Annotated in this window: 108 protein-coding genes and 7 pseudogenes (1 of these 115 cut by a window edge); 47 read left to right on the top strand and 68 right to left on the bottom strand. The window is 65.2% G+C overall.

Annotated elements, in window-relative coordinates; genetic code table 11:
* The 12 genes from E2K76_RS09495 to E2K76_RS09440 all read left to right on the top strand — a co-directional run.
* Positions 1-970 carry the 3' portion of an NAD(P)-binding domain-containing protein gene (locus E2K76_RS09495; RefSeq protein WP_220432200.1) on the top strand. Its footprint begins 434 nt before the window's first position, so 970 of the gene's 1,404 nt are visible here — the last part of the coding sequence; the start codon falls outside the window, past its left edge; its stop codon occupies positions 968-970.
* On the top strand, positions 963-1,577 hold the full coding sequence (locus E2K76_RS09490; RefSeq protein WP_136684059.1) for a 2-hydroxychromene-2-carboxylate isomerase: 615 nt from the start codon (positions 963-965) through the stop codon (positions 1,575-1,577). Before E2K76_RS09495 ends, E2K76_RS09490 begins: the two co-directional genes overlap by 8 nt.
* The gene (locus tag E2K76_RS09485; protein ID WP_136684058.1) at positions 1,574-2,575 is read left to right on the top strand and encodes a dipeptidase; all 1,002 of its coding nucleotides are present in this window, start codon (positions 1,574-1,576) and stop codon (positions 2,573-2,575) included. The genes E2K76_RS09490 and E2K76_RS09485 overlap by 4 nt, the downstream gene beginning before the upstream one ends.
* Before the next feature lie 10 nt (positions 2,576-2,585).
* Positions 2,586-3,611: an ABC transporter substrate-binding protein gene (locus E2K76_RS09480; RefSeq protein ID WP_136684057.1), complete on the top strand. Its 1,026-nt coding sequence runs from the start codon at positions 2,586-2,588 to the stop codon at positions 3,609-3,611.
* A gap of 9 nt (positions 3,612-3,620) precedes the next feature.
* The gene (locus E2K76_RS09475) at positions 3,621-4,676 is read left to right on the top strand and encodes an ABC transporter ATP-binding protein (RefSeq protein WP_136684056.1); all 1,056 of its coding nucleotides are present in this window, start codon (positions 3,621-3,623) and stop codon (positions 4,674-4,676) included.
* Positions 4,673-5,506 (top strand): ABC transporter permease, encoded by an 834-nt coding sequence (locus tag E2K76_RS09470; RefSeq protein ID WP_136684055.1) that lies wholly within the window; start codon positions 4,673-4,675, stop codon positions 5,504-5,506. The genes E2K76_RS09475 and E2K76_RS09470 overlap by 4 nt, the downstream gene beginning before the upstream one ends.
* A 1-nt stretch (position 5,507) precedes the next feature.
* A complete protein-coding gene (locus E2K76_RS09465) occupies positions 5,508-6,281 on the top strand; it encodes an ABC transporter permease (protein WP_136684054.1) in 774 nt (257 codons plus the stop codon).
* A complete protein-coding gene (locus tag E2K76_RS09460; protein ID WP_136684053.1) occupies positions 6,278-7,714 on the top strand; it encodes a carboxylesterase/lipase family protein in 1,437 nt (478 codons plus the stop codon). The genes E2K76_RS09465 and E2K76_RS09460 overlap by 4 nt, the downstream gene beginning before the upstream one ends.
* A complete protein-coding gene (locus E2K76_RS09455; RefSeq protein ID WP_136684052.1) occupies positions 7,714-8,610 on the top strand; it encodes a LysR family transcriptional regulator in 897 nt (298 codons plus the stop codon). Before E2K76_RS09460 ends, E2K76_RS09455 begins: the two co-directional genes overlap by 1 nt.
* Before the next feature lie 162 nt (positions 8,611-8,772).
* Positions 8,773-9,480, top strand: coding sequence for a FadR/GntR family transcriptional regulator (locus tag E2K76_RS09450; RefSeq protein ID WP_136684051.1), 708 nt, complete (start codon positions 8,773-8,775; stop codon positions 9,478-9,480).
* 133 nt (positions 9,481-9,613) lie between these two features.
* A complete protein-coding gene (locus E2K76_RS09445) occupies positions 9,614-11,044 on the top strand; it encodes an amino acid permease (protein ID WP_136684050.1) in 1,431 nt (476 codons plus the stop codon).
* Positions 11,041-11,925, top strand: coding sequence for an asparaginase domain-containing protein (locus tag E2K76_RS09440; protein WP_136684049.1), 885 nt, complete (start codon positions 11,041-11,043; stop codon positions 11,923-11,925). The genes E2K76_RS09445 and E2K76_RS09440 overlap by 4 nt, the downstream gene beginning before the upstream one ends.
* Here E2K76_RS09440 and E2K76_RS09435 read toward each other — a convergent pair.
* Genes E2K76_RS09435 through E2K76_RS09410 form a run of 6 tightly spaced genes read right to left on the bottom strand, consistent with a single transcriptional unit; the run spans position 11,922 to position 17,450 of the window.
* Positions 11,922-12,971, bottom strand: coding sequence for an ABC transporter ATP-binding protein (locus tag E2K76_RS09435; RefSeq protein WP_136684048.1), 1,050 nt, complete (start codon positions 12,969-12,971; stop codon positions 11,922-11,924). The two genes, E2K76_RS09440 and E2K76_RS09435, sit on opposite strands and share 4 nt — an antisense overlap.
* Before the next feature lie 9 nt (positions 12,972-12,980).
* Positions 12,981-14,012, bottom strand: a complete 1,032-nt coding sequence (locus E2K76_RS09430) for an NAD(P)-dependent alcohol dehydrogenase (RefSeq protein ID WP_136684047.1) — start codon at positions 14,010-14,012, stop codon at positions 12,981-12,983.
* A 4-nt stretch (positions 14,013-14,016) separates the two neighbouring features.
* Positions 14,017-14,247 carry a DUF2160 family membrane protein gene (locus tag E2K76_RS09425; protein ID WP_136684046.1) on the bottom strand — a complete coding sequence of 77 codons (231 nt, stop codon included), beginning with the start codon at positions 14,245-14,247 and terminating at the stop codon, positions 14,017-14,019.
* A gap of 4 nt (positions 14,248-14,251) precedes the next feature.
* Positions 14,252-15,082, bottom strand: a complete 831-nt coding sequence (locus tag E2K76_RS09420) for a carbohydrate ABC transporter permease (RefSeq protein WP_136684045.1) — start codon at positions 15,080-15,082, stop codon at positions 14,252-14,254.
* A gap of 3 nt (positions 15,083-15,085) precedes the next feature.
* Positions 15,086-15,961: a carbohydrate ABC transporter permease gene (locus tag E2K76_RS09415; protein WP_136684044.1), complete on the bottom strand. Its 876-nt coding sequence runs from the start codon at positions 15,959-15,961 to the stop codon at positions 15,086-15,088.
* Positions 15,962-16,013: 52 nt separating this feature from the next.
* Positions 16,014-17,450, bottom strand: a complete 1,437-nt coding sequence (locus E2K76_RS09410) for an extracellular solute-binding protein (protein ID WP_136684043.1) — start codon at positions 17,448-17,450, stop codon at positions 16,014-16,016.
* A gap of 201 nt (positions 17,451-17,651) precedes the next feature.
* Between E2K76_RS09410 and E2K76_RS09405 the strand changes: the two genes are divergently transcribed.
* The 7 genes from E2K76_RS09405 to E2K76_RS09375 all read left to right on the top strand — a co-directional run bounded on the left by E2K76_RS09405 (position 17,652) and on the right by E2K76_RS09375 (position 23,988).
* The gene (locus E2K76_RS09405; protein WP_136684042.1) at positions 17,652-18,602 is read left to right on the top strand and encodes a sugar-binding transcriptional regulator; all 951 of its coding nucleotides are present in this window, start codon (positions 17,652-17,654) and stop codon (positions 18,600-18,602) included.
* A gap of 84 nt (positions 18,603-18,686) precedes the next feature.
* Positions 18,687-19,571: a sugar phosphate isomerase/epimerase family protein gene (locus E2K76_RS09400; RefSeq protein WP_136684041.1), complete on the top strand. Its 885-nt coding sequence runs from the start codon at positions 18,687-18,689 to the stop codon at positions 19,569-19,571.
* Between the two features lies 1 nt (position 19,572).
* Positions 19,573-20,523 carry a tagatose kinase gene (locus E2K76_RS09395; protein ID WP_220432199.1) on the top strand — a complete coding sequence of 317 codons (951 nt, stop codon included), beginning with the start codon at positions 19,573-19,575 and terminating at the stop codon, positions 20,521-20,523.
* On the top strand, positions 20,520-21,758 hold the full coding sequence (locus tag E2K76_RS09390) for a class II D-tagatose-bisphosphate aldolase, non-catalytic subunit (RefSeq protein ID WP_136684039.1): 1,239 nt from the start codon (positions 20,520-20,522) through the stop codon (positions 21,756-21,758). The genes E2K76_RS09395 and E2K76_RS09390 overlap by 4 nt, the downstream gene beginning before the upstream one ends.
* Before the next feature lie 12 nt (positions 21,759-21,770).
* Positions 21,771-22,535 (top strand): SDR family NAD(P)-dependent oxidoreductase, encoded by a 765-nt coding sequence (locus tag E2K76_RS09385; protein WP_136684038.1) that lies wholly within the window; start codon positions 21,771-21,773, stop codon positions 22,533-22,535.
* A gap of 9 nt (positions 22,536-22,544) precedes the next feature.
* The gene (locus E2K76_RS09380; protein ID WP_136684037.1) at positions 22,545-23,264 is read left to right on the top strand and encodes an SDR family oxidoreductase; all 720 of its coding nucleotides are present in this window, start codon (positions 22,545-22,547) and stop codon (positions 23,262-23,264) included.
* Positions 23,257-23,988, top strand: coding sequence for a GolD/DthD family dehydrogenase (locus E2K76_RS09375; RefSeq protein WP_136684036.1), 732 nt, complete (start codon positions 23,257-23,259; stop codon positions 23,986-23,988). Before E2K76_RS09380 ends, E2K76_RS09375 begins: the two co-directional genes overlap by 8 nt.
* Here E2K76_RS09375 and E2K76_RS09370 read toward each other — a convergent pair.
* Genes E2K76_RS09370 through E2K76_RS09325 form a run of 10 tightly spaced genes read right to left on the bottom strand, consistent with a single transcriptional unit; the run spans position 23,975 to position 32,907 of the window.
* Positions 23,975-24,970, bottom strand: a complete 996-nt coding sequence (locus tag E2K76_RS09370) for an ABC transporter ATP-binding protein (protein WP_136684035.1) — start codon at positions 24,968-24,970, stop codon at positions 23,975-23,977. The genes E2K76_RS09375 and E2K76_RS09370 overlap by 14 nt on opposite strands.
* Complete coding sequence (locus tag E2K76_RS09365) at positions 24,963-25,832, bottom strand: ROK family protein (RefSeq protein ID WP_136684034.1); 870 nt, start codon at positions 25,830-25,832, stop codon at positions 24,963-24,965. The genes E2K76_RS09370 and E2K76_RS09365 overlap by 8 nt, the downstream gene beginning before the upstream one ends.
* The gene (locus tag E2K76_RS09360; protein WP_136684033.1) at positions 25,829-26,515 is read right to left on the bottom strand and encodes a ribulose-phosphate 3-epimerase; all 687 of its coding nucleotides are present in this window, start codon (positions 26,513-26,515) and stop codon (positions 25,829-25,831) included. The genes E2K76_RS09365 and E2K76_RS09360 overlap by 4 nt, the downstream gene beginning before the upstream one ends.
* A complete protein-coding gene (locus E2K76_RS09355) occupies positions 26,508-27,275 on the bottom strand; it encodes an alpha/beta fold hydrolase (RefSeq protein WP_136684032.1) in 768 nt (255 codons plus the stop codon). The genes E2K76_RS09360 and E2K76_RS09355 overlap by 8 nt, the downstream gene beginning before the upstream one ends.
* Positions 27,272-28,081, bottom strand: coding sequence for a sugar phosphate isomerase/epimerase family protein (locus E2K76_RS09350; protein ID WP_136684031.1), 810 nt, complete (start codon positions 28,079-28,081; stop codon positions 27,272-27,274). Before E2K76_RS09350 ends, E2K76_RS09355 begins: the two co-directional genes overlap by 4 nt.
* On the bottom strand, positions 28,082-29,134 hold the full coding sequence (locus E2K76_RS09345) for a Gfo/Idh/MocA family protein (RefSeq protein ID WP_136684030.1): 1,053 nt from the start codon (positions 29,132-29,134) through the stop codon (positions 28,082-28,084).
* Positions 29,128-29,928, bottom strand: a complete 801-nt coding sequence (locus E2K76_RS09340) for a sugar phosphate isomerase/epimerase family protein (RefSeq protein WP_136684029.1) — start codon at positions 29,926-29,928, stop codon at positions 29,128-29,130. Before E2K76_RS09340 ends, E2K76_RS09345 begins: the two co-directional genes overlap by 7 nt.
* Entirely contained in the window at positions 29,925-30,740 is an 816-nt protein-coding gene (locus E2K76_RS09335) for a carbohydrate ABC transporter permease (RefSeq protein ID WP_136684028.1), read from the bottom strand. The genes E2K76_RS09340 and E2K76_RS09335 overlap by 4 nt, the downstream gene beginning before the upstream one ends.
* Entirely contained in the window at positions 30,737-31,618 is an 882-nt protein-coding gene (locus E2K76_RS09330; RefSeq protein ID WP_136684027.1) for a carbohydrate ABC transporter permease, read from the bottom strand. Before E2K76_RS09330 ends, E2K76_RS09335 begins: the two co-directional genes overlap by 4 nt.
* Complete coding sequence (locus E2K76_RS09325; protein ID WP_136684026.1) at positions 31,618-32,907, bottom strand: ABC transporter substrate-binding protein; 1,290 nt, start codon at positions 32,905-32,907, stop codon at positions 31,618-31,620. Before E2K76_RS09325 ends, E2K76_RS09330 begins: the two co-directional genes overlap by 1 nt.
* A gap of 116 nt (positions 32,908-33,023) precedes the next feature.
* Here E2K76_RS09325 and E2K76_RS09320 point away from each other — a divergent pair, with 116 nt between their 5' ends.
* Together E2K76_RS09320 and E2K76_RS09315 are read left to right on the top strand one after the other, a co-directional pair.
* Positions 33,024-34,139 carry a Gfo/Idh/MocA family protein gene (locus tag E2K76_RS09320; protein WP_136684025.1) on the top strand — a complete coding sequence of 372 codons (1,116 nt, stop codon included), beginning with the start codon at positions 33,024-33,026 and terminating at the stop codon, positions 34,137-34,139.
* A complete protein-coding gene (locus tag E2K76_RS09315; protein ID WP_220432198.1) occupies positions 34,136-34,987 on the top strand; it encodes an alpha/beta hydrolase in 852 nt (283 codons plus the stop codon). Before E2K76_RS09320 ends, E2K76_RS09315 begins: the two co-directional genes overlap by 4 nt.
* Here E2K76_RS09315 and E2K76_RS09310 read toward each other — a convergent pair.
* On the bottom strand, positions 34,984-36,006 hold the full coding sequence (locus tag E2K76_RS09310) for a LacI family DNA-binding transcriptional regulator (RefSeq protein ID WP_136684024.1): 1,023 nt from the start codon (positions 36,004-36,006) through the stop codon (positions 34,984-34,986). The two genes, E2K76_RS09315 and E2K76_RS09310, sit on opposite strands and share 4 nt — an antisense overlap.
* A gap of 79 nt (positions 36,007-36,085) precedes the next feature.
* On the opposite strand from E2K76_RS09310, the gene E2K76_RS09305 reads away from it, so the two are divergent.
* Positions 36,086-36,598, top strand: coding sequence for a DUF1003 domain-containing protein (locus tag E2K76_RS09305; protein WP_136684023.1), 513 nt, complete (start codon positions 36,086-36,088; stop codon positions 36,596-36,598).
* Here the strand turns inward: E2K76_RS09305 and E2K76_RS09300 are convergent.
* From E2K76_RS09300 to bhcA, 5 genes are all read right to left on the bottom strand, one after another.
* Entirely contained in the window at positions 36,583-37,197 is a 615-nt protein-coding gene (locus E2K76_RS09300; RefSeq protein WP_136684022.1) for a DapH/DapD/GlmU-related protein, read from the bottom strand. The genes E2K76_RS09305 and E2K76_RS09300 overlap by 16 nt on opposite strands.
* Positions 37,198-37,258: 61 nt before the next feature.
* A complete protein-coding gene (locus tag E2K76_RS09295) occupies positions 37,259-38,188 on the bottom strand; it encodes an ornithine cyclodeaminase family protein (protein ID WP_136684021.1) in 930 nt (309 codons plus the stop codon).
* Positions 38,188-39,351, bottom strand: a complete 1,164-nt coding sequence (gene bhcC, locus E2K76_RS09290; RefSeq protein ID WP_136684020.1) for a 3-hydroxy-D-aspartate aldolase BhcC — start codon at positions 39,349-39,351, stop codon at positions 38,188-38,190. Before bhcC ends, E2K76_RS09295 begins: the two co-directional genes overlap by 1 nt.
* The gene (gene bhcB / locus E2K76_RS09285; RefSeq protein ID WP_136684019.1) at positions 39,348-40,298 is read right to left on the bottom strand and encodes a beta-hydroxyaspartate dehydratase BhcB; all 951 of its coding nucleotides are present in this window, start codon (positions 40,296-40,298) and stop codon (positions 39,348-39,350) included. The genes bhcC and bhcB overlap by 4 nt, the downstream gene beginning before the upstream one ends.
* A complete protein-coding gene (bhcA, locus tag E2K76_RS09280; RefSeq protein WP_136684018.1) occupies positions 40,295-41,473 on the bottom strand; it encodes an L-aspartate--glyoxylate aminotransferase BhcA in 1,179 nt (392 codons plus the stop codon). The genes bhcB and bhcA overlap by 4 nt, the downstream gene beginning before the upstream one ends.
* A 146-nt stretch (positions 41,474-41,619) precedes the next feature.
* On the opposite strand from bhcA, the gene bhcR reads away from it, so the two are divergent.
* A complete protein-coding gene (gene bhcR, locus E2K76_RS09275) occupies positions 41,620-42,438 on the top strand; it encodes an HTH-type transcriptional regulator BhcR (protein WP_136684017.1) in 819 nt (272 codons plus the stop codon).
* 37 nt (positions 42,439-42,475) lie between these two features.
* Positions 42,476-42,679, top strand: a complete 204-nt coding sequence (locus tag E2K76_RS09270; protein WP_136684016.1) for a hypothetical protein — start codon at positions 42,476-42,478, stop codon at positions 42,677-42,679.
* Between the two features lie 4 nt (positions 42,680-42,683).
* On the opposite strand, the gene E2K76_RS09265 is transcribed toward E2K76_RS09270, so the two are convergent.
* Positions 42,684-43,568, bottom strand: coding sequence for an XdhC family protein (locus tag E2K76_RS09265; protein ID WP_136684015.1), 885 nt, complete (start codon positions 43,566-43,568; stop codon positions 42,684-42,686).
* A gap of 9 nt (positions 43,569-43,577) precedes the next feature.
* Positions 43,578-44,312, bottom strand: coding sequence for a prephenate dehydrogenase/arogenate dehydrogenase family protein (locus tag E2K76_RS09260; protein WP_136684014.1), 735 nt, complete (start codon positions 44,310-44,312; stop codon positions 43,578-43,580).
* Positions 44,313-44,533: 221 nt separating this feature from the next.
* Here E2K76_RS09260 and E2K76_RS09255 point away from each other — a divergent pair, with 221 nt between their 5' ends.
* The gene (locus tag E2K76_RS09255) at positions 44,534-45,013 is read left to right on the top strand and encodes a hypothetical protein (RefSeq protein ID WP_136684013.1); all 480 of its coding nucleotides are present in this window, start codon (positions 44,534-44,536) and stop codon (positions 45,011-45,013) included.
* Here the strand turns inward: E2K76_RS09255 and E2K76_RS09250 are convergent.
* The gene (locus E2K76_RS09250; protein WP_136684012.1) at positions 45,002-46,285 is read right to left on the bottom strand and encodes a uracil-xanthine permease family protein; all 1,284 of its coding nucleotides are present in this window, start codon (positions 46,283-46,285) and stop codon (positions 45,002-45,004) included. The genes E2K76_RS09255 and E2K76_RS09250 overlap by 12 nt on opposite strands.
* Before the next feature lie 224 nt (positions 46,286-46,509).
* On the opposite strand from E2K76_RS09250, the gene E2K76_RS09245 reads away from it, so the two are divergent.
* Positions 46,510-47,826: an MFS transporter gene (locus E2K76_RS09245; RefSeq protein WP_136684011.1), complete on the top strand. Its 1,317-nt coding sequence runs from the start codon at positions 46,510-46,512 to the stop codon at positions 47,824-47,826.
* Here the strand turns inward: E2K76_RS09245 and E2K76_RS09240 are convergent, their stop codons facing one another.
* Both E2K76_RS09240 and E2K76_RS09235 read right to left on the bottom strand, forming a co-directional pair.
* On the bottom strand, positions 47,827-48,180 hold the full coding sequence (locus E2K76_RS09240; RefSeq protein WP_136684010.1) for a DUF1428 domain-containing protein: 354 nt from the start codon (positions 48,178-48,180) through the stop codon (positions 47,827-47,829).
* Positions 48,181-48,192: 12 nt separating this feature from the next.
* Positions 48,193-48,870 carry a glutathione S-transferase family protein gene (locus E2K76_RS09235; protein WP_136684009.1) on the bottom strand — a complete coding sequence of 226 codons (678 nt, stop codon included), beginning with the start codon at positions 48,868-48,870 and terminating at the stop codon, positions 48,193-48,195.
* 66 nt (positions 48,871-48,936) lie between these two features.
* Here E2K76_RS09235 and E2K76_RS09230 point away from each other — a divergent pair, with 66 nt between their 5' ends.
* Positions 48,937-49,458: a MarR family winged helix-turn-helix transcriptional regulator gene (locus E2K76_RS09230; RefSeq protein ID WP_136684008.1), complete on the top strand. Its 522-nt coding sequence runs from the start codon at positions 48,937-48,939 to the stop codon at positions 49,456-49,458.
* Here E2K76_RS09230 and E2K76_RS09225 read toward each other — a convergent pair.
* A complete protein-coding gene (locus E2K76_RS09225; protein WP_136684007.1) occupies positions 49,386-51,113 on the bottom strand; it encodes a calcium-binding protein in 1,728 nt (575 codons plus the stop codon). The two genes, E2K76_RS09230 and E2K76_RS09225, sit on opposite strands and share 73 nt — an antisense overlap.
* A gap of 157 nt (positions 51,114-51,270) precedes the next feature.
* Here E2K76_RS09225 and chrA point away from each other — a divergent pair, with 157 nt between their 5' ends.
* The gene (gene chrA, locus E2K76_RS09220) at positions 51,271-52,560 is read left to right on the top strand and encodes a chromate efflux transporter (RefSeq protein ID WP_136684006.1); all 1,290 of its coding nucleotides are present in this window, start codon (positions 51,271-51,273) and stop codon (positions 52,558-52,560) included.
* Here the strand turns inward: chrA and E2K76_RS09215 are convergent.
* Together E2K76_RS09215 and putA are read right to left on the bottom strand one after the other, a co-directional pair.
* A complete protein-coding gene (locus tag E2K76_RS09215; protein WP_136684005.1) occupies positions 52,510-53,430 on the bottom strand; it encodes a DMT family transporter in 921 nt (306 codons plus the stop codon). The two genes, chrA and E2K76_RS09215, sit on opposite strands and share 51 nt — an antisense overlap.
* Positions 53,431-53,499: 69 nt before the next feature.
* Positions 53,500-56,859 carry a bifunctional proline dehydrogenase/L-glutamate gamma-semialdehyde dehydrogenase PutA gene (gene putA / locus E2K76_RS09210; protein WP_136684004.1) on the bottom strand — a complete coding sequence of 1,120 codons (3,360 nt, stop codon included), beginning with the start codon at positions 56,857-56,859 and terminating at the stop codon, positions 53,500-53,502.
* A 112-nt stretch (positions 56,860-56,971) separates the two neighbouring features.
* Between putA and E2K76_RS09205 the strand changes: the two genes are divergently transcribed.
* Positions 56,972-57,433, top strand: a complete 462-nt coding sequence (locus E2K76_RS09205; protein WP_136684003.1) for an Lrp/AsnC family transcriptional regulator — start codon at positions 56,972-56,974, stop codon at positions 57,431-57,433.
* 146 nt (positions 57,434-57,579) lie between these two features.
* On the opposite strand, the gene E2K76_RS09200 is transcribed toward E2K76_RS09205, so the two are convergent.
* From E2K76_RS09200 to E2K76_RS09165, 8 genes are all read right to left on the bottom strand, one after another.
* The gene (locus tag E2K76_RS09200) at positions 57,580-59,013 is read right to left on the bottom strand and encodes an NAD-dependent succinate-semialdehyde dehydrogenase (protein ID WP_136684002.1); all 1,434 of its coding nucleotides are present in this window, start codon (positions 59,011-59,013) and stop codon (positions 57,580-57,582) included.
* Positions 59,010-60,041 (bottom strand): tartrate dehydrogenase, encoded by a 1,032-nt coding sequence (locus E2K76_RS09195; protein WP_136684001.1) that lies wholly within the window; start codon positions 60,039-60,041, stop codon positions 59,010-59,012. The genes E2K76_RS09200 and E2K76_RS09195 overlap by 4 nt, the downstream gene beginning before the upstream one ends.
* 10 nt (positions 60,042-60,051) lie before the next feature.
* Positions 60,052-61,512: an aldehyde dehydrogenase family protein gene (locus tag E2K76_RS09190; protein WP_136684000.1), complete on the bottom strand. Its 1,461-nt coding sequence runs from the start codon at positions 61,510-61,512 to the stop codon at positions 60,052-60,054.
* Positions 61,485-62,921 (bottom strand): FAD/NAD(P)-dependent oxidoreductase, encoded by a 1,437-nt coding sequence (locus E2K76_RS09185; RefSeq protein WP_246032930.1) that lies wholly within the window; start codon positions 62,919-62,921, stop codon positions 61,485-61,487. Before E2K76_RS09185 ends, E2K76_RS09190 begins: the two co-directional genes overlap by 28 nt.
* Complete coding sequence (locus tag E2K76_RS09180; RefSeq protein ID WP_136683998.1) at positions 62,918-63,208, bottom strand: (2Fe-2S)-binding protein; 291 nt, start codon at positions 63,206-63,208, stop codon at positions 62,918-62,920. Before E2K76_RS09180 ends, E2K76_RS09185 begins: the two co-directional genes overlap by 4 nt.
* Positions 63,205-65,169, bottom strand: coding sequence for a hydantoinase B/oxoprolinase family protein (locus E2K76_RS09175; protein WP_136683997.1), 1,965 nt, complete (start codon positions 65,167-65,169; stop codon positions 63,205-63,207). The genes E2K76_RS09180 and E2K76_RS09175 overlap by 4 nt, the downstream gene beginning before the upstream one ends.
* Before the next feature lie 4 nt (positions 65,170-65,173).
* Positions 65,174-67,192 carry a hydantoinase/oxoprolinase family protein gene (locus E2K76_RS09170; protein ID WP_136683996.1) on the bottom strand — a complete coding sequence of 673 codons (2,019 nt, stop codon included), beginning with the start codon at positions 67,190-67,192 and terminating at the stop codon, positions 65,174-65,176.
* Positions 67,193-67,278: 86 nt separating this feature from the next.
* Positions 67,279-68,145, bottom strand: coding sequence for a LysR family transcriptional regulator (locus E2K76_RS09165; protein ID WP_136683995.1), 867 nt, complete (start codon positions 68,143-68,145; stop codon positions 67,279-67,281).
* A 97-nt stretch (positions 68,146-68,242) separates the two neighbouring features.
* Between E2K76_RS09165 and E2K76_RS09160 the strand changes: the two genes are divergently transcribed.
* Positions 68,243-69,325: an NAD(P)/FAD-dependent oxidoreductase gene (locus tag E2K76_RS09160; RefSeq protein WP_136683994.1), complete on the top strand. Its 1,083-nt coding sequence runs from the start codon at positions 68,243-68,245 to the stop codon at positions 69,323-69,325.
* A 2-nt stretch (positions 69,326-69,327) separates the two neighbouring features.
* Here E2K76_RS09160 and E2K76_RS09155 read toward each other — a convergent pair whose 3' ends face one another.
* Positions 69,328-70,647, bottom strand: coding sequence for an NAD(P)/FAD-dependent oxidoreductase (locus E2K76_RS09155; RefSeq protein WP_136683993.1), 1,320 nt, complete (start codon positions 70,645-70,647; stop codon positions 69,328-69,330).
* A gap of 158 nt (positions 70,648-70,805) precedes the next feature.
* On the opposite strand from E2K76_RS09155, the gene E2K76_RS09150 reads away from it, so the two are divergent.
* Positions 70,806-71,300: an Lrp/AsnC family transcriptional regulator gene (locus E2K76_RS09150; protein WP_220432196.1), complete on the top strand. Its 495-nt coding sequence runs from the start codon at positions 70,806-70,808 to the stop codon at positions 71,298-71,300.
* Between the two features lie 2 nt (positions 71,301-71,302).
* Here the strand turns inward: E2K76_RS09150 and E2K76_RS09145 are convergent, their stop codons facing one another.
* On the bottom strand, positions 71,303-71,863 hold the full coding sequence (locus E2K76_RS09145; RefSeq protein WP_136683992.1) for a cupin domain-containing protein: 561 nt from the start codon (positions 71,861-71,863) through the stop codon (positions 71,303-71,305).
* Between the two features lie 135 nt (positions 71,864-71,998).
* Between E2K76_RS09145 and E2K76_RS09140 the strand changes: the two genes are divergently transcribed.
* Positions 71,999-73,321, top strand: a complete 1,323-nt coding sequence (locus tag E2K76_RS09140) for an aspartate aminotransferase family protein (protein WP_136683991.1) — start codon at positions 71,999-72,001, stop codon at positions 73,319-73,321.
* A gap of 11 nt (positions 73,322-73,332) precedes the next feature.
* Positions 73,333-74,841, top strand: a complete 1,509-nt coding sequence (locus E2K76_RS09135; protein WP_136683990.1) for a CoA-acylating methylmalonate-semialdehyde dehydrogenase — start codon at positions 73,333-73,335, stop codon at positions 74,839-74,841.
* A gap of 46 nt (positions 74,842-74,887) precedes the next feature.
* Here the strand turns inward: E2K76_RS09135 and E2K76_RS21110 are convergent, their stop codons facing one another.
* From E2K76_RS21110 to E2K76_RS09120, 3 genes are read right to left on the bottom strand one after another with little or no spacing between them, the layout of a single operon-like run.
* Entirely contained in the window at positions 74,888-75,241 is a 354-nt protein-coding gene (locus E2K76_RS21110; protein WP_136683989.1) for a 2-hydroxycarboxylate transporter family protein, read from the bottom strand.
* Between the two features lie 29 nt (positions 75,242-75,270).
* Positions 75,271-75,540 carry a hypothetical protein gene (locus E2K76_RS09125; protein WP_220432195.1) on the bottom strand — a complete coding sequence of 90 codons (270 nt, stop codon included), beginning with the start codon at positions 75,538-75,540 and terminating at the stop codon, positions 75,271-75,273.
* Positions 75,537-75,746 (bottom strand): transcriptional regulator, encoded by a 210-nt coding sequence (locus tag E2K76_RS09120; protein ID WP_136683988.1) that lies wholly within the window; start codon positions 75,744-75,746, stop codon positions 75,537-75,539. The genes E2K76_RS09125 and E2K76_RS09120 overlap by 4 nt, the downstream gene beginning before the upstream one ends.
* Before the next feature lie 130 nt (positions 75,747-75,876).
* On the opposite strand from E2K76_RS09120, the gene E2K76_RS09115 reads away from it, so the two are divergent.
* Complete coding sequence (locus tag E2K76_RS09115) at positions 75,877-76,791, top strand: DMT family transporter (RefSeq protein ID WP_281280723.1); 915 nt, start codon at positions 75,877-75,879, stop codon at positions 76,789-76,791.
* On the opposite strand, the gene E2K76_RS09110 is transcribed toward E2K76_RS09115, so the two are convergent.
* Genes E2K76_RS09110 through pqqA form a run of 7 tightly spaced genes read right to left on the bottom strand, consistent with a single transcriptional unit; the run spans position 76,761 to position 81,284 of the window.
* Positions 76,761-77,141: a c-type cytochrome gene (locus E2K76_RS09110; protein WP_136683987.1), complete on the bottom strand. Its 381-nt coding sequence runs from the start codon at positions 77,139-77,141 to the stop codon at positions 76,761-76,763. The genes E2K76_RS09115 and E2K76_RS09110 overlap by 31 nt on opposite strands.
* A 43-nt stretch (positions 77,142-77,184) precedes the next feature.
* On the bottom strand, positions 77,185-78,192 hold the full coding sequence (locus E2K76_RS09105) for a zinc-dependent alcohol dehydrogenase family protein (protein WP_136683986.1): 1,008 nt from the start codon (positions 78,190-78,192) through the stop codon (positions 77,185-77,187).
* A gap of 4 nt (positions 78,193-78,196) precedes the next feature.
* The gene (pqqE, locus tag E2K76_RS09100) at positions 78,197-79,282 is read right to left on the bottom strand and encodes a pyrroloquinoline quinone biosynthesis protein PqqE (protein ID WP_136683985.1); all 1,086 of its coding nucleotides are present in this window, start codon (positions 79,280-79,282) and stop codon (positions 78,197-78,199) included.
* Positions 79,279-79,557, bottom strand: coding sequence for a pyrroloquinoline quinone biosynthesis peptide chaperone PqqD (pqqD, locus tag E2K76_RS09095; RefSeq protein WP_246032929.1), 279 nt, complete (start codon positions 79,555-79,557; stop codon positions 79,279-79,281). Before pqqD ends, pqqE begins: the two co-directional genes overlap by 4 nt.
* Positions 79,554-80,288 (bottom strand): pyrroloquinoline-quinone synthase PqqC, encoded by a 735-nt coding sequence (gene pqqC / locus E2K76_RS09090; protein ID WP_136683983.1) that lies wholly within the window; start codon positions 80,286-80,288, stop codon positions 79,554-79,556. Before pqqC ends, pqqD begins: the two co-directional genes overlap by 4 nt.
* Positions 80,285-81,172 carry a pyrroloquinoline quinone biosynthesis protein PqqB gene (gene pqqB, locus E2K76_RS09085; protein WP_136683982.1) on the bottom strand — a complete coding sequence of 296 codons (888 nt, stop codon included), beginning with the start codon at positions 81,170-81,172 and terminating at the stop codon, positions 80,285-80,287. The genes pqqC and pqqB overlap by 4 nt, the downstream gene beginning before the upstream one ends.
* A gap of 10 nt (positions 81,173-81,182) precedes the next feature.
* Positions 81,183-81,284, bottom strand: a complete 102-nt coding sequence (gene pqqA / locus E2K76_RS09080) for a pyrroloquinoline quinone precursor peptide PqqA (protein WP_136683981.1) — start codon at positions 81,282-81,284, stop codon at positions 81,183-81,185.
* A gap of 377 nt (positions 81,285-81,661) precedes the next feature.
* On the opposite strand from pqqA, the gene E2K76_RS09075 reads away from it, so the two are divergent.
* Together E2K76_RS09075 and E2K76_RS09070 are read left to right on the top strand one after the other, a co-directional pair.
* Positions 81,662-82,711, top strand: coding sequence for an NAD(P)-dependent alcohol dehydrogenase (locus E2K76_RS09075; protein WP_136683980.1), 1,050 nt, complete (start codon positions 81,662-81,664; stop codon positions 82,709-82,711).
* Positions 82,708-83,106, top strand: a complete 399-nt coding sequence (locus E2K76_RS09070; RefSeq protein ID WP_136683979.1) for a (R)-mandelonitrile lyase — start codon at positions 82,708-82,710, stop codon at positions 83,104-83,106. The genes E2K76_RS09075 and E2K76_RS09070 overlap by 4 nt, the downstream gene beginning before the upstream one ends.
* A 201-nt stretch (positions 83,107-83,307) precedes the next feature.
* Here E2K76_RS09070 and E2K76_RS09065 read toward each other — a convergent pair whose 3' ends face one another.
* Positions 83,308-85,083 (bottom strand): monovalent cation:proton antiporter-2 (CPA2) family protein, encoded by a 1,776-nt coding sequence (locus E2K76_RS09065; protein ID WP_136683978.1) that lies wholly within the window; start codon positions 85,081-85,083, stop codon positions 83,308-83,310.
* 170 nt (positions 85,084-85,253) lie between these two features.
* Here E2K76_RS09065 and E2K76_RS09060 point away from each other — a divergent pair.
* The 4 genes and pseudogenes from E2K76_RS09060 to alaE all read left to right on the top strand — a co-directional run.
* Positions 85,254-85,451: pseudogene (locus tag E2K76_RS09060) on the top strand (IS3 family transposase); the annotation flags it as partial.
* 194 nt (positions 85,452-85,645) lie between these two features.
* Positions 85,646-86,679 (top strand): annotated as a pseudogene (locus E2K76_RS21200) (IS110 family transposase).
* A gap of 16 nt (positions 86,680-86,695) precedes the next feature.
* Positions 86,696-86,881: pseudogene (locus E2K76_RS20790) on the top strand (IS3-like element IS1133 family transposase); the annotation flags it as partial.
* A 210-nt stretch (positions 86,882-87,091) separates the two neighbouring features.
* The gene (gene alaE, locus E2K76_RS09050; RefSeq protein ID WP_136683977.1) at positions 87,092-87,553 is read left to right on the top strand and encodes an L-alanine exporter AlaE; all 462 of its coding nucleotides are present in this window, start codon (positions 87,092-87,094) and stop codon (positions 87,551-87,553) included.
* 75 nt (positions 87,554-87,628) lie between these two features.
* On the opposite strand, the gene rlmF is transcribed toward alaE, so the two are convergent.
* Both rlmF and E2K76_RS09040 read right to left on the bottom strand, forming a co-directional pair.
* Positions 87,629-88,534 carry a 23S rRNA (adenine(1618)-N(6))-methyltransferase RlmF gene (gene rlmF, locus E2K76_RS09045; RefSeq protein ID WP_136683976.1) on the bottom strand — a complete coding sequence of 302 codons (906 nt, stop codon included), beginning with the start codon at positions 88,532-88,534 and terminating at the stop codon, positions 87,629-87,631.
* Between the two features lie 241 nt (positions 88,535-88,775).
* On the bottom strand, positions 88,776-89,963 hold the full coding sequence (locus tag E2K76_RS09040) for an MFS transporter (protein ID WP_281280722.1): 1,188 nt from the start codon (positions 89,961-89,963) through the stop codon (positions 88,776-88,778).
* Positions 89,964-89,968: 5 nt separating this feature from the next.
* Between E2K76_RS09040 and E2K76_RS09035 the strand changes: the two genes are divergently transcribed.
* Complete coding sequence (locus E2K76_RS09035; RefSeq protein ID WP_246032925.1) at positions 89,969-90,472, top strand: Lrp/AsnC family transcriptional regulator; 504 nt, start codon at positions 89,969-89,971, stop codon at positions 90,470-90,472.
* Between the two features lie 130 nt (positions 90,473-90,602).
* Here the strand turns inward: E2K76_RS09035 and E2K76_RS09030 are convergent, their stop codons facing one another.
* The 5 genes and pseudogenes from E2K76_RS09030 to E2K76_RS09010 form a co-directional block, all read right to left on the bottom strand.
* Positions 90,603-92,111: a tripartite tricarboxylate transporter permease gene (locus E2K76_RS09030; RefSeq protein WP_136683974.1), complete on the bottom strand. Its 1,509-nt coding sequence runs from the start codon at positions 92,109-92,111 to the stop codon at positions 90,603-90,605.
* Between the two features lie 9 nt (positions 92,112-92,120).
* Positions 92,121-92,570, bottom strand: coding sequence for a tripartite tricarboxylate transporter TctB family protein (locus tag E2K76_RS09025; RefSeq protein ID WP_136684170.1), 450 nt, complete (start codon positions 92,568-92,570; stop codon positions 92,121-92,123).
* Positions 92,570-93,387: pseudogene (locus tag E2K76_RS20785) on the bottom strand (tripartite tricarboxylate transporter substrate binding protein). Before E2K76_RS20785 ends, E2K76_RS09025 begins: the two are co-directional and overlap by 1 nt.
* 153 nt (positions 93,388-93,540) lie before the next feature.
* Positions 93,541-94,212, bottom strand: a complete 672-nt coding sequence (locus E2K76_RS09015) for an RraA family protein (RefSeq protein ID WP_136683973.1) — start codon at positions 94,210-94,212, stop codon at positions 93,541-93,543.
* A 10-nt stretch (positions 94,213-94,222) separates the two neighbouring features.
* A complete protein-coding gene (locus E2K76_RS09010) occupies positions 94,223-95,176 on the bottom strand; it encodes a hydroxyacid dehydrogenase (RefSeq protein ID WP_246032924.1) in 954 nt (317 codons plus the stop codon).
* Positions 95,177-95,318: 142 nt separating this feature from the next.
* On the opposite strand from E2K76_RS09010, the gene E2K76_RS09005 reads away from it, so the two are divergent.
* From E2K76_RS09005 to E2K76_RS08980, 6 genes are all read left to right on the top strand, one after another.
* The gene (locus E2K76_RS09005; protein ID WP_136683971.1) at positions 95,319-96,197 is read left to right on the top strand and encodes a LysR family transcriptional regulator; all 879 of its coding nucleotides are present in this window, start codon (positions 95,319-95,321) and stop codon (positions 96,195-96,197) included.
* A gap of 570 nt (positions 96,198-96,767) precedes the next feature.
* Positions 96,768-97,898: an ABC transporter ATP-binding protein gene (locus tag E2K76_RS09000; protein WP_136683970.1), complete on the top strand. Its 1,131-nt coding sequence runs from the start codon at positions 96,768-96,770 to the stop codon at positions 97,896-97,898.
* On the top strand, positions 97,895-98,785 hold the full coding sequence (locus tag E2K76_RS08995) for a carbohydrate ABC transporter permease (protein WP_136683969.1): 891 nt from the start codon (positions 97,895-97,897) through the stop codon (positions 98,783-98,785). Before E2K76_RS09000 ends, E2K76_RS08995 begins: the two co-directional genes overlap by 4 nt.
* A complete protein-coding gene (locus tag E2K76_RS08990) occupies positions 98,785-99,597 on the top strand; it encodes a carbohydrate ABC transporter permease (RefSeq protein WP_136683968.1) in 813 nt (270 codons plus the stop codon). The genes E2K76_RS08995 and E2K76_RS08990 overlap by 1 nt, the downstream gene beginning before the upstream one ends.
* Positions 99,598-99,616: 19 nt before the next feature.
* Positions 99,617-100,897, top strand: coding sequence for an ABC transporter substrate-binding protein (locus tag E2K76_RS08985; protein WP_136683967.1), 1,281 nt, complete (start codon positions 99,617-99,619; stop codon positions 100,895-100,897).
* 63 nt (positions 100,898-100,960) lie between these two features.
* Positions 100,961-101,761, top strand: a complete 801-nt coding sequence (locus tag E2K76_RS08980) for a phosphodiesterase (protein ID WP_136683966.1) — start codon at positions 100,961-100,963, stop codon at positions 101,759-101,761.
* Between the two features lie 340 nt (positions 101,762-102,101).
* Here E2K76_RS08980 and E2K76_RS08975 read toward each other — a convergent pair.
* The 10 genes and pseudogenes from E2K76_RS08975 to E2K76_RS20580 all read right to left on the bottom strand — a co-directional run.
* Positions 102,102-102,365, bottom strand: a pseudogene (locus E2K76_RS08975) (hypothetical protein); the annotation flags it as partial.
* Positions 102,366-102,372: 7 nt separating this feature from the next.
* A pseudogene (locus E2K76_RS21195) lies at positions 102,373-103,310 on the bottom strand (IS30 family transposase); the annotation flags it as partial.
* Between the two features lie 170 nt (positions 103,311-103,480).
* Positions 103,481-104,259 (bottom strand): annotated as a pseudogene (locus E2K76_RS20780) (DDE-type integrase/transposase/recombinase); the annotation flags it as partial.
* Between the two features lie 163 nt (positions 104,260-104,422).
* Positions 104,423-105,370, bottom strand: coding sequence for an ABC transporter substrate-binding protein (locus E2K76_RS08960; protein WP_136683962.1), 948 nt, complete (start codon positions 105,368-105,370; stop codon positions 104,423-104,425).
* The gene (locus E2K76_RS08955; RefSeq protein ID WP_136683961.1) at positions 105,370-107,469 is read right to left on the bottom strand and encodes a TonB-dependent siderophore receptor; all 2,100 of its coding nucleotides are present in this window, start codon (positions 107,467-107,469) and stop codon (positions 105,370-105,372) included. The genes E2K76_RS08960 and E2K76_RS08955 overlap by 1 nt, the downstream gene beginning before the upstream one ends.
* A gap of 23 nt (positions 107,470-107,492) precedes the next feature.
* A complete protein-coding gene (locus tag E2K76_RS08950; protein WP_136683960.1) occupies positions 107,493-108,533 on the bottom strand; it encodes a FecCD family ABC transporter permease in 1,041 nt (346 codons plus the stop codon).
* Entirely contained in the window at positions 108,530-109,513 is a 984-nt protein-coding gene (locus E2K76_RS08945) for a FecCD family ABC transporter permease (RefSeq protein ID WP_136683959.1), read from the bottom strand. The genes E2K76_RS08950 and E2K76_RS08945 overlap by 4 nt, the downstream gene beginning before the upstream one ends.
* The gene (locus E2K76_RS08940; RefSeq protein WP_136683958.1) at positions 109,510-110,289 is read right to left on the bottom strand and encodes an ABC transporter ATP-binding protein; all 780 of its coding nucleotides are present in this window, start codon (positions 110,287-110,289) and stop codon (positions 109,510-109,512) included. The genes E2K76_RS08945 and E2K76_RS08940 overlap by 4 nt, the downstream gene beginning before the upstream one ends.
* 400 nt (positions 110,290-110,689) lie before the next feature.
* Positions 110,690-111,544 (bottom strand): SIS domain-containing protein, encoded by an 855-nt coding sequence (locus tag E2K76_RS08935; RefSeq protein ID WP_136683957.1) that lies wholly within the window; start codon positions 111,542-111,544, stop codon positions 110,690-110,692.
* Positions 111,545-112,049: 505 nt separating this feature from the next.
* Positions 112,050-112,288 (bottom strand): hypothetical protein (locus E2K76_RS20580; protein WP_220432191.1); only part of this gene is annotated, 239 nt, incomplete at its 5' end.

The following is a 112,288-nucleotide window of genomic DNA, read 5'->3' as shown; positions in this document are numbered from 1 at the left end:
CTCCGTGACGCCAAAAGGGACGCTGGTCGAACTGGTCGCAGGGGGCGAGGTGGTGATGGCCCGCCGCGTCGTCATCGCAACAGGGCTGGACGGGTTGGGCGCCCCGACGGTGCCGCAGGTCGCTGCGCGCGTTCCGCCGCGCTTCGTTGCACACGGCGCGGATATGATCGACATGCAGGCGCTGGCAGGCAAACGGGTGGCAGTGGTCGGGGCAGGTGCCTCGGCCATGGACAATGCCGCCGCCGCGCTGGAGGCAGGGGCGGCCAGCGTCGATATCTTCATCCGCCGCGACGACATCCCCCGGATCGACAAATTCACCGGGATCGGCAGCCAAGGCATGATCCAAGGCTATTTCGGTCTGCCCGATGCGGCGAAATGGGCTTTCATGGTCGAAGGGGAGCGGGCGCAGATCCCGCCGCCGCGCCACAGCGTCCTGCGCGTCTCGCGCCATGCGAATGCGCGGTTCCACCTGTCCAGCCCGATCCTCGATCTGAACGAGGAAGGGGGCGGGGTGACGGTGGTAACACCGAAGGGACGCTATCCGGCGGATTTCGTGATCTTCGCGACCGGGTTCTCGGTGGATTTCGCCCGGCGGCCTGAATTTGCCGCGCTGGACGGGCGCGTGCGGCTTTGGCGCGATGCCTATGCCCCGCCGAAGGGGATGGAACATGAGGGGATCGCCTCGATGCCCTATCTTGGCCCCGCCTTCGAATTCCTGCCGAAGACGCCCGGCGACGAGGCCTTTCACATCCACTGCTTCGCCTATCCCGCCGTGCCCAGCCACGGCAAGATCACCAGCGGCGTGCCATCGATTAGCGACGGCGCAACCCGCCTTGCACAGGGGATCGCCCGGTCGATCTTCGTCGAGGACGAGGCGCTGCATCTGCAAAACTTCCGCGATTTCGCCACGCCCGAACTGTTTGGCGACGAATGGACGGATGCCGACCTGAAGGAGCCTTTCCATGTCTGAACCCGTCTTGCAGGCCTTTTACGGCATATCCTCGCCTTGGGCCTATTTCGGGGCCGAGCGCATGGTGCAGATCGCCCGCGACGCCGGGGCAAAGCTGATCCTGCGACCGATCCGCATCATCGAAGCGAATGGCGGCATTCCGCTGCGCACCCGCCCGGATTACCGCCAACGGTATCACGAGGTGGAACTGGCCCGCTGGCGCGAACATCTGGGCATCCCGCTGAACCTTAGGCCGAAACACTACCCCTGCCGCACAATCGAAATGGCGGCGCAAGCGGTGATCGCGGTTCAGAAGGCGGGTTTCGATGCGGCAGGCTTTTCCTTTGCCATCCAACGCGCGCTCTGGGCCGAGGATCGTGACATCGCCGATCTGGACACGCTGCGCGAATTGGCGCTGAAGACGGTGGGCGAGGCGGGTGCCGCCTTCGTGCGCGGCCCGCAGCCTGCGGATATCGCCGGGGACTGGCTGGCCAACCTGATGGAAGCCGAACGCCGCGGCATCTTCGGAACGCCCACCTATGTGGTTGAAAACGAATTGTTCTGGGGGCAAGACCGGCTTGATTTCGTGGCACGCGCCCTTGCACGGGTGAAGGAGGAGGCGGCATGACCGACGCACGGGCACTGCACGACCGCGCCATCGTGGTCGATGGGCTTCAGACCTGCCTCTGGGGCCGCCCGATCTTCGAGGAGATGCGGGCAGGCGGGTTGACTGCCATCAACGTCTCGACCGTGCTGTGGGAGAATTTTCGCGAAGGCATCGACTATGTCTCGATGTGGAAACGCTTCCTGCGCGAAAATGACGACATCCTGCGGCCCGTCCGCAGCGTGGCCGACATTCATGCGGCCAAGGCCGAAGGGCGCACCGGGATCATCCTTGGCTGGCAGAACACCTCGCCGCTGGAGGACAAGCTGGATTATGTCGAGATCTTCAAGGATCTGGGCGTGAACATCATGCAGCTGACCTACAACACCCAGAATTATTCCGGCGCGGGGTATCTGGAGGAGAACGACAGCGGCCTGACCGGCTTTGGCCGCGAGGTGGTGTCCGAGATGAACCGTCTGGGCGTGCTGTGCGATCTGAGCCATGTGGGCGACAAGACTTCGGCCGACACGATCGCCTATTCCAAGGCGCCGGTCTGTATCAGCCACGTGCTGCCGCGGGCGCTGCACAACGTCAAACGGAACAAGGATGACGATCTGTTCGTGGCCTGCGCCGAAAAGGGCGGGCTCGTCGGGATCAGCTTCTTCGCGCCGGGGCTGAAGGCCGGGAACGACGCCACGGTCGAGGATGTGCTGGACGCGATGGAGCACGTGATCGACCTGATCGGCGTCGATCACGTCGGCATCGGCACCGATTTCTCGCTGGATCGTCCGCGCCCGTCGGACTGGCTGCTCTGGGCCAACAAGGACAAGGGCACCGCGCGAAAGCTGACCGAATTCGGAAGCGTCAAGATCAACAAGCCCGAAGGCGTGCGGCGGATGACCGACATGCCCAACCTGACCGCGCGGATGCTGGCGCGGGGCTGGGGCGAGGCGAATGTCGAAAAGCTGCTTGGATTGAACTGGCTGCGCGTCTTCGACGCCGCATGGAAACCTGTCCTTTAAGGAGACGAAAATGAAGGCCATCTCCCTTACCCTCGCCGCGCTCCTCGCCTCGGGCGGTGCCTATGCGCAGGAAGTCAACGTCATCGGATTTTCTGGTGTCTTCGCGGACAACTACCAGAAATTCATCATCGAGCCGTTCGAAGCGGCGAACCCCGGCATCACCGTCAACTACCAGCCGTCCAAGAACTCGGCCGAGACGCTGGCGCTGTTGACGCGGCAGGCGTCGAACCCGACCATCGACGTGGCGCTGCTGGACATTGCCGTCGCGATCAAGGCCAATGAGGCAGGCCTGTTCGCCCAGCTTGACGAGGCGAGCGTGCCGAACATCGCAGAGGCCCCCGACTGGGCGCGCGTGGACGAAGACCGCAGCGTCGCGTTTTCGCAGGACAACCTCGCGATCCTCTACAACACCGAAACGGTGAGCGAGCCGCCGACCTCGTGGAACGATCTGGCCAATCCGAAATACAAGGGCCGCATCGCTGCCAAGCTGGGCGACACGCGCGGCGTGATCCTGATCCCGATCCTGACCCATATCGCGGGCGGCAACTACAAGGACAGCATCGAGCCGGCGATAGAGGCGATGAACGCATTTGCCCCGAACGTGCTGACATGGGAGCCTGCGCCGGACTGCTATGCCGTCGTCCAATCGGGCGAGGTTGATCTGTCGATCTGCTGGAACGGTCGCGCGCAATATCTGCACGATACCCAAGGCGGCACCATCGGCGTCGCCGCCCCGGTCGAAGGGTCCATCGGCCAGACCAGCGCGATCAGCCTTGTCGAAGGATCGCCCGATGCCGAAGCTGCAAAAAAGTTCATCGACTATGCCCTGAGCGCCGAGGCGCAGGGCGCTTTTGCCGAAAAGAGCTTCTATGGCCCGGTGAACACCACGGTCGAACTGACCCCCGAGGTTGCGCAGCGCATCTATGGCGGCCCCGAAGCACAGGCGGCGCAGATGACGCTGGATTGGCAATGGGTCTCGGGCGTCTATTCGCAGTGGATCCAGCGCATCAACCGCGAAGTCATCGCGTTCAACTGAGGGGCTGTCATGACCGAGCGCCACGTCAGCGTCGAAAACCTGGTAAAGACCTATCCCGGTGCGGCAAAGCCCTCGGTCGATGATGTCAGCTTCTCGCTTCCGCGGGGCGAGATGCTGGCCTTGCTCGGCCCGTCGGGCTGCGGCAAGACCACCATCTTGCGCATGATCGCGGGGCTGGTCGAGCCGTCCTCCGGGGCAATCCGGCTGAACGGGCGCGAGGTGTCGGGCATTCCGGTCCACAAGCGCAACATGGGCATGGTTTTTCAGGCCTATGCGCTGTTCCCGCATATGACGGTGGCGGAAAACATCGCCTTCGGGTTGGAAATGCGTGGCATCGCGAAAGCGGACCGGGCGGCCAAGGTCGCGCGGGCGCTGGATCTGGTCAAGCTGACCGGGCTTGGCGACCGGCGCACCACCCAGCTTTCGGGCGGGCAGCAGCAACGCTGCGCCATCGCGCGGTCCTTGGTCATCGAGCCGGAACTGCTGCTGCTGGACGAGCCGCTTTCGAACCTCGACGCGAAACTGCGGGACGAGATGCGGGACGAAATCCGCGAGATTCAGGGCCGCACCGGCGTCACCGCGATCTTCGTGACCCATGATCAGGACGAGGCGCTGTCGATGGCCGACCGTCTTGCCGTGATGTCGGCGGGGCGGCTGGAACAGATCGGCACCCCGCGCCAGATCTTCGACCGGCCCGAGACGGAATTCGTGGCGTCCTTCATCGGCGCCGGCAATTTCCTGAACGGGCGCGTGACGGGGGCGGGCGAGGCGGCGGTGGACGGGTTCGGCACCCTGCGTTTCGTCGGCGATGCGGCAGTCGGGCAGGATGTGCGCCTGATGGTGCGCCCGCACCGGCTGGTCATGGGTGGGGCGGCGAACAGCTTTACCGGCACGGTCGAGCATATCGTCTATCGCGGGCAGATCCTGACCATGACGGTTCGTTCGGGGCAGACCCGGCTTCAGGCCGACCTTCACACCCATGCGGGCGCGTTGCCGGAAAAGGGACAGACCGTGACGCTGGGCGTCGCGCCCGAAGACGTGACCTTCATCGGGCGGGCGGCATGAGGGATCGCGGGCTGATCCTCGCCCTGCTGATCCCGGGGCTGCTGGCGATGCTGGCGACCTTCATCCTGCCGATGGCGTGGCTGCTGCGGGCGTCCTTCTCGACCTCGACGATGATGCAGGTGGGGTTCACGCTGGAACATTACCGTGCGGCGCTGGCTGACCCGTTCTATTGGAAAGTCGCGCTGAACACGTTGACGCTGGGGCTGACGGTCAGCGCCTTCGCTGTCATCCTAGGCTATCCCATCGCGCTGTTCCTTGCGCGAACCACTAGCCGTTGGCGCGGCGTGCTAACGGCGCTTGCGGTCGCGCCGCTGCTGACCTCGGCGGTGGTGCGGACCTATGGCTGGATGGTGATTTTGGGCGACCGGGGGGTCATCAACGGCACGCTGCAATCGCTGTCGATCATCGACACGCCGCTGCGCCTGTCGAACAACAGTTTTGGCGCGACGGTGGCGTTGGTGGAAATCCTGATGCCCTATGCCATCCTTGCGATGCTGGCAGGGTTCGGGCGTCTGTCCACGCAGTTGGAGGAAGCAGCGGCGATGCTCGGCGCGAACCCGCTGCGGGTGTTCTGGCGGATCGTGCTGCCTTTGTCGCTGCCGGGGGTGCTGACGGGGGCGCTTCTGGTTTTCGTGCTGGCGATCTCGTCCTTCGTGACGCCCCGGCTGATGGGCGGGGGCAGGGTGTTCGTTCTGGGAACCGAGGTGTTTTCCGAGGCGACGGTGACGCTCAACTGGTCCCTGGCTGCTGCACTTTCGGTGATGCTTCTGGTGCTGTTCTCGTCCGTCATCGTGATCTATCAACGCGCCCTGCGCCGGCTGGAGGCATGAGATGAAGGCGATCCGCAACATCTGCCTGACGCTTCTGTATCTGTTCCTGCTGGCACCGATCATCGTCGTATTCATCGTGTCCTTCGACACGCGGCAATATCTGGCGTTCCCGCCCGAAAGCTGGTCCTTCGGCAGCTATACCAAGGTTTTTGCAAACGAGGCGTTCATCGCCGCCTTCGGGCGCAGCGTGGTGATCGGGCTGGTCGTGGGGCTTGTGGCGGTCGCGATCGGGATGCTGCTGTCGATGGCGCTGGTGCGCTACAAGTTCCGCGGCCGCGACACGATCGGGTTTCTGGTGCTGGCCCCGTTCCTCGTGCCCAGCATCGTGCTGGCGGTGGGGCTGATGCTGGTGCTGTCGCCGATGGGGCTGCTGGACAGCTACGCCGGGATCATGCTGGCGCATCTGGGCATCACCGTCCCCTATACCGTCCGCACCATCACCATGAGCCTGATGGCCGTGGACCGCCGCATCGAGGAGGCGGCGATGGTCCATGGCGCATCTCCCTTCACCGTGTTCCGCCGCATCACGCTGCCGCTGGTCAGCCCCGGCCTGATCGCGGGCGGGGTGATCGCCTTCCTGATCTCGTTCGACGAGGCGACGATCTCGCTGTTCATTGTGTCGATCCGCACCTCGACCCTGCCGACCGAAATCTACCGCTATCTGGAATATTCCACCGATCCGCAGATCGCGGCGCTGTCGGTGGTGCTGATCCTGATCTCGGTCGCGGTGGTGGTGCTGGTGGAACGGCTGATCGGGCTGAGGAAGGCGATATGATCGTCCAGACCGACAGCGGCGCTGTGCGCGGCGACGGCCACGCCTTTCTGGGCGTTTCCTATGCCGCGCCGATCACGAGCAAGACCCGTTTCGACGCGCCGCAGCCCTTTGCTTGGGACGGCATTCGCGATGCGACCCGGCTGGGCGCGGTCTGCCCGCAGTTGCCGACCTACGGGCCGGTGGGGCGCAATGCGACCTCGGCGCTGGCGGCGGGCGAGGATTTCCTGACGCTGAACATCCGCACCCCGTCGGTGGAGGGCAGCGCGCCGGTGCTGGTCTGGGTGCATGGCGGCGGCTATGCCGTGGGATCGGCGAACGAGCCGGTGCTGCAATCGGAGGCCTTCGCCGCGTCTGGCATCGTCGAGGTGACGGTGAACTATCGTCTTGGCGCGATGGGATTTCTGCGGGTCGATGGCGCGCCGGACAATCGCGGGCTTCTGGATCTGATCGCGGCGCTGGACTGGGTGCGGCGCAACATCGCGGCCTTCGGCGGCGATCCGGTGCGGGTGACGCTGGCGGGACGCTCGGCGGGTGGTTTCGCGGTGGCGGCGCTGATGGCGATGCCGGCGGCCCATGGGTTGTTCGCGCGGGCAATGCCGCAAAGCGGGGCATCCACGGGGATTGCAACGGATACCGACGCCGAAAAGCTGGCCGCACGGATGCGACGGGCGCTTGGCATGGACCCGCGCGAGGCGGCGCTGGCGGACCTCTTGGTGGCGCAGCGCGACCTTTGCAACGAAAGCTATGAACGGCACGATTTCGACCGTGATGGCGCGGCAGCGATGCTTGGGGTGCCGTTCGTTCCGATCTGCGAGACGGACAGCCTGCCGTTGCATCCCGAAGACGCGGCGGCGCAGGGACGAACAGCGTCGGTGCCGATGATGATCGGCTGCACCACCGCCGAATATCTGACCCATTCGACGGCCTTGCCTGCCGCGTTGGATTTCGAAGCTGTCGCGGCCCTGCTGCATGAACGGGTGCGTCCAATGCGCCTGACCGGGGTCGACATCGTCCAGCGTTACCGCGCGGCGCTGCCAGATCACACGCCCCACGGCATCTGGCGCGCGGTGGCGGGCGATCTGGTGTTCCAGAACCCCGCGACCCGTTTCGCGCGTCTGCATCGGCGCGGCCAGCCCGTCTGGAAATATCTTTATGGTCCGGACGGCGCGGACGAGACCGGCGCCGCGCATGGGGCCGAGGTCGGCGCCGTGTGGTATCGGCAGGGGATGGACCTTGCCCTGCAACCCGAACGGCAGCGGGTGACGGATACCGCCTTTACCGTGGCCGTGCATGATGTTTGGGCCGCGTTCATCCATGGGCACAGCGATTGGCCTTGCCCACAAGGGTCGGTGCTGCGGCTTCGCCCCGGCGATATCGCGGTCGAGCGCGACCCCTTCGACGCGCGAACCGCCCTTTGGACCGAGGCTGGCTGATGGACCCGAACTATCTCGACACGAAACAGCTGGAAGCATTCGTCGCCGTCGTCTCGATCGGGTCGATGACCGGGGCGGCCAAGGCGCTTGGCCGGTCGCAATCCGTGATCACGCGGCTGATCCAGGAGTTGGAGGAGGAGTTGGGCTTCGCGCTTCTGCATCGCAATGGCCCGCGCATCACACCCACCCAGCAGGGGCTGGCATTCCACGAACAGGCCGACCTGTTTCTGAGCGGCCTTCGCACCATCGGTGCCCGTGCCCGTGCGATCGGGGGTGGGGCGCCGTTGCCGATTCATGTCGCCACGCTGCCCTCGCTGGCGGCGGGGGTGGTTCCGGCGGCGCTTGCCCGTCTGGACCCTGCGGACCTGCCCGATCGCATCCACCTGAACAGCATGGCCGCCGAGAACATCGTGCAGGCGGTCGCGGCCCAGACGGCGGATCTGGGCCTGACGACCCTGCCGCTGGATCATCCGGGGCTGGAGGTTCACTGGACCGCAGAGGTCGCCTGCATCGCCGTCGTCGCCCGACATCACAGCCTTGCTGCCCGATCCGTAATCACCGCAGAGGATCTGGCGCAGGAACGCATCATCACCACGCATAACCCGCATCGCCTGCGCCGCGCCATCAACGAGGCGCTGGAGGCGGCGGGCGTCGCGCCTTCCAGCGTCATCGACAGCAACGCCTCTTTCGTATCGATCGCTTTGGCGAGGGCGGGACTGGGCGTGGCCATCGTGGAGTCGCTGACGTCCGCGGGCCTTCCGGCAAGCGGCGTGGTTCAGATCCCGCTGAGCGTCCATATCCCATTCCGCTGGGGCATCGTGACTCCGGTCGGGCGCCCGGCCAATTCGCTGGTGACCAAGCTGATCGCCGCCATAAAGGAAGGTGCGGGCTTCTGACGGTCTGAGGGTGGGGTGACCATGTCCTGCCTTGGTCATGCGACAGAGCCGTAGTTCCAACTTGAACCCACCCAAACGCAGCATGCGAGCATGATAGTATGTATTATGTGCGCTTCTGGCCGTTATACTTGACACTTCGCACATGCGTGAAAGACTGGCTTGATGAACGATATTGCCACTTGGCTCGCCGATAAAAGCCCCGTCACCCGACAAAATGCAGCGGAAGCGGTGTTCGAGGATTTGCGCAGCGCCATTCTTTCCGGGCGCATTCCCGTATCAACCCGGCTTCCTTCGGAAGCGAAGCTTGCGGAAAGATACGGTGTCAGCCGCCCGATGATCCGCGAGGCGCTCCGGTCGCTCCAGACGCTTGGGCTGACGCGCAGCCGGACAGGCAGCGGCAGTTTCGTCATCTCCGCCAGCCCGGCAGAGCCTGATTACGGCGCTTACTCCGCGCGCGACCTGATCGAAGCACGGCCCTTCGTCGAGGTTCCGGCGGCGGGCTGGGCCGCGCTGCGCCGGTCCGACGAACAGCGCGCCGGCCTTCTGGACCTGTGCGACCAGATGGAGGGTTGCTCCGATCCGTTGGCTTGGGTCCGGCACGATTCCGCGTTTCATGCGTTGATCGCAGAAGCTTCCGGCAACGCCCTTTTCGCTCGCATCGCCGCCGAGGCACGCGATGCGCTTGCGCGCCAGTCGGAGCTGGTGAACCTGTCCGGCAATCGCCGCATCGCCTCGAATCACGAACATCGCCGCATTGCAGAAGCCATCGCAAGCGCCGATGAAAATGCAGCCCGCGATGCCATGCAGGCGCATTTGGATGCCGTCGCCCGGACGGTGACCCGGTTGACCGATCCGGCGCAAGCGATTTGAATCGGGCGTAATTTTCTAAGCTTGCGCTGAACAGGTCATTGTCGCGCCGAACGTGACGCTTGACGTAACATATCGTTGCAGTCTACCGCAAAGCTGTCTTACAGCCTGACAGGTCTGGCTGCGTGGAGGGATAATGGAAAAATCAAGAGCGGACGGCGTGGTTCTAGCCGCCGAGGATCGGGGCTTTCACAAAGCGCTGAAACCGCGGCAGATCCAGATGATCGCAATTGGCGGTGCAATCGGCACTGGCCTGTTCCTTGGTGCCGGGGGCCGTCTTGCGGCTGCAGGGCCATCGCTGGTCTTCGTCTATGCGCTTTGCGGCTTCTTCGCCTTTCTTGTGCTACGCGCATTGGGCGAGTTGATCATGCACCGCCCCACCTCGGGGTCGTTCGTATCCTATGCACGTGAATTCTATGGCGAAAAACTCGCTTTTGCCGTCGGCTGGATGTATTGGATCAACTGGGCGATGACCTCGGTTGCCGATGTAACGGCGGTGGCGGTATATATGAACTTCTTCAAGGCATATGTGCCGTGGCTGGCCGGGATCGACCAATGGGTCTTCGCCCTTGTCGCGCTGATCGTCGTGCTTTTGATGAACCTCTTGTCGGTCAAGGTATTCGGTGAGTTGGAATTCTGGTTCAGCCTGATCAAGGTTCTGGCGCTGGTCACCTTCCTGTGCGTCGGCATCTGGTTCGTCGCGACCGGCACGCCCATCGACGGGGTGGAGCCTGGATTGCATCTGATCCAAGGGAGCGGATTGTTTCCGAACGGCATTCTTCCTGCGCTGGTCATCATCCAGGGCGTCGTCTTCGCCTACGCCTCGGTCGAGCTGATCGGCACGGCGGCGGGCGAGACGGAGGACCCGCGTCAGGTCATGCCGCGCGCCATCCGCACGGTCGTGTTCCGGCTGGTGGTGTTCTATGTCGGCTCGGTCCTGCTGCTGTCGCTGCTGCTGCCCTATACCGCCTATAAAGGCGGCGAGAGCCCGTTCGTGACCTTCTTCGGCGCGATCGGCGTTCAGGGCGCGGATGTGGTCATGAACCTCGTTGTGCTGACGGCGGTTCTGTCTTCGCTGAACGCCGGTCTTTATTCAACGGGGCGCATCCTGCATTCGATGGCGATTTCGGGTTCGGCCCCTGCGGCGCTGGCGCGGATGAACAAGTCCGGCGTTCCCTACATGGGCATCGCGGTCACGGCTTTCGTCACCGTTCTGGGTGTCATCATGAACGCCATCGTGCCAAGCCAGGCATTCGAGATCGCGATGAACGTCGCCGCCTTGGGCATCATCTCGGCCTGGGCCGTCATCGTGCTGTGCCAGTTGAAACTGTGGCATCTGTCGCGCAAGGGCGTGATGGAACGTCCCGCGTTCCGCATGTTCGGCGCGCCGTTCACCGGCGTTCTGACTCTGGCCTTCCTGCTGGGCGTGATCGTCCTGATGGCCTTCGACTGGCCGATCGGGACGTGGACCGTGGCCTCGCTGCTGGTTATCGTGCCTGCGCTGATCGTCGGCTGGTTCATGGCACGGGGTCGGATCGCCCGCATCGCCGCGGAACAGGGCGTATGAGCCCGCTGGTCGCCGTCATCGCCACAGGCGGCACGATCGCCAGCAGCCGGGGCGCGGACGGGGCCAAACCCTCGCTGCGTGGCGAGGATCTGTTGGCAGGGCTTCCCGCCCTGCCCGTCCGCCTGCGCCCGGTGGAACTTCTGGCCAAGGACAGTTCGGCCCTGACGCTGGCGGATATGCAGGGTATCGTGGATGCCGTGCGCGGCCAGCTTCAGGACCCGGACATCGCCGGTGTCGTGATCCTGCATGGCACCGATGCGATGGAGGAAACCTCGCTTCTGGCGCATCTGCAACTGGCGCAGGGCAAGCCGGTCGTCTTCACCGGCGCGCAGTTCACCTCGGACCATCCGGATGCAGATGGTCCGGGCAATCTGACGGATGCGATCCGTGCTGTTCTTGCGGGCGCGCCGGGGGTCCGGATCGTCTTCGGGGGGCGGAACCTGCCCGCTTGGGGTGCTTACAAGTTCTCCAGCGACAGCGCTGATGCGTTTCGCGGTCTGGGCGAGCCGAAGCTGGCTGGTGCCCTGCCCGCCCCGGTTTCCGCGCGCGTGGACATCGTGGCGATCCATCCCGGCGGCGACGGGTTGCACCTGCGCGCAAGCCTGCAGGCGGGTGCGGATGGGATCGTCCTTGCCGCGCTCGGGTCCGGCAACGCCACGGCGGATGTCGTGGCGGCGGTGCGCGACGCCGGGGTTCCGGTCGTCGTCTCCAGCCGTGTGCCCGAGGGCGTGCTTGCCCCGGCCTATGGCGGCGGCGGCGGCGGGCACGACCTTGCGCTGGCGGGTGCGGTGCATTCGCGCCTGCTTCGGCCCGGACAGGCCCGCATCCTGCTGGCGGCGCTGATTGCCAACGGCGCGCCCATAGCCGAGGCCTTCGCCTAGAGCCGCCGCTCGGTCTGGCGATCGAACAGATGCGCCTGCGCCGGATCGAACACGAAACCGATCCGGCTGCCGGGCTTTGCGGTCACCCGATCCTTCACGGCGGCGTTCAGAAGGTCGGTCCCCGCCTTGGCGAATATCTGCGTCTCGGACCCCGTCAGCTCGACGACGACCACGTCCACTGGAACGCCGTCATCGCCGATGACGATATGTTCGGGGCGGATGCCATAGATGACCTCCTGCCCCTCGATCCCCGAGGACGGTGGCAGAGGCAGGCGCAGCCCGCCTTCGGAAACGAACGCCCCCTGCGCGATCCGTCCGTGGATCAGGTTCATCGAAGGCGAACCGATGAAGCCCGCAACGAAGACGTTCTGCGGGCTGTCGTAAAGGTCCAGCGGCGCGCCGATCTGTTCGACCCGCCCGTCGCGCATCACGACGATCTTATCGGCCATCGTCATCGCTTCGATCTGGTCGTGGGTGACATAGACGGTGGTGGTCTTCAGCCGCTGGTGCAGTTCCTTGATCTCCACCCGCATGGTCACGCGCAGTTTCGCATCGAGGTTCGACAGCGGCTCGTCGAACAGGAACACCTGCGGATCGCGCACGATGGCGCGGCCCATCGCCACGCGCTGCCGCTGCCCGCCCGAAAGCTGTTTCGGAAAACGGTCCAGATACTTGGTCAGATCGAGGATCGCGGCCGCGCGGCCCACCTTCTCGTCGATCTCGGCCTTGGGGCGTTTCGCCATCTTCAGCGGAAATCCCATGTTCTCCGCCACCGTCTTGTGCGGATAAAGCGCGTAGGACTGGAACACCATCGCGATGTCCCGCTCCTTCGGTGGCACGTCGTTCACCACCCGCCCCCCGATGGAGATGTCGCCGTCCGAGATCTTCTCCAGCCCTGCAAGCATCCGCAGCAGCGTCGATTTTCCGCAGCCCGAGGGGCCGACCAGCACCACGAATTCCCCGTCCGCAATATCGACGCTGACGCCGTGCATCACCTGAAGCGCACCGTATCGTTTGCTGACCTTGTCGATCCTGACTTCCGCCACGGCTGTCTCCTAAATCTCTATCTGCATCTTCACATCGGCCGGGGGGGCCGAGGCGGCGGTTTCAAAGGCGTGGATGCTTTCCTCGAACCCGAAGGTCCGGGTGATCAGCGGCTTCACGTCGATGGCACCCGAGGCGAGCATCGCCACGCAGCGTGGAAAGACATGGGCGTAGCGGAAGATGTTCTCGACCCGCGCCTCGCGCACCATTGCCGCGCCTGCGTCATAGCTGACGGGTTCGGGCTGCCCGCCGATCATCACGACGCAGCCGCCGGGGGCCAGCGGTTCGAACACCGTTGCCGCCGCCTTTGCCGATCCGGTCGCCTCGAACAGCACATCCGCGCCCCAGCCGTCGGTCTCCGCCAGCACGCGCTCGGTCACGCTGCCCTGAACCGGGATGATCTTGGAGGACAATGCGCCCGCGATCTCCAGCTTCTTCGGCGCAAGATCCGACACGTAAACCCGCGCGCAGCCGGCCGCCAGGGCCGACAGCGCCGTCACCAACCCGATCGGCCCCGCACCCAGAACGACGCCGATATCGCCCGGCTTCACCCGCGCCTTGGTCGCGGCATGAACGCCCACGGCCAGCGGCTCCACCATCGCGCCCTCGGCAAAGCTGACGTTGTCGGGCAGCTTGAACGTGAACGCCTCGGGGTGGACAACGCTGGCGCGCAGCACGCCATGCACCGGGGGCGTCGCCCAGAAGCGAACGGCGGGATCGACGTTATACATCCCCATCCGCGCCGCGCGGGAATTGGGGTCTGGGATGCCCGGCTCCATGCAGACGCGATCCCCGACAGCAAGCGTCGTCACCGCAGCGCCGACCTCCTCGACCACGCCCGACGCCTCGTGCCCCAGAACCATCGGTGCATCCACGACGAAGCCGCCGATCCGCCCGTGAGTGTAGTAATGCACGTCCGATCCGCAGATGCCCACCGTATGCAGTCTGATCCGCACATCATGGAGGCCAAGCGCCTCGGCGCCCAATTCGGGAACGTCGCGCATCGACAGCTCCCCCTTGCGTTCAAGAACCAGCGACCTCATGGCCCTATCCCTTTCGTATGATGATGGCGGCCAGCACGACCGAGATGGCCGTGCAGATCCAGATCGACAGCCCCAGCGGTTCGATGAACCGCAGCCAGAACAGCGACAGCGCGACCCAGATGACGACCGAGATGAAGATCCGGTCGAACCAGTTCGTCTCGATCGGCAGAAATCCGGTCTTGGGCAGCGGTGGCGCTTCCTCGGGTGCGATGACGTCGATGGGTTCGATATCCATGCCCCTATCCTTTCACGGCGCCGAAGGTCAGGCCTGCGACGATGTGGCGCTGCACCATGCCGAACACGATCAGCGCGGGGATCAGCGTGAAGACGGAAATCGTCGCCATGATCCCCCATTCCGTGCCGGTGGTGGTGACGTATTCCGACAGCCCCGTCGTCAGCGTGCGGGCGTTGAAGTTCGTCAGCGTCGCCGCCAGCAGGTATTCGTTCCACGCGAACACCCATGTCAGGATCAGCGTGACGGCCAGACCCGGACGGGCCAGCGGAAAGACCACCTCCCAGATCACGCGCCATGGGGATGCGCCGTCCACATGCGCGGCCTCGTCCAATTCCTTGGGAATGCCCTCGATTGTGGGGCGCAGCGTCCAGATCGCGAAGGGCAGGTTGAAGGTGCAATAGACCAGGATCATCCCGATCCGCGTATCCAGAAGCGAGAAGTCCCCCATCTTGTAGACCTGCGTCAGCAGCAGGAACAGCGGCAGAAGGAACACGGCGGGTGGGGCCATCCGGTTGGTGATGGTCCAGAAGAAGATGCTCTCCTTACCGCCCATGTCGAACCGCGACAGCGCATAGCAGGCGAGAAATCCCAGCACCGTGCACAGCACCGCGTTCCCCGACGAGATCACCAGCGAGTTCACCATGTAACTGCGCAATGTCCGGTCGTTCAGCACGTCGACATAGTTCTTCCAGTAGAAGTCGCGCAGGATCAGGTCGGGGGTCGAGAAAAGCTCGACCGCCGGTTTGACCGAGATGACGAACAGCCAATAGATCGGAAACAGCGTCAGGAAGCTGACGAAGATCCAGAACAGCACGTAAAGCCAGTTGCGCGACATGGATCAGCCCTTCTTGTTCCGCGGTGCGATCAGGCCGACGTAAAGCAGCCAGCACACCACGATGGTGACGTAAAGGACCACGACCGAGATGGCCGAGCCGTAGCCGTAATTCGTGCGCGGAAAGACTTCCTTGAAGATATGCACGCCGACATAGCGGGTGGCCGATCCCGGCCCGCCTCCGGTCAGCATCAGCACCTCGTCCACCGTTCGCAGCGCGTCCATCAGCCGGATGAAGACGGTGGCAAGGATTGCGGGACGGATCATCGGCAGCGTGATGTGCCAGAAGATCTGCCAGCGCCCCGCCCCGTCGATCTGTGCCTGTTCGAACGGATCGGGCGGCAGGGACACCAGCGCCGCGATCAGCGACAGCGTGACCAGCGGCGTCCAGTGCCAGATGTCCATGATGACGGTGACGACGAAGGCCGCGGTCGCGCTCTGTCCGATGTTCAGATCATACCCGAACCAGTTGTCCAGCAGATGCGGGATGATGCCGATGGATGGCGTTGTCATCAGCTTCCAGACCGAGCCCACGATGATCGGTGCCATGATCAGTGGCAGCGTGTGGATCGTGCGGAAGAACGCCTTGCCGGGGAAATCCTTCATGAAGGCCTGCGCCAGCGCATAGCCGATGACGAGCTCCGACACGACGGCGAAGAAGACGAAGGCCGCCGTCACGCCCAGCGATGCGATGAACTGCGCATCGAAAACCACGCGGCGATAGTTGGCCGCCCAGTTGAACATCATCTCGGGATTGACCGCGAAAGGGTTCCACTGGTGGAAGGACACGAACAGCACATAGATGAAGGGGAACACCCCGAACATCGCAAGGATCAAAAGCGTGGGCGCAAGCAAAAGCCAGCCAAGCCGGTTGGACTGCATCCCCGGTCTCCTTTGGTTGGAGCGCCGGGCCATACGCGGCCCGGCGGCTTGATTACTGGCGATAACCGAGGTCGGTCAGTTCCTGTTCGGCGCGTTCGGCCATCTGGTCGAGGCCGGCATCCGGCTCGATCGTGCCCGTCAGGATCTCATAGAAGATCGGAGCCACGGCCTCGCGGACCTGCGCGTGGAAGGGATAGGGGGGTGCCCCGGCGAACAGCTTGCCGCTGTCGCGCAGCATGGTGAAATAGCCGCCCAGTTCCTTGTCCAGTGCCTGCACCTCGGGGTCGTCATAGGTGGCGGTGTTGGTGATGCGCGAACCGGCCAGCGCCCATTGCGCCTGCACCGAGTCCTGTCCGATATATTCAAGGAACAGCAGCGCCGCTTCCTTGTTCTTCGACGTCACCGGAAGGCCGAAGGCACCGCCGTCGTAGTAACCGACATAGCCTTCACCGCCCTCGACCTGCGCCAGAATCCCGTCTTCCAGCGGCGGCAGGGCGACGCCCACATTGCCGACCACGCGGGACTGGTTTTCGTCCGATGCGATCCAGGCGGCATTCTCTCCATAGACGATGCCTTGGGCGGCACGTCCGGCTGCAAAGGTCGATGCCACTTCGGTCCATGTCGATTGCACCGATTCCGGGGGCGCGAGGTCGCGCATCGCCAGGAACCACTTCAGCGCCTCCTTCGCCTCGGGCGAATTCATGCGCCCGCCATGTTCGACGGTGGCGGCATAGTTGTTGGCCGCGTCGATCCCCCAATTATAGACGCCGAAGGTCGGGGCGATGGATTCGACATATTCGTACCACGATGCCGGATGCCCGGTATGCGCCTGCGACGTGGTGCCCCACAGATCCTCGTCATGCTCCTTGCCCCAATCGGTGAAGAACTGCGCGATCTCGGCATATTCCGCATGGGTGGTGGCGGGTTTCAGATCGTGCCCCGTCTTTTCCTTGAACGCCGCCTGAACTTCGGGATCGTTGAACAGATCGGTGCGATAGAGGTAGACCTTGATGAAGGCTTCCATCGGAATGCCGTAAAGCCCGCCATCCTCGTCCTTGAAGTAATCGGCAAAGGTGGTGAACGCGCCCTCGTCGAATGTCGGGGCCTTCAGTTGCGGATTGTCGGCCAGCATCTGCGTCACGTTCGTCAGGAAGTCGCGCGCCAGATAGGCATAGACGATGTCCTGCTCGATATAGATCATGTCATAGATGCCGGTGCCCGACTCCATGTCCTTGATCGCCTTGTCATACATCTGGTCCCAGGACGTCGTCTCGATATCGACGCGGATGCCCGTCAGCTCCTCGAACTGCGGCGCCAGAACCTCGCGAACATAGTTGGACGGCGGCGTCGCCTCGGTCACGCCGCGCAGGGTCACGCCCTGATAGGGTTCGGCGGCCTTCTTCCAGAACTCGTCATCCTGCGCGAAGGCCGCACCCGACGCGACCGCAAGCGCAAGGGCCGATACCCCCAACTTCAATCGAAAGCCCATTCCGTCTCCTCCCTGAAAATGGGGCGGCTCGTCCGCGTTCCCTCCCCGGACCGCCGCCTGCTCCCTCGGACAACGCTACAAATGTAAATCATGCAATGCAAGTGATTCATACATCTGGATCGCTGCGCAATCTTTTGTATATCTGGAAGCGCTGGCCGAAACGCGCTAACCCACGGCGACCGCAGCAGGACAGGAGATCCAATGCCCCGCGACAAGGACGATGACACTGCCGCCTTCGTCAGCGAAGTCTGTTGGAACTATTACGTCAATGGCATGACCCAGGCCGAAATCGGTGCGGCGATGGGCACGACGCGGCTGCGGGTCAACCAGGCGATCCAGCGCGCCAAGGCGTCCGGCATGGTGCGCATCCAGATCGAATCGCCATTCCTGTCGCGGATGGAGATGCAGGTCGCGCTGGCCGAAAAGCTTGGGATACAACAGGCGATCGTCGCGCCCGCGAATCGGCAGAACTACGACTATCACCAGTCGGTCGGGGCGGCGCTGGCCTCCTATCTGACGCAGGCAGCAGAATCGGGGCGGTTCCGGCGCATCGGCGTGTCTTGGGGCATGACGTTGCAAAGCGCGGTCTCCAACCTGCCGCGGCTGGACCGCGCGGATGTCGAAGTCATTTCGATGATCGGAGGCACCACCAAGGGTGCGACGTTCAATTCGTTTTCCATCGCCTCGGGTCTGGCGGAACGGTTCGGCGCGAATTGGTCGCTGCTTGCCGCGCCGATCTTCCTGTCCGAGGAGATCGACCGCGACGCCTTCCTGTCGCAGGAAATCTTCCGCGAACACTTCAGCAAGTTCGAAGCGCTGGATGCTGCCGTGCTGACCGCCAGCGACATTTCGGATCGCTCATATCTCATCAGCGCCTGCCTGCCGACCGAGAAGCACGCGAAGCGGCTGACCGAGGCGGGCGCGATCGGCGATGTGGTGGGGCGTTTTCTGGACCGCGACGGGCAAAGCGTCGCGAACGATTTGGACGCCCGCACCGTCGGCGTTTCGCTGGAAACCCTTTCAGCGGTGCCTGAAAAGATCCTTGCCGCCGCCGGCCCGCACAAGGTCGAGGTGATTCGCGCCGTCGCACGCAGGGGTCTGGCGACGACGCTCATCACCGATGACGTCACGGCGGAACTGCTGCTCGGGTAAAAATTTGCCGCGCGTAAAGAATCCATTTGTAAGGCCAGAAATCCATATGTAGCATCCTCGGCAGGAGATCAGGGAGGAGCGCCGATGGGCAAGCTGGGGATTCATTCCTTCGTCTGGACGGGAGGCCAGACGCAGGAAGGGTTGGAAATGGCCTTGGAGAAAACGGCCGAACACGGATATCGCACGATCGAATTCGCCTATCTGCGGCCCGAGAAGTTCGATCTGGACCGGCTGGCGAAAAAGGCGCAGTCGCTGGACGTCGAAATCGGCGTCACGATGGGCCTGCCGCGCGACAAGGACGTATCTGGCAACGACAATGACCAGATCGCGGGGGGCAAGAAGATGCTTGCCGACGCCGTGCGCGCGGTGCGCGACATCGGCGGCAACAAGCTGGGCGGCATCCTTTATTCCGCGCATACGAAATATGACAGCCTGCCAACGCAGGATGGCTGGAGGAACAGCGTCGAAGCCATTGCCGAGACGGCGGAAATCGCCAAGGCGTCGGGCGTGGACCTCGTGCTGGAGATCGTCAACCGGTTCGAGACGAACCTTCTGAACACCACCGCGCAAGGCCTTAAATTCATTGAGGATACCGGATCGGACCATGTCCGGCTCCATCTCGACACATTCCACATGAACATCGAGGAGGCGAACCCCGCCGCCGCAATCCGTTCGGCCGGCGATCGCCTCGGATATTTCCACATCGGCGAAAGCAATCGCGGATACCTTGGCGACGGCGTGATCGACTTCCGGCCGATCTTCGACGCCCTGCTGGACATCGACTATCAGCGCGACATCGTGTTCGAAAGCTTCTCCTCGGCGGTGGTGGACGAGAGCCTGTCGAAAGCCTGCGCAATCTGGCGCGACACTTGGACCGACAACGACCCGCTGGCTGCCCATGCCAAGGTGTTCATCGAAAACGCCATGGCGGAAGCGCGTCGCCGCCGCGACACCAACGCGCGTCCCTGAGATGCTCGCTCCAGACGAGTTGGGGCCAACGCTCTGTATCGGCGAGATCCTGGTCGAGATCGTGGCGGACACGGTCGGGCAAGGGTTCACCGAAGCACAGGCTTTGACCGGCCCCTTTCCCAGCGGCGCGCCTGCGATCTTCATCGACCAATGCGGGCGGATCGGCGGGTCCGCCGCCATGATCGGCACGGTCGGCGATGACGATTTCGGGCGGCTGAACATCGAACGGCTGCACCGCGACGGGATCGACGTGTCAGCCATCGCGGTGGACCCGGAACTGCCGACCGGAAGCGCCTTCGTGCGCTATCGCCCGGATGGCAGCCGCGATTTCGTCTTCAACCTCGCCCATTCCGCCGCCGCCCGCATCGGCTGGACCGACCCGGTGCGCCGGATCATCGACCGCGCGGCCCATCTGCATGTCATGGGCACCGCGCTGGCGATGACACCTGCTTGGCCGCTGATCGACGATGCGCTGGAAAGCGTCCGGGCGCGGGGCGGCACCGTCTCGTTCGATCCGAACCTGCGCAAAGAGCTGATCACGGACCCGCAGATCGGCCCGCGCATCCAGCGGGTTATGGCGATGACCAACCTGCTGCTTCCGTCCGAGGCGGAGTTGGAACTGGTCGGCACCGACCCCGAACGGCTTTTCGCGCAGGGCATTTCGGAAATCGTGGTCAAACGCGGCGCTGCGGGGGCGATCGCATACCGCCCCGGCGAAGACCCGGTTGCCTCCCCCGCCTTCGTGGTCGAGGAACGCGACCCCACCGGGGCGGGCGATTGCTTCGGGGGCGCCTATGTCGCCTGCCGCCGCCTTGGGCTGACCGTGCAGCGCGCATTGGATTATGCCAGCGCGGCGGGCGCGCGGAATGTGACCTTCATCGGTCCGATGGAAGGTGCCGGCACGCGCGCCGAACTCGACGCCTTCATCGCCACGACGGAGCGCCGGACATGACGCGGCTGGCACTGACCGACCTTGCCGCGAACCGGGGGCGCAGGGGCATTCCGTCCATCTGCTCGGCCCATCCGCTGGTCCTGCGCGCCGCCTTGCGGCTGGGCCAGCAGCGCGACGCCACGGTGTTGATCGAGGCGACCTGCAATCAGGTGAACCACCAAGGCGGATATACCGGCATGACCCCCGAGGGTTTCGCCTCGCTGGTGGCCGATCTTGCCCGGCGCGAGGGCTGCGATCCGTCGCGCATCGTCCTTGGCGGCGATCACCTTGGCCCTAACCCTTGGCGGCACCTGCCGCCCGATCAGGCCATGGCCGAGGCCGAACAGATGGTCCGCGCCTATGCCCGCGCCGGGTTCACCAAGATCCACCTCGATGCGTCGATGCCTTGCGCCGGAGAGGCCGCGCCCGACGATACCCTGATCGCCCAGCGGGCCGCCCGTCTGGCACAGGCGGCAGAAAGCCATCGCCCGCTTTACGTCATCGGGACCGAGGTTCCGCCCCCCGGCGGTGCAGACCACCATCTGGACAGCGTGACGCCCACCCTGCCCGAAGCGGCCCTGCGGACGGTCGAAATCCACCGGCAGGTCTTCCACGATGCAGGGCTGGACGATGCCTTTGCGCGCGCCATCGCTCTGGTCGTCCAGCCGGGGGTGGAGTTCGGCAACAGCAACGTCATCCGCTATCGCCCTGAAATCGCCCGCGATCTGACCGCCGTTCTGAACCGTCTGCCCGGCATGGTATTCGAGGCGCATTCGACGGATTATCAAGGTCAGGACCGACTTGCCGCGCTGGTCCGCGACGGCAGCGGCATCCTGAAGGTGGGCCCCGAGGCGACCTTCGCGCTGCGCGAGGCGTTCTACGCCCTCGATCTGATCGCGTCGGACCTGCTGCCGGATTATGGCGACCGCCCGCTCTATCATGCGTTCGAGGCGGCGATGCTGGCGGCCCCGGCAGATTGGGAGCGTCACTACCACGATAACCCGCGGGTGCTGCGGCACTACTCCTATTCCGACCGCATCCGCTACTACTGGCTGGCCGACCCCGTGCGGGATGCCGTGGCGCGCCTGATCGCCGCCATGTCCGGCCAGCGCATCCCCGAGCCGCTGTTCAGCCAGCACCTGCCCACCGCGCTGCGCTTCGCAGACGCCCCGCTGCACCCCGAGGAAATGGCCATCGCGCATGTGATTGCCCGCCTCACCCCTTATTTCGCCGCCTGCGAGGGCGAGGACATCTGACGGAGGATAACGATGTCGCTTTCACACTTCAGACTGGACGGAAAGGTGGCACTGGTCACCGGAAGCAACCGGGGCATCGGTCTTGCCACCGCCAAACTGTTCGCCGAAGCAGGGGCCAGCGTTCTGCTGACCGCCCGCCACGAGACGGACGAGGTCCGCGCGCTGGTGGCCTCGGACCCGGCGCGCTTCGCATGGCTGGCCGCCGACGTGACCGACCCCACCATCGGGGAAAAACTGACCGAGGCGACGCTGGACAAGTTCGGACGGCTGGATGTGCTGGTGAACAATGCGGGCGTCGCCGCCAACGGCAATTTCCACGAATTCGACGACGAACAGCTTGAATTCATCATGGGCACCAACTTCACCGCGCCGTTCCGCATTGCCCGCGCGGCGATCAAGCCCATGCTGGCGCAGGGCGGCGGAACGGTGGTGAATGTCGGCTCGATCTCCGGCTACGTCGCCAACCATCCGCAGTTGCAGGTGGCCTATAACAGCTCCAAGGCGGCGATCCACCAGATGACCAAGGTGATGGCCTTCGAATACGCCGCCCGCAACATCCGCGTGAACGCCATCGCGCCGGGATACGTCATTTCCGACATGACCCAGGGCGCGATCGACAAGGGCGAGTGGAGCCGCATCTGGGCCGACAACACCCCCATGGGCCGCTTCGGCACCACCGAGGAAATGGCCAACTGCGCGCTGTTCCTCGCCTGCCCCGCCTCCAGCTATGTCACCGGCGCGATCCTTGTCGCCGATGGCGGTTACCTGACGCGATAGGAGCCTGAGATGACCCTGAACGGAAAAGTCGCCGCGATCACCGGCGCGGCATCGGGCATCGGGCTGGCAACGGCCGAGGCGCTGCACAAGGCGGGCGCGACCGTGGTTCTGGTGGACCGCGACACCGACGCGCTGTCCGCCATCACCGCCCGCCTGCCCGGCAGCATCGCGCAGGTGACCGACCTGCTGGACAGCGAAAGCTGCGATGCGATGGTGCCGGAGATCCTGCACAAAGCGGGAGCCATCGACATCCTGCATTGCAATGCGGGCAGCTATATCGGCGGGGATCTGTCGGAAACCGACGCCGCGCGCATCGACCGGATGCTGAACCTGAACATCAACGCGGTGATGAAGAATGTCCACGCCGTCCTGCCGCATATGGAGGAACGCGGATCGGGCGACATCATCGTGACCAGTTCCATCGCCGGCCATTCCGCGATCCCTTGGGAGCCGGTCTATTCCGGGTCGAAATGGGCGATCACCTGTTTCGTGCAGACCATGCGGCGGCAGCTTTGCAAGAAAGGCATCCGCGTGGGCCAGGTCTCGCCCGGCCCCGTCATCTCGGCCCTGCTGGCCGATTGGCCCGAGGAGAACCTGCGCAAGGCCAAGGAAAGCGGCGCGCTGATCGAGCCGTCCGAGGTGGCAGACGCGATCCTGTTCATGCTGACCCGCCCCCGCAACGTGACGATCCGCGACGTCATCATCCTGCCGAGTGCCTTCGATGTCTGACCTCTCGGGACTGACCGCACTCATCACCGGCGCCGCGGGCGGGATTGGCGTCGCGCTGGCCGAGGCATTCGCCAAGGCGGGCGCGCGGCTGGCCTTGGTGGATATGAAGGACTGCGCGGATCTGGCCGCGAAGTTCGGCCCCGGTCATCGCGGCTACACGCTCGATCTGTCGGACCCTGCCGCCATCGCCCCGATGATCGAGCGTATCGGCGCGGAAATGGGGATCGATCTGCTGATCAACAATGCGGGCCTTGGCATGGTCTTTCCTGCCGAGGAGGTGCGGCTGGACGATTGGGACCGCACGATGAACATCAACCTGCGCGCGCCTTGGCTGGTCTCGGCGGCGGCGCTGCCATTCCTGAAGGCGTCGGGGCGCGGACGGATCGTGAACCTGTCCTCGCAGGCGGGGGTGATCGCACTGGACCAGCACGCGGCTTACGGTGCCAGCAAGGCGGGGCTGATCGGGCTGACCAAGGTGCAGGCGCTGGAATGGGCGCGGCACGGGGTGACGGTGAACGCAATCGCCCCGACGGTGGTGGACACGCCGATGGGCGCGCTGGGCTGGTCGGGCGAAAAGGGCGAGAAGGCCCGCCGCGACATCCCCATGGGCCGCTTCGTGCGCCCGCCCGAGGTGGCCGCCGCGGCGGTGTTCCTCTGCTCTGCCGATGCCGGGATGATCACCGGCGACGTGATGATGATCGACGGCGGCTTCACGATGCAGTAAGGCGCCGTTCCTGCGCGTCGAAATAATGAAACCGCGACGGGTCGGCTCCCATGCCGATCCGTTCGCCCATGCGCGCAGGCTCGCCCGTGACCTGCATGACCATCACGAAACCATCCTCCAGTTCCACATGCAGGTTGCTGACCCCGCCCAGCCTTTCAACCAACCTGACCGTGCCCTGCCATGTATCGCCGGGACCCAGATCCTCTGGGCGGATGCCAAGCGTCCTTGCCCCCGGCGGCGCATCCTTGCCCGCTGGCAGGAAGTTCATCTTCGGTGCACCAATGAAACCAGCGACGAACATATTGGCCGGGCGCGCGTAAAGCTCCATCGGCGCGCCGACCTGTTCGATCTGCCCAGCCCGCAGCACGACGATTTTGTCGGCCATCGTCATCGCCTCGGTCTGATCATGCGTGACATAGATCATCGTCGCGTCCAGCCGCTTGTGCAGGCGCATCAGTTCCAGCCGCATGTTGACCCGCAGCGCGGCGTCGAGGTTCGACAAAGGCTCGTCGAACAGGAACACCTTGGGTTTGCGGACGATGGCGCGCCCGATGGCGACGCGCTGACGCTGCCCGCCCGACAATTCCTTCGGCCGACGGTCCAGCAGATGCTCCAGCTCCAGAACGCGCGCGGCCTCGCGCACGGCCCGTTCCCGCTCGGCCGCGGGCACCTTGGCGACGCGCAGCGCAAAGCCCATGTTTTCGGCCACCGTCATGTGCGGGTAAAGCGCATAGGATTGGAACACCATCGCCAGCCCCCGGTCCATCGGCTCGCTGTCGTTTTCCCGCGCGCCGTCGATCAGCAGATCGCCCGAGGTGATCGTCTCCAGCCCCGCGATCATCCGCAGAAGCGTCGATTTCCCGCAACCCGACGGTCCGACGAAGACGACGAATTCGCGGTCCTTCACCGACAGGTCCACGCCCTTGATCGCCTCGAAGGCGCCGAAGCTCTTGCGCAGGGTCTTCAGTTCCAGATCAGCCATGAACCTTCTCCTCCAGCAGATGCGCCATGCCGATCAGCCCGGCAGCCTCGCCCAAGGCCGCCCGCATCACGGGCGTATCGCGATAGGCGGGCATGGCATTTTCCTCGATCCCTTGCCGGATGTGCGGCTCCAGCAGGTCGAAGGCGTTGGACAGACCGCCGCCCACGACCAGCACATCCGGCGCGAACAGGTGCAGCAGATTGGAAAACCCGCGCCCCAGAAGCCGTCCATGCACGGCCAGATGGCCCAGCGCCGCCGCATCGCCCGCCCGTGCATCGGCGATGACCGCGCGCGGATCGCGGCCCGCCCGTCGCGCCAGCGCCGTGCCTGCGGCCAGTGCCTCGAAACAGCCGGTTCTGCCGCAGAAACATTCCGGTCCGGCGCTGTCGATCTTCATGTGCCCGATCTCTCCTGCCAGCCCGCCGCGCCCGCGCAGCATCTTGCCGTCCACGACGATCCCACCGCCGATTCCGGTCGAGACGGTGGCGAAGACCAGCACCCCCGCGCCGCGTCCGGCCCCGTGCGCATACTCGCCCATCGCGGCAGCGTTGGCGTCATTCTCCAGCTGCACCGGAAGGCCCAGCCGCTCCGACAGAAGCGCGGCCACGGGAACATCCTGCCAGCCACGCAAGGTCGGCGGTGCCAGCATCAGACCGCGCGTCACATCCAGCGGTCCGGGCGCGCAGATGCCGGCGGCCCCCGCCCCACCCAAGCCGCGTGCCAGCGCGCAAAGCCCGTCGATGACCGGCCCGACGCCGTCATTCGCAGGGGTCGGCGCCTCGGCCTGAATGACGATCCGCGCGCCCTCGACCAAAGCCGCCCGCATCCGCGTTCCGCCCAGATCGAAGACAAGCACCGTCATGCCGGTGCGCCAAGGTTGCGCAGCCAGTCGAACCGCGCCTTCAGGTCGGGCGCGCCGAAGGCCAGCGATCCCAGCACCACCGAATGCGCGCCCGCCGCCAGCAGGTCGGGCACGGTCGTCTCGCGGATACCGCCATCGGCCGCGATCAGCACATCCTCGCGTCCCATGTCGCCCAGCATTGCCCGCGCCTCGCGGATGCGGCCCAGTGCCAGCGGGTCCAGCCCGGCGCCCTTGATCCCGATGCGCGTGCCCATCAACGTCAGCATGGAAATACCGGGCAGATAGGGCAGCACGCGATCCACCTCGGTATCCAGGGTCAGCGCAACGCCCGTCTCGCATCCCGCCTCGCGCAGCGCAGCCAGCGCGTCGAGACCCGCATCCCCGGTTTCGGCATGGATCGTGACCATCCGCGCCCCGGTTTCGGCGAAGCGCAGCGCCTGTCGCAGCACCATGTCGGCCTGCACCATCAGATGGACATGGACCGGGCAAGGCGAAACCTCGGCCAGCCGCGCGACGAGGTCGGGGAAGAACAGGAAATCCGGCGTGAACCGCGCATCCGCCACGTCGATGTGCAGCATGTCGGCATATGGTCCGATCCGGCCCAGATCGCGTTCGAGGTTCAGAAGATCCGCCGACCAGACGGAGATTTCTGCGATCAGGCGGTCTTTCGGAAGATCAGGCATGAATACGCTCCAGAAATTCGGCGATGGCGCGGGCGGCCGCGGCGCGATGGGCGGCGGGATCATCGGCCTTGTCGGGAAGGGCGGCATGGACGGCATTCGGCAGCAGCGCCGCCAGTTCTTCGGCCAACGTCTGCGGGTGGATCAGATCGCGCGGCGCCGACAGCACCAGCGCGGGCATATCCAGCGCGGCGATGTCGGCCGCACAAAGGCCGGGGTCATCAGCGGACACTGCCGCGAGGATCGGCGCGAAATCGGGCCGTGCGAAGAACCCGCGGATCGAGGCGAGGTTGTCCGGGGCATTGCGCAACCGCGTCTCCAACGCGCTTCCGGCAAGCGGCCGCCCGGCGGAGATCATCGCCGCAGCCTCGGTATTGAAGGACAGGTTCGCACCCGCCGGGCCTGCCCCCCATGCAGGCCGCACGAGGATCAATGCCCGCACTTGCGCGGGCCGCAGATGCGCCAGCCGCAGCGCCAGAGCCGCGCCCATGGACACCCCGCCCACAACCATCGTCCGACCGTTCATCAGCGCGATGAGATCGTCGGCAAAGATTGCGAAATCATAGGGCGGCTTTGGCTCGGACGCGCCATGGCCCCGACATTCCAAAGTCAGGCGGCGAAAGGGCGCGGCAGTCGGGAACAGTCCGGCGACCTGCGCGGCGTCCCCGCCCAGACCGTGCTGGAACAGGACGGGCGGCCCCTCGTGGTCCGAAATCCAGCGCAGGCGCGCGCCGTCGCGCAGGATATGCCCCTCGGCCATCATGCGAGCCAGTCCCGCAGCCGCCGCGCAGTCTGCGGAACGTCGGGCAGTTCGATCCCGTGGGTGATGACGGCACCGTCATATCCCACCCCACGCAAGCCGGCGAAAAGCGCGGGAAAATCCACCGCGCCATCGCCCGGCGGCGCGACCTGTCCGTCGGTTCGGCGATCCTTGGCATGGACGAGGCCCAGAAGCGGCGCAGCTTCGGCCACGGCGCGGGCCATATCCGGCGCAGGGCCGGATTCGAACAGGTTGGCGGGGTCCAGCACGATCCGAATGCGGTCGGTCTGCAATTCCCGCGCCAAGCGCAACGCATCGGCGACCGATTGCACCACATTGGCCTGCTCCGGCTCGATCCCCAGCAGGACGCCTGCCACCCCGGCCATATCGCAGACCTCGGCCATGGTCGCGCGCATGTCGGCCCAGGCTTCTGGAGTCGTATTGTCCGCGTGGAACCGCCACTGATCCGCCGGATCGCGCGTTCCCGTGCAGAGCGTCACCATCGGGATGCCAGCCTGCGCGGCGCAGCCGATGACGGCGCGAAGCTGGCGCACCACAGCCTTGCGATGTGCGGGATCGGGATGGGCCATGTTGCCGGTGCCGGAAAGTGCCGCCAGCGCAACGCCCGTGTTTGCCGCCGCTGCCACCATCGCCGCCGCCGTGCCGTCCGGGACATGCTCTGGCATCGACGGCAGCCCGCTGCACGCCAGATTATACTGCGCCGCTGCGAAGCCTGCGCCCTGCACCGCTGCCAGCACGGTCTGGGGATCGCGACCCGGAAAGGTCTTGGCGAAAATGCCGGCTTGCATTCACACCTCTCCCGTCACGTTGGCCAGCGCGACCCGCGCGCCGGTTCGGACCGATTGTGAAATCGCCACCATCGCGCGGATCGAGGCAAGGCCGTCCTCGATCCCCGCCCCGCGCATCGGCGCCCCGGCGATGGCATCGGCGAACCCTTCCAACTGGCGGCGGAAAAAATGCCCGTCCGCGCCCAGAGGCATCCGGGTCGTGGCGTCCTTTTCGTGAAATATCTGCACCTCGGATGATCGAAAATACCACGGGTTGAAGGTCTTGGCGATGATCGAGCCGTTCTCGCCATACATCTGGAACCCTTCGTGCCAGTCCATCCGGACGGCGACGGTCAGGTCCAGATGGCCAAGCGCACCGTTCTCGAACTCGGTTTCGACGAACCAGCACCAAGCCCCTGCCCGTTCCAGCAGCCGCGCGCGAACCGCCGTGATCGGCCCGCACAGGAACCGCGCGGTGTCCACCAGATGCGAGCCGTGGGCCAGCATGAAATACCGCGCCTTGTCGGCCTTTGGATCACCCTCGGGCTTCAGTGCCTGTTTCGACAGGATGGGTTTGGGCTGGACCGCATCGGTGTTGGTGTAGCGATGCGTGCTGTCGCAATACCACGCCTTCAGCGCAAAGATCTGCCCCATCTCGTCCCGCACGAAATCTCGTGCAGCCTCCAGCGGCGGATCGAAGCGTTTCATATGGCCGACCTGAAGCACGCAGCCAGACGCGCGCACGGCATCGCGCAGCCGCTCGCCCTCCTCGACCGAAGTGCCGATGGGCTTTTCGCACAGCACGTGCTTGCCCGCCTGCAGCGCGCGGATCGCGGCGGGAACATGAAACGCATCCGATGTCGCGACGATCACCGCATCCAAGCCGGGATCGGCCAGCATCTCGTCATAATCGGCAAAGCTGTGCTCCGGCTCATACATCGCGGCCATCCGCGCGCGCAGATCGTCCGCCCGGTCGCAGATGGCATGGAGCCGCGCGTTCTTCGCCTTCACGCAGGATTCCAGATGCGCGAACTGCGCGATGGGGCCGCAGCCAAGGATGCCGACATTCAGCACAGCGCGCCCTCCAGCACCAGACGGTTGGTGGCGACGGCGGCGGCGGGATCGCGGGCGGCTTCCTCCGACTCCTCCTCGGCCACCAGCCAGCCGTTGAAGCGCGGGGCGGCCTTGGCCAGATGCGCGATCTCGGCAATGTCCACCACGCCCTGCCCCAGCATCGCCCAATCGCCCGCCGCATCCACGTCCTTCAGGTGGACATAGCGGATGCGGTCCGACCAGCGCGTCATCGCATCCGCCACCGTCTGTCCGCCGCGAAGGATATGCCCGGTATCCGGCACCCAGCCCAGCGCCGGGTCCAGCCGGTCGAACATCGCCTCATAGTCTGCGCGGTCGAAGATCAGCGTGTCGTGATGCGACGAGGGGTGGATTGCGACCGCCGCTCCCTCCTCGGCCCCGACGCGCAACGCGGCGTTATAGATGCGGGCGGCAGCGTCGTATTTCGCCTCTCGCGCGCCGGGGGACATCACGGTCGCGGACCCGAGCGACACCGTCGCCCCGAACCGCGCCGCGAAGGCCGACGCCTTACGCACCGCCTCCAGATCCGCGCCTTCGTCCTCGGTAAAGCCGCCGGGCGATCCGATGGCATAGGCGACCAGCACCAGCCCGTCACGTTCCAACGCGCGGGCGAAATCGTCGGGGTTACTGGCGTAAGGGCCGATCATCTTGTCGGTGATCTCGATGCCGCCATAGCCCGCCGCACCGATGGCGTGCAGAAGATCGTCGGGCCCGCCCGTCCAGCGGTCCCCAAGCATTTCCCAAGTGAAGGTCTGGCAGCCGAGTTTCATGGTCATTCCTTGATGCCCCCTTGGGTCAGCCCCTCGATGATGTGCCGCTGGAAGAACAGGACCAGCAGGATCAGCGGCGCCGTCACGACCGCCGAAGCCGCCGCGATGTCGCCCCAAGGGACGTAGTAGAGGTTGGTGAAATTCGCGATCCCGATGGGGATCGTCTGCGTGTCGATATTGGATGTGAAGGCTAGCGCGAACAGAAACTCGTTCCACGCTGTGATGAAGGCCAGAAGCCCGGTGGTGACAAGACTGGGCAGCGTCATCGGCAGGATGATGCTCCAGTAAAGGCGTAAGGGGCCGACCCCATCCATGCGCGCGGCCTCGTCGATCTCTCGTGGCAGGGTTTCGAGGTAGCCATAAAGCACCCATGTCACCAAGGGCAGAACCAGCGCGATATAGATCAGCACCAGCGCCGTGAACGTATCCAGCAGCCCCAACGCCGACGCCACGATGTAAAGCGGGCCGACCAGCGTGATCTGCGGGAACATCGAAACCGACAGGATCGTCAGCAGGATGCCGAACCGCCCCCGAACGCGCAGCCGCGACAGCGCAAAGGCCGCCAGCGATCCGATGGCAAGGCACAGGAACGTCGTCGCCAGCGCCACGAACAACGAGTTCAACACATAGCGGTGAAGCTGCTTTTCGACGAAGACGTTGCGGTAATGCTCGAACGTCCATGGATCGGGCCACAGCGTCGGCGTGCCCGAAGTCAGCGCGCGGTCAAGCTGGAACGAGGTCGAAAACTGCCAGATGAACGGGGATGCCGACCACAGGAAGATCAGCAGCGCGCCCGCGTAAAGGGCAAGGCGTTTCATGTCACCCTCCGTATCTGCCGGACCAGCCACAGGCACAGGATCGCGGCCAGTGCCGCTTCGGTCAGGAACATCGCGGTGGTGATGGTGGAGCCATAGCCGAACTCCAGCGTGGAAAAGAGCTCCTTATAGGCCAACGTCGAAAGCGTTTCCGTGCTGTCGGCGGGCCCACCCCCGGTCAGGACATAGACGAGGTCGAACACCCGGAACGCGTCCAGCGCCCGGAACAACCCCGAGATCAGCAGCGTCGGCATCAGAAGCGGCAGGCGGATGTGCCAGAACACCGTCCAGCCGCGTGCCCCGTCCATCCGCGCCGCCTCGGTCAGCGAGGTGGGGATGGTCTGAAGCCCGGTCAGCAGCAGAAGCGCCATGAAGGGGGCGGTCTTCCACACGTCGGCGATGATGATCGTGGTCATCGCGGTGTCGGGATCGCCATACCAATTCACCTTTTCCCCGATCAGGCCAAGGTTCAACAGCACCCAGTTCACCACCCCGTTCTGCCCGTCGAACAGCCAGCCGAACATCTTGGAGGTGACGACGGTGGGCATCGCCCAAGGCACCAGCATCGCCGCGCGCACGATGCCGCGCAGGGGAAATCTCTCATACAGCACCAAGGCCATGCCCAGCCCGATCAACGTCTCCAGCAAGGTCGAGGCGAAGGTGAACCAGATCGTGTGCCACCACGCATTCCAGAACCGCGTGTCGGACCAAAGGCCCGCGTAATTCTCCAGCCCCACGTAGTCGGCGCTTTGGGTGATCAGCGATGTGTTCGTCAGCGACAGGCGCAGACCTTCGACGATCGGCCAGAAGGCCACCGCGCCAAGCGCGATGCCGGTGGGCAGCAGCAGAAGCCACGGCCAGGCCCGGCGCGGCACCGCCATCAGCCGACGATCCGGTCGAGTTCCTGCGACAAGGTCGCCATCTCCGCCTCGATATTGCCGGAAACGAGCGCCTTCGATATGCCCGATTGCAGGGCCAGCGTGACCTTGGCGTATTCCGGCGTCACCGGCCGCGCGGTCGCGCCGGTGAAGACGGGCCGCAGGGTCGCCATGAAGGGCTGCTTCTCGTTCAATTCCGCATCGTCGAACAAAGCCGGGCGCGACGGCCCAAGGCCGAAGTTCAGCGCCACGCGCTTCTGCTGCTCGGGGGCCGAGACCCAGGACATGAACTCCCACGCCGCGTCGCGATTCTTGGTGTTCGCGTTCATGCCAAGCTGATAGCCGCCAAGGCAGGATGCGCTGCGCCCGCCGTCGAAATGCGGCAGCGGCCCGGCGCCGATCTTGCCGACCACCTCGGACACATTCGGGTCCTGCGCGATGGGCCAGACATAGGACCAATTGCGCAGGAACATCCCCCGCCCCGCCGTGAAGGGCTGGCGCGAGGGTTCCTCGTCCCAGGACAGCACATCGCGCGGGCTGATCGAGCCGATGCTGTCATGCAGGAACTGGATCGCGGCAACGGCTTCGGGTTCGGCGATGCGCGAGGATCGCCCGTCATCGGCAAGGATCGCGCCATTGTTGGACGCGATAGCCTCCACCGCGTCGCAGACCAGAACCTCGGCCTGTTTGCCTTGCCACAGGTATCCGAACTCGGCATCGCCAGCGTCCTGTGCCGCTTTGCCCAGCGCGGCCATCTCGGCCCAAGTCTGCGGCACCTGCGCGCCCGCCTTGTCCAGCAGGTCCTGCCGGTAATACAGCATCCCCGTATCCATGAACCACGGCAGCGCGGTCAGCTTGCCGTCCCATTTGCAGGCGGCCAGCGTCCCGTCGAAATAGCCCGTGGTGTCGGAGATGAATTCGTCCAGCGGCAGCGCCCATCCGGCGGCGGCGAAGCCCGCGATCCAGATCACGTCCTGGCTGAATACGTCTGGCGTGCCATTGCGTCGGGCAAGCTGCTGGACCAGCCCCTGATACACCTCGGTCGAGGAGCTGGGCGGCGGCAGTTCCAGCCAGCGCACCAGCACGCGGTCCTGCGATTCATTGAAGCTGTTCACCAGATCGCCGAATGTCTCGTTCCCGAAGAACGAGGCGCTGGCGAAGGAAATCTCGACCCGACCCTGCGCGCGTGCGCGGCGTGGCAGGGCCATGGTCGCCAGCCCGGCGGCGCCGGTGGCAAGAAGCGTTCTTCTGTCGATGGATGGCCGGGAACGGCCGCTGTCAGCGGTGCTCATCTTATCCCTCCCTTATGCGGCAACCTCCCCGCTGCCGATTTACTCACGATCTTTAATAATTTCTCGCGCGTCAAGAAATTTAAATCTACCCTGACTTCAGGGATGGAGGGGACATCATGAGAATCGGCGTGGTGGGATGCGGCAGCATCTCGGGCATCTATCTGGCGAATGCACATATGTTCCGGGGGATCGAGATGGTCGCCTGCGCCGACATCCGGCGTGATGCGGCAGAGGCGCTTGCTGCGCGCCACGGCATCCGCGCCATGGGGGTCGAGGAAATTCTGGCCAGCGACATCGACCTCGTGCTGAACCTGACCGTTCCGGCGGCGCATCACGCGCTGTCGATGCGGGCCATCGCGGCGGGCAAGCACGTCTTCACCGAAAAGCCGCTTTGCGCGACGACCGCCCAGGCGCGGGAGTTGCTGGACGCGGCAGCGGCGGCGGGGCTTCAGGTCGGATCGGCCCCCGATACGTTTCTGGGGGCCGCCGGGCGCGAGGCCCGCGCGCTGGTCGATGCGGGCGCGGTGGGCCAGATCGTCACCGGCACTGCCTTCATGATGGGGCGCGGGATGGAGCATTGGCATCCGAACCCCGCTTTCTACTATCAGGCGGGGGCGGGTCCGGTGCTGGACATGGGGCCGTATTACCTGACGATGCTGACCTCGATCCTCGGGCCGGTGCGGGCGGTCACGGCTCTCGCTTCGGTCGGATCCGGCACGCGCACCATCACTGCCGAGGGTCCGCTGCAGGGCACCAGTTTCGCGCCGGAAACGCCGACCACCGCGCTGTCGCTGCTGGAGTTCCATTCCGGCGCCGTCCTCACCTTCGGCGCAAGCTGGGACGTGTTCCGCCATTCGATCCCGCCGATGGAACTGCATGGGACCGAAGGCTCGCTTCGCCTGCCCGATCCCGACAATTTCGGCGACATCGTGGCATTGTCCCGGGGCGGCGCTGCGTGGGAGGATCATGCGTCCGAGGACAGCGCCTTCGGGAGGACCAACTATCCGTTCGATGCGCCGAACCGCGCAAATTACCGCTGCCTCGGGCTGGCCGAAATGGCGGATGCGCTGGCGCAAGGGCGCGAGCCTCGGGCCAGCGGCGCGCGGGCGTTTCATGTGCTGGAGGTGCTGGAGGCGGTGCTTCTGTCCGCCGAGTGCCGGACGCGGATCGAAATCTCATCCCGCCCTGACCGCCCCGCCCCGCTTGACCGCCCCGAGGAGCTTCTGGCGTGACGCTTTCTGACGGTGCCCGTGCGGTCCTCGCCCTGAAAGGCGGCCCGCCGTTCGAGTCGATGACCGCCCCCGAGGCGCGCGCTGCCTTCGATGCCGCGTGGCCGCTGACGCAATCGCCGCCCGAGGCCCCCGTGGCGGAACGATGCGAGATCGCCGGCCTGCCCGCGCTGCGATGGGGCAGCGGCGCGCGCACCATCCTCTATTTCCACGGCGGGGGCTGGGTCGTCGGCTCCCCCCGTTCGCATGCGGCGATCTGCCAGCGTTTGGCGACAGCCTGCCATGCCACGGTGATCGCGCCGGATTACAGGCTGGCACCTGAACATCCCTTTCCCGCCGCGCAGCAGGATGCGCTGGCCTGCCTTCGGGCCCTGCCCGCCGGGGTGATCGTGGCGGGTGACAGCGCGGGGGGTAATCTGGCCGCCGTCACGGCGCTTTGCGCGGCGCGGGATCCCGCCTTGCCGCAACCTGCGGCGCAGCTGCTGTTCTATCCGAACACCGCGCTTGGCCCCTATGATGGCAGCCGTTTTGCGACGGGGTTCGGGTTGACGGCGGACACGATGCACTGGTTCCGCGACCAGTATCGCCCCGATCCCGCGGATTGGCGCGCAACGCCACTGCTGGGCGATCCGCGCGGGGCCGCGCCCGCCCATGTCGCGCTGGCGGGCGCGGACATCCTGCATGACGAAGGGCGCGCCTATGCCGATTTGCTCGCAGCGTCGGGTGTCGATGTTCAGACGGACCTTTGGCCCGGCAGCCTGCACGGGTTCCTCAGCATGGACCGTTTTGACCCTGCCGCGGCCGAGGCGATTGCCGCCAGCGCCGCCTTCCTCGACGCGCGAGGGATCTAGGCCGACCCGCGCATCACCAGCTTGGCCGGAAGCCGTGTCGAATCCGCGTGATCCAGTCGCCCACCCTCCAGCGCGGCCAGCAAGAGATCGCCCGCCTTGTGGCATATCGCGTCGTAATCCTGCGCCATCGTGGTCAGCGACGGCGCGCTGAACCGGCTGAGCGGGTGGTCGTCATGGCCCGCCACCCGCAGATCGAACCCCGCGCCATGCCCGACGCGCAGCCCCGCCTCATGCGCCGCCGCGATGACGCCGAAGGCCAGCCGGTCGTTGGCGCAGAGGATCGTCGTGCCCGGCAAACCATCCGCGATGCAGGCGCGCATCCGGTCATGGCCGACCTGCTCCAGATCCCACGGATGGCCCATATCCGAATCCAGCACCACCGGCGTCGCGCCATGCCGGGCGACCGCGCTTTCATAGGCCGCGCGGCGCTCATTCACGCCGCGGTTCACGGCCGGAGTGTTCAGATAGATCGGCGCCGATCCCGAACGGCACAGGTAGTCCACCATCGTGCCGACGCTTTGCGCGTTGTCGGTCCCGACGAAGGGGCCAAGCGTGCCGATGGCATTGTCAAGAAAGACGCAAGGCGTGCCTTCGGCAAATCGTGCCATCGCGCCAAGGTCGGATGCGAATCCCAAAGGCGCGATCAACGCGCCGCCCACCTTCAGCGATTGCAGCGTCAGAAGCGCCTCGCCCTCCAGCTCCGGCTGGCCGTGCGGCGATATGGTCAGCGGCCAGTATCCCTGCGCGCGCAACAGGATTTCCAGCCGCGTCACCAGCCCGGCATAGAAGGGATCGTTGATCGACGGCACGACGATTCCCACCGTGCGCGTCCGCTTGCGGTTCAGGTTCCGCGCGTAAAGGTTCGGGCGATACCCTGTCTCCTCCAGCTTCGCCTCGATCCGCTGACGGGTCGAGCCTTTGACGCTGTCGGGATTTTCGAAGAATTTGGACAGGGTGGGACGGGACACGCCGCACGCAACTGCGAATTCCTCCATCGTGCGCGGAAGCTTTTTCGTCACCCTGGTCCCCATGCCGCATGTGAAGTTTTTTCTTTACAAGAAAAAACGCCCGCCGGAAAGATCGCGAAAGGAGAGTGCCATGGAAACTGAAATCCAGCAGCTTGCGCAGCGCCTGCTTCAATCGGACACCGCCGGGCTTTCCCCGCGCGAAGGCCGGGTGCTGAAGGCCATCGCGCGCCGCCATTCGCTGACGGTCAACAGCAATGACGTCATCGGAAACGAGGCGACCTTCGGCCAGCGGCTTGCAGACCGGGTCGCGGCCTTTGGCGGATCTTGGACGTTCATCATCGCGTTCACGGTCGTTCTGGCGGCCTGGGTGCTGATCAACACGGCCATCCTGCCCCTGCGCGACGTGTTCGACCCCTATCCCTTCGTGTTCCTGAACCTCGTGCTGTCGATGCTGGCCGCGATACAGGCCCCGGTCATCATGATGTCGCAGAACCGTCAGGGGATGAAGGATCGCATGACGGCCAACAACGACTACGAGGTGAACCTGAAGGCGGAGCTGGAGATCATGCACCTGCACGAGAAATTGGACCGCCAGGCGGACCAGATCGCCGAGCTTTGCCGGATCATTCAGCTGCGCTCGTAACGGTTCAGGAACTCCTCGGGCGGCAGGCTGCGGAAATCGGCCAGCCTTTCGCGCAGAACCTCGTGCGGCCAGAACCACCATGCCAGCGCCTGCATCCGTTGGGCCAGTTCAGGCACAAGGCGCGGTCGCATCGGTGTTGCAGGAAGACCCGCCACGATCATGTAGGGCGGAACGTCCCGCGTCACGACCGCGCCCGCCGCGACCACGGCACCGTCGCCGATGGTGATGCCGGGTTTCACGATGGCACCATGTCCGATCCATGTGTCATGCCCGATATGGGCAAGCCGTGTCTTGCGCGCCTCGAAGAACGCCGCATCGTCTTCGGCATCGTCCCAATACCACGCGGAACGATACAGGAAATGATGTAGGCTTGCGCGGTCCAGCGGATGGTCGGTCGGCCCGATCCGCACGTTGGACGCGATGTTGGAAAACCGCCCGATCCGCGCATTGGCGATGTCGCAGCGCGGCCCGCAATAGGAATAGTCGTCCAGCGCGGCGTTGCTGAGGATGCTGCCCTCGCCAATCTCGACATAGGCGCCCAGCACCGCATCATGCAGGTTGACGGGCTGGTGGAGGGTCGGCTCGATACCAAGTTTCATCGCGGTCTTTCGTTTGCAGCAGGTCAAGCGCGGGTAATGTGCAAACGCGACGGTTTCGTGACTAGAAGGCGGCCTCCGTCCCGATCCCGGCCGCCCGCGCGCGTTCGACCACCCGCGCCGCGACGGCCAGATCCTGAAGCGCGACGCCGGTGCCGTCGAACAGCGTCACCTCGTCATCGCGGGTGCGTCCGGCATGGCGGCCGATCACGCGGCCCAGCGGCACGATCGCCGGGTTCGCCGCGTGCTGGCATTCTCCGATGGTGACGGCCTGCGCGATCTCGTCGGTGAACAGGCTGGCCGATTGCAGGATGTCCGGCGCGATTTCCTGTTTGCCGCGCGTGTCCGTGCCCATGCAGGCCAGATGCGTGCCGGGGCGGACCCTGCGCAACACCGGCGCGAAGGAGGACAGGATCGTCACGATCACCTCCGCCTCCGCCTCAAGCCGATCCAGCGGCACCGCCTCGAACGGCACGCCCGCTTCGGCGGCAACGATGGCAAGCCGGTCCAGCCCCTTGGCCGAACGGTTCCACGCCAGCACCTTCCGGAACGGGAGCTGGTCCAGCGCGGCGCGAAGCTGGAACGCCGATTGATGTCCCGCCCCGACGATCCCAAGCACCGCCGCATCCTGCCGCGCCAGATGCCGGATCGACACGGCCGCCGCTGCCGCAGTCCGCAGCGCGGTGATGAGGTTCCCCCCCACCGCCGCGCTGCATTGCCCGGTATCGGGATCGAACAGCAGGATCGTGGATTGGTGGTTCGTCAGCCCCCGCGCGGCATTTCCCGGCCAGAACCCGCCGGATTTAAGGCCCAGCGCCCCGCCGAAGCCGGACTTCACGCCATAGATCGCATCGGCATGGCCAAGGGGCTCGCGGATGACGGGGAAGTTCCGCGCCGCGCCTTCCGCCATCGCGACGAAGACATTTTCGACAGCGTCGAAGCAATCCTCGCGCGTGATCAGCCCCGCAATGGCGGCTTCGGGCAGCACCAGCATCAATAGGCCCGCCCGCGTGCGGATACCGGCCAGACCTGCTCGACCTTGCCGCCGCGCACGCCCACATACCAGTCATGGACGTTGCACGTCGGATCGCAATGGCCCGGCACCAACCGCAGCCTGTCGTTCACGCGCAGCACGCCTTGGGGATCGTCGATCACCCCATGTTCGTCGGAACATTTGACATATGTCACATCGTCCCGCCCAAAGACGAAGGGCAGCCCGCTGTCCACCGACTGCGCCTTCAGCCCTGCATCGCAGATCGCCTTGTCCGCCTTCGCATGGCTCATCACGCTGGTCAGGATGAACAGCGCGTTCTGCCATTCGCCTTGGTCGATCCGCTGGCCATCCTTGTCGCGGATGCGCCCGTAATCGGCGTCCATGAAGGCATAGGAACCGCATTGCAGCTCGTTATACACGCCCGATGCGCTTTCGAAATAATAGGACCCCGTGCCGCCGCCCGAGACGAATTCCGGCGGCAGCCCCACAGCGCTCAGCGCATCGACCCCCGATGTCACCAGCGCCACGGCGGCATCCAGCTTGGCGCGGCGATCCTCGAAGCCTTCGATATGCTGCATCGCGCCCTGATAGGCCTGAATGCCGGTAAAACGCAGCCCCGGCGCCGCGTCGATGGCGCGGGCGATCTTCACCACCGCCTCGGGCGAGGTCACGCCACAGCGCCCCGCGCCGCAGTCGATCTCGACATAGCAATCAAGCGCGGTGCCGTGGCGCGTGACCGCAGCGGACAGTTCGGACACGTTGGCCACATCGTCCACGCAGACGGTGACTTTGGCGCCCAGCTTCGGCATCCGTGCCAGACGGTCGATCTTGGCCGGATCGCGCACCTCGTTCGTCACCAGAATGTCGCGGATGCCGCCGCGGGCAAAGACCTCGGCCTCCGACACCTTCTGGCAGCAGACGCCGACCGCACCGCCAAGATCCTGTTGCAACTTCTGCACATCCACCGATTTGTGCATCTTGCCGTGGCTGCGATGGCGCATTCCATTCGCACGGGCATGATCGCCCATCTTGCGGATGTTCCGCTCCAGCGCGTCCAGATCGAGGATCAGGCAGGGCGTCTGGATCTCGGCCTCGTCCATCCCCGGAAGCGCGGGAATGTCATAGCCCACCTCGAATCCGTTCAACTTGCTTTCGACGTTCATTCCTTGCCTCCCCATGGCAGTTTCCTCAGATCGACATTGCCGCCGGTCAGAATGACACCTACGCGCTGGCCCGCGAAGATGTCTCGGTTCTTCAGGATCGCGGCCAGCGGCACGGCACTTGACGGCTCGGCCACGATCTTGAGCCTTTTCCAGATGAGTTCCATCGCCGCGACGATCTCGGCCTCGGATACGGTCAGGATATCGTCGATCCGCCGGACGAAATGCCATGTCAGTTCCTTGAGCGGCACCTTCAGGCCGTCGGCGATGGTGTCCGGCGCATCGTCGGCGATGATGTGGCCTGCGCGAAAGCTGCGGGCGGCATCGTCGGCCTGCTCCGGTTCGGCGGCGAATATCCGGCGATCCGGCGCGGCCTCGGACAGCGCAAGCACGGTGCCCGACACCATCCCGCCGCCGCCGATGGGCGCGATCACCGCATCCAGCCCATCCGCCTGCGTCTCCAACTCCAGCGCGCAGGTGCCCTGCCCCGCGATGACGCGCGGGTCGTTGTAGGGGTGCACGAATTCGGCCCCCGTGCCGTCCATCACCTCGGCGAAGACCGCCTCGCGACTGCTGGTGGACGGCTCGCATTCGACCACCCGCGCACCATATCCGCGCACGGCGTCCTTCTTGGCTTGCGGTGCGGTGTGCGGCATGACGACGGTGCAGGGAACGCCCCGCCGCCCGGCGGCATAGGCAAGGCACGTCCCGTGATTGCCCGACGAATGGGTCGCCACCCCCCGCGCCGCCTGCGCATCCGAAAGCCCGAACACCGCGTTGGTTGCCCCCCGCGCCTTGAACGCCCCCGCCTTCTGCATGTTCTCGCATTTGAAGAACAGGCTGGCTCCGGTCATCTCGTCGATCATGCGCGAGGTCAGGACCGGGGTGCGATGGATATGCGGGCGGATGCGGGCTTCGGCCGCCAGCACATCGTCGAAGGTCGGGATCATGCCGCCGCCCTCATCGCATCGCGGTGGCGATAGACGTCCTGCGCAGCGGCCACGCCCGAACCGAGGCGGATCGGCAGGCCCAGATCGGCCATGCACATTTCGATCGTGGCGATGCCGGACAGGGCCATCGCGTCGGTCATGCTGCCCAGATGCCCGATCCGGAAAGCGCGGCCCGAAAGCTGGCCAAGACCAGTGCCGAAGAAGGTGCCGTAGACGGTCGCCGCGCGGTGCACCAGAAGGTTCGCATCGAACCCGTCCGGCGTGCGTATCGCGCTGACCGTATCGGAATATGTCGCCGGATCGTCCGCGCAAAGCGGCAGGCCCCATGCGCTGGCGGCGGCCCGCACCCCATCCGCAATGCGGCGGTGGCGGGCAAAGACGGCCTCAAGCCCCTCGTGGAGCAGCGCGTTGCAGGCGACGTGCAGCCCATTCAGCAAACCGACCGGAGGCGTATAGGGGTAGAGCCCCTTCGCCTGTGCGTCCGCCATGTCGCGGAAGTCGAAGAAACAGCGGGGCAGCGTGGCGGATTTCACCGCCGCCATCGCACGCGGCGACAGGGCAAGGATCGCCAGCCCCGGCGGCAGCATGAACCCCTTCTGCGATCCAGTCACGGCGATATCGACGCCCCATTCGTCCATGCGGAAATCCATCGACCCGATTGAACTCACGCCATCGACCAGCAACAGCGCCGGATGCCCCGCTGCGTCCAGCGCGCGGCGGACGGCTGCAATGTCGGACCGCACGCCCGTCGCCGTCTCGTTATGGGTCGCGATGACCGCCTTGATGCGGTGGTTTTTGTCCGCCGCAAGGATTTCCGCAAAACGGCTTGCTGGCAGGGCCGCGCCCCAGGGGGCCTCCACCACCTCCATATCCAGCCCGTGGCGTTCGCACATGTCGATCCAGCGGTGGCTGAACAGCCCGTGCCGCGCCGCAAGGACGCGGTCGCCGGGGGACAGCGTGTTGCTGATCGCCGCCTCCCACCCGCCGGTGCCGGTGGAGGGGAAGACGAGCACCTCGGCGCGGTCCGATTTCACCACGCGGCGCACACCCTCCAGCGCGGGGCGCAGGATCGCGGCGAATGTGGCCGAGCGGTGGTCCAGCGTCGGCATGTCCACGGCCTTGCGGATGAATTCGGGAATGTTGGTGGGTCCGGGAATGAACACAGGGTTCTGCATGAACGCTCCTCCTCGATCGTCTTGGCCAAAGTAGCAACGGCGGGCGGGATAGGAAATTTTCTTGAAAAAGTATTTTGCTGGATGAAATATTCGAAATTATCCGGGACTGGCCGGGACTTGCCATTTTTCAAGCGAAAGGTGCCATCATGCCTCCTGCGAAACGCGGTCGCCCCAAGGCGATGTTTGCCGCCGAAACGCCGACCATTCAGGCGCTGGAGCGGGCATTGGACGTGATGCAATTCCTGTCCGACAATGGCAGTGCGACACTGACGGGCATCGCCACCGGGCTGGACCAGTCCGTCGCCACGATCCACCGCGTCCTTGCCACCCTGGAATCCCGGCAATTCGTGGAGATCAGCGCCGAAGGGCAGGAATGGCATGTCGGCCCTGCTGCCTTCCGCATCGGATCGACCTTCCTGCGCCGCACCAATGTGGTCGAGCGCGCCCGCCCCGTCATGCGCGCCCTGACCGAACGCAGCGGCGAGACGTCGAACCTTGGTGCCGAATGGCAGGGTCGCGTGATGTTCCTGAGCCAGGTGGAAACGCACGAGATGATCCGCGCCTTCTTCCCGCCCGGCACCCTGTCGGCCATGCACGCCTCCGGCATCGGCAAGGCGCTTCTGTCGGCGCAGGGAGAGGATCGGCTGGCGGCGGTGCTGTCCCACCCGCTGGAACGCTTCACCCCGCAGACGCTGACGACGCCGGACGCCCTGCGCCGCGCGCTGGACGAGGCGCGGCGGCAGGGATACGCCGTCGATGACGAGGAACGCACCCCCGGCATGCGCTGCGTCGCCGCCCCCATCCTGAACATGCATGGCGAGGCGGTGGCCGGCATTTCCGTGTCCGGCCCGGTGCAGCGGTTGCCCGATACCCGCATCGCCCTGATTGGCGAAATGGTGCGCGAAGCGGCCATCGAGGTCGGTCGCCAGATCGGTGCACCGCTTGCGGTGGCGCCGCGGATGTGACACATGCCGCGTCCGTTGAAGCCACCAGCACGAGCCCATGCAACTTTCCGACGAAACCCGCGATACCCTGTTGAAAACGCTGAACAGCAAGAAACCCGAGGTGCTGCAGATGCGCATGGCGAATGCGCTGCTGCTGCTTGCCGACGGTCTTCCGGCAGAGGATGTGGCGGGCCTTCTGTATCTGGAGGAGGAGACAGTGCTGGGCTGGCAGAAGATCTTCGCGCAGCGCAACGCGGCCTGAACCCTCAGGGCCGCTGCGCGTCGACCTCCAGCACATGGGCAAGGACCGACACCGCCAGCGTCCTTGCATCGCGGGTCGACGGGATGAGACCGAATGGCGAGGCGAGCCGATGTGTCGGGGCGCCCCGCGCCGCCAGGACCGCACAGCGCGCCTCGTGCGCACGCAGACTGCCCTGCGCCCCGACATAGAAGGCAGGACCGTGCAGCGCCGCCTCCAACAGCGGCGGTTCGCGGTCGTGATCGTGAAAGAACACGGCCACCGCACTGCGCGCATCGGCGGACAGCCCCTCGGGCCATGCCGTCAGCGCGTCGATCTTGCCGAACCCCGCCGCATCCAGCGTCTCGGGATCGGGCGAGAGCAGGTCCACCGGATAGCCCGCCTGACGCGCCAGCCGTGCAAAACAGCTCGTCTCCGGCCCCTTTCCGAAGACGATGAATCGCACCTGCGGGCGGATTTCCAGCGACAGGCCGGGCGTCAGGTCGATCCGCACTATCTGACGCGCCGCCAGCCGTGATGCGGCATCCGCCAATGCTTCGATAGGCGGACGCGGCAGGATCGTGATGTCCAGCCCCCCGCCGCAAGGCAGCACGATGTCGAAGAAGGGCGAGTTCCGGCCATAGCGCAAGGTTTCCGCCTGCCCGCCCGCGATCGCACCCCCGGCGCGCTGAATCACATCGGCATCGAGGCAGCCCGACGAAAGATTGCCAAAGGCGTGCCCGTCCGCTCCGATCACCATCGTCGCGCCCATGGGGCGATAGGACGGCCCCTCCACCCCCGTGATGACCGCCAGCGCCGCCCGGTCCAGATCCAAAGCCCGGCGAATGGGAAAATCGCTCTCGCAGATCCGAATGATCCGCTGTTCCGTCGCTGTTCGCACAAGATCCCGCATGGCGGTGATCTAGGGTCGCAAGGGCACCGAGGAAAGGTCGGCGATGGCGCGGACCAGCCTTTCGCGCGCATCGGCCATGTGGCGATTGCCGCGGGTGATGGCACTGAACACCTCGGGCGGATCGCTGCGGACCATCGCGAAGGCGTCGGTCAGAAGATCGAAGCTGCTCGTGCGGATCGCCGGTGCGCCGACCGCGTCGAAGGCATGGGCCAGCAGATGGACGAGCCCTTGCCCGACGGCCGCCTGCCTGTCGTGATCCTCGGGCGAGGTGAGGATTACCTGCAGGCCCAAGCGGGCACGCAGGAATGCCGCGATCCGCCGCCATTTTACACCTTGGGGGCACAGCACGATCCGCAATCCCCGAAGACCCCGCGCGGCGCTGTTCGGCCCGAACATCGGGTGGGTCGGCAGCCCATCGACCCCCGGCGGCAATAGATGGCGCATCAGGCGCGCGGGTTCCTCCTTGATGGAACAGGTATCGATCACGACCTGTCCCGGGCGCAGATGCGGGGCAAGGCGCGTCAGGCACCCTTCAAGCGCGGGAACCGGCACGGCAAGCAGGATGAATTCGCCCTCGATCCGGGCCAGATCGTCCAGAACGTCGAACCCCGCGGCAAGCGCCGCATCGCGGGCATGCGGGGAAGGGTCGTGGACGATCACCCGCAGATGCGGGGCCAGCGATGCCGCCGCCAGCGCCCCGAAGGCGCCGAATCCGATGATGGTAAGGGTGGGCTTTTCAAACATGATCCTGATCCGAAGGGAAAAACGGGCCAGGGGTGTCATGCATCTCGCCGTTCGACCGCTGGCAGTGCGGCGGAAGGCGTCAAGACGGCTCCGCTGCTAGTGCAGCGGATAATACGAACGTGCGAAGGTCGTCTGTTCCTGTCTCATGGCCGCATGATCTAACCGCTTGCGCATGGGCTGGCAAGAGCGCGGGTTTTCCTCTAAGCCGCCGCAGGACCGACATGCTGACCGAGGTGACATTGTCCGAAGGGGCCGAGACGCTTCTGGCGTTCATCCTGCGCCATCCGACCGCCTCGGCGGCGCTGGAGGCGTGGTGCGCCGCAAGGATGCCGGGCCAGTTGCACGCCGCAGTGATCGAGGATCGTGTGCTGGCACCGGGCGGCGATTCGCCCTTGCAGGGCGCACCCCTGCGCTATCGCCGGGTGGCGCTGTCATGGGGCGGCACGGTCGTCTCGCGAGCCGAAAACTGGTATCTGCCGGACAGCCTGCCAAGCGATGTCGCGGCGCGGCTGCTGACGACGCAAACGCCCTTCGGTGTGCTGCTGGAGTGTCATGGCCCCGAACGCCGGCTGCTTTCGGCGGATGTCACGGATGCGGCGGACCATATCCTTGACGTGCGCGCCGCGCTGGCCCTGCCCGGACGCGGGGATGTTGCGGTGGTGCGGGAGCTTTACGCCCCCGCCCTCCTGTCACTGGGCTGAGCGCCGACCGATCCCCAGAAGCTGATAGATGACGATGGCGGCCAGCGTCGCCGTGCCGATCCCGCCCACGGTGAAGCCGCCAAGCGTGAAGGTGAAATCCCCCGCCCCGAAGATCAGCGCCGTGCCGACCGTGAAAAGGTTGCGCGGATCGGCGAAATCGACGTGGTTGTCCACCCACAGCCGTGCCATCGCTGCAGCGATAAGGCCGAACACCGCGACGGCCAGCCCGCCCAGCACCGGCGCAGGGATCGTCGCCAGCAGCGCGCCGAATTTCGGCAGGAATCCAAGCGCGATTGCGACCACGGCCGAGATCACGAAGATCAGGGTCGAGAAGACGCGCGTGACCGCCATCACACCCATATTCTCGGCATAGGTGGTGACACCGGTGCCGCCGCCCGCGCCCGAAATCATCGTGGCGATCCCGTCACCCACGAAGCCGCGCCCGATGAAACGGTCCATGTTCCGCCCCGTCATCGCGCCTATGGCCTTGATATGGCCAAGATTTTCGGCCACGAGGATCAGCGCGACCGGGGCGATCAGCATCATCGCGCGGCTGTCGAACTCGGGCGCGTGGAACTGCGGCAACCCGAACCACCGCGCGGCTTGCAGTGCCGAAAAGTCGATGGGCGGCAGCAGTCCGAAGCCGTTGCCAAGCACCAGCACCGCCGCATATCCGACGGCGATGCCCAGAAGGATCGACACCCGCCGCAGCGCAACGCTGCCATAGACCGAGAACAGCGCGACCGAGGCCAGCGTCAGCAGCGCGACCAGCATATGCGGCCCGGTTCCTTCCACCCCCTGCACCGCAACCGGCGCGAGGTTCAATCCGATGGACGCACCGATCGCCCCCGTCACTGCCGGAGGCATCAGCCGTTCGACCCATGCGGTGCCCGTCGCCATGACGATCAACCCGATCAGGGTGTAAAGCGCACCCGCCGCGATGATCCCGCCCAGTGCCACCCCGATATTGGCATTCGCCCCGGCACCCGCATATCCCGTCGCCGCGATCACCACCGCGATGAAGGAAAAGGACGAGCCGAGATAGCTGGGCATCCGCCCCGCCGTGCAGATGAAGAAGATCAACGTGCCGACCCCAGAAAACAGGATCGCGAGGTTCGGATCGAACCCCATCAGCAGCGGCGCAAGGATGGTCGATCCCGACATCGCCAGCAGGTGCTGGATGCCCATCGGCACCGCCGCGCCCAAGGGCAGCCGTTCGTCCGGCATCACCACCGCGCCGCGTGCAAGCGGCCACTTCGGAAAATAGCTCATCCCTTGGGTCCCCGTCTGTTTGATCGGGCTGGCTCTGCCCCGGATCGGGCAACCGTGCAAGGCCGCGACCCGGTTTTGTAAAATTCGAATGACGGACCGTGGCGGCTGCGCTATGCAAAGCGCGGCTTCACCGGCATCCGCATAAGGGTGCGCCTTTTTACAAGGCACAGAGACGGGCGCATCGACCCGCAAAGGGGGGCCTTCCGCAACCGCAGAGAGAATCGATGTCCGCTCCCACGATCACCGTCGAACAGGGGATCCGCGCCGCAGGCGTAGGCCCGTTCCAATACCGTCTTTTCATCATCTTCGGCCTCGTCTGGATGGCTGACGCGATGCAGGTGCTGTCCATCGGGTTCAGCGCCCCCTCCATCGCCGCGACCTTCGGCGTGACCATGCCCGAGGCGCTGCGCACCGGCACGATGTTCTTCATCGGCATGCTGATCGGTGCATTCGTGTTCGGCCGCCTGGCCGACCGGATCGGGCGGCGGCCCGTGCTGCTGGCCGCGGTTCTGATAGACGCCATCGCGGGGGTCGCCTCGGCCTTCGCGCCGGATCTGCAATGGCTGCTGGTGCTGCGTTTCCTGACCGGGCTGGGCGTCGGCGGGACGCTTCCCGTCGATTACACGATGCTGGCCGAATTCCTGCCATCCTCGAAACGCGGGCGCTGGCTGGTGTTGATGGAGACGTTCTGGGCCGTCGGCACGATCGTCCTTGCGGTTCTGGCGCTGGCCGCCGCCACGATGGGCGACGACGCATGGCGCGTGATCTTCTTCGTGACCGGGATTCCGGCGTTGATCGGGGTGGTTCTGCGCTTTTACATCCCGGAATCGCCGATGTATCTGGCCAAATCCGGGCGCACCGAAGAAGCGCGCAGCGTTCTGGAACGTGTCGCCCGCCGCAACGGCTCGTCCACGCCCATCGCGGCACTGGCCCCCGAGAAGATGGAGCGCCGTTCCGTGCTGGACCTGTTCTCGCCGGAAATGCGCCGTCGCAGCCTGTGCCTGTTCGCGGCGTGGATGCTGGTCTCGATCGCCTATTACGGGCTGTTCGTCTATCTGCCGATCCGCATGGCCAGCGAGGGGTTCGGCTTCATGCGCGGGCAGGTCTTCCTGATCCTGCTGGCGCTGGTGCAACTGCCCGGTTATGCGCTTTCGGCCTATGGCGTGGACCGCTGGGGGCGCAAGCCGACGCTGGTGGGCTTCCTGCTGCTGGCGGCGGTCGGCAGCCTGATCTATGGGCTGGGTGACAGCGCGGGGGTGATCGCAGGCGCATCGCTTCTGCTCAGCTTTGCGCTGCTTGGCACATGGGGCGCGCTTTACGCCTTCACCCCCGAGGTTTATCCCACCCCGCTGCGGGCCAGCGGAATGGGAACGGCGGGGGCGATGGCGCGGTTCGGGGGGCTGTTCGCCCCGTCGCTGATCGCACCGATCATGGCCAGCCACTTCACGCTGTCATTGGCGGTGATCTCTGCGATCCTGCTGGCGGCGGCGCTCGCGGTCTGGCTTGTCGACGTGGAATCGCGTGGTCGCCAGCTGGAGTGATCAGTCGTCCAGCACCGACTGGAACCCGCCATAGACCATCCGCTGCCCGTCAAAGGGCATCGGATGGTCCTTCATCAAGGTCTCCATCTCCTCGAAGACCTTGGGCATGGCGGCATCGCGCGTCGCCTTGTCCGGCCATTCGATCCACGAAAAGCAGACCGTTTCCTCGTCCGTGGCCTGGACCGAGCGTTGGAAATCGGTCACTTTGCCCGCGGGAACGTCGTCGCCCCATGTCTCCACCACACGCAGCGCGCCATGGCGGCGGAACGCCGGGGCTGCCAGCGCGGCATGGGCGATATAGTCTTCTTTCCGCGCAGTCGGCACGGCAATGATGAATCCGTCGACATAAGTCATCTCACATCTCCTCTATTGCAGCATCGAGGCATAGCGGGCCTCGTTCTGGGCGAAGGGTTGCAACTGGCCCGCCAGCGCCTTGCGAAAGGCGGGGCGGTCGATGCAGCGGTCCACATAGGCGGCGGTCGCCGGGAAATCCCCCAGCGTGTCGCGATCCACCATCCGCAACACGGCGCCCATCATCAGATCGCCGACGGTGAAGCGGTCCGCCAGCCAGTCGCGCCCCGCAAGCTCCCGCTCCAATGCCGAAAGCCGCAGCCGGATCGCGGCGACGATCTCGGGGCGCAGCCGCCCCGCCGCTTCTGTGTCGGTCGAAAAGAAGTCCAGCTGCGCCAGCATCGAGATCGGCGGCTCTATCGTGTTCAGCGCCGCGAACAGCCACGACAGCGCGGCATCGCGGCCGGCGGGATCGGGTGGCAGCAGAACATCGCTTTCCTGCGCGATGCGCCAGACGATCGCACCGCTTTCAAACATCGACCCGTCGCCCATCTTCAGGCTTGGCACCTGTCCGAAGGGCTGGCGGGCAAGGTTCGGCGCGTCGCCTTGCGTGCCTTGCGCCAGAAGATCGACCTCATAGGGAAGCCCCGCCTCCTCCAGCGCCCATCGCACGCGCAGATCGCGCACGAGGCCCTGGGCGAAGCCCGGAACCCAATCGAAAGCCGTGACGGATAATTCGCAGTCCCGCAGCATTCCCATCCTCCTCTGATCCGGAATCGCGTGATTGACAGTTTAGGTTGATATCAACATATATAGCGGATGTCAAACCCGGCCCCTGCCCGCGCCACATTCGCCATGACCCTGCATGTCAGGGATCATTGCCTTTGCCTGCACACACAACGCGCCGCACGGGCGCTGGCGCGGCATTTCGACGACGCCCTGCGCCCGGTCGGAATCACGGGGGGGCAGTTCTCGCTGCTGATCTCGCTGAACCGGCCCGAACCGCCGACGATAGGTTCAGTCGCGGACCTGCTGGCGATGGACCGCACCACGCTGACCGCCGCCGTCAAGGTGCTGGAGGGGCGCGGGCTGCTGACCACGACCCCCGACGCGCGCGACAGGCGGGCAAAGCGGCTGACGCTGACCCCCGCCGGGCTTGCCGTGCTGGAACGCGCAGTCCCGGTTTGGGAGGCATCGCACGGCGCCCTCGGGATCGAGGGCACCGATCTTTGCGAGGCGCTGGACGGGCTGCGCGATGCAGCTTTGGCTCAGAACAGGAAGTCGTCCGCGTCCAGTGCCGACATCCGCACATCCTCCAGCCGGACTGCGGCGGCACCGTAGCGGATGACGATATCATCGCCATCCTGCACCGCATGGTTCGCGCGCAGGTCGGCAAAATCCGCGATCGTCGTCACGGTCGAGAAATCGAGAACATCCCTGCCGGGGGTGAAGTCGGTGATCCGGTCCTTTCCGTGACCCGTGTGGAACACGAACCTGTCCGCACCCGCGCCACCAACCATTATGTCGTTCCCGAAGCCGCCGACCATCCGGTCGCTGCCGTCGCCCCCCATCAGCAGATCGTTCCCCCATTCGCCGCCAAGGATGTCATGCCCCGCGCCGCCATCCATCCGGTCACTCCCCGACCCGCCCAAAAGCGTGTCGTTGCCCCCCTTGCCGCTGATCTTGTCGTTCCCCGCGGCGCCCCGGATGACTTCCTTCATGAAGGTTCCGGCCATCACGTCGTTGCCAGCAGTTCCATCGCGGCCTATCGAGATGACCTGACCGGGATCGATGATGCGCGCCGCGACATCGACGCTGTCGGTATAGGTGTAATCGGTCTGCCACGTCACTACGAGCCGGCCATCGGCCAGCGTCTCGACCGCCGGATGTTCCTGCGCGTTCGCAGACCGGGTCGCGACGGTGAATTCGCCGTCGACCCTGGCACCGCTGTTGGTGAAATACTGGCCCCGAATATCCTCATAGGGATCGTTGGGGTTCACCGCGCTGTCCCATGCAACGAAGAACCCGCCATCCAGTCGAGTAATGACCGCATGGTTCGGAATATCGCTCGGGGTGCCGGTGTTGACGGTGAACTCTTTTCCGACAGCCTGTCCCGAGGCGGTGAAGACCTGCCCGCGATAAAGATGCGCCGTGTCGCCGTTCGGCAGCGCATCCAGCCATGTCTCGCGCCATGTGACCACGAAACGTCCGTTATCCAGCCCTTCCACTGCAAGATGGCTGACCGGATAGCTGGCACCGAGCCAGTTGGTCATCCCGTCATTCTCTCGGCTAATGACGATCTCGGGGGTGATCGGCTGGCCGTTCGCGCCGATGATACGGGCGCGCACGTCTTCGACCTCGTTCCCGGCCTCGTTCACGGTGGAATGGTCGCTGTCCCAAACGGCGACGACATTGCCGTTCGTCAGGCGCGCGGCCTGCACGCCGCTTTGGTCGAATTCGGTGGTGGTGTTCAGCCGGTATTGGCTGGCGGGCTTGCCATCCGCCCCCATCACCCGCACGAAAACATCGGTGAAGGTGTCGCCATCATCGCCCGCAAAAAGCGTGATGTATCCGCCATTGGCCAGAGGGGCCATCTGCGGCACGTCGAATTCGTCATCCTCGCGTGCGGCTTGGCTGACATTGACCTCTGCGCTGCGAAAGGTGCCGTCGGCATTGACGACGCGGCTGCGGATGCGGGTGTCGATGTCGGTCGGCCCCTCCTCCGCCTCCCACGAGATTGCAAAACCGCCGTCCGGCAAGGCAGTGACCGAAGGCGCCTCCGCCTCATAGGCCAGATCGGACACGATGGTTTCGTTCCCGATCCGGGCGCCCGATGCGGAATAGCGCTGCATCGCGATGTATTCGACGTCGATGTCCCGGTCGGAATTGTAATAGTCCGACGCCCAGACCACCACGAAACTGCCATCCGCCAACACGGCGACGTCCGGGCGGTCCTGGCTCCGATCGGTCAAGGTATTCACGAGAAAATCGGCCATCGCTTCCCTCCATCCTGATTGGCGCACGAAGGATAGCGCAGCCCGGCAGCGCCATTGCGTGAAAATCCAACGACGCGGAAAAGGGTGGCGATATCCGGCCTACTTGACGCGGCGATCCCCTCTGCGCCACACAAAGGCGAGCCAATCGCGAGGACGAATGACGCCGCCCCATCCGACCCTGCGACAGGCCGCGCGCGTCTGGGCGCGCATCGCCCTTCTGTCCTTCGGCGGCCCGGCGGGGCAGATCGCCGTCATGCACCGCATTCTGGTCGAGGAACGCCGCTGGCTGGGCGAAGGCCGCTTTCTGCACGCGCTGAACTTCTGCATGTTGCTGCCGGGTCCGGAGGCACAGCAGCTTGCCACCTATGTCGGCTGGCTGATGCATGGTGTGCGCGGGGCGCTGTTGGCCGGCATGCTGTTCATCCTGCCGGGGCTGGTGTCGATCATGGCGCTCAGCTGGATCTATGTCGGGTTCGGGGATGTGCCGCTGGTGGGGGCCGCGTTCTTCGGGCTGAAGGCCGCCGTGCTTGCGATCGTGGTGCAGGCGGTGCTGCGGCTGGGCAGACGGGCGCTGCGCGGGCCGGTCATGCTGGCGGTCGCGGCAGCGTCCTTCGTTGCGATCTTCGTCTTTGCCGTTCCGTTTCCATTGATCGTGGCGGGGGCGGCACTGGTCGGTTGGGCCGGACCGCGCGGGGCGGCCCGGGATGGCGCGGGAGACGAAGGAACGCTTCTGGCAGCCAATGGCGGGCCTGCGCCGCGCGGGACATTGCTGGCCGGACTGGCCGCACTGGCGCTTTGGCTGCTGCCGATGGCATTACTGGCGCAGGGGGTGTTCGCCGACATTGCCGCGCTGTTCTCGCGCATGGCAATGCTCAGCTTCGGCGGGGCCTATGCGGTTCTGGCATGGGTCGCGCAGGACGCGGTCGAGACGCGGGGCTGGCTTTCGGCGGGCGAGATGCTGGACGGGCTGGGCATGGCAGAGACGACGCCCGGACCGCTGATCATGGTGCTGCAATTCGTGGGCTTTCTTGCCGCCTATCGCGAGGCGGGCTGGCCTTCGCCGCTGCTGGCCGGAACGCTGGGCGGGCTGCTGGCAAGCTGGGTGACCTTCGCGCCCTGCTTCGCGTGGATACTGATCGGCGCGCCATTCATGGAGCGGCTGCGGCAGAACCGCGCGCTGGCGGCGGCGCTGGCAGCCGTCACGGCGGCGGTGGTCGGCGTAATCCTGAACCTTGCGATCTGGTTCGGCATCCATGTCATCTGGACCGAGACGCAGGCCGGCCCGCTGGCGCTGACCCTTCCGGTCTGGCCTGCGGTGAACTGGGTCGCGGCGGGGCTGTCGGCACTGGCGTTTCTGGCCCTGTTCCGGCTGCGGCTCGGGGTGCCGGCGGTCCTGTCAGGGGCGGCGGGGCTTGGGATCGCGGCGCATCTTGCGGGCCTCGCCTGATCCGGGCAGCGCGATCATCGCAAGGCAGCCGATCACCATCGCCACACCCGCCCAGCCCGCTGGCGGAAGCCTTTCGCCCACCACCAGAACCGCAAGGATCGCCGCCACCACCGGCTCGAACAATGTGATCGTCGTCGCCATGCTGGCCGACACCCGCCCCAGCCCATAGCCGAAGGCAAGATATCCAAGGAACATCGGCACCAGAGCCATATAGGCCCCGACCGCAAGGTTCGTCCCCGAGGCGAGGAAGGGCGCGCCGACCGCCAGCAGAACCGGAAGCAGCAGCAGCCCGCCAAACCCGAATGTCGCCCCCATCGCGACGGTCGGGCGCGTGCCGCCCATCATCATCCGTCGCGCCGTCCACGAATAAAGCGCATAGGTGAACCCGCCCAGCAGCCCGAGCGCGACACCCGCAGCAACCTGCGTCCCCGCCGCCCCACCCTCGGCGAGGCAGATCGACGCCATCCCCGCCAGCCCAAGCGCGGTTCCAGCCAGCCAGCGCCAGCCCAGCCGCGTCCCGTCCAGCAGATATTCGATCGCCGCCGACAAAAGCGGCGCAGTGCCGATGGTGATGACGGTCCCGATCGTCACCCCCGCCATCCGCATCGAGCCATAGAACGCAAGAGGATAGATCGCGACTGCGATACCCCCGGCGGTCAACAGCGCCCGCTGCCGCCAAAGCTGCGGCCCCGACCCAAGGATGCCCCGCAGCGCCAGAAGAGCCTGCAGCAGCCCGCCAATGCCCATCGCCGCCGCGCCGATGGCCGCAGGCCCGACATCGGGGGCAAAGGTCGCCGCGGTGCCGGTCGTGCCCCAGACGAAGGCTGCGAACAGGACGGCGGCGATGCCCGGACCTCGCGCGGTTTCCATCTCGTCGCCCCCCGTCCATTTCCCTCGCCTTCGCGGTTACGGCCTGCGCGGCGGGTCGTCAACGCCGGATCACCCCGCCAGCAATGCGGCATTCCCCCCGGCAGCGGTCGTATCGACGCAAAGATGGCGTTCATGGGCGACATGGGCGATGTCGGGATGCGAGGTGAGCAGCGGGACGAGCGGTCCGTCGCGCCCGGCAAGCGCGACTGCATAGGCGCGGCCCCTTTCCTCGTTCCCCCACCACAGCGCCGCCGAAAACCCTTGCAGCCGGGCCAGTGCTTCGGGCGACAGCCCGGCGGCGGCCACGGCCTGCCCGCCCAAGCCCTCGACCGCAGCCATCTGGTCGCGTTCGGCCGCCGCGCCGGGACCAAGGCACAGGATCGGCGGGCGCGTGTGAAGCGTCAGGCGGTTCAGCTCTCCGGTCGGGCCGGGCATCAGACGTTCGCCGATCTTTGCGGGGGCGAAGGCCGCGATGCGGCTGCGGATCGCGCCTTCATCTGCCTGCGCTCCGACATCCTCCAGCCGGATGCTTTCGGCGGCCAGAAAACGCGGGACATAGTTTGGCCCGCCCGCCTTCGGCCCAGTGCCCGACAGCCCCTCGCCCCCAAAGGGCTGACTGCCGACCACCGCGCCGATCTGGTTGCGGTTCACATAGATATTGCCGACATGGACAGCATCCGACACCGACTGCACGCGGTCGTCGATCCGCGTGTGCAGCCCGAAGGTCAGGCCATAGCCGCGGGCGTTGATGTCGGCCACGACGCGGTCGATCTCGTGCCCCTTGAAGGTCGCGACATGCAGGACGGGGCCGAAGATCTCCTGCTCCATATCCGCGATGCCGTTCACGCGCAGAAGGGTCGGCGGGATGAAGTATCCCTGCGACGGCGTGGCGGTCTTGTGGATCGTGCGCCCCTTGTTCGCCTCCAGATAGGCGGCGATCCCATTCCGCGCCCGGGTGTCGATCACCGGGCCGACATCGGTGTCCAGCCGCCAGGGATCGCCCAGGCGCAGCTCGTCCATCGCGCCCTTGATCATGGCGATCAGATGCGGGGCGATATCCTCCTGCACATAAAGGCAGCGCAGGGCCGAACACCGCTGACCAGCCGAGCGGAAGGCGCCGTTGACGATGTCCCGCACCGCCTGTTCGGGCAGCGCGGTCGAATCCACGATCATCGCATTCAACCCGCCGGTTTCCGCGATCAGCGGCGTGCCGGGGGCCAGATGCGCCGCCATGTTCTGGGCAATGTTCTGCGCCGTCGCGGTCGATCCGGTGAAGACCATCCCGGCCATGCGCGGGTCCGTGGCAAGCGTCGCGCCCACGACGCTGCCCGGCCCCGGAAGCAGTTGCAGCGCCGATCGGGGAACGCCCGCCTCGTGCAGCAGACGGACCGCGAGGGTCGCGATGATCGGGGTCGCCTCGGCCGGTTTGGCGATGACCGCGTTGCCCGCCATCAGCGTGGCCGCGATCTGCCCGGTGAAGATGGCCAGCGGGAAGTTCCACGGGCTGATCGCGCCAATGATCCCGCGCGCCTGCCCGTCAACCTCCTGCCCGGCGTAGTAACGCAGGAAGTCCACCGCCTCGCGCAGTTCCGCCACGGCATCGGTCAGGGTCTTGCCCGCCTCGCTGGCGAGGATGGCGAAGATCGGGCCGAATTCGCGCTCATACAGATCGGCGGCGCGCAGCAGCACCTCGGACCGCACGGCGGCGGGTGCGTCCCAGATCCGGGCATCCTCGATGGCGCGGGTGGTCGTGGCGGCGTCGGCGATCGTGACCTTGGCGATGGGCTGGCCGGTCGCCGGGTCCAGCACGTCGCGCACCTCGCCGGAGGCCTCGCGCACGGTCATCGGTATCGCGTCGGGCAGCGGCACGTCGCGGGCGGCGGCGATGGCGGCCAGCGTCTGCTCGTCGCTCAGATCGAAGCCCGCGGAATTGCGCCGTCCGCCAAAGATGTCCTTCGGCAGCACCAGTGCCGAAGGTGGAACGCGCGGCGCGTCGAACGGATCACGCGCAACTTCTTCAGGCGAGACGCTTTCGTCGACGATCTGGTTCACGAAGCTGCTGTTCGCGCCATTCTCCAAAAGCCGCCGGACCAGATAGGCCAGAAGATCGCGATGCGCGCCGACGGGGGCATAGATGCGGCAGCGGCCCTTGGTTTCGCGCAGGACAATGTCGTGCAGCCGCTCGCCCATGCCATGCAGGCGCTGGAATTCGAAACGGGCATTCCCGGCCATTTCAAGGATCGCGGCAACCGTATGGGCATTATGGGTGGCAAATTGCGGATAGATGCGGTCCGCATAGTCGATCAGCTTGCGCGCATTGGCGATATAGCTGATGTCGGTCGCGACCTTGCTGGTGAACAGGGGGAAGTCGGCATGGCCTTCGACCTGCGCGCGCTTGATCTCGGTGTCCCAATAGGCACCCTTGACCAGCCGCACCATGATCCGCCGGTCCAGACGTTCGGCCAGCGCGTGCAGCCAGTCGATGGTCTGCCCCGCCCGCTTGCCATAAGCCTGCACCACGATCCCGAACCCGTCCCATCCTGCAAGCGCGGGGTCGGACAGAACCGCCTCGATCACCTTCAGCGACAGGACCAGCCGGTCCTGCTCCTCGGCGTCGATGTTCATGCCCATATTCGCGGCCTTGGCCTGCTTGGCCAGCCGCAGCACCACCGGCACCAGCTCGCGCATCACGCGGGCCTCCTGCGCGACCTCGTATCGGGGGTGCAGGGCCGACAGCTTGATCGAGATGCCGGGGTTCGTCTCCACATCACCGTGGCAGGCGCGCGCGATGGCAGAGATTGCGTCGGCATAGGCACGGTCATAGCGGGCGGCATCGGCGGCGGTCATCGCAGCCTCGCCCAGCATATCGTAGCTGTAGGTGAAACCTTCGGCCTCGCGCGTCTTGGCGCGGGTCAGGGCGGCGTCGATGGTCTGGCCCAGCACGAACTGGCGGCCCATCTCCTTCATCGCGCGGCCGACGGCACTGCGGATCACCGGCTCGCCCAAGCGCCGCACCATCCGACGCAGCGTGCCCGCCTGATCGTCATCCAGCACCTTGCCCGTCAGCATCAGCGCCCAGGTCGATGCGTTGACCAGCGATGAGGACGCCTCGCCCAGATGCTTCCCCCAGTCGGAAGGCGCGATCTTGTCCTCGATCAAGGCGTCGATGGTGATCCTGTCCGGCACGCGCAGCATGGCTTCGGCAAGGCACATCAGCGCCACCCCCTCGCGGGTGGAGAGGCCGTATTCCGACAGGAAATGCTCCATCAGGGAAGGCTTCGCCTCGGCCCGGATGCGGCGCACCAGATCGGCAGCGCGGGCCGAGATCTTCGCCCGCGCAGGGGCTTCCAAAGCGGCGGACGCGGCCAGAGCGGAAAGCAAGCCCGTCTCGTCGCGAAACTTGGCATCGGTGGAAAATTCGGCGATCATGACCTGCCCCCTTGTGCGAATGACCAAGTTCTATCACATTGCAGATAGTCGATCCGACCATTTTTGGCGCGTTTCGCAGGCGTATGAACCAAAGATGGGGTGGATTTCGGGAATGGATCAGATCGACGCGATCGACCGCAAGATATTGGCCGAACTGACGCGCAACGCCCGAATCCCGATTGCGGAACTTTCGCGGAACGTCGGGTTGTCCAAGACCCCCGTGGCGCACCGTATCCGCGCGCTGGAGGAGGTGGGACTCATCACCGGATATCGCGCGATCCTGTCGCCTCTGAAGCTAGGCCTGACACATGTGACCTATGTCGAGGTGAGCCTTGCGGACACGCGAGAGGCCGCGCTGCAGCAGTTCAACGCCGCGATCCGCGCCATCCCCGAGGTCGAGGAGTGCTATATGATCGCAGGCGGGTGCGATTATCTGGTCAAGATCCGCTCGCGCGATATGGCCGACTTTCGCCGCATCCTGGCCGAGAAGCTGTCGGTCCTGCCCCATGTCAACAATACCTCCAGCCACGTCTCGATGGAGGCGGTGGTGGAGCAGAACTTCACCGGCATCTGACCCGGGATCACGTGGCAGAATTTCCGCGTGCGGGGCGAAGGGTGCCGTGATTGGACGTCCTTGGATGTATGCATGCCTCGCAATCAGCGCGGCGAAATTGCCGCGCTGGTTGCATGATCGTGGACCATGAGACCGGCGCCCGGAGCTTACAGCCCCCCGAAATGGAACGCCTTCGTCTCCAGATACTCCTCGATCCCCTCCTGCGCGCCTTCCCGGCCAAGACCCGAAGACTTGACGCCGCCGAAGGGCGCCTCGGCATGGCTGATCGCGCCCGTATTCAGGCCGACCATCCCGAATTCCAGCGCCTCGGCCACGCGGAAGGCGCGGGCCATGTCGCGCGTGAAGAAATAGGCGGCAAGGCCGAAGGGCGTGCCATTGGCGATTTCCAGCGCCTCGGCCTCGGTCTCGAAACGAAAGATCGGGGCGACGGGGCCGAAGGTTTCCTCGGTCGCAAGCCGCATGTCCAGGGTGGCCCCCGTCAGCACGACGGGATCGGCATAGGCGTCCGGCAGATCGCGGGCGGCAGTGGCACGGGCGGCGCCCTTGGCTTCGGCGTCGGCGACGTGATCGCGGATCTTGGCGATGGCGGCCGCGTTGATCATCGGGCCGATGGCGACCGCTTCGGTGCCGGGGCCGACCGTCAGCGCATCCACCCGTTTGGCCAGCGCCGCAACGAAGGCGTCATGAATGCCCGCCTGCACGAGGATGCGGTTGGCACAGACGCAGGTCTGGCCGCCATTGCGGAATTTCGACACCATCGCCCCTTCGACTGCCGCATCCAGATCGGCATCGTCGAACACGATGAAGGGCGCGTTCCCGCCCAGTTCCAGCGACATCTTCTTCAACGTCGGCGCGCATTGCTGCGCCAGAAGCGCGCCGATGCGGGTCGATCCGGTGAAGGACAGCTTGCGCACCACCGGGCTTGCGGTCAGCGCGCCGCCGATGGCCTCGGGGCGACCTGTCAGGATGTTCAGAACGCCCGCCGGGATGCCCGCGCGTTCGGCAAGCACCCCCATCGCCAGCGCAGAATAAGGCGTGAAATCAGAGGGCTTCACCACCATCGTGCAACCCGCCGCCAAGCCCGGCGCGACCTTGCGGGCGATCATCGCGATGGGAAAGTTCCACGGCGTGATGATCGCGCAGACGCCGACCGGCTCCTTCATTGCGAAGATCTTCTTGCCCGGCAGGGGGGACGGGATGATCTTGCCGTTGATCCGCCGCGCTTCCTCGGCGAACCAGCGCACGAAGGACGCGCCGTAGATCACCTCGCCCTTCGCTTCGGCCAGCGGCTTGCCCTGCTCGGCAGTCAGGATCTGGGCCAGATCGCCCGCGTGATCCAGCATCAGCTGATACCAGCGCATCAGGATGTCGGCGCGGTCGGAATGGGTGCGCGCCCGCCAGCCGACCATCGCGCGGTCTGCGGCGGCGATGGCGGTTTCCGTCTCCTCGTCGGTGCAGTCCGGCATGGTGCCGATGGCGCGGCCCGTGGCGGGGTTGGTCACCTCCATATCCGGGCGGGCGATCCACGCGCCATCGATCAGCGCGGCTTGGCGGAACAGGTCGGGATCGGAGAGGTTCATTGCAGTTCCTTGACGATGGCGGCGGTGATTGCGGCGGTGCCATGCGATCCTGGACGGATGCCGATGCCCTGGGCGGTCACGGCCTCGATCGCGGCAAGGACGGCTTTGGCCGCGTCGCTTTCGCCCAGATGATCCAGCATCATCGCAGCGGACCAGATGGCGGCGATGGGGTTTGCGATATTCTTGCCCGCGATGTCCGGGGCCGAGCCATGCACAGGCTCGAACATCGACGGGCCGCTGAGGTCGGGGCAGATATTGGCTGATGCGGCAAAGCCGAGCCCCCCCTGGATCGCCGCGCCAAGATCGGTCAGGATGTCGCCGAACAGGTTCGACGCCACGATCACATCCAGATCCTGCGGCGCCATCACCATCTTGGCAGCCATCGCGTCGATATGCATGTGGCTGACGGTCACATCGGGGTATTCGGCGGCAATCTCGCGCGTGACCTCGTCCCAGAACACCATGGAATATTTCTGCGCGTTGGATTTCGTGACCGAGGTCAGATGCCCCCGCCGCGCCCGCGCCTGATCGAAGCCGAAGCGCAGGATGCGCTCGACCCCTTTGCGGGTGAAGATCGCGGATTCCACCGCCACCTCGTTGTCGCGGCCCTGATGGACGCGGCCCCCCGCGCCGGAATACTCGCCTTCGGTATTCTCGCGGATGCACAGGATGTCGAAGCCCGACGCCTTCAGGGGTCCTTCCACCCCGGGCAGCAGGCGGTGCGGGCGGATATTGGCATATTGATCGAACGCCTTGCGGATCGGCAGCAGCAGCCCGTGCAGCGACACGCTGTCCGGCACCGTCGCAGGCCAGCCGACCGCACCAAGGAAGATCGCATCGAAGGCGCGCAGCGTGTCGATCCCATCCTCGGGCATCATGCGCCCCGTTTGCAGGTATGTCTCGCAGGACCAGTCGAAACGCACCGGCTCCAACGAAACGCCGGTCGCCGCCAGCACCTCCATCGCGGCATCGGTCACGTCCACGCCGATCCCGTCGCCGGGGATGAGAGCTATCTTATGCGTCTTCATGTCTAATCCTTCAAAGGTCGATCAGGACGGATTTCGTCCGGCGGTTCGCCGCAAAGGCCTCGCGCCCCAGATCCTTGCCAAGACCCGAAGCCTTCCAGCCCCCCGTCGGCAGGATATGGTCGCGCGAACGGCCATAGCGGTTCACCCAGACGGTTCCAGCCTCCAGCCGTCGCGTCAAGCGCAGCGCGCGGGACAGATCGCGGGTGAAAAGCCCGGCGCAAAGTCCATAGGTCGGGTGGGCGGCCAGCGCCATCGCCTCGTCTTCGCTGTCGAAGGTCTGGAAGGTGGCGACGGGGCCGAAGATTTCCTCGGTCACCGCCGGGTTCTGCGCGGTCACGCCGCCGATCAGCGTCGGGCGATAGAAGCTGCCCTCGTGATCGAAGCGCGCGCCGCCGCACAGGATCTCGCCCCCGTTTGCCGCCGCATCGCGCACGATGCCGTCGATCCGCGCCAGCTGCCCTTCCGAGATGATGGGCGAGAACCCGGCCTCGTCTTCCCATGTGGCGGCGGGGCGGTGGCGGGCAAACCGATCAGCCAGCCGCGCGGCCAAGGCATCGGCGATGCCGCGCTGCACGATGATCCGCGATCCGGCGACGCAGAACTGCCCCGCATTCGGCAGGATGCCGTTTTCCAGACATTGGGCCGTCAATTCCACATCGGCATCGTCGAAAACGACCATCGGGCTTTTGCCGCCCAGTTCCAGCGTCATGGGCTTGATGCCCGTCCGCGCGATGTTTTCCATGATCGCGGCGCCCGCGCGGGTCGATCCGGTGAAGGACACCTTGTCGATGCCCGGATGGCCCGTGATCGCCGTTCCCGTCACCGCTCCATCGCCCAGCACGACGTTGACCAGTCCCGCCGGGATGCCCGCGCGGACCGACAGTTCCGCCATGTAAAGCGCGGTGAAAGGCGTCATCTCGGACGGTTTCAGCACGACGGCATTGCCCGCCGCCAGCGCGGGCGCAAGCTTCCATCCGGCCATCGAGATCGGGAAGTTCCACGGCGCGATCGCCCCGATGACGCCATAAGGCTCGGACGCGATGAAGCCGAAGCTGCCATCCCCGGTCGGAACCAGATCGCCACCTTCCTTGTCGGCAAATTCGGCGAAGAAGCGGATCTGTTCCGCCGTGATCGTCACATCGCCTGTCGCCGCATGGCTGACGGGGCGCGATGAGCAGACGGCCTCGAGCCGGGCCAGCGTGGTGGCCTCGGCCTCGATCAGGTCCGCCCAGCGGTGCAGCGCCGCCGTCCGCTCGCGCGGGCGAAGACCGCCCCAGCCCGAGGATTTCAACGCCGCCCGCGCCGCCGCAACCGCGCGGTCCACGACCTCCGCATCGGCGCGGGGCACTGTGGCAAGCACCTGCCCGGTCGAAGGTGCGCGCACCTCCATCTCGGGGGCACCTTGGACATAGGCGCCGCCGATGAAATGGCCGTTCGGCAGGGTCAGGTCTTCGGGGCGGAAGGCGAGCATGGCATCCTCGGGGTGGCTTGCGAACAGGGTGCGGCGAGGGGGGAAGCGGAAGCTGCCGAATGATCGGGGGTGGCGGCAGAATCCTCCGGCTTGGCGCAGGCGGCAGAAGAATCTGCGGCCAGCAGGTCGGCGACCGTCAGGGGCCGCACCGGCGGCTGACCGCGCAGCCGCCCCACCGCCGCACGCGAGGTGCGAGCATGGCGCGCAATCAGATCCACGGCGGCCAGCTGGCAATAGCGGCCCTGACAGCGCCCCATCCCCACGCGGGCCAGCGATTTCACGCGGTTGGCCTCGGGTCCCGTCCGGTCCACCGTGCCGCGCAATTCACCCGCCGTGATCCCTTCACAGCGGCAGACGATGGCGCTGTCGGGCACGTCCACCGCGGGCCATGGAAAAGCGCGGGCCAGCGCAGCCGCAAACCGCTCGGTCCGGCGCAGGTCCGGGACGGGCGCTGTGACCCCCAGATCGTGCAGGCAGGCCGCCGCCGCACGCCGCCCGGCAAGTTCCGCCCCATCCGCGCCAAGGATGCGCACCCCGTCCCCGGCGAGGTAGAGCCCCGGCCCCGCGCGGCCCATATCGTCGATGCGGGGCAGCCATTGCTGCCATGTCTCCGACCATTCGAACTCTGCGCCCGCAAGGTCGGCAAGCTGCGTTTCCGCCCGCAGATGCCAGCCAAGGCCCACCGCGTCGCATTCCGTGACCTGCGGGCGGCCCCGCGCGTCGCGCCAGCGCACCGCCCCGGCATCGATCCCGTCCAGAACCACGCCCGCGTAATAGGGCAGCCCCATCCGCATCCGCACCCCGCGCAGCGTGACCAGCGGACGCGCCAGCGCCATGCCGATCCCGCCCCGAAGCTGATCGCCCATCCGCGAGGTGTCCAGCACAGCCGCCAGCCCCGCCCCTGCCTTGATCAGTTGCGATGCCAGCAGCGTCAGCAGCGGACCCGTCCCCGCCAGCACGATTCGCTGCCCAAGCGCCACGCCCTGCGCCTTCAACGCGATCTGCATGGCCCCCAGCGAGAAGACCCCCGCCGATTGCCAGCCCGGCACCGGCATCAGCCGGTCCGTCGCCCCGGTCGCAAGGATCAGCCGGTCATGCGCGATCGGCGCCCCTCCGGTCACATAGGCATGACCGTCGCGCAAGGAATGGACGGCCCGGCCCGGCAGATAATCCACCTGACCGCGCGCCACCATCCCGTCGAAACATGCGTGCAGCGCCTCGGCCTTCTGCGCCTCGCTGCCGTAAAGCGCGCGGGCGTCACGCAGGAACCCGTGCGGGGGGCGGTGATAGATCTGCCCACCCGCCCGCGCGCCTTCGTCCACCACCACCGGGCGCAGCCCCGCCCGCACCAGCGTTTCCGCCGCGCGAATGCCCGCAGGCCCCGCGCCGACGATCAGGACGCGGGTCATTCGCGCCATCCGTCCGACCGGAGCTGCATCCCCGCCCGCAAGGGGCTCTGACAGGCGCGCAGACGGGGGCCATCCTCTTGCGAGATCCAGCAATCCTGACAGGCACCCATCAGGCAGAACCCTGCCCGCCGTTCCGGTCCGAACTCCGCCGCACGCAAACTGCCTTGGGTGCAAAGGATCGCGGTCAGCACCGTGTCGCCCTCCATCCCCACCAAGTCCTGCCCGTCGAACCGAAAGGCCACGGGGGCGCGGTGCGTTTCGGCCAGACGGACGATGCGGCCCGTCATTCGGCAGCCTCGGCCAAGGGGCGCGGCATGTCGGGGAACCGCTCGCACACCGCCCGGTGCGCGCGATGAACCGCCGAAGCGCCCGAGCCGTCCATCCGGCGGAATATCTCGGTCTTGGCAAAGAAACGCCAATGGACCGGAAGCGCGGCAAGGATCGCGGTCAGCGCGTCATAGGCGTCGGCGGTCCAGCGGGCCTCGAACCCGTCGCGTTCGGGGCCGAAGTGGAAATGGCCCTCATTCGCCACCATTCCCGCACGCAGCCTGGCCGTGGCCTCTGCATCCCCCGGCACGACGCCATAATCGCGCCGCGCCGCCTCGGCCGAGACATAGCCCCGCGCGACGTCCTGCTCCACCCGCCAGACCTCGCGTTCCGCCGGGTTGCCGCGTCCGCCGCCGCCCGCCGAACGGATCGCCAGCACGTCGCCCGGCCCAAGGATGGCGGTGTCCTTCGATCCGGTGCGGCTTTCCTCGGGCGTTCCGGGGTTCACGACCATGTCGGCCAGCCCCGCCGCGCGCCCGCCCAGGACCCCCCAAGGGCGAAAGAAGGAACGGTCGCGGTTGCGAGCAGTGATGCGGGTATCGGGGGTGAAGACGCGGAACGCCATTTCCGTCGCCAGCCCGCCGCGCCACCGCCCCGCCCCGCCGCTGTCCTGCGCAAGGCCATAGCGGACGAATTCGACCGGCACCTCGGTTTCCGTGATCTCGATGGGCGTGTTCTTGAGATAGGCCGCATCCGCGCCCGATCCGTTGGTCCCATCGCGCCACGGCATCCCGCCGCCGCCACCGACCACCGGGTTGATCGCGGCGATGACGGTGCCGGCGCTGCGTTCGTCCCGCGTCATGACGTTGACGATGCAGTTGTTGCCCGCAGGCGCGGCGGGCATCCGGTCCGGGATGGCTTGCGAAAACGCCCCGAAGATCACCGACCGCAGCCGCGCGCAGGTCAGCGACCGCATCCCCACCGCCGCCGGAGAGACAGGGTTCAGCACCGTCCCCTCGGGCGCGATGCAGGTGAAGGGGCGCGTCAGCCCGGTGTTCAGCAGGATGCGCGGGTTCAGCGTGTAAAGAACGTAATAGATCCCCACCAGCAGGATCGTATGCCGCGGATCGCCCCCCGACGGCACGTTGAGCGAGCTGGCGAGCTGCGGATCGGACCCGGTGAAATCCAGCACCGCCGCGTCCCCCCGGATGCGCAGGGTCAGGTTCAGACGGCAGGGGTTGGCGTGATCGCTATCTTCGTCGGCATAGTCGGCGAAACGGTAGTCGCCGTCGGGGATCTGGCGCAGGATGTCACGCGCCTGCGCCTCGGCCTGATCCTTCAGCGCGGCGACGCCCTGCATGAACCCCTGCTTGCCGAACCGCGCGATCATCTGGTGGACCTTGCGTTCGCCGGTGTTCAGCGCGCCGACCAGCGCCTTGATGTCGCCGATGTTCAGCGCGGGCTTGCGAACGTTTGTCTGCATGATCCGCAGGATCTGTTCGTCGAAGACACCTTCGTTCATCAGCTTCATCGGCGGGAATCGGATGCCCTCCTGATGGATTTCCGTCAGCGACCGGGAAAGCGACGCCGGGACCGCGCCGCCCATGTCGGTATTGTGGATATGACCGCCGGTCCATGCCACGATCTCGTCATCCGCGAAGACGGGTTTCCACAGGTGGGTGTCGGGGGCGTGGGTCGCGACATGGCCGGAATAGGGGTCGTTGGTGAAGGCCACGTCGCCGGGGCGGTAGTCCTGAACCATGTCGATCGCGCGGCCATAGGTCAGGCCCGGATACCATGTCGCGCCAAGGTCCATCGGCACCGCGAAGGTATCGCCGCCCTTGTCCATCAGCATCACCGTGAAATCCTGCGTTTCCTTGACGAAGGCGGAATGCGCGGTGCGGTGCAGGGTGTGGGCCATGTTCTCGGCGGCGGCGCGGGCGTGGTTGGCCAGAACCTGAAGCGTCATCTTGTCGAACATGGGATCACTCCGCAAAGGTCAGGTGGATGTTGAGATGGGCGTCCACGCGGGCGGATGCGCCGCCGGGAATGGCGAAGGTCGTGTCCTCCTGCGCGACGATGGCCGGGCCATGGAACGTCGCCCCGCTGCACAGCGCGGCGCGGTCATACAGCGGCACGTCGCGCAGGCTGCCCAGATGGACCGGAACGTGGCGCTGCGCGGTCGCGGGCGACGGATCGGCCGCTTCGACCGGAAATTCCGGCTTCGGCCCTGCGCCGATGGCAGAGAGGCGCAGGTTCACGATCTCGATCCGCCCATCGGGGTCGTGGAAGTCATAGATGCGGGCATGGGTTTCATGGAATGCTCGCGCCATCCGGGCCGGATCGTCCAGCCACGCAGGTTGCAGATCCGTCTCGATCTCATAACTTTGGCCGGCATAACGCATGTCGGCGGACAGCCGCAGGTCGGCGGGGCCGCGATGGCCTTGGGCGGTCAGCCACGCGCGGCCTTCGTCCGCCAAGGCGCGGAACGGTTCGGCCAGTGACACGCCCAGATCGGCAAAGACGGTGCGGATGAAATCGCCGCGCAGGTCGGCCACCAGCCCGCCAAGGGCCGAGACGACGCCGGGACGGCGCGGCGCGATCACCCGCGACATTCCCAGCTCCCGCGCAAGGAAGGCCCCCAGCATCGGCCCGCCGCCACCAAAGGGCATCAGCGCGAAGTCGCGCAGATCGACCCCGGCGCGGGAGGACAGCTTTTCCACCTCGACGAACATTTCCGACACGGCGATGTCGAGGATTGCCTGCGCCGTCTCCTCCACACCCCGGCCCAGCGCATCGGCCAGAACACCCACCGCCTGACGGGCCAGCGCCACATCCATGGAAAGCTGGCCATAGGCCATCTGGCTGTGGCCCAGCCAGCCGCAGACCGCCATCGCATCGGTCACGGTCGCGCGGGTGCCGCCGCGGGCATAGCAGGCGGGGCCGGGGTTCGATCCTGCCGATTCCGGCCCGACACGCAGCACGCCCTGCCCGTCCACGCTGGCGATGGACCCACCGCCGATCCCGATGGAGCTGACCGAGACCGACGGGATGTGCAGCGGAAATTCCCCGATCAGCTCGTCCGTGCCGAACTGCACCTCGCCATCCACGATCAGCGCGAAATCGGCCGACGTTCCGCCGATGTCCAGCGTCAGGATGCGCGCCTCGCCCGCCTGCCGGGCCAGCCAGGATGCGCCGATCACGCCGGATGCGGTGCCGGACAACAGCATGGACACGCAATCGCGCCGCCCCTCGCCTGCCGTCATCAACCCGCCGTTGGATTTCGTCAGCATGGCGCGGGCGGGAACGCCCTGCCCGGCCAGCCGATCCTCCAGCGCGCTCAGGTATCCCGACACGCGCGGATGGACATAGCCGTTCAGGATCGCGGTGGAGGTGCGTTCGTATTCGCGGATCACCGGCCAGACCTCGGACGAGGTGAAGACGAACAGATCGGGAGCCAGCGCCTCGACTCTGGCCTTCACCGCCGCCTCCTGCCGCCCGTCGCGCCAGGAATGCAGCAGGGCGACGATCACGCCCTCGGCCCCCGCAGCCTGTGCACGTGACAGGGCGGTGGCGATGGCAGCATCGTCCGGCACAGCGGTTTCGGACCCATCCGCCCGCATCCGCGCCGGAATGCCGAAGATCATGTCGCGCGGGATCAGCGGATCGGGGCGGTGGCAGAACAGCGAATACATCTCGGGCATCCGCAGGCGGGCAAGTTCGATCACATCCTCGAACCCCGCATTGGTGATCAGCGCCAGCCTGGCACCCTTGCGCTGGATGATCGTGTTGATCCCGACGGTGGTCCCGTGGACGAAATGGCTGACGGTGCTTGGCTCCAGCCCCTCGCGCACCGCCAGAAGACGCAGCCCTTCCAGCAGTTCCGCGCCCGGATCGTCCGGCGTGGTCAGCACCTTCAACGAGGCGACACGGCCCGTGCTTTGCTCCAGCGCGCAGAAATCCATGAAGGTGCCGCCGATATCGACCCCGATCTTCCAGTCCATCTGCCAGTCTCCGATTGTTTGACCCAAGGGAACAGAGGACGGACGCGGCGTCCAAGACGCATGAAGGGGCAGCGCATAAGCCGGACTTATGCCGCCCGGATCGCCTCGCGCATCTTTTCCTCGGCGACGGACAGAACGCGGCCCTTCAACGTCAGCAGCGACAGCGGCAGCGAAGGCCCGTCGCGCAGGGGCCGCGTGACGACGCCTGCGAACTGATGCCACGGCATCAGCCCGTCCACGACCGCAACCCCAAGCCCGGCCTGTACGAATCCGACGGCGGTGATGGACAGGTCGATCTCCAGCGCAGGCTCGAACCGCAGGCCGCGGCTGCGGGCAAAGGCGGAAAGCTCCTCATGCGGGCGGGTGGTGTGGCGATAGGAAATGAGCGGGTCGTCCAATGCGGCAAGGTCGATGGTATCCTCCGATGCCAGCGGATGCCCCTCGGGCAGCAGGCAGCAGAAGCCGGTTCCTCCCAGCGGTTCGGCCTCCAGATCCGGGGGAACGTGATCATCCAGCGCCAGCGCCATGACCGCATCCCCGGCACGCAGCATCGCGATCAGGTTCAACAGCGGCGCCACATGCGCGCGCAGCACCACATCGGGATGCGCGGCGCGATAGGCGGCCAGCACTCCGGGCAGAAACGACATGGCGGGCGGGGGCGAGGCGGCGATCCGCACCAGCCCCGCGCGGCCAAGACGCAGATCGGCGGTCTTGCGGCGCAGACCTTCCAACCCTCCGAACAGCGCCTCCGCCTCGGGGAACAATTCCAGCGCCTCGGGGGTCGCGCGCAGGCGGCCCTTGTCGCGGGTGAACAGCGAAAAGCCCAGCTCATCCTCGGCATGAAGCAGGATCTGGCTGAGCGCGGGCTGCGAGATGTTCAGCATCCGGGCCGCCGCCGTGATCGACCCGGCACGCATGACAGCCACGAAAACCTCAAGCTGTCTTGCGCGCATCGCTTCCCCATAGGCTGGACTTATGACGCGCCGAAGAACCCGTCCTTGTCAAACTCTGCCCGTCCGCGTTCCCTTGGGCAAGAGACAGGAGACGAAGATGCGCGTGATCGTTCTGGGCGGCGGGTTGATGGGCACGGCGACGGCCTTCTTCCTTGCGCGCCGGGGAATCGCGGTGACGCTGATCGACAAGGGCCGCATCGGCGCAGGGGCAACGGTGGCCAGCTTCGGCAATATCCGCCGCAGCGGGCGATACCTGCCGCAGATGCCGCTGGCCCATCGCTCGCTGGCGCTGTGGAACGATCTGGAACGGCTGCTGGGCCGCGATGTGGAATTCCGCGCGACAGGCCATCTGCGCCTGATCTTCGAGCCGGAGGGGCTGGACCTGATGCGCCGTTTCGCCGCCGATGCCCGCCCTTGGGGATTGGAGCTGGAGGAGCTGACACCGCATGAAATCCACCGCCGTTTCCCGGGTCTGGGCCCGGATGCCATCGGCGCCTCCTTTTCGCCGCAGGACGGATCGGCCAATCCACGGCTGATCGCGCCCGCCTTTGCCGATGCCGCCGCGGCGCTTGGGACGGTGATCGTGGATCAGGCTGAAATCTATTCGATAGATGACTTTACGGTCCGAACTTCGCGCGGAACATTCACTGCGGATGCCATGGTCAACTGCGCCGGCGCCGAAGGTGCAGCCATCGCGGCCAGGTTCGGAGAGCCGGTTCCAATCGCCGTCCTTGGCCCGCAGATGGGGGTGACCGAGCCGCTGCCACACCGCATCCTGCCGGTGGTCGGCGTCTGGTCCGCGGCGCATGGCGCCTATCTGCGGCAGGTGGAACGCGGCAATGTTGTCTTCGGCGGCGCGTCCGAGCGCACGCCGGTCGCGGATGGTCGCGCCCATATCGATCCCGCCCGCCTGCCCGCACAGCTGCGCGAGGTGGTGTGCCTTGTCCCCGCCCTGCGCGATGTGGCGGTGATCCGGCAGTGGTCGGGGGCCGAGGGGTATATCGCCGATGGCCTGCCCGTCATGGGCGCATCCGGGACGACACCCGGCCTGTTCCATGCCTTCGGCTTTTGCGGCCATGGATTTCAACTTGGCCCCGGCGTCGGCGATGCGATGGCGGAACTCGTTGCGACGGGACGGTGCAGCACACCGTTAGAGCCGTTCAGCATCGCGCGCTTCTGATGTCAGAACTTCGCGACCTTGCCCCATTGGCTGCCTTGGAACCGATCCAGCCGGTATTGCGCGACCTCGGTGATCGGCGCGCGGCCCAGCACGAGGTCGGCTACCAGATGCCCGACCCCCGGCCCGATCCCGAAGCCGTGGCCCGACAGACCCGCCGCCAGCACGAGGCCCGGCGCCGCCTGATCGATCACGGGAACCCCGTCGGGCGTGCTGTCGATGAACCCGGCCCAGCTTGCCTGCACCGGAATGTCGCGCAGCGCGGGCAGCAAGGCGCGGGCGCGCGCCAGGGTCTCGTTCACCAGAGCCGTCGAGGGTCTGGGGTCCAGCACCCGCATCCGTTCCATCGGGGTTTCGCGGTCCAGCGCCCAGATCGCCCGCGTCTCGAACCCCGCGCGCCAGCCTTGCAGCCCACCGGGCCGAAGCGAGCGCCACCGTTTGGCGAACATCGGCAGGAAGTGCTTGGCCCCGTGCAGCATCGAGGGCGTGGGGTCCAGGCTCGCCCGGCCCGAAATCGCCAGCGTATATCCGCCATCTCCCCGCCGCGTGGCGGACACGGCCGCCGTATGCAGCGCATCGGGCAGCCCCGCAGCACCCGGCATGACCGACAGGATCGAACTGCGGACCGAAGCCTGCGGAAACGCAATGCCCATCTGGTGCAGGAAACTGCCCGCCCATGCACCGCCCGCGACCACCACGACCGGCGCGCGTATGGTGCCGCGTTCTGTTACGACCCCGACGACGCGCCCGCCCGCCATCTCGACCCCACGCGCGGCGCAGTTCTGGATCACGTAGCCACCATGTTTGACGATGCCGCCCGCGATCACCGGCGCGGCGCTGGCCGGGTCCGCCGTTCCGTCCGAAGGGGACCAGACGCCGCCCAGCCACGCCTTCCCTGTCGCGGCACCGCGCGCAGCGGCCTCGACCCCCGTGAGCATTCGGGTATCCACCCCCTCGCCGCGCGCGAATTGGCCCCATTTGGCCCAGCCCTCGATCTCGGCGGCACTGTCCGACAGGTAGAGCAGGCCGCAGCGACGAAAGCCGATCTTGGGGCCAAGGTCGCGCGACATCTCCTCCCACAAATCGAGGCTGCGGGTGGAGAGCGGCAATTCGCGCGCGTCGCGGTTCTGTTGGCGGCACCAGCCCCAGTTGCGGCTGGACTGTTCGGCCCCGATGCGCCCCTTTTCCAGCAGCACCACCCGCTGCCCGCCCCGCGCCAGCCAGTATGCGGCGCAGACCCCGGCAATTCCGCCGCCGATCACGACGCAATCGGCATCCGCCGGCAATGTGTCGTCTGTGTCGATGTGCAAAAGCGGGGCAGGCATGGGCGTCTCCGGATCGTTTCCAGCAAGGCTATCCCGCATCTTCCGGCCGTATCTGCCGCATCCCGGCGCGCATACGGCATATCCTTTCGATTGGGCGGGGCTTGGCAGCGGCGCCAAGGTGCAGGAAAAGGAACCAGCCCATTGGGAGGAAAGACAAGATGACCCCGCGCCTGAAGCTCGACCGCATCGACGTGAAGATTCTGGCCGAGTTGCAGAAGAACGGGCGCATCACGAATGTGGAGCTTGCCGATCTGGTGGCGCTGTCGCCCTCGCCCTGCCTGATGCGGGTGAAGAAATTGCAGCAGGCGGGCTATATCGTCGGGTATTCCGCACAGATCGACGTGGCGAAACTGGGCGAGACGCTGACCGTCTTCACCGAATTCACGCTGAAGAACCACCGCCAGACCGATTTCGCCCGGTTCCAGGAGGCGCTGGAAAAGATCGACAGCTGCATCGAATGCCATCTCGTCTCGGGCGGCTACGACTATCTGGCGAAATTCGTGACCTCGGGGATCGTGGATTACCAGAACATCATCGAGGCGTTGATCGACCGGGACGTGGGCATCGACAAGTATTTCAGCTTCGTCGTCATCAAGACGCCTTTCGTCAAGAACCAGATTCCCCTGACCCGCCTGTTCGCCGAACGGCTGTAGGGTCAGAAGGTCGGCGGAGTGCAGGCGCTCACGACCTCGCAGACGGTATCGCCGATGTTGCGGAACCTGTGCGGTGTGGTGCTGGTGAAGTAATAGGCATCCCCCGCGTTCAGCAGGTGAACCTCGTCGCCGATCGTGACCTCCAACTGGCCGGCAATGATGACTCCGCATTCCTCGCCCTGATGGGACAGGGCGTGGCGACCGGAATCGCGACCGGGATCATAAAATTCATGCAGCATCTGGATCGCGCGGTCGCGGCGCTGGGCCGCGATCAGCAAGTATTTGATCCCGGATGCCCCGATGTTCACATGCTCGGACCGGCGGAAAACGCGGGCCTTTTCCTCGGCCAGTTCGAAGCTGAAGAAGCTGGCAAGGTCCATCGGGATGCCGTCGAGGATCTTCTTGAGCACCGAAACCGATGGCTGCATCGCCATCGCTTCGATCTGCGATATGGTGCCGCTGCCGACGCCCGCGCGCCGCGCAAGCTCGCGCTGCGACAGCCCCTTGGACCGCCGGACGACGCGAAGCCGCATCGCCACCATCGCATCGGCTGAATCCGTCATCCGCTTTCTCGCTTCCCATAGGAAGCACAGATTAGAAAATCCCAATGTCTGCGGCAAGCGGCGCAGGGTTGCAAATCGCTCTTGTCCGGCGCGCAGGTTGCGTGGCCTTCTGATCCCAAGCACGGAGAGGTATAAATGAAAGACGCGAGCATTCCCAACGATCCCGGCAGTTTCTGGATGCCGTTCACGCCGAACCGCGATTTTCTGGCGGACCCGCGGATGATCATCGCGGCCGACGGCATGTATTACACCAGCAGCGACGGTCGGCAGATCCTCGACGGGACGGCGGGCCTGTGGTGCGTGAACGCGGGCCACAACGCGCGGCGCGTGACCGAGGCGGTGCAGAAGCAGGTCGCGACTTTGGACTACGCGCCGCATTTCAACTTCGGCACACCGCAGGCGTTCGAATTGTCCTCGCGGCTGGCGGGCATGTTTCCCGAGGGGTTGGACCATGTGTTCTTCACGAACTCGGGGTCGGAATCCGTTGATACCGCGCTGAAGATCGCGCTGCATTACCACCGGATGCGCGGCGATGCGGCACGGACCCGCCTGATCGGGCGCGAGCGTGGCTATCACGGCACCGGCTTCGGCGGCATCTCGGTCGGCGGGATCGTCAAGAACCGGATGCATTTCGGCACGATGCTGGCGGGCGTCGATCACATGCGCCACACGCATGACCTTGGCCGCAACGCCTTCTCCAAGGGCTGCCCGGAACATGGCGCGGAACTGGCCGACGATCTGATCCGCATTGCCGAATTGCACGATCCGTCCACCATTGCTGCCGTGATCGTGGAGCCGATGGCGGGATCGACCGGCGTTCTGCTTCCGCCCGTGGGATACCTGAAGCGCCTGCGCGAAATTTGCGATCGCTACGGCATCCTGTTGATCTTCGACGAAGTGATCACCGCCTATGGCCGCCTTGGCCGCGCCTCGGCTGCGGAATATTTCGGCGTGAAGCCCGACATCATCGCAACGGCCAAGGGGCTGACCAATGGCGCGATCCCCATGGGCGCGGTGATCGTGGATCAAAAGATCTACGCCTCCGCGATGGAAAATGCCGACGCCCCGATCGAGCTCTTTCACGGCTACACCTATTCCGCGCATCCGGTCGCGGTGGCCGCAGCACTCGCCTCGCTGGAGACCTATCGCGAGGAGGATCTATTCGCCCGTGCGGACGGTCTGGCCGCGAAATGGCAGGACGCGGTCCATTCGCTGAAGGGCCTTCCGCATGTGAAGGACCTGCGCAACCTCGGCCTCGTCGCGGGGATCGAGCTTGAAAGCCGCCCCGGCGCACCGGGCACCCGCGGGGCCGAGGCGATGAAGGCCGCATGGGCAGACGGGCTGATGATCCGCGTCACCGGCGACATCATCGCGCTGTCCCCGCCGCTCATCATCTCGGAAACCGAGATCGACATGCTGTTCACCAAGCTCGCAGACATCCTGCGCAAGATTGCCTGAGGTTCCCACCGATGAAAGACCACAACAATACCGCGCAGATCGGCCATTACATCGCGGGCCGGATCGTCTGGGATGCCGACCGCACGCAGCCCGTCACCAACCCGGCCACGGGCGCGGTCAGCGGGCAGGTCTCGCTTGCCGCGCCTGCGACCGTGGATCAGGCGGTCGCCGCCGCCAAGGCCGCCTTCCCTGCCTGGGCGAACATGCCGCCGATCCGCCGTGCGCGGCTGATGAACGCCCTCCTTGCACTGGTGCGCGAGAACAAGGACAAGCTGGCCGAAGCGATCACGCGCGAGCATGGCAAGGTCTTCACCGACGCCCAGGGCGAGGTCGAACGCGGCATCGACATCATCGAATTTGCCTGCGGCATCCCGCAGCTGCTGAAGGGTGACTATACCGATCAAGTCTCGACCGGGATCGACAACTGGACCCTGCGCCAGCCGTTGGGCGTGGTTGCGGGCATTACGCCTTTCAACTTTCCGGTCATGGTGCCGATGTGGATGTTCCCGGTCGCCATCGCGGCGGGCAACACGTTCATCCTGAAGCCCTCGCCCACCGATCCCTCGGCATCGCTGATCTATGCCGATCTGATGAAACAGGCGGGCTTTCCCGATGGCGTCTTCAACGTGGTGCAGGGCGACAAGGTGGCGGTCGATGCGCTGCTGGAACACTCGGACGTGATGGCGGTGTCCTTCGTCGGCTCGACCCCCATCGCGAATTACATCTACGAAACCGGCGCGCGGCACGGCAAACGGGTGCAGGCGCTGGGCGGGGCGAAGAACCACATGCTGGTCATGCCCGACGCCGATATGGAGAAGACGGCCGACGCGCTGATCGGCGCAGGCTTCGGCTCGGCGGGCGAGCGGTGCATGGCTATCTCGGTCGCGGTGATGGTGGGCGATGCGGCGGACAAGCTGATCCCGGTCCTGAAAGCGCGAGCTGAGGCGCTGCTGGTCAAGAATGGCATGGAACTGGACGCCGAGATGGGCCCGATCGTGACCGCCGCCGCGCGGGACCGCATCGCAGGCTATATCGCCGGGGGTGTAGAGGAAGGCGCGGACCTGATCGTGGACGGTCGCGGCTACTCCGTTGCCGGACACGAGGACGGCTTCTGGCTTGGCCCGACCCTGTTCGACAAGGTGACGCCCAAGATGACCATCTATCGCGAGGAAATCTTCGGGCCGGTCCTGTCCTGCGTCCGCGTGGCTACCTTTGCCGAGGGGTTGAAGCTGATCAACGACCACGAATTCGGCAACGGCGTGTCGCTGTTCACCCGCGACGGCAATGTGGCGCGTGAATTCGGGCGGCAGGTGCAGGTCGGCATGGTCGGCATCAACGTTCCGATCCCGGTGCCGATGGCCTGGCACGGCTTCGGCGGCTGGAAGCGCAGTCTGTTTGGCGACATGCACGCCTATGGCGAGGAAGGCGTGCGGTTCTATACCAAACAGAAGTCGATCATGCAGCGTTGGCCGGAAAGCATTGGCGAAGGCGCCGAATTCACCATGCCGGTTTCGAAGTAGAGGCCATCATTGGGGGCGCCGGCAGCAACCGGCGCCCCCAATTCGTTCACCAAAGCGCCGCCATCGCGATCAGCGCAATCGCGACCGTGATCCCGCCGCCGATACGGGTCGCGATCTGAGCGAGGGGCATCCGGTTCGACGCCGACAGGATCGCGATGTGGCCATCCCGCCGTGGGTGTTGGTCACAGTCACGGATTCGACGGGATAGAGGTTGACCCGCCGCGCCGTCGCCACGGTCGAAACGATGGTGATCAGGTTGGCGGGACCAAACCCCTCGACCAGTTCTTGAGGCGTCAGCACGATTCCAAAGGCGAACGGCATCGGATAGGCGACCCGCCGCCGCAGAATTGACGCGGATGCATCTGGGCGGAGAGAAAAGGACCGCCGTGCTGCGGCGCATCTTCGCCTTGGAGTGACGGCAGCCCCGGCTTATTTTCGGACCAGATATCCGACGATCCCGCCCGTCGCCGCCGACAGCACCGACTGCGCCCAGCGCTTTTCATCCTGTGATGAACTGCCCGACCGGATCGCTTCGAGGCAGATCCAAAGGATCACGCCCACGAAGGCGATCGCCACGAAGAATAGCACCAGATCCTTGATGTTGCGGACCCAGATATCCCCGCTTTTCTCGTCCGGCTGAACCGACACCTTGACGGTATGGTTCTCGGGCGGCGCGTTCAGATCTACCTTGTCGATCACAACCCGATGAACTCGGTCTGCATGGTGCGTGTGGTCGGCTCCACCAGACCCAGCTTCAGGCCCTGCTTCTTGCCTTCCTGCGCGGCAAGGAAAAGCTGCAGCGCCTTGCGGATGATCTCGGATTTGTTGGTTTCGCTGTCGGACACGATCCGTTCGATCTCGGAGTTCAGATCGTCGGACAGCACGAGGTTCAGACGGACGCTCATCGGCAGGCCTTTCGGATGGAGGGTCGATGGGCAGAATATGTGCATCCTATGCGCATCCGTCAAGCTGCCCTCGAAATCTGTTGCGCGACCCGCGCGCCATGGGGCATCACGCAGGAAACCAGAGAGAGCCATGAGCATCCGCACAAGCGCCCCTACCCCCCTGCGCCGCGCAAACGCCCTCGGCGCGGCATGGATGATCGCCGCGATGGCCGGATTCGCGGTCGAGGATGCTTTCGTCAAGGCGCTGTCGCAGCATCTGCCCATCGGTCAGGTGCTTGTCATGTTCGGCTTCGGCGGCGCATTCGTGTTCGGTGCATTGGCGTTGATGACGGGCCAGAAGCTGCTGTCGCGCGACGTTGCCTCCTTTCCGATGCGGCTGCGCGTGCTTTTCGAGGTGGGGGGCCGGCTGTTCTATATCCTCGCGCTGGCGCTCATCCCGCTTTCCGCCGCGACGGTGATCCTGCAGGCGACGCCGATCGTCGTCGTGGCCGCCGCTGCGCTGGTCTTCGGCGAACGGGTCGGCTGGCGCAGATGGGCCGCAATCCTGCTGGGGATGGCCGGGGTGCTCGTCATCCTCAGGCCCGGCAGCGACAGCTTTTCGGTGCTGTCGCTGCTGGCGGTTCTGGGAATGCTGGGCTTTGCGGGTCGCGATCTGGCAAGCCGCGCCGCGCCCGCCTCGCTTGGAACCGCCGTGCTTGGCTTCTACGGTTTTCTGGCGGTGGTCGTGGCGGGCGGGATCTTCTCGCTTTGGTCGCAGGTGCCGTTCATCGCGCCGGATGCAGCGGCAGTGCAGTTCACCGCCGGGGCCGTTGCAAGTGGCGTCGCGGCCTATTCCTGCCTGATGAAGGCCATGAGGACTGGAGAGGTTTCAGCGGTGACGCCCTTCCGCTATGTGCGGCTCGTCTTCGGGTTGGCGCTTGGCGCGGTGCTGTTCGGAGAACGGCTTACGGGGTTCATGCTGATCGGATCCGCGATGATCGTGCTGTCGGGGTTGTTCATCATCGGGCGGGGGTCCTATGCGCCTGCCGCGATGGTCCGCAGATAGGCGATAAGGTCGCGCCGCTGCTGCTCCTGCGCGATACCGGCAAAGTTCATCTTGGTGTCGGGAAACATCGCGCGCGGGTCCTGGATGAAATGCGAAAGCCGATCCTCGGTCCAGACCCCGCCCGCACGGCCGGCACTTCGCAGCGACGCGTTATAGCTGTAATCGGGCAGCGATCCGATGACGCGCCCGACCACGCCATCCAGATGCGGCCCTGCGCGCATCGGGGGCCCCGGCTTCAACGCATGACAGGCCGCGCATTTGCGGAACAGGCTGCGGCCCGCATCGGCATCCTGCGCGGACGCCGCCAGCGGCGAAAACACAAGCAGCAGGATGAGCAGGATGCGGCGCATGGCGGTTTCGTTTGGTGAATCGCGGCCAAGCGGCTGGCCGCCGTCAGATCGTAACGCAGATCTTGCCGAAATGAGCGCCGGATTCCTGATGGCGAAAGGCGTCTGCCAGATCGGCAAGATCGAAGCTTCGGTCGATCACGGGGCGCAGCCCGGTCGCGTCCAATGCCGCCACGAAATCCCGCTGATGCCTGCGCGAGCCGACGACCAGCCCCTGCAACCGCTGCTGCCGGGCCATCAGAAGCGCCGTCGGCACCTCGCCCCCCATCCCGGTCAGCACGCCGATGAGCGCGATATGCGCCCCTGCCCGCCCCGCCGCGATGGATTGCGCCAAGGTCGCGGCGCCGCCCACCTCGACGATCAGATCGACGCCCCGCCCGCCAGTCAGTCGACGCATCTCGCGCCCCCATTCCGGCGTCTTGCGATAGTTTATGACATGTTCGGCCCCCATCACGCGCAGCCGTTCCAACTTTTCGTCCGAGGAGGAGGTGGCGATCACCCTCGCCCCCATCGCGCGGGCAAGCTGCAACGCGAAGATCGACACGCCACCGGTTCCCAGCACTGCCACCACATCGCCCGGCTTCAGGCCGCCATCCACCACCAGCGCGCGCCACGCGGTCAACCCCGCCGTGGTGATCGTTGCCGCTTCTTCGTGGCTCCACCCCTTTGGCGCAAGGGTGAAGCGGTCCGCAGGCAGCGTCACCCATTCGCGGGCATAGCCGTCGATCCCGTCACCCGGAACGCGGCGGAAATCCGAGGGCAGATCCGTGCCATCCTGCCAGTCGGGAAAGAAGCAGGAGACGACATTGTCGCCGGGGGCAAATTCGGTCACTCCCGGCCCCACCGCCTCGACCGTGCCTGCGCCATCCGACATGGGGATGCGCCCGTCCTCGGCCTGCCCCTCGCGGCTGGCGACCAGATAGTCGTGGTAGTTGAGCGAGCTGGCCCTGATGCGCACGCGAATCTCGCCCGGCCCCGGCGCGGGCGGCTCGGGCACATCGGAAAGGCGCAGGCGATCCAGCCCGCCGGGCGCTTCGATGGTGATCTGTCTCATGTCATCAGACCTTTCTGGCTGGCATCATCCGGTATTCCCACTCGTTGCGGCCCTCGGCGGCAAGCAGGGCATCGACCTTGGCGCGGTGCGGAGAATGGCGGCAAACCGGGTCCATGGCAAACGGATCGCCCGCAAGCGCCATGGCCTGACAGCGGCAGCCACCGAAATCGCGTGTCACGCGGGCGCAGGACTTGCACGCATCGGGAAGCCAATCCGTGCCGCGAAAGGCGTTGAAGGCGGCACTGTCGTTCCAGATCGCGGCAAGGCCCGTCTCGCGCACATTCGGAAAGGTCAGGCCGGGAATGATCTCGGCGGCGTGACAGGGCAGCACGCGACCGTCGGGGGCGACATTCAGGCCAGTCGATCCCCACCCGCCCATGCAGGCCTTGGGATAATCGGCGTAGTAGTCGGGCGGCACGAAATCCACCGCCAGCACCCCTGACAGCCGCTCCGTCGCATCGGCCACGATCTCCTTCGCGCAGGTCACCTGCGCCCGCGTCGGCTGAAGGGCGCTGCGGTTCTTCAACGCCCAACCTTGGAATTGCACGCAGGCGACCTCGATCCGGCGGGCGCCAAGGCGGACGGCCATCTCGATAGTGGCCGGCAGATCGTCAAGGTTCTGGCGGTGCATGACCGCGTTCAGAGTAAGGGGGATGCCAAGATCGGCAATCGCTTCGGCCAGCGCCATCTTGCGGTCGAACCCGCCTTTGTAGCCCCCGACCCGGTCCGCGACCGCGGCATTCGTTCCCTGCAGGGAAAGCTGGATGTGGTCCATCCCCGCATCGACCAGCGCCTCCAGCCGCGCGCGCGTCAGCCCGATCCCCGAGGTGATGAGGTTGGTATAAAGCCCCGCCCCGGAGGCCGCAGCCATCAGCCGTTCCAGATCGCGCCGCGCCGCAGGCTCGCCGCCCGACAGGTGGATCTGCAACACGCCAAGGGCCGCCGCCTCGGCGAACACCCGAGCCCACGTCTCGGTGTCCAACTCCTGCTTCGCCGCAATCAGATCCAGCGGGTTGGAGCAGTAGGCGCAGGCAAGCGGACAGCGATGCGTCAGCTCGGCCAGCATGGCGATGGGCGGATTGGGCATCATCTTGCCTCCAGCAAACGCTTCGCATGCAGCCCGGCAAGGAAATCCGCGACGTCCGGCTGAACCACATCCACCGGGGCCGAGAACCGGGCGGCAAGCCGCGCCGCGATGTCGGACACGCGCGATGCGCCGTCCAGTTCGGTCATGATGGCATGGCCGATGTCGTCCAGCATCAGCGCGCGTTCCGGTCCAAGCAGCACATGGCACGCGCGCACCGCGTCCCATTTCAGCCGCACGCCGCGCGGCAGCGTAAAGATCGGGTCCGAAGGGGCGGTCACAGCATCCCCTCGCCTGGCACCCACCCTCCCGGCGGAATGCGCCCCGGCGTGACATAGGCGCATTCCAGTGCGTCCAGCTGCGCCCAGAGCACCTCGGTCTTGAAGGTCAGGGCAGCGGCGGCGGCGTCCTGATCGGCCCCGGTCACCGCATGATCCAGCACCCAGTTCAGCCCGAAGGCGACGTCCTTGGGCGCTTCGGTCAGGCGATGCTGGAAATAGGCGATCGTCTGATCGTTGGCGAAGGCGTAATGCTTCAGCAGCCCGGCGATCCGGTTCTCGTGGATCGCCGGGGCGAACAGTTCCGTCAGCGACGAGGCCATCGCCGGCAGCAGCGGCTGGTCGCGCACGAAACGGATATAGGCATCCACGGCGAACCGCGTCGCCGGAAGCACCCCCCGCGCCGAGGATACGTAATCCGGGTCAAGCCCAACCCCTTCGGCCAGCTTCAGCCAGCGCCGAATGCCGCCGCCTTCCTCGACGCCGCCATCGTGATCCTCGATCCGGGACCGCCAGATGCGGCGCAGGTCAGCGTCCTCGCAGCGCGACAGAAAGGCCGCGTCCTTCATCGGGATGCGGCTTTGATAGTAGTAGCGGTTGATGACCCAGGCGCGCACTTGTTCAAGGGTGCAGCCGCCCGAATGCAAGAGGTGATGGAACGGGTGCTTGTCGTGATATCGCTCTGCCCCGATCTGACGCAGCCGCGCCTCGAACCCGACACGATCCTGCGTCATGGCGCGACCTCCATCCCGTCGAAACCGATCTGCCAACCCGCCGCAAGCACAGCCGCACGTTCCGGCCCGTCAGGCTGCAGGACGGGATTGGTGTTGTTGATATGAACGAAAACCTTGGTGCAGGACAGCGAGGACAGCGCAGCGATGCTGCCATCCGGTCCGTTCATCGCCATATGTCCCATCCGCGCGCCCTTCTTCTTCCCGGTTCCCGTGCGCTGCATGTCGTCATCTTCCCAGACCGTGCCGTCGAAGAACAGAAGGTCCGCACCCCGAAGCCTGTCCAGCAGATCGCCTGTGACCTCGGCGCAGCCGGGGATGTAGAAGGCGGTGCGGCCGGATGCCTCCAGCCTCAATCCCACGGTCTGCTCGCCCAGAAGCTTCGTGTCGACCTTGTCTCCTTCGGCATAGAGTGGCACCTTCCCCGGCACGGCAAACCCCGTCACGCGGAGGCCGGGAACAGGGGCAAAGGGTGTCTCCAGCGCGAATGGCTCCTGACGCACGAAATCGGGGTTGAGCACGCGGAAGATCGGGTTCTCCGCGATCGTCGCCAGCATCGCCTCGGTGCCGTGCAGCGTGAAGGGCGAGCTTTCCCGGAGCGTCAGAAGCCCCGCCACATGATCGACATCGCCATTCGTCACCACGACTGCCGCCACAGGACTGTCACGGCGCGCGCGCGGGTGCAAAAAACGCGCGTCAGCCATCTGGGTGCGAATGTCGGGCGAAGCATTCAACAGAACCCAAGACGCGCCATCAGCCGAGACGGCAAGCGAGGATTGGGTCATGGATGCGATCCTGCCAGCGCGGGCATCATCGCAATTAGAGCAGGCGCAGTTCCACTGCGGCAAGCCGCCGCCTGCCGCAGTGCCAAGTATCACGATCTTCATTCAGATCGCGTCAGAAGAGTTCGCGGTCGTTACGATCATCTTCCGATGGGCCATACATGTTGATTTCCATTCCGCAGGCGATCTCGATTGCGGAGGGTTTCTTCCAGGCCATTCGATCTTCTCCTTTGCTGACGGTAACTCTTGAGCAGCTTGCCGAAGGGGTAACCCACGTCGGCCGCCCGTTGTTCCTGCGGGCCCGGTCCGGCCGTGCACAACCCCGCCAGCTTGGGGGGCGCCCCCCGCACCGTCAATACAGTTCGGCGGCGGCAAAGGCGAAAGAGGGCCCACCAGACCTGCCGTATCGTCCATACATGCGGCTTTCCATCTGATAAGATTTGAAAAATCGCCTTGCCCAAGCGCGGGGATCATACAATCGTATGATCCGACATCGCGGCCAGACCGACGTCACGGAAATGCGTCAAGCATGTGTAGTCTTGGGCTGACTGCGAAACTAGATACCACGCGAATCCATAAAAACGGGGCATCATCATGACCATTCTCGCCATCGGCACTTCTGCCGGGGAACAACCGCTCGACCGGATGGAGATTACCCGCCGTGCGGTAGGAGCCCATGATGTCGCGATCGACATCATCTATTGCGGCATCTGCCATTCGGATTTGCATCAGGCGCGGGGCGAATGGGCAGGCACGCTCTATCCTTGCGTTCCGGGGCACGAGATCGTCGGCCGCGTGGCCGAGGTCGGCGGCCATGTCACCGCGCACAAGGTCGGCGATTTGGTCGGCGTCGGCTGCATCGTCGACAGCTGCCAGCATTGCGCCGAATGTGCCGAGGGGCTGGAGAATTACTGCGACGGCATGGTCGGCACCTATAACGGCCCGACCGCCGACGCGCCGGGGCACACGCTGGGCGGCTACTCGCAGGCCGTGGTCGTGCATGAACGCTATGTTCTGAAGATCACCCATCCCGAGGATCAGCTGGCCGCCGTCGCGCCGTTGCTCTGTGCCGGCATCACCACTTACTCGCCGCTGCGCCACTGGGGCGCGGGTCCGGGCAAGAAGGTCGGCGTCGTTGGCATCGGCGGCCTTGGCCATATGGGTCTGAAACTGGCGCATGCGATGGGCGCGCATGTCGTGGCCTTCACGACCTCCGAGGGGAAGCGCGCCGACGCTCTGGCGCTTGGCGCGGACGAGGTGGTTGTCTCTCGTAACCAGGACGAGATGGCCGCGCATGCCAAAAGCTTCGACTTCATCCTGAATACCGTCGCCGCGCCACATGACCTGGACGCATTCCTTGCCCTGCTAAAGCGCGATGGGACGATGACGTTGGTCGGCGCACCCGCCTCGCCCCACCCGTCGCCAAACGTATTCGGCCTGATCATGAAACGCCGCGCCATCGCCGGTTCGATGATCGGCGGCATTCCCGAAACGCAGGAGATGCTGGATTTCTGCGCCCAGCACGGCATCACCTCGGATATCGAGATGATCCGCCCGGACGAGATCGAGGCCGCCTATGCCCGGATGCTGAAGGGCGATGTGAAATACCGCTTCGTGATGGACATTAGGGAGATGGGCGCATGAATATCACCCGTTCGGGCACGAACCCCTCGGCCAAAGGTCCGGCCGAGTGGTTTACCGGCACCGTCCGCATCGACCCGCTTTTCGCCGCCGAAGCGCCGGGCCGCACCGCGGGCGCACATGTGACGTTCGAGCCCGGCGCGCGGACCGCATGGCATACCCACCCGGCAGGTCAGACGCTGATCGTGACCTTCGGGCGCGGGCTGGTCCAACGGATCGGCGGCCCGGTCGAGGAGATCAGGCAAGGCGATGTCGTGTGGTTTCCGGCGGGCGAGAAACATTGGCACGGGGCGGCACCCGACACGGCGATGAGCCATATCGCCATTCAGGAAAGCATCGACGGCACTCCGGTCACATGGATGGAAAAGGTGACGGAAGCGGAGTATGCCGGGCGCTGACGAAACGCTGCCCGAGACGACTGGGGCCAAAGGCCCCGATCCTGCACGCGCTTTGCGTGAACGTCGTCGCCGCCTGCGACATTCGCGATGTCCGCTCTGGCCGACGCTCAACGGATGCGACATGGAGCACGATCGGTAGACCAGATCACCAGCCTGCGAATTCAGGCATGCTGCCCGAGGGTGACGCCGAGCCTGCCAGTTTCAGCGCGGTTCGCGATTGCCAAGCACCAGATCGCGCCCCGCGAAAAGACCGCCGACGCATTCCATCTCGAACCGTTCCATGTCGCGGTCGCGGAACGAGGCCATGACCTCCTCGACCAGCTCCGGGTCCTCGCCCAGCATCAGCAGCGCATGGCGACCCATGACAAAGGCGCTTTCCAGCGTCTCGCGCAGCTGGAAATCCGCGCCGGCCTTGACCAGCGCCAGCGCATGTTCGCGGTCGAAGGCGCGGGCAAGGACGGGCACCATCGGAAATTCGTGCTTGCAAAGCTCCACGATCTTGGTGACCGCGGCGGCATCGTTCGGCGCGGCGATGATAAGGCTGGCATTACCCGCGCCCGCAGCGTGCAGGATGTCCAACCGCGATCCGTCGCCATACCAGACCTTGAAGCCGAACTCGGCGGCGTCGCGGATCGATTGAGCATCGGTGTCGATCATCGAAAGGCTGTGGCCGCGCGCCAGCAGCGGCTGGCTGATCATCTGCCCCATCCTGCCGAAGCCGATCAGCAGCACGCTGGCCGACAGATCCTTCGCCTCGTCCACACCCTCCATCGAGGCGCCGCGTTTGGGCATCAGGCGGTCATGCGCAATGATCATCAACGGCGTCAGCACCATCGAACAGATGATGATCGCCGTCAGGTTCGCGTTCCATTCCGGTGTCAGGATGCCGAACTGGGTCGCCGTGGCATAGAGAACGAAGGCAAATTCGCCCCCCTGCGCCATCAGCACCGCCCGCTCCACCGCCTCGGCACGGCTGGCGCGAAGGATGCGCGCGACGACATAGATCACCCCCATCTTCAGCAGGATGTAGGCTGGAACGCTCAGCGCGATGACGGTCCAATTCGCCGCGATCGTGTCGAGGTCCAGCGCCATGCCGACGCCAAGAAAGAACAGGCCCAGAAGCAACCCGCGGAACGGCTCGATATCGGCCTCCAACTGATGACGGAAGCTGCTTTCCGACAGCAGCACCCCGGCAAGGAAAGCCCCCATCGCCATCGACAGCCCGCCCGCCTGCATCAGCACCGCCGCCCCAAGGACGACCAGCAGCGCCGCCGCCGTCATCACCTCGCGCGCGCCGGTGCGGGCCAGCAGCCGGAACAGCGGGTCCAGCAGATAGCGCCCAGCGACCACCAGAACCACGATGGCGGCAAGGCCCACGCCCACGCTTTCCATCCGGTCCATGATCGTCGCCTCGGCCCCGCCCGGCGCGAGGAAGGCGACCAGCGCCAGAAGCGGAACGATGGCCAGATCCTCCAGCAGAAGGATCGCCACGATCCGCCGCCCCTTCGGCAGCGCCATCGCGTTCCGCTCGGTCAACATCTGCATGACGATAGCGGTCGATGTCAGAACGAAGCCCGTCCCCGCAACGAAACTGGGCACCGCAGGATAGCCAAGCGCCAGCCCCACCCAGACCAGCACCGCGATGGCAAGCACCAGCTGCAAGAGCCCGAGGCCGAAGATCTCGCCCCGCATGGACCACAAGCGGGCGGGCTGCATCTCCAGCCCGATGATGAACAGGAACAGCACGACGCCAAGCTCGGCCACATGGATGATGGATTGCGCATCGCCGAAGAAGCCCATCCCGAACGGCCCAATGGCAAGCCCGGCCGCCAGATAGCCAAGCACCGATCCAAGCCCCAACCGGCGGAACAGCGGCACCGCGACCACCGCTGCGGCCAGAAGCACCACCACCGCAACGAAGTCCGGCCCGCCATGCGCGCCCGCCTCATGCGCCGCACTCATCACCTCGCCCGCCATCCATCCACTCCTGCTTGACGATCAGCCCAACCGGGCCCCCACGGCTTCAAGATTGGTATTCGGCGGTGGGTTCGGGAGCAAGCGCGCGCATGCGGTGCATGCACGCCGGAAGGCAGAAGGCGCTTCTTCCGTCAGACGGACGCGCCATGAACCAGAACCGCCGTCACCGGTGGGCCATTAGGTCGCCCTGGCGACGCATGAAGCAGGATCTGGCGATCAGGGCGCTGAACATGGCCATTGCCCTGCGCCGCCCGCCGCCGGGCTGCATTCACCACACCGACAGCGGCGCCCTTACCGTGCCCAACCAGAAGCTTCTGCGCAAAAACGGGTTCAAGATGTCAATGAGCGGCAAAGGCAATTGTTATGATTGTGAATATGGTATTGCGGCTTGACGGCCTGACCCATGTTACGATTGACCGCGTGTCATTGTGTTGACGTGTCGACCGTCAAGCTGCCCCGGCAACGGGCGAGATGTGACCTTATAGGAGCCTGACGGGAACGCCCCATCACAGTCCTGTCCCCTTGGATCGGTGCCTGGGCATGCTTTAAGCATGAGGGCACCATCACGACCACACATCCAGTTATCATCGGTATCGACACCCATAAAGAAACCCATGTCGCCGTCGCCATTGATACGCAAGGCGCTCGGTTAGCCGCGCTGTCCATACCGGCAAATCCGAAAGAATACCTGAATTTGGAACGCTGGTCACGATCTCATGGGGAGGTTCTGGCATTCGGAATTGAAGGAACTGGCTCGTATGGCGCTGGCCTCTCACGGTCTTTGCTTTACCAAGGGCATACCGTGATTGAGGTCACGCGGCCAAACCGTCAGCAGCGATACACCCAAGGCAAGACAAACAGCCTGGACGCAGAGGGCACCGCCAGATCCGTCCTTTCTGGGCAAGCAACGGCGCGCCCGAAGACGCAAACTGGATCATCAGAGATGATTAGACATCTGAAGATCGCGAGAGATACTGCCGTCAAATCGCGTTCGCAGGCGATGGTGACTTTGAAAACGCTGATTATCAATGCGCCTGCCGCGCCGCGCGATGGCCTTGGATCAAATCCGAGTAAAGGTTGCGCTGATCCGGCACATCGCTGCGTTCAGACCTGGCGATATCAACACTACTCTTGCTTCGGCAAAGGCAGCCATGCGCGCATTGGCGCGCCGCTGGCTGTGGTTGCACGAAGAGATCATCGGCCATGACAAAGAATTGGAACGCCTTGTCGCTGAGCGCGCCCCGGCTCTGATGGCATTGCGACATTGACAATTGCCGAGATGTCGATCCTCGTTGGTAACGACCCAACGCGCATTCGTTCTTTGCCAAGCTCTGCGGTGTTTGCCCAATTCCTGCATCCAGTGGCAAAACCCACCGCTTCCGTTTGAATCGAGGCGGCAATCGGCAGGCCAACGCAGCACTCTATCGTGTAGCCATCGTCAGGAGGCGCAGCCACGAACCAACGCTTGCCTACGTCAAGAAACGCACCAAAGACGGAAAGAGCAACAACGAAATCATTCGATATCTTAAACGCTACATCTTCCGTGAAATCTATGGCCTGCTCTGTGTGCCGAAAACAGCGAAAATCGTGCCTTGACGAATATAGGAGCTTCAACTCGGCCGTCGAAAGCTTCTTCAAAGCGCTGAAGGCCGGGTTGGTCTGGCGCAGAGACTGGCACGCCCGGCGCGATGTCGAGATTGCCCTCCTCGAATGCATCAGCGGCTCTTATAGCCCGCAGCGAAGGCATTCAGTTTCAGGCCGGAAATCACCGGGGGCCTTCGAAAACAAGGCCGCATAACCTGAGCGCCCGACCGGAACGAAACCGGTGCAGGGCCATCCAGTGGCCCCTTTGAAGAATGAAATACCATAACATAGATGTCCCGGGTGCCCTGCATTCTGCACAGCAAGGCGCCGAGCGAATCTCCATTTGGTACTCGGCGCGACGAAATGGGACTAAACCGACCATCGCGCTACGTGGGAATAAATTGATCCAGATTGGAGATACCTATTGGCCCAGCCCTCACGTCAGTCAGGGACCCCCCGCAGCTATGTCGCAGACACATTGGCCTTGATCCTGTTCTTCACGACGACAGGCATCATAAACGAACGCTTCATCGCAGGGATGACGTGGGAGCAGATCTTGCATGCGCGCTTGCTCGGGGGCGTCCTGATGGTCCCGGTAGGACGGCCCTACGGCATATGGCGCGATTGGATGATGGCACATGCCAAGGATACCCGCTTTTCGCAGGTCTTATGGGACAGTCTGGCGCTGATGAGCTTTCAGGTCCCGATCTATGCTGCGATCATCGCGTTCAGTGGTGCAACAGGCGAAGGGCTGCTGCGGGGTGTCGCCGGTGCTGCGGTGATGATGATTGTCCTGGGCCGCCCCTACGGTGCATTCCTGAATTGGGTAAGGCATCTCTTCGGGCTACCGCCCGGGGGAGAGAAGCCCATGTCGCTCAACACATGACATCGACGCCCGGTTTGGGCTGTGAACCGATATCGCCGTCGCTCGTCATGCCGCTGATAGGGTAAGGACATCCACCTACAAGAAGCGCTGCTTTTCCGGAATATACGTCCAGGCGACAAAGCGACTTGCCTTCTGGCCCTGCGCCATCTTGACGATCTTGACCTCGGCGACACGCGCCCGTGCCAACAACCGGGAGAGTGGCTTGATACTGTCTTGTCTAGACACCAGAGAGGTGAACCACAGACATTGATCGGCAAAATCCACACTTTGCTCGATCATTCTGGCGATGAAACCGATTTCGCCGCCCGGGCACCACAGTTCGGCATTCTGGCCGCCGAAATTCAGTTCGCCCGTATCCCCCTTCCCCAGATTCCGCCACTTGCGCCGGCTGCCTTTGTCGGCATGCTCGGGGGACGCATGAAACGGCGGATTGCACAGGGTCACATGGAAGATATCGTCGGGTCCGATCACGCCCTTGAAAATATTCTCCGGATTGTTCTGGTGGCGGAGCGTCACATCCAGACCGTTTCTCTGACAAATCTGCCGTGCCGATTGAATCGAGACAGGATCAATATCGACGCCCGTAAAGTCCCAGCCGTATTCATGCCGACCGGTGAGCGGATAGACAAGGCTGGCGCCTGTCCCGATGTCCAGCGCCTTGATGTCAGGACCGTGCGGGACCTTCCCGTCATTACACTCTGCCAGCAAGTCCGCGAGATAATGGATGTAGTCGACGCGACCGGGTATCGGAGGGCACAGGTAAGTGACAGGAATATCCCAAAAATCAACGTCATAATGCGCTCGCAAGAGCGCGCGGTTGAGCATGCGGACCGCACCGGCGTCTGAAAAATCGACCGTCAGCTGACCGCGAGGGTTTCTCGTCGTGAAGGCCGCCAACTCGGGTGACTTTGCCATCAGACGTTTGAAGTCATACCCGCTCCGGTGCTGGTTGCGCGGATGCAACATGGGTTTGACAGCCATGGGAAACCTTCGTTCTACTTGGCGCATGAACAGCGCCCGACAGGGTGTCGAATTCAGCTATGCCAACTGCCCGAGCAGTAGTGGACCGAACCTTACTAGTCACCCCTGCAAACGAAGCAAGACATCGCAGCAAGCTCGGAGCGCCGAAACGTATGTAGCCCGCCCGCATCAGTCTTGCTGCGGAGGGTGAAACGCGGCAGTAACCCGCGGCGGCGGGGCGGGCGATCCCGCCGCACCTGCTTCACATCGCGGGCATCGGCCCCTCGGCCTCTGCCGCCGTCCGCATCGCCAGCAGGGCCAGACCAAGGGCGGCCAGCGACAGAATCGCTCCGGCCCAGTTCGGCGAGGCGAGGCCGTAGCCCGCCGCAATAGTCGCTCCGCCAGCCCAAGCCCCGATGGCGTTGCCAAGGTTGAACATCCCAATATTTACCGAAGCCGCCATCGTCGGAGCCCCTGCTGCGGCTGCGCGATCCATCACCAGCTTCTGGATGGGCGAGACGGTTGCAAAGCCGAATGCGGCCATCAGGAATACTGACAGGCCCGCGACGAGGGAGCTTTCCACCCCGATCCAGAACACCAGCAGCACGGCCGCCTGCGCCGCCAGCGATACCAGGAGCGTGCCGAACAGCGATTTGTCGGCGAACCGTCCGCCCGCCGAGTTGCCGACCGCAAGGCCAAGGCCGAACAGGATCATCAGCACCGTGATGCCGGTATCCGACAGGCCCGTCTCCTCGACGGCCATCGGCGCGATGTAGGTGATCAAGGTGAAGAACGCCGCCGGCCCCAGCACCGTGATGCCCATGACCAACAGCACTTGCCGATCGGTGAAGGCGCGAAGCTCGGTCATGACGGGAATCTTCGGCCCACGCTCGATCTGCGGCAGAAGGGTGATGATGGCGACGATGGTCACCAGCCCGATCCCCGCGATCAGCCAGAAGACGAGCCGCCAGTCCGTGCTTTGTGCCAGCCATGTGCCTGCGGGCACTCCGATCAGGTTCGCCAGTGTCAGTCCCGAGAACATGAACGCGATGGCGCTCGCCCGCCGCCCGGGGGCCACCAGCGATGCCGCGATGATCGAGCCTACCCCGAAGAAGGTCCCATGGTTGAAGGCCGTGATGATGCGCCCCGCCAGCGCGATAGGCAAAGTGGGCGCCATTGCTGTGATGACGTTGCCAAGAGTGAACAGCGCCGCCAGCCCGATCAGCAGCGTCTTGCGCGGCAGGCCTGCGCCAAGGACTGTCAGGATCGGCGCGCCGACGAAGACGCCAAGCGCGTAGGTGGTGGCCATCAATCCCGCCGTCGGGATATCCATGCCGAAGCTGGCGGCGATCTGGGGCAAGATGCCCGCCACGACGAATTCGGTCACACCGATGCCGAACGCACCGATTGCCCATATGAGACATCGGGTTCGGAGATAAAGGCATGGCAAACGTGATGGACGCAGAAACAGACAGGCTTCGGCAAGTGCGGCATCGCCCCGCCGATCTGGACCAAATCGACCGAAAGATATTAGGCGCGCTGGCCGAAGATGCGTCGCGCAGCTATGCGGAACTCAGCGCCATCGTGAATTTGTCCGCACCCGCCGTGCATGATCGCGTGAAGCGGCTGAAGCGTGACGGGGTGATCCGAGCCACCGTCGCGCGGCTGGACGGCTGCAAGCTGGGCCGCACACTTCTGACCTTTCTGATCGTGGACACCAATACTTACAGTGCCACCCGAGAGCTCTTGCGCTTCGGAGAGCGGCCGGACGTGGAGGAGATCCATTCCGTCGCCGGAGATGCGTGCGTGCTGATGAAGGTCCGCGCCAACGACACCGAATCCCTCGAGGCCTTTCTGATGGAGGTGCAGATGCTGGATGGCGTGCGGTCTGTCCGCAGCTACATTGCGCTGTCTACCTTCGTTGAGCGGGGCCCCTTGCCGGACGGCGTCGACCGGTAAGCAAGTCGAAGCGACAGTTCGGCGGACAGCGTGGTCCATGGGACGAAGCAGCCATTTGCCGCGCTGCGGGAGTGCTTATGATTATCGTGCCTAGTCTAAAGAAAACGGCCAGGTCGCCCCGGCCGTTTTATCAAGCTTCTTCTTCCTGAAACGCCTCTTCGCGTTTCTTTCGGAAGCTGGGCAGGATCATCAGCGCCAGCAGGATCACTGTCGCCGTCAGCATAGTCAGGCTGATCGGCCGTTCGACGAAGATCGACGGATCGCCCTGTTCGATCAGCAGTGTCCGGCGCAGGTTCGCCTCTAGTAGCGGGCCAAGCACGAAACCCAGAAGCAATGGCCCCGGCTCGCATTTCGCCTTGCGGAAGGCATAGCCGAGCAGCCCGAAGCCGGCCGCGAGCAGCACGTCGAAGATGCGGTTGTTCATCGAATAGACGCCGACGCAGCAGAATAGCAGGATCGCGGGATAGAGCAGCCGGTAGGGCACCGTCAGCAGCTTCACCCACAGCCCGATCAGCGGCATGTTGATGAACACCAGAAGCGCGTTGCCGATCCACATGGATGCCACCAGACCCCAGAAGATTTCCGGCTGGTTGGTCAGCACCGTCGGCCCCGGCGTGATGCCGTGGATCATGAACGCCGACAGCATCATCGCCATCATGTTGTTGGACGGGATGCCCAGCGTCAGCAGCGGGATGAAGGACGACTGCGCGGCGGCGTTGTTGGCCGATTCCGGCGCGGCGACGCCCTCGACCACGCCGGTGCCGAACTTCTTCGGGTGTTTCGAGACCTTCTTTTCCAGCGAATAGGCGCTGAACGAGGCCAGCGTCGCCCCGCCCCCTGGCAGGATGCCAAGGAACGTGCCGATCCCCGTGCCGCGCAGAACGGCGGGCCACGAGCTGCGGAAATCCTCGCGCGTGGGCCACATGCGCGACATCGGCGCCAGTTTCACGCCCTCGGACCCGCTGCGTTCGAGGTTGGCGATGATCTCGGAGAACCCGAACAGGCCGATGGCGATGACCGTGAACTCGATCCCGTCGAACAGCTGCAGCGAGCCGAAGGTGAGACGTTCCGCGCCCGATGCCTGATCCGTGCCGACCATGCCCAAGAGCAGACCGATCAGGATCATCCCGATCGCCTTCAGCACCGGACCGCTTGCCAGAATGGTCGCGGCCAGCAGCCCGAACACCATCAGCGCGACATATTCCGCCGGCCCGAAGTTCAGCGCAAAGCTGGACAACATCGGCCCCGCAATCGCGATGCCGAAGGTCGCCACGGTGCCCGCAAAGAAGGACCCGAGCGCCGCCACCGCCAGCGCCGACCCTGCGCGCCCCTGCTGCGCCATCTGGTAGCCGTCCAGCGCGGTGACGACCGCCGACGCCTCGCCCGGAAGGTTCACAAGGATCGCGGTGGTCGATCCGCCGTATTGCGCGCCGTAATAGATGCCCGCCAGCATGATGATCCCCGCCAGCGGCGGCAGAAAGAACGTGATCGGCAGCAGCACCGCGATGGTCGCCGTCGGCCCGATGCCGGGAAGCACCCCGATCAGCGTGCCCAGAAGCGCGCCGATCAGGCAAAAGCCGAGGTTCGCGGGCGTCATCGCCTCGGAGAACCCCAGCATGAGAAGGTCGAATGTGTTCATGTCCTGTCCCTAGAACGGCCAGAGTTCGATCTGCACGCCCAGACCATAAACGAAGACCAGTGCGCCGAAGGCCGTCAGCCCCCCCGCCAGCATCAGCGTGCTGCGCCAGCGTCCGCCCGGATCGGCCAGCGATCCCGCGATGATCAGCCACAGCGATGCCGCGATGAAGCCGCCATGTTCGCACAGATAGGCAAAGCCGACGATCGAGCCCACGATGACCAGAAGGGGGCGCAGGCGCATCGCCTCGATCGCCACGGCATCGCGGCGCAGGGCCGCAACGCCAACCACACCGCCCAGCAGGATCAGCCCGACACAGACGGCGCGGGGCAGATAGCCCGCGCCCATCTGCGCCATCGTGCCTTGATCCAGCCCCCGCGCCAGCCACAGGCCAAGCGCGCCGAAGCCGATAAACAGGCCCGCCGTCAGAAGGTCCGGACCGTCGCCCTTGGCCGCGACCATCACTTGCCCTCTTTGATCAGCGCGAAGATGTCGCGGTAACGGTCTAGCCGCGCGGGCATCGCCGCCTGCCAGTCGGCACCGGACTGGAACGACAGCGGCAGCGACTGCTGTTTCGCCTGCGCCTGGAATTCGGGGTTCGCCAGCGCGGCATCGACCGCCTCGGCCATGCGGGCGCGGATGTCCTCGGGCACCTCGCAGCGGGTCGCAAGGCCGCGTTCCGACGACATGATCACGTCGAATCCCTGTTCCTTGGCGGTGGGCAGATCCTCCGCCAGAACCGAGCGTTCCTCGGCAAACTGGGCCAGCGCGCGCATCGCGTTCTTGTCCGAGGTCGCGTATTCCCCGACGTTCAGCCCGATCGCGGTGATGTGGCCGCCCAGAAGCGCGGTCTTGGCCTCGTTCGCGCCGCCGAAGGGGATCGCGGTCAGATCCACCCCTGCTGAGCGTTCCAGCTGCAGCATCGCCATATGTTCGTCCGTGCCGACGCCCGTCGTGCCGATGGACACCGCGCCGGGGTGTTGGCATAGGCGACCAGATCCTCCAGCGTCTGGAAATCCGACGAGGCGGGCACGATAAAGGTGCCAGGGTCTTCGACGATCCGGGCGATGGGGCACAGGTCCGCCGGATCGAAGCGCAGCTTGCGGTCGATCTGCATGGTCAGGAAACCGGGGGTGTTCAGCGACGACACCATGTATCCGTCGGGCCGCGATTGCGACAGCGCGGTATAGGTGATCTCGCCCGCGGCACCGGGGCGGTTCAGAACGGGGAACTGCGCGTCCAGCTCGGCCTCAAGATAAGGCGCCAGCGTGCGCAGCATGATGTCCGTGCCGCCCCCGGGGGCGAAGGCGACGATCATCTCGATCGGTCGGTCGGTGGGCCAGTCGGCATGGGCCGTACCGGCCATCGCAAGCATGGCTGCCGCAAGCGGCAGGGACTTCAGGTTCTTCATGGTATTCCTCCCTGATGGGCTTCAGATTTCGCAGCCCAGATTCTTCAGCGCCGCATCGACCCAGGAACGGTCGTTCGTTCCCGCCTCGATGGCCGCCATCTGTTTCGCCTCGGCCTCCCCCTTGGCGACGGTCTTTGCATGGATTTCCTCCGCGGCGTCAAACGGAACGGCGAGCACGCCGTCGCTGTCGCCGATGACCAGATCGCCCGGATGGATGACCATCCCGTCGATGGCTATCGGCACGTTGATCTCGCCCGGCCCGTCCTTGTAGGGGCCGCGATGGGTGATCCCCGCGGCAAAGGTCGGCAGGTTCACGGTGACGAAGGCGTCCGCATCGCGGATCGCGCCGTTCAGAACGAAGCCCGCGACGCCCTTCTTCACGGCATAGGCCAGCATCAGCTCGCCCATCAGCGAGTTCGTCAGATCGCCGCCCGCATCCACGACGATCACATCGCCGGGGATCGCCATATCGATGGCCTTGTGCAGCATCAGATTGTCGCCCGGACGCGATTTGACGGTGATCGCAGGGCCGGCCATCTGGCCGCTTGCGTGCATCTTCATCAGGCGCGGACCGGCGGCGGTCATGCGGGACATGCTGTCGCTGACATTGGCGACCGGCAGTTTCAGGAACCGCTGGACGAGGTCTGCAGACACCGCGCGGTCGCGGGTCAGGATGCGGAATCCGGTTGGCATGGAGGTTTCCTCAGGCTGTAAGCTTAAGTTTGGCGCGGTTCACGATCCGCGCTTCGGGGACGGGACGGCCCGCAAGCAGATCGACGATCCCTTGGGCGGCCTCGACGCCGACGCGGATGTTGGCCGCAGCGGTCACACCGCCGATATGCGGCGACAGAACCAGCCGGGCCTCGGACCAGAAGGGGTGGTCGGCGGGCGGCGGTTCCTGCGCGAAAGTGTCGAGACCCGCGCCGAAGATGCGCCCCTCGGCCAGCGCGGCGGCCAGCGCCGGCTCGTCGATCAGCCCGCCACGGGCGGTGTTGACGATGATCGCGTCGCGCTTCATCCGCGCCAGACGGTCGGCGTTGACGATATGCTTCGTCGCAGGTGTCAGCGGCGAATGCAGGCTGATCACGTCGCAGGACGTGAACAGGGTGTCCAGATTCTCGATCCGCTCCACACCTTCGGCGGCGAAAACTTCTGCGGGGGTGAAGGGATCATAGGCGCGGACGGTCATGCCCAGACCCTTGGCAAAGCGTGCGGTCTGGCGGGCGATGGCCCCAAATGCCACCAACCCCATGACCGACCCCGCGAGCTCGCGCCCTTGAAACCCCGATTTTTCCCACCGCCCCTCGCGGATGCTTTGGTCCAGCGGGATCACCTTTTTGGCGACGGCGAACAGCAATGCGATGGCATGTTCCGCGACCGAGACCGCATTGGCCCCCGCCGCGTTCAGCACCGGAATGCCCCGCGCGCTAGCTGCGTCCACATCGATGTTATCTACCCCCGCGCCGTGCTTTGAGATGACGCGCAGCCTCGGGGCAACCTCGAAAACGCTTTCGTCGATACGGCCCATGCGGGCCAGAATGCCGACCGGATCGGCGTCGCGCACTGCCGCGATGAGCCCGTCCCCGCCGCTATAAGGCGGCACGTAGACCGGCGCGTATCCCGCTTCCACAAGCACATCTGCGGCGGCGGGTACCAAGCTTGGCCCCGTTATCAGGATGTTGTCTGTCATAGTCCTCCACGATGCCAATCGTTGGCATCCTCGGGTTTGAGGATTAACAGTCGTATTTTTGAAATCTAGCGCATAATATTAACGATGATCGTAAGGGATTCTTAAATAGATGGACACGCGGCAACTTAGGACCCTTCTGGCCATCGCCGAACAGGGCAGTTTTTCCAAGGCAGCGGCGCATCTGAACCTGACGCCATCTGCGGTGAGTCAGCAGATGCAATCGTTAGAGGTCGAGGTGGGCGTGCCGTTGTTTGATCGCAGCAGCCGCCCGCCCAGGCCCAACACTGCTGGGATGCAGATGCTGGACGCGGCGCGGGAACTGGTGCGGACGGCAGAGGACGCGATCGGCACGATCACCGGACGCAAGGTTGTCGGAACGCTTGCCATAGGGTCTGTCCGCACCAGTGCGCTCAGCCTGCTGCCCAAGGCGATTGTCGAACTGCGGGAGCGCAATCCCGACCTGCGGATCAAGCTGCGCGTCGGGCTATCGGATGCCTTGCTGCAGGACGTGGCAGCGGGGCGGTTGGACGCAGCGATGGTGGCCGAAAACCGCGACCTGCCAACGGCCTTGCGCTGGAACCCTTTTATTCGTGAACCGCTATATGTGATTGCTCCGCCGGGGTCCAAGCAGATGACGGATCAGGAATTCCTGCGGACCTTTCCCTATATCCGCTTCCGCGCCGCCGTTCCACTGGCGCAGGCGATCGACCACGAGCTTGCTCGGATGAACATCTCCCTGAACGAGATCGCGGAGATCGACACGATATCGTCCATCACGTCATGCGTGGCCAACGGCCTTGGCGTGTCGGTCGTGCCGGATATTGCGGTCCGCGAATGCCCGTCGCCCTTGGTCACGGCTCCCTTTGGCGATCCAGTGGTGACGCGTCGTATCGGGCTCGCGCAAAGACATGGCAGCCCCCGCGCCATGATGATCGAGCAGCTTCTGACAGACCTGAGAAATGTGAGCGGAGAGCATGCGTCCAGCTGATTGTCGAATGCAATGATGCAGGGTGGCGACGCCGCCGCCGAGCTCAGCCCCCAAGCAATGATCTGTTTGGACCCTACGCGACGACGCTGCCGCAGGGCTGTCCTATGCCTGCATCATTCCGAAAGGCGGGCAGAGGGCGGTGGATTGGAAGGCACTGCCATGTTTAAACAAGCTGCTGCCCTTCTATCGCCGCCGCAGATCGCATGGAACAAAGGGCGCATCGTTGGCTACAAGCCGCCACCCGGACCAAAGCACGTCTTTCCATCGGAATCCGGCTGGAGATGTCCGGCGACCCTTGTGTCCTCGTGTCGTTCAACCTGACCATCGACACCAACCGCGCGGCTGGGTCTTGTTTGCCTGCGGGTGCGCAAATGGACCGCGCTCTATTGATGGAAGGCGGGGCGCCCTGTGAGTTGCGGGATCAAGGAAGCGACCCTCGCCTATCTCAAGCATTGGATCGCAAGCCCTGCGATGACGGGCAGGGGTTAAATCACGTCGTCAAACTTTCACGGACCCGACACACAGTTGTTTCTGTCCGTCGGCAAACGCTCCGCTCGAATAGGAGCATACATGGCGCGTCAATCCCTCGACCTCTCGGGCATCCGCAAGGGGTTCGGTCAAACTCAAGTTCTCAAAGACATCAACCTGTCGGTGCGGGAGGGCGAGTTTCTCTCGCTGGTCGGCATGTCGGGCTGCGGGAAATCCACCTTGCTGCGCATCATCGCGGGGCTGGAGGCACCGGACGAGGGCGAGTTGCGCATCGGCGGGCGGGACGTGACGAACAGCGATCCATCCGACCGTAACCTCGCGATGGTGTTCCAGTCCTACGCGCTTTATCCGCACATGACGGTGCGCCAGAATATCGCGACACCGCTGCGGATGCGCAAGCTGGGCTTCGCCGCGCGCCTGCCGCTGCTGGGACGCGTGGTGGCCTCGCGCCACACGCTCGCCGAGATCGACGCCGCCGTGGCGCAGGCGGCTGGCACGCTGCAGATCACGCATCTGCTGGACCGCAAGCCCGCCCAGCTGTCGGGCGGCCAGCGTCAGCGCGTGGCCTTGGCCCGCGCGCTGGTTCGCCAGCCCGCCGCCTTCCTAATGGACGAGCCGCTGTCGAACCTCGACGCCAAGCTGCGCGCCCATATGCGTGACGAGCTGGTGGGTCTGCACCGTCGGCTCGGCGCGACCTTCGTCTATGTCACCCACGATCAGGTGGAGGCGATGACCATGTCGGACCGCATCGCCTTGATGATCGAGGGGCGAATCGAACAGCTGGGCACCCCGGACGAGCTTTACCACAACCCTGCCACGCTGGCGGTGGCGCGGTTCATCGGCTCGCCCACGATCAACCTGCTGCCGGCCGAGGCGGGAGCCTCCGGCGCGGTGAGCGTGAAAGGCATGACGACCGGGCTTGTCGCGGCACCGGGTCCAGCCACGCTCGGCATCCGGGCCGAGGACGTGCGTGTGAGCGCGGGCGGCCTGCCTGCGCGGATACTGCGCGAGGAGAAGCACGGTCCCGACCGTTTCCTGACCTGCGAGCTGGCCGAGGGCGAGACGATCGTCCTGCGCCAGAAGGCCTCCGATCCGACCGGGGCGGACGCCGACGGATGGCTGTCGCTGGGCTTCGCCGAGGAGCGCGCGCACCTGTTCGGCTCGAACGGCCTGCGCCGGGACTTCCGAGTGGTGGAAAAGGCCGCAGCATGACCACCGCCGTCATGATCCGGCCGCGGGGGCGCACCGCCCTCAAGGGGCTTGCCTTTGCGGCACCTGCGATCCTGCTGCTGCTGGCGATCTATATCGTGCCGATGCTGGTGCTTGCGGGCTTTTCCGTCACCGACTACCAGCTCGGCGCGCTGAACTGGGAATTCGTCGGGCTGAAGAACTTCACCGATGCCTTTGCCGACCCCGTGTTCCTGCGCGCGCTGGCAAACACCGCGCTCTATGCGGTCATCGTCATTCCCTCGGGCGTGTTTCTCGCGCTTGGCGTGGCGCTGCTGGTCCACGGGCGCAAGCGGTCGCGCGCCTTCTGGGAGACGGCCTATTTCCTGCCGGTGACCGCGACGCTGGTGGCGATGGCGACGGTGTGGCAGTTCCTGCTGCACCCCTCGCTTGGCCCGGTGAACGCGGCGATCACATGGCTGGGGTTCGAGCCTGTGTCGTTCCTTGGCAACCCGGCGCTGCTGATCCCGACCATGGCGCTGATCGGCGTGTGGCAGGTGCTGGGCTTCAACATGGTGCTGTTTCTGGCGGGGCTGACCGCGATCCCGCAGGACCTGCACGAGGCGGCGCGGATGGACGGTGCGAAACATCCGATGGACCGTTTCCTGACGGTCACCTGGCCGATGCTGGGCCCGACGACCATGTTCGTCGTCGTCACTACATCCATCAGCGCCTTCAAGGTGTTCGAGACTGTGGCCGTGCTGACCAAGGGCCGCTCGGGCTCCGAAACCCTGCTCTACAGCCTCTACCTCGAAGGGTTCGAATATTCCAACACCGGCTATGCCGCCGCGCTGACGCTGATCTTCCTCGGGATCGTGCTGGTCCTGTCGATCGGCCAGACGCTTCGCATGGAACGCAAGGTCCACTACTGATGCGCCGTTTCATCCCTCATATCGTGCTGGCCCTTGGCGCGGGCGTAATGCTGTTGCCGTTCTACTGGATGGTGCTGACCTCCATCCGCGCCCCGGCCGAAATTTTCGACATCTCGCTCTGGCCGATCCCAAAGGAATTCACCGGGGTCGAGAATTATACGCAGGCCGCAACCACCGTTCCGATGGCGCGCTTCATGCTGAACGGCGTGATCGTCTGCGCGGGCATCCTGATCGTGCAGGTGCTGACCGCGGTTCCGGCGGCCTATGCGCTGGCCAAGCTGCGCTTTCCGGGCCGACGGCTGCTGATGATCGCGGTGATCGCCGCGCTGTGCGTGCCGATGCAGGCACTGGCGCTGCCCTTGTTCGTGGGGCTGGCCAAGGCGGGCCTGCTGAACACATATTTCGCCCAGATGGCACCGTTCTTCCTGTCGGTCTTTGCCATCTTCCTGTTCCACCAATCCTTCCGATCCTACCCCGACGAGATCATAGAGGCCGCCCGCATGGACGGCTTTTCCGAGATGGAGATCTGTTGGGGCCTTGTGCTGCGCGGCTCGCTGCCCTCGCTCGCGGCCTTCGCCGTGTTCTCGGTCGTGGCGCATTGGAACGACCTCTACTGGCCCATGATCGTGGTGAACGACACCGCGCTCGCCCCGCCGCCGCTGGGTATGCTCTTCTTCTCGGATGTCGAGACGGGGGCGAATTACGGCGCGCTGATGGCGGGGGCCGCCATGATTACCGCCCCGATGGTGGTCTGCTTCCTTCTGGCACGGCGCAGCTTCATCGCGGGCATCACCATGACCGGGGTCAAGTGACCCCTTACCGGAGACGACAATGAACATCACCCGACGCATCGCCCTTGGCGCCTTCGCGCTTCTGGCGACCCCTGCCGCCGCGCTGGCGCAGGATGTCACGCTGAACGTGCTTTACAACCTGCCGGGCTTCACGAAATTCCATCAGCCGCTGGCGGACGAGTTCATGAAGCAGAACCCGGACGTAAAGATCAACTTCCTGGCCCCCGCCGCCGGGTATAACGAGGGCCAACAGCAGGTCCTGCGTTCGGCCGTCACGGGCGAACTGCCGGACGTGTATTTCTCGGGCTACAACCTCACCGGGGAACTGGTGCACACGCTGGCGCCGCGGAACCAGATCACCGATCTTGGGCCCTTCATCGAGGCCGAAGGCGGGCAGGCCTTCCTTGATGCGAACTTCACGCCGAACATGGTGGCGCTCGGCAATGTCGACGGCACGCAATACGGCCTGCCGGTCAACGCCTCCTCGCCCATCATGTTCATCAACGCGGATCTCGTCCGCTCGGTCGGGGCCGATCCGGAGAACATGCCGACCACCTTCCCTGAGTTGATCGAGCTTGCGAAGAAGATCCACGAGGCCGATCCCAAGGTGGCGGGCATGGCCTATGACATCGCAGGCTGGGCCGACGACTGGTTGTGGCAGGCGATGATCACCCAACAGGGCGGCACGCTGGTGGACGAGGCGACGGGCAAGGTCGGCTTCGACAATGAAACCGGTCTGAACGCACTGCGCCTGATCCGCCAGATGACGGCCGAGGCCGGTGCCCCCACGATGGACTGGGACCAGGCGCGCCAGCAATTCGGCGCGGGGCTGACCGGCTTCATGTTCACCACCCCCGCCCATGTCCAGACGATCGAGGGCCTTGTCGGCGACCGCTTCCCGCTGATGACGACGACCTTCCCGCTGCAGGACAAGGAAAACGGCGGCGTGCCGACCGGCGGCAACTCTGCCGTGATGCTGACGCAGGACACGGCCAAGCAGCAGGCGGCCTGGAACTATATCAAGTGGATCACCGGGCCCGAGGCGCAGAACGTCATCGTGCGCATCACCGGCTATCTGCCGACCAACATCCGCGCCACGGGCGAGGATTTCCTCGCGCCCTATTATGCCGAGCATCCGAACGTCGCGACCGCCGCGAAGCAGATGGACCGCTCGCTTCCCTGGGCGGGCTATCCGGGCGGCGACTCGGTCCGCATCTGGCGCACGCAGCGCGACATCATCGGTACGGTGATGCGCGGCGAGGTTTCGCCCGAGGATGGCCTCGCGCAGATCGTCGATGCGACGAACGGCCTGATGAACTGAGACCCAGAGGCCCTGAAGGGATGCGGGGGATCGTCCCCCGCATCCGTGTTTCCGGAGACAGACATGAAGATCATCCAGCTCACCGACACCCACTTGATGCCTCCCGGAATCCCGGCGAACGGGGTCGACCCCGAGGCACAACTGCGCGCCGCCGTTGCCGACATTCTAGCCAATCACGCCGACGCGGACCTTCTGGTCATCACCGGTGATCTCTGCAACCACGGCGACCCCGAGGCCTACGAGCTGCTGCGCGAGATCCTCGCGTCCGTGCCCTTCCCGGTGCGTCTGGTGCTGGGCAACCATGACCGCCGCCCTGAATTTGTCACGGCCTTTCCGGACCATCCCCGCGATGCGAACGGCCACATCCAGTCGGTGATGGATACGGACTGGGGGCGGCTCCTGTTCCTCGACACGCACGAGGCGGGCGTGATCGGCGGAATATACGGCGCGGACCGGATGGCCTGGCTCGACGATGCATTGGCGGGGGCGGACGACAAGCCCGTCACGGTCTTCCTGCACCACCCGCCGATCCGCGACGGCATACGCCACTTCCGTAACATCAGCCTGCATGACGATGGCGCCCTGCTTGCGAGGCTCGCGGCACATCCAGGCGGCGTGCGCCATATCGTCTTCGGCCACATCCACATCCCGCTGTCGGGCACCAGCCCCGAAGGTATCGCTTACAGTTCGGGCCAATCCTGCACGCATCGTTTCATCACCGACCTGAACGTCGCCGATCCGTGGTGGACGGGCGGCAACCCCTGCTACCGGATCCTGTTCATCGACGAATGGGGCTTCCGCGCCTTCGGGGCCGAGGTCGGGCAGGTCCCAACGGAACGCGCGCCGATCTGCGCGGGTCCATAAACCCTGAAGCCCAAGGCTGACCTGTCCCATCCCCCGTGGTACGTCAGCCTTCATTCGAAGCAACAATGGCCATAAGTTCGAAGTTCCGGCTTCAGGCGACGATCACAGGACAGCGGCTATTCGGGGTCACCAACACGGGATGCCTGACCGGCGTGCGGACATTGGCTGACCTGCCCCCGCTGGTCCGTCGGTCATAACGTGGGTTTACCGGTTCGGGATTGGCAGTCGGCGGGTGGATTGATGATAAGCGCGTCGGGCGCGGAGCCAACGTTTAGCAAAAGCGTCCGGCGCGCCTCAAGCGGCGTCAGGGACCTGCCCCGGTTCCGTTCCGGTCGGACGGTCAGGTTTGGCGGCCCTTTGTTTCGAAGGCTACGGGTGATTTTTCATCCCACTGCCGAGAATTATAGAAGCCGTTGATGAATTGGAACCTGGCGATTTCGACGTAACGCCGGATGTGCCAGCCATGGCGCCAGACCACTTCGGCCTTAAGCGATTTCAAGAAGCCCTCCACGGCGGAATTATCAGAGCATTTGTCCTTGCTCATCGATACCTCGAGCCCGCTTTTGTGAAGAAGTATCTGGTAGCGATGGGCACAATACTGGGCGGATTAAACCGGTCGTCGCAACGCCTTCATTGATATCATGCTCGAGGACATCCGCACAGGCGTCAGCGGGGGTTCGCCCGCCGATCATCTTGCGCGGCCGTGTGTTGCGCGACCGCGCTCACTTCGTCTGCGCCGTGAAGACTCGGGTAAGTATTGCCGCGGCAAGCTGTTGATATTCGCGTTGCTGCCACGGGCTTTGCGGGGCGCAGAAGTAGATATCGAGTTCAGTGTCGATCCGGAGCCACTCATGTTGTGCCCTCTCGGCACCCTGATCCCAAGTCAGTGACCGGCGCAGATGCGCAGGCAGATCGAAGATCGTCGGTGATGGCGTCGCGAACAGTTTCTTCGCCATGACCGGCCAATGCAGGGCCGCTCTTGATCGATTTTACCGCGCCGTGCCCTTCCATTCGCGGCAGGCGTGACAGCAGGGTGAAGCGCGTCTTGCGCTCGACGAGCGTGCCCATCGCGGATCTGCCCGAACCGAGGATGAGGTCGCCTTCCCAATGGCCTAACACCGCCCTGTCCGCGATCTCCGCCGGGCGGTCGCTGATCATCAGCGCCCCCGAAAGGAACGCCTTGCCCCGGTTGCGGACCCGCTCTCGGGGCATCCGCAGGGTGCGCCCAGAGCGCAGGCAGGCCGAGAGTTCGCGTCTGAGCGTGCCACGTCCCTGGCTATAACGCGCCCGAAACATCGCCTTTTGGCTGATGCGCATTCTCGGGGTTCTTCGGAAAGATCTGCTCAGCGCTCCAGGCGATCACCCAGCGTCGGTTCTGCCGGTGCAAGCGCCGCCGCCCTTTCCAAGGCATGTCACGCCCGGCAAAGGCGGTGCCGTCGGGCTTGGCGATCATGCCGGACAACCGGTCTTGGCAAAGCCGGATTCATGGCCAATTTGCTGGCCTCGGCCATTCTGCCGCACGGTCCGCATGCCATTGGGCGTTGGCAGCGGCATTTGCGCCATTGCGCGCAAGCTGGGCAGGTCGCCGAGCACGATCGCGCGGGCCGCCCCGGCGAGCGCAACTTCTTCCGCGTGGACTGCGCTGATCTGCGCCTTCCTGTCAGCATCTGCACCTCCTGAATCAAGGTGTCGCGACGACCGGTTGAACCCGCCTCGGCGGCCGTGGTCGGTAGGTTGAACACATCCCGGTTGTGGTCGGCGCAGGGCAACAGGCATGTTCAGCGCGCGGATTGCCAAGTCCTGCGTCATGCGATTTCTGATGGTCCAGCCGATCACGGGCCGCGAGAACGGATCGATAATGACGGCCAGATCGTCCCACCCCTCGCGCGTCCGGACATAGGTGATGTCGCCGCCGGGAAGTCCTGCTGCAGAAGGTTCGGCGCGATGTTGAAAGCATGATCGCTGTCGGTCATGCGCTTGAACCTGCGGATGAATGCGAATGCGGTTTTGGCGCATCAGCCTGCCCACCCGGCGTTGACCGCCCCGTTCAGTTCCTCCGTCATGCGTGGCCTGCCATAACTGCCCAGGCTCAGCCGATGCTGATTGCGGATATGGCCGGGATCACCAAGTCACACCGCTGACGGATCGGCGGGGGCCTACGCCGCCAAGCGCGTAACCCGCAGCCGCGCACACCCACCATCCGGCAAAGATGGCTGCAGGAAAGGCTGCCGCGAACTGGCAATGAATTGGAGCCGCATTTTTCGGCACTTTCCTATCCTCGCCCAAATACGGTTCTCTTTACGAGGCCATTCGTTCTCCCGAAGAAGATCGGCATCCTGCTCCGGCACTTTCGTCCCATTGGAAATCGCCCGGATCCGCTTGCCAAGCGTCGAAAGGCCGACGTCAAGATCAGAAGCAAACTGACGTCAGGTCAGGCCACGGGCAAGCGCGATGCGAACGCATCGCTCTCTGAATATCGGGGCGAAACCGTGGCAGATGCAGAATACGTAGATCTGCTTGGCGACGACGCAACACGCGGCTCCTCGTGCAGCAAGCGCACGACTGGCGTATAAGCTGGGCTTTAGGCGGATTGCATGCCAATCCGCCAATTGTGAAACATACGACAGCCTTCTGTTGATGATTTGCCTAGACTACGGCAGTTCAAGGGGCGGGAGCGCCCATCAACTCCCGCAGATGGTCCATGACATACCCTGCCGCGGCGAAAGTGGTAGGATAGACGTGGAACCGGGACATCGAGACGAAGCGGCCCTGACGCACGGCTGGAAGGAACATCCGGTAGCCCGGCGCAACGGCGTCGAGATCGGCCATGACGCTTTCCAGCGATTCACCCCGATCCTCGATATGGGTGGTGAAGATGAAATCCGCATCCAGCCGCCCGATCACCTCGGCGCTGAAATCGGCCTCCTGCGATGCGGCGGGAACCTCGTCCATGATCGGCGCGCGCCGGAAGCCCAGATCCTCCAGCACCGCCGTCTGCGCGCCGTAGTTCCGCAGTATTCGCAGATCGCCGCTTTCGGGATTCGGCGTCATCGCGACATAGCTCGGGGCCTCCAGCGCCAGCGCATCGCGCAACTCTGCAATGTGGGCATCGTAATCGGCCTTCAGCGTGTCGAACCGTTCCGCCCTGCCGATCCAGCCGGCAAGCTCGCGGTAGTTGTCCATCGGCGGGCGGCCGTTCATCGGGTCGAACATCACCGTCGGCGCGATCAGCGACAACTGGTCCCGCGCCGCCTGCGTATCCCCCAGATTGCCGATGATCAGATCGGGGTCCAGACCGGCGATCCGCTCCATGTCCAGCATCCCGTGAACCGAGGCCATGGCGACCTGATCGAAGGTCAGGCCGTAAAGCTCCCATCCGCTGCGGATGTAGTAGTTGCCATTCTTGTCCACCCGCCCGCTGGAGCCGACGAGGTTGCCGCCGAGTTCATGCACCATGACGGTCGCGCTCCAATCATGGAGCGAGACGATGCGTTGTGGATCGGCGGGGATCGTGACCTCCGCCCCCGAATGGTCCGTGATGGTGCGGGTCTGCTGCGCGTGGACAGGCAGGGCGCACAGCGCGGCGATGGCGAAAAGCAGTGCTCGCATCAGAAGGACATCCCCAGTTTCAGCTGCACGTTGCGCGGTGCCCCGGCGACGATCTCCCGCTCGCTTTGGATGGAGTTGATGTAACCCTCGTCGGTCACGTTGTTCACCGCCAGCGACAGGGTCGCGCCGTTGTCGAAGGTATATCGGGTCATCAGATCGAGACGGGTGTAGCCGTCCACCTCGAATTGGTCGGCATAGTTGTCGTCGATGAAGCCCACGCGCGATCCGACATGGGTGATGCCGCCGCCGACGGTGAACCCTTCGGCCACGCTGCCCGGTTGGAATTCGTAGGTCGTCCACAAGCTGGCCGTGACGCGCGGCACCCGTTGGAAACGCGTGCCGACGGGGATCACGTTGTCCTTCGTCACCTCGGCATCCAGATATCCCAGACCGGCATGGACGCCCCATCCGGGCAGGACTTCACCCGCCAGTTCCGCTTCGATCCCGCGCGAGCGGACCTCGCCGGTCAGGATGCTGTAATCCTCGTCCAGCGGATCGTCGTTGGCGAGGTTGGTCTTGGTGATCTCGAACACGGAAAGATTGGCGCTGAGCCGGTCGGGAACCACGTCCCATTTCGCCCCGACCTCGTATTGCCGCCCTTCCTCCGGGTCGAGGGTTTGCAGATCGCGGGTCAGGCCGGTCTGCGGTGCAAAGCTCTCGGCGTAGCTGGCATAAAGCGACAGGTCGCCGCGGGGCTGCCACACCACACCGATGCGGCCCGTCAGCGCCGTATCGGTGGTTTCGGGGATGGAGCCGTCGCCACCGATCGTCTCCACCCGCTCGGACGTGTATTCGTCCCAGCGGAGACCTATCAACGCCTTCCATTCCTCGTTGAAGGTGATCTGGTCTTGCAGATAGACGGCGCGTGTTTCGATGTCCTGACGGTAGTTGCTGTTGGGGCTGGTGGCGGGCATCGGCGCGCCGTGGACCGGATCGAAGATGTCGATGTCGTCGATATTTGCACGGGCGCTGGTGAAGTCCATCCGCGACCAGCTGTATTGGACACCGGCCAGCACGTTGTGTTCGACGCTGCCGGTGCTGAACTCATACAGCGCCTCGGCCCGCAGGTTCTGCGTTTCGGTATCCTCAAGCCGGTCGGTGTAGCGGCGGCGCAGGCTGCGCCCGTCATCGCGCAGGCCCTGATGGTCGATGCCGGTATCCGAGACATGCCCGAAATCGAAGCCGAGGCTGGTGCGCAGCGTCAGGCGGTCCGACACCTCATGCTCCAGCTTCAACATGCCGCGGGTCTTTTCGCCGTCGACCATCGACCACGCTTCCGACAGCCAGCTGTCATATGGCTCCAGCACCTGTTGCTGCGACGGCACCCACAGAAGGCCACGGTCGAAGGGCTGTTTCGTTGCGGTATGTTCCAGCGTGAAGTCCAGTACCGTCGCATCCGACGGGCGCCACTCCAAGATGCCGCCGACATAGCGCCGTTCGCTGCCCGGACGGCCGGGGATCCAGCCGTCTTCATCCTGCACTGCACCGGTGATGCGGCCGGTCAGGGTTCCGCTGGCGTTCAGCGCGCCGGTCGCCGTGGCCTCGGCCCGCTTGAAATCGAAACTGCCATAGGTCAGGGCGATATCGGCACCCGGTGCCGCTTCGGGGCGGCGGGTGACGATGTTGATGACCCCGCCCGGATCGCCCGCGCCATGCAGCACGGATGCGGGGCCCTTCAGCACCTCCACCCGCTCCACCCCGGCAAGGTCCATCAGGACTTCGGGGCGGTCGGCGGTGCCATTCATCTGCATCCCGTCGACCGAGAAGCCGGAGGTCTGGAAACCCCGCAGCAGGAACGTCTCGCTGCGGTTTGCGGCGCTGCCGTTGCGGGCAAGGTTCGGCACCCCTTCGACTGCGGCGGACAGGCTCTGGATCTGACGATCCTCGATCTCCTCGCGCCCGACGACGTTGACCGCCTGCGGCACATCCCGAAGCGGCGTATCGGTCAGCGTCGCGGTCCCGGCGCTCGTGGCGCGGTAGGCCTGCATGTCGGCCCCTTCGACGATGATCGGCGCAAGCTGGATGCTGCCTTGGTCCTGCGCATAGGCAGCGCCACAAAGCGCGATGAACGCGGTCGACAGGGCAAGCTGTCTTCTCATCAGGGGGGAGGTCCTTGTTCGGGTTAGGAGGAAGCGCGGGACCTTCGGCCGGTCCGTGCCACGAGGATGAAACTCAGCGCCCCGACGACCGAAACCATGATCCCGGCAGAGACGGTGATGGGCGAAAACAGCACCCGGCCCAGCGTGTCGGCCCAGAGCAGGATGCCCGCGCCGACCGGCATCGCGATCAGCACCACCTCGGTCGGACGCTCGCCAACGATGCCGCGCGCGATCCAGGCCGACATGAGGCCGATGAAGCCGATGGGACCGCAGACGGCGATGACCGGGGCGGCGAATGCTGCGGCCAGCAGCACACCCGCGACCAGCACCGCGCGCGCGGGCAAGCCAAGCGCCATCGCCGCCTCCTCGCCCAGCAGCAAGGGGTGAAGCATCCGGCTGCCCAGCAGCAGCACCGGCATCAGCAGACAGAACCAGCGCGCCATCATCGCCGCGTCCGGCCCGTCCGCTGTCCCGAGCGTGCCGCGCGACCACGTCATGATCTGCGCGAACTGCGCCGAGGTGCCCGAGACGAGGATCATCTCCACCACCGCGCCCAGTACGATGTTGATGCTGAGGCCGACGAGGATGATCCCGCCCCCCGTCAGCAGTCTGCGACCGAGGCCAAGCACCAGTCCAGCCGTCGCTACCGCGCCGACCAACGAAACGAGACCGAGCTGTCCCACGGCAATCGGTCCGTAAAGGAACGTCACCAGCATCACGGCGACCGTCGCGCCGTCCGACAGCCCGAGTATCCCCGGATCGGCCAGCCCGTTGCGTGAGACGACCTGCAACAGATACCCCGAGGCGGCCATCATCGCCCCGGCCATGATCGCCACCTGAACCCTCGGCAGACGGAAGTCGGCGATCGCGCGGGCACCGGGGGACAGCGCCTCGCGCGGGCTCAGGATCGCGGCCAGCACGTCCGCGGGAGCGGTGACGGAACTGCCGACCCCAAGCGCGAGATAGGCACTGGCGATCAGCGCCAAAAGCAACAACGGCGCGGCAATCACGAAACGCAGGCTAATCGGCAGGCTGATGCGCCCCATGCGCAGGGTCAGGGTCATATCTGCGCCCCTCGGGCACGGGTCAGGACCAGAGCGAGGAAGACCGCGCCGCCTGCCAGCCCCATCACCGTGCCGACGTTCAGAACCTGCGGCGCCATCAGGACCCGCGCCAGAACATCCGCCAACGTCAGGACCGTCGCCCCGCCGATCAGGCACAGCCACAGCGGCAGCAGCCCGACCTCTCCGGCCACCAGTCGCGCGACATGCGGCATCACAAGGCCGACGAACCCGATGGGGCCGACCACCGTCACCGCGCTGACCGTGAGCACGATGGCGATCAGCAGCGCGCCGCCATGGACCAGCCGCGTGTCGACACCCAGCACCGCCGCCTGCTCTTGCCCCATGGCCAGCAGGTCGACCATCCGCGACAGCAGAACCGCGCCAATCAGCCCCGCGATGCCGAAGGGCGCCATGGCAGACAGCGATTTGTAGTCGAAATTGCCGATGTCCCCGATCAACCAGCCCAGAAGGTTCGTGAACCCATCCGGGTCCAGCGCGACGACGAAGGCCGTGACGGATGAGAACAGCGTCCCCACCATCGCGCCACCAAGAACGAGGTTCATGCGCGGATCGCCTTGTCCAGCCAGCAGCCGCGCTGTCATGAAGGTCAGCGCCATGGCCCCGAGCCCCCCCGCCAGAGCGGGCAGAAACAGCGCCGCCCCGCCAAGGCCGAAGAAATATACCGCCAGCACGACGAAGCTGGTCGCCCCGGCATTGATCCCGAGCGTCGAGGGCGACACCAGCCCGTTCTGCATGATCTTTTGCAGCAGCAGCCCCGCAACCCCCAGAACCGCGCCTGAAAACACGGCGACCGCCAGCCGCGTGATCCGCTGGAAGACCACGACCACATGGGCGTAATTCGTCGGATCGAAAGCGGTGATCGCCTGCAGGATCGCCCGCGCAGGAATTTCGGCCGCGCCGAGCCGCAGATGCAAGAGGCAGGCGGCCAGCAGCACGAGGACGGCTGCAAGAGCCCTCATCGCACGGCACCTTCGGGGATGTGGAAGATGCCGCCATGAGCATGGACGGCGCGGGTGCGAACGCCGAAGACCCGTGCGATGACATCCTCGGTCAGGACCTCCGATGCGGGGCCGGAGGCGGCAATGCGCCCCTCGTGCATCACGGCAACGCGGTCGGCATAGAGCGAAGCCTGCGTGAAATCATGCAGGACAGCGACCACCGCCGCACCGGCGCGCGCCTGCGCCCGCGCAGTTTCAAGAATGTCGAACTGATAGCGCAGGTCGAGATAGGTCGTCGGTTCGTCCAGCAGCAGGATGCCGCAGTCCTGCGCCAGCGTCATCGCCATGCGGCAGCGCTGAAGCTGTCCGCCGGAAAGCTCCCCCACCCGGCGATGGGACAGTCCGGTCACGTCCATGACGCGCATGGCGTGAGCGATCGCCTCTTCGTCTCGGGCCGACCGGCGCGACAGGAAGCCCTGATGCACGAAACGGCCCATGGCAATCAGCTCGTGCACCGTCATGTTCGGCGGGACCGCACTGGCTTGGGTCAGTAGGGCGACATGGCGGGCGATGCGCGCACGGCCCATCGCGGCGACGTCCTGTCCGTCGATGCGGACCACACCCGAGGCGGGCCGGTGCAGCCCCGCGATCAGCTTCAACGCCGTGCTTTTGCCGCAGCCGTTGGGGCCCACGATGGCCAGAAACTCGCCCGGTTTCGCGCGCAGCGTCAGGTCTCGCATCACCGCCCGACCGTCGAATCCGAACGAGACGTTATCCATGAAGACGTCGGATGCCACAGCCCAAGCCCCACATCATATCGCAAAGGCATGAGGCCTTGTTTTCTGTAGCGTTCGCTACCACCACTAATTCCTGATATCAATAATAAGGTAAGGCTTTTCGATACAATTTAGGCCCATAGGTTCAGGTGCGACGTGGTTGCGCTCGGGCTTCCCGCGCATTTAACGAGGTCAAGGCGTTCGCGATCGGTGTGGTCGCCTATGTGCTGCCGCCGGGGGACCTGATCCCCATATTTCCCATTCGCTGCCTGTTTGACGATGAGGTGATCGTGCCTGGGATATCCTTCTGCGCCTGATGCCGACTGCGCTGTTGCACGGCCGGTGGCTGCGGGCCGAGGGGGTGCGTGGTGGCGGCGATCTGATGCCTTGCGGCCTGCGTTCTGGGCTATCTGTTGCTATGCTAGCCCAGCCTGTCGATGCTGGCGCGCAGCTGCTCCAGTCGCGACAGGCGGGTGCGCGTCTCCTCCGGGGCGCAGACCGACAGTCCGACGATCAGCGCCTCCAAACAGATGAAGCTGGACGCACCAAGGGCCATGCCATGGGCCCCGCCGCGCGACAGGACGATCATTTCCTGCACTTTTCGGGCCAGTGGGGTGTCGGAAGTGTTGGTTATCAGGACGATGGGCAAGGATTGCATCAAGGCGTCCTCCACCACGGTCAGCACCTCGGGATAGGGCCGGCCATAGGACATCAGCAGAACCGCATCGCCCGGGCCGACCTCCAGCATCGCATCGGCAATGCCGCGACCGGTTGCGTCCACCACCAGGACGCTGCGCCCCAGACGGCGAAGCTGGAACGCCATGTATCCCGCCAGATGCGCCGTTGGGCCGATACCAAACAGCACGATCCCTCTTGCGCAGTGCAACAAGTCGATCACACGCTGGATCCGGTCCAACATTTCAGGCTGACAAAGGGCGACGGTGGCAGTCTGCGCTGCCTCGACGCTTCGTAGGGCGGCCTTACGCGCGTCGGCCCCAGCAACTCGCAGCGTGCGCTGGAAATTGTCCACCGGCGTCCCGTTCGACAGTTCCCGCGTCAGGCACCGTTTCAGGTCCGCCAGCCCGGCATAGCCGAGCGCCTTCGCTGTCCGCACGACCGTTGCATCCGATGTTTCCAGCGTCGCCCCGAGTTCGGCTGCAGACCGTGCCACTACCTCGACGCGGTTCTGCTCCATATACTGCGCGACGCGTCGCATAGTGAGAGGTAACGTGGCAATATGTTCGCGGACCCGGCGTGAGATGTCGCTCTGCTGCATATTGCACCTTTGTCGTGTTTACTACAAACGCTACAGCCAACGGTTTGCGGTTACAAGGCGCGGCCGTGGACATGAAATTCGTTGCAACTGGCATTGCCTTTGCCAATGCAGGGCGGGTTAATCTACGGGTGACCGGGCGACGAGACATTTGACCGCAGCCACGACTTCGCGATTTGCGTCGGGCCGATGCCACGCCAGTTCAGCACCGGCGATCAAACCATCTTGGGTCGCATCCTCAAACGAGGAGCCGATGTCTCCGATATGCTGTTCGTTCAGGCTGAAAAGGTGAGCATGATGCGCCCGAACCGTTGGCCTGCGTTCAACTTCGACGCGTCGCCAACCGAGGCCACCGCGCTTACCTCGCAACAAGGCCGCCGTCCCATTGGCAAACAAATCGGCTTGCACTGCATGGAACGCCATACGGGACGGCACTCGATCGCCGTATCAGAAAAAAACAGACATTTTTACGCACGTAATCTGACCGCCTCCCGCCATCACGGACTTCTCAGGTGGGAACAGCATGGAACGGAAAACATACGTGGGCGGTGTTCCGATCACACAGTTGCGGGGTAGTTTCAAGGGAGCAGGTCTTGGGTTTTTCTCTGTTTGCGGCCTTTGACCACGGCAGGCGGCTGTCGCCATGAGCAGTATGGCATATCCGATAATTGTAGAACGTACTCAAGCTGTTAATGGCACCTTTGGCCTGCGATCCTGTCAACGGCGGCGCGAAAGTCGGCCACGGCG

The organism is Falsirhodobacter xinxiangensis, assembly GCF_004959935.1.
GTDB lineage: Bacteria > Pseudomonadota > Alphaproteobacteria > Rhodobacterales > Rhodobacteraceae > Falsirhodobacter > Falsirhodobacter xinxiangensis.
This window is presented reverse-complemented; position numbering and strand designations above follow the sequence as displayed.

Excerpts from the sequence above, each read along its gene's own strand:
- E2K76_RS09150 (WP_220432196.1), top strand. The coding sequence starts at position 70,806 with ATGACCCCGCGCCTGAAGCTCGACCGCATCGACGTGAAGATTCTGGCC.
- E2K76_RS09225 (WP_136684007.1), bottom strand. The coding sequence starts at position 51,113 with ATGGCCGATTTTCTCGTGAATACCTTGACCGATCGGAGCCAGGACCGC.
- E2K76_RS08955 (WP_136683961.1), bottom strand. The coding sequence starts at position 107,469 with ATGAGAAGACAGCTTGCCCTGTCGACCGCGTTCATCGCGCTTTGTGGC.
- E2K76_RS09235 (WP_136684009.1), bottom strand. The coding sequence starts at position 48,870 with ATGCTGCGGGACTGCGAATTATCCGTCACGGCTTTCGATTGGGTTCCG.
- E2K76_RS09320 (WP_136684025.1), top strand. The coding sequence starts at position 33,024 with ATGAGAATCGGCGTGGTGGGATGCGGCAGCATCTCGGGCATCTATCTG.
- E2K76_RS09295 (WP_136684021.1), bottom strand. The coding sequence starts at position 38,188 with ATGCTGGTGCTGCCCGAAGCCGCCATTGCGGGGCTGATCACGCGCGAG.
- E2K76_RS09255 (WP_136684013.1), top strand. The coding sequence starts at position 44,534 with ATGCTGACCGAGGTGACATTGTCCGAAGGGGCCGAGACGCTTCTGGCG.
- E2K76_RS09410 (WP_136684043.1), bottom strand. The coding sequence starts at position 17,450 with ATGGGCTTTCGATTGAAGTTGGGGGTATCGGCCCTTGCGCTTGCGGTC.
- E2K76_RS09455 (WP_136684052.1), top strand. The coding sequence starts at position 7,714 with ATGGACCCGAACTATCTCGACACGAAACAGCTGGAAGCATTCGTCGCC.
- E2K76_RS09390 (WP_136684039.1), top strand. The coding sequence starts at position 20,520 with ATGACGCGGCTGGCACTGACCGACCTTGCCGCGAACCGGGGGCGCAGG.
- E2K76_RS09030 (WP_136683974.1), bottom strand. The coding sequence starts at position 92,111 with ATGAACACATTCGACCTTCTCATGCTGGGGTTCTCCGAGGCGATGACG.
- E2K76_RS09490 (WP_136684059.1), top strand. The coding sequence starts at position 963 with ATGTCTGAACCCGTCTTGCAGGCCTTTTACGGCATATCCTCGCCTTGG.
- E2K76_RS09380 (WP_136684037.1), top strand. The coding sequence starts at position 22,545 with ATGACCCTGAACGGAAAAGTCGCCGCGATCACCGGCGCGGCATCGGGC.
- E2K76_RS09245 (WP_136684011.1), top strand. The coding sequence starts at position 46,510 with ATGTCCGCTCCCACGATCACCGTCGAACAGGGGATCCGCGCCGCAGGC.
- E2K76_RS09370 (WP_136684035.1), bottom strand. The coding sequence starts at position 24,970 with ATGGCTGATCTGGAACTGAAGACCCTGCGCAAGAGCTTCGGCGCCTTC.
- E2K76_RS09175 (WP_136683997.1), bottom strand. The coding sequence starts at position 65,169 with ATGTTCGACAAGATGACGCTTCAGGTTCTGGCCAACCACGCCCGCGCC.
- E2K76_RS09385 (WP_136684038.1), top strand. The coding sequence starts at position 21,771 with ATGTCGCTTTCACACTTCAGACTGGACGGAAAGGTGGCACTGGTCACC.
- pqqC (WP_136683983.1), bottom strand. The coding sequence starts at position 80,288 with ATGACGCAGGATCGTGTCGGGTTCGAGGCGCGGCTGCGTCAGATCGGG.
- bhcA (WP_136684018.1), bottom strand. The coding sequence starts at position 41,473 with ATGCAGAACCCTGTGTTCATTCCCGGACCCACCAACATTCCCGAATTC.
- E2K76_RS09120 (WP_136683988.1), bottom strand. The coding sequence starts at position 75,746 with ATGAGCGTCCGTCTGAACCTCGTGCTGTCCGACGATCTGAACTCCGAG.
- E2K76_RS09350 (WP_136684031.1), bottom strand. The coding sequence starts at position 28,081 with ATGCAAGCCGGCATTTTCGCCAAGACCTTTCCGGGTCGCGATCCCCAG.
- E2K76_RS09070 (WP_136683979.1), top strand. The coding sequence starts at position 82,708 with ATGAATATCACCCGTTCGGGCACGAACCCCTCGGCCAAAGGTCCGGCC.
- E2K76_RS09415 (WP_136684044.1), bottom strand. The coding sequence starts at position 15,961 with ATGCAGTCCAACCGGCTTGGCTGGCTTTTGCTTGCGCCCACGCTTTTG.
- E2K76_RS09305 (WP_136684023.1), top strand. The coding sequence starts at position 36,086 with ATGGAAACTGAAATCCAGCAGCTTGCGCAGCGCCTGCTTCAATCGGAC.
- E2K76_RS09485 (WP_136684058.1), top strand. The coding sequence starts at position 1,574 with ATGACCGACGCACGGGCACTGCACGACCGCGCCATCGTGGTCGATGGG.
- E2K76_RS09260 (WP_136684014.1), bottom strand. The coding sequence starts at position 44,312 with ATGTTTGAAAAGCCCACCCTTACCATCATCGGATTCGGCGCCTTCGGG.
- E2K76_RS09475 (WP_136684056.1), top strand. The coding sequence starts at position 3,621 with ATGACCGAGCGCCACGTCAGCGTCGAAAACCTGGTAAAGACCTATCCC.
- E2K76_RS09155 (WP_136683993.1), bottom strand. The coding sequence starts at position 70,647 with ATGCCTGCCCCGCTTTTGCACATCGACACAGACGACACATTGCCGGCG.
- E2K76_RS08945 (WP_136683959.1), bottom strand. The coding sequence starts at position 109,513 with ATGAGGGCTCTTGCAGCCGTCCTCGTGCTGCTGGCCGCCTGCCTCTTG.
- E2K76_RS09160 (WP_136683994.1), top strand. The coding sequence starts at position 68,243 with ATGCGCGTGATCGTTCTGGGCGGCGGGTTGATGGGCACGGCGACGGCC.
- E2K76_RS09140 (WP_136683991.1), top strand. The coding sequence starts at position 71,999 with ATGAAAGACGCGAGCATTCCCAACGATCCCGGCAGTTTCTGGATGCCG.
- E2K76_RS09065 (WP_136683978.1), bottom strand. The coding sequence starts at position 85,083 with ATGGCGGGCGAGGTGATGAGTGCGGCGCATGAGGCGGGCGCGCATGGC.
- E2K76_RS08960 (WP_136683962.1), bottom strand. The coding sequence starts at position 105,370 with ATGCGAGCACTGCTTTTCGCCATCGCCGCGCTGTGCGCCCTGCCTGTC.
- E2K76_RS09185 (WP_246032930.1), bottom strand. The coding sequence starts at position 62,921 with ATGACCCGCGTCCTGATCGTCGGCGCGGGGCCTGCGGGCATTCGCGCG.
- E2K76_RS09465 (WP_136684054.1), top strand. The coding sequence starts at position 5,508 with ATGAAGGCGATCCGCAACATCTGCCTGACGCTTCTGTATCTGTTCCTG.
- E2K76_RS08950 (WP_136683960.1), bottom strand. The coding sequence starts at position 108,533 with ATGACCCTGACCCTGCGCATGGGGCGCATCAGCCTGCCGATTAGCCTG.
- E2K76_RS09035 (WP_246032925.1), top strand. The coding sequence starts at position 89,969 with ATGGACGCAGAAACAGACAGGCTTCGGCAAGTGCGGCATCGCCCCGCC.
- bhcB (WP_136684019.1), bottom strand. The coding sequence starts at position 40,298 with ATGATCCCGACCTTCGACGATGTGCTGGCGGCCGAAGCCCGCATCCGC.
- E2K76_RS08995 (WP_136683969.1), top strand. The coding sequence starts at position 97,895 with ATGACCACCGCCGTCATGATCCGGCCGCGGGGGCGCACCGCCCTCAAG.
- E2K76_RS09400 (WP_136684041.1), top strand. The coding sequence starts at position 18,687 with ATGGGCAAGCTGGGGATTCATTCCTTCGTCTGGACGGGAGGCCAGACG.
- E2K76_RS09325 (WP_136684026.1), bottom strand. The coding sequence starts at position 32,907 with ATGAGCACCGCTGACAGCGGCCGTTCCCGGCCATCCATCGACAGAAGA.
- E2K76_RS09420 (WP_136684045.1), bottom strand. The coding sequence starts at position 15,082 with ATGTCGCGCAACTGGCTTTACGTGCTGTTCTGGATCTTCGTCAGCTTC.
- E2K76_RS09230 (WP_136684008.1), top strand. The coding sequence starts at position 48,937 with ATGTCAAACCCGGCCCCTGCCCGCGCCACATTCGCCATGACCCTGCAT.
- E2K76_RS08990 (WP_136683968.1), top strand. The coding sequence starts at position 98,785 with ATGCGCCGTTTCATCCCTCATATCGTGCTGGCCCTTGGCGCGGGCGTA.
- E2K76_RS09440 (WP_136684049.1), top strand. The coding sequence starts at position 11,041 with ATGAGCCCGCTGGTCGCCGTCATCGCCACAGGCGGCACGATCGCCAGC.
- E2K76_RS09195 (WP_136684001.1), bottom strand. The coding sequence starts at position 60,041 with ATGAAGACGCATAAGATAGCTCTCATCCCCGGCGACGGGATCGGCGTG.
- rlmF (WP_136683976.1), bottom strand. The coding sequence starts at position 88,534 with ATGGCTGTCAAACCCATGTTGCATCCGCGCAACCAGCACCGGAGCGGG.
- E2K76_RS09075 (WP_136683980.1), top strand. The coding sequence starts at position 81,662 with ATGACCATTCTCGCCATCGGCACTTCTGCCGGGGAACAACCGCTCGAC.
- E2K76_RS08980 (WP_136683966.1), top strand. The coding sequence starts at position 100,961 with ATGAAGATCATCCAGCTCACCGACACCCACTTGATGCCTCCCGGAATC.
- E2K76_RS09240 (WP_136684010.1), bottom strand. The coding sequence starts at position 48,180 with ATGACTTATGTCGACGGATTCATCATTGCCGTGCCGACTGCGCGGAAA.
- E2K76_RS09200 (WP_136684002.1), bottom strand. The coding sequence starts at position 59,013 with ATGAACCTCTCCGATCCCGACCTGTTCCGCCAAGCCGCGCTGATCGAT.
- E2K76_RS09270 (WP_136684016.1), top strand. The coding sequence starts at position 42,476 with ATGCAACTTTCCGACGAAACCCGCGATACCCTGTTGAAAACGCTGAAC.
- E2K76_RS09445 (WP_136684050.1), top strand. The coding sequence starts at position 9,614 with ATGGAAAAATCAAGAGCGGACGGCGTGGTTCTAGCCGCCGAGGATCGG.
- E2K76_RS09265 (WP_136684015.1), bottom strand. The coding sequence starts at position 43,568 with ATGCGGGATCTTGTGCGAACAGCGACGGAACAGCGGATCATTCGGATC.
- E2K76_RS09405 (WP_136684042.1), top strand. The coding sequence starts at position 17,652 with ATGCCCCGCGACAAGGACGATGACACTGCCGCCTTCGTCAGCGAAGTC.
- E2K76_RS09170 (WP_136683996.1), bottom strand. The coding sequence starts at position 67,192 with ATGGACTGGAAGATCGGGGTCGATATCGGCGGCACCTTCATGGATTTC.
- E2K76_RS09000 (WP_136683970.1), top strand. The coding sequence starts at position 96,768 with ATGGCGCGTCAATCCCTCGACCTCTCGGGCATCCGCAAGGGGTTCGGT.
- E2K76_RS09355 (WP_136684032.1), bottom strand. The coding sequence starts at position 27,275 with ATGATGGCCGAGGGGCATATCCTGCGCGACGGCGCGCGCCTGCGCTGG.
- pqqE (WP_136683985.1), bottom strand. The coding sequence starts at position 79,282 with ATGATGCCCAATCCGCCCATCGCCATGCTGGCCGAGCTGACGCATCGC.
- E2K76_RS09395 (WP_220432199.1), top strand. The coding sequence starts at position 19,573 with ATGCTCGCTCCAGACGAGTTGGGGCCAACGCTCTGTATCGGCGAGATC.
- E2K76_RS09215 (WP_136684005.1), bottom strand. The coding sequence starts at position 53,430 with ATGGAAACCGCGCGAGGTCCGGGCATCGCCGCCGTCCTGTTCGCAGCC.
- E2K76_RS09135 (WP_136683990.1), top strand. The coding sequence starts at position 73,333 with ATGAAAGACCACAACAATACCGCGCAGATCGGCCATTACATCGCGGGC.
- chrA (WP_136684006.1), top strand. The coding sequence starts at position 51,271 with ATGACGCCGCCCCATCCGACCCTGCGACAGGCCGCGCGCGTCTGGGCG.
- putA (WP_136684004.1), bottom strand. The coding sequence starts at position 56,859 with ATGATCGCCGAATTTTCCACCGATGCCAAGTTTCGCGACGAGACGGGC.
- E2K76_RS09430 (WP_136684047.1), bottom strand. The coding sequence starts at position 14,012 with ATGAGGTCGCTGGTTCTTGAACGCAAGGGGGAGCTGTCGATGCGCGAC.
- E2K76_RS09250 (WP_136684012.1), bottom strand. The coding sequence starts at position 46,285 with ATGAGCTATTTTCCGAAGTGGCCGCTTGCACGCGGCGCGGTGGTGATG.
- E2K76_RS09460 (WP_136684053.1), top strand. The coding sequence starts at position 6,278 with ATGATCGTCCAGACCGACAGCGGCGCTGTGCGCGGCGACGGCCACGCC.
- E2K76_RS09025 (WP_136684170.1), bottom strand. The coding sequence starts at position 92,570 with ATGGTCGCGGCCAAGGGCGACGGTCCGGACCTTCTGACGGCGGGCCTG.
- E2K76_RS09110 (WP_136683987.1), bottom strand. The coding sequence starts at position 77,141 with ATGCGCCGCATCCTGCTCATCCTGCTGCTTGTGTTTTCGCCGCTGGCG.
- E2K76_RS09330 (WP_136684027.1), bottom strand. The coding sequence starts at position 31,618 with ATGGCGGTGCCGCGCCGGGCCTGGCCGTGGCTTCTGCTGCTGCCCACC.
- E2K76_RS09480 (WP_136684057.1), top strand. The coding sequence starts at position 2,586 with ATGAAGGCCATCTCCCTTACCCTCGCCGCGCTCCTCGCCTCGGGCGGT.
- E2K76_RS09340 (WP_136684029.1), bottom strand. The coding sequence starts at position 29,928 with ATGACCATGAAACTCGGCTGCCAGACCTTCACTTGGGAAATGCTTGGG.
- E2K76_RS09015 (WP_136683973.1), bottom strand. The coding sequence starts at position 94,212 with ATGCCAACCGGATTCCGCATCCTGACCCGCGACCGCGCGGTGTCTGCA.
- E2K76_RS09165 (WP_136683995.1), bottom strand. The coding sequence starts at position 68,145 with ATGCGCGCAAGACAGCTTGAGGTTTTCGTGGCTGTCATGCGTGCCGGG.
- E2K76_RS08985 (WP_136683967.1), top strand. The coding sequence starts at position 99,617 with ATGAACATCACCCGACGCATCGCCCTTGGCGCCTTCGCGCTTCTGGCG.
- E2K76_RS09360 (WP_136684033.1), bottom strand. The coding sequence starts at position 26,515 with ATGCCTGATCTTCCGAAAGACCGCCTGATCGCAGAAATCTCCGTCTGG.
- E2K76_RS09115 (WP_281280723.1), top strand. The coding sequence starts at position 75,877 with ATGAGCATCCGCACAAGCGCCCCTACCCCCCTGCGCCGCGCAAACGCC.
- E2K76_RS09375 (WP_136684036.1), top strand. The coding sequence starts at position 23,257 with ATGTCTGACCTCTCGGGACTGACCGCACTCATCACCGGCGCCGCGGGC.
- E2K76_RS09005 (WP_136683971.1), top strand. The coding sequence starts at position 95,319 with ATGGACACGCGGCAACTTAGGACCCTTCTGGCCATCGCCGAACAGGGC.
- E2K76_RS09105 (WP_136683986.1), bottom strand. The coding sequence starts at position 78,192 with ATGAGACAGATCACCATCGAAGCGCCCGGCGGGCTGGATCGCCTGCGC.
- E2K76_RS09450 (WP_136684051.1), top strand. The coding sequence starts at position 8,773 with ATGAACGATATTGCCACTTGGCTCGCCGATAAAAGCCCCGTCACCCGA.
- E2K76_RS09425 (WP_136684046.1), bottom strand. The coding sequence starts at position 14,247 with ATGGATATCGAACCCATCGACGTCATCGCACCCGAGGAAGCGCCACCG.
- E2K76_RS09365 (WP_136684034.1), bottom strand. The coding sequence starts at position 25,832 with ATGACGGTGCTTGTCTTCGATCTGGGCGGAACGCGGATGCGGGCGGCT.
- E2K76_RS09180 (WP_136683998.1), bottom strand. The coding sequence starts at position 63,208 with ATGACGGGCCGCATCGTCCGTCTGGCCGAAACGCACCGCGCCCCCGTG.
- E2K76_RS09205 (WP_136684003.1), top strand. The coding sequence starts at position 56,972 with ATGGATCAGATCGACGCGATCGACCGCAAGATATTGGCCGAACTGACG.
- E2K76_RS09300 (WP_136684022.1), bottom strand. The coding sequence starts at position 37,197 with ATGAAACTTGGTATCGAGCCGACCCTCCACCAGCCCGTCAACCTGCAT.
- E2K76_RS09190 (WP_136684000.1), bottom strand. The coding sequence starts at position 61,512 with ATGCTCGCCTTCCGCCCCGAAGACCTGACCCTGCCGAACGGCCATTTC.
- bhcR (WP_136684017.1), top strand. The coding sequence starts at position 41,620 with ATGCCTCCTGCGAAACGCGGTCGCCCCAAGGCGATGTTTGCCGCCGAA.
- E2K76_RS21110 (WP_136683989.1), bottom strand. The coding sequence starts at position 75,241 with ATGCGCCGCAGCACGGCGGTCCTTTTCTCTCCGCCCAGATGCATCCGC.
- E2K76_RS09470 (WP_136684055.1), top strand. The coding sequence starts at position 4,673 with ATGAGGGATCGCGGGCTGATCCTCGCCCTGCTGATCCCGGGGCTGCTG.
- pqqB (WP_136683982.1), bottom strand. The coding sequence starts at position 81,172 with ATGAAGATCGTGATACTTGGCACTGCGGCAGGCGGCGGCTTGCCGCAG.
- E2K76_RS09335 (WP_136684028.1), bottom strand. The coding sequence starts at position 30,740 with ATGAAACGCCTTGCCCTTTACGCGGGCGCGCTGCTGATCTTCCTGTGG.
- bhcC (WP_136684020.1), bottom strand. The coding sequence starts at position 39,351 with ATGAACGTCGAAAGCAAGTTGAACGGATTCGAGGTGGGCTATGACATT.
- pqqA (WP_136683981.1), bottom strand. The coding sequence starts at position 81,284 with ATGGCCTGGAAGAAACCCTCCGCAATCGAGATCGCCTGCGGAATGGAA.
- E2K76_RS09145 (WP_136683992.1), bottom strand. The coding sequence starts at position 71,863 with ATGACGGATTCAGCCGATGCGATGGTGGCGATGCGGCTTCGCGTCGTC.
- E2K76_RS08935 (WP_136683957.1), bottom strand. The coding sequence starts at position 111,544 with ATGCAGCAGAGCGACATCTCACGCCGGGTCCGCGAACATATTGCCACG.